We start from the raw sequence: 100,907 nt of genomic DNA, 5'->3' as shown, positions 1-100,907 counted from the left end.
TCCCCCACACCCCACCTAACCCCCTTGTCGCCCCCCTCGGCCCCCCGGCGCCCCCCCCCCCCCACGCCCGTCCCGCACACCGAAGGCCGTCGGCGCCCTTCCCTTGGCCGGGTCCGGATCGGCCGGACACCAACTGCGGTGGGAAGTGATGCGCGGCTACGACGACGTCGCGGCTACGACGAGGTCGTGACTTCGAGGTAGTCGATGTTGGGCAGGCCGCCGGCCGTCGTGGGGTTGAGCCTGATGGTGTTGCCGCCCGCGTTCAGTGTGACGGTCAAGGTCTTGGCCACCCACGTGCTCCACGCGCCGGTGCCCTCGAACGACGGGGTCTGCACCGTCGAGCCGTTGACGATCAGCGAAGCCGGCCGCGCGGTCGTGCCACCGTTGGCGAACTGGACCCGCAGCGTCGCGGTGCCCGCCGCGCTCGCGTTGACCGAGAACTGAGCGTAGGCACCCACCGTGTTGTCGCCGTTGCAGAATCCGGTGCCTGAGTAGCCCGACCAGTTGGAGTCGATGGTGCCGGTGCACACCGCCGGCGAGACCTCCGCCTCGTAGCGGGTGGCCGACCCAGGACCACCGAGGGCGCCCATGATGGCGCTGATGATGCCCGGTTGGGTCACCGTGTTGGTGCTTCGGTTGAACAGCCCGAGACCGTATTGTCCGTTGACGCCGTTGTCCCAGTAAACAGTGGCTGCTCCGTACTTCTTGGCGGTGGCCACCATGGTGCGCGCGAAGTCCGCACGGTACCTGTTGTTCGACGAATCGAAGGATGACTTGTCGATCGAACCGTATTCGCCGACGACCACCGGGTATCCCCGCACGGCGAACTTGTCATACGTCTTCTTCAACTGCGCGTCCATGTAATCCTCCTGTCCCCAGGTGGATTTTCTTGACGGGTTGGTCGCGGCCCGTCCCCACTGCGTGATCGTGCCGTTCTCCTCCCCGGCGAAGTCCCACGGATCGTAATAGTGAACGGAGATCATGATCCTCTGCTCACTGCTGGGGATGGTGGGCGACCGGTAGGAGTCCGTCGGGATCACGAAGCCGTAGTTCCCGGTGGTGTAATCGATGTTGGTGTTCCATCCGGGCACCAGCAGCCATCGTGAGCTGTTGTTTCCGCCGGACCTTCGTGCGGTGTCCACGAAGATCTGGTTGTAGCTGTTGATGTTTGAATAGCACGGCTGGGTGGGGTTGCCGTACTGCCCGTCGAACTCTTCGTTCATGGATTCGAAGATCAGGTGCTGGTCGTAATTCTGGAACCTGGACGCGATCTGCTGCCAGGTCTTCTGATACTTGGCCTTGATCGTTGTTTGATCGGCGGCATCGCAGATCAGCCAGGAGTAGGGGATGGTCTTGTAGCCGTCCCCATGAATGTTGAGCACCACGTACATGCCCCGGTTGTACGCGTAATTGACGACTTCCTGAATTCTGTTCAGCCAGGAAGAGCTGATCGTGTAGTCCGGGCCGGACCCTATGTACCTCAAATACGAGACCGGGATCCGGATCGTGTTGAATCCTGCCGCCTTCACCTTGTCGATGAGCGCCTGTGTCACGGTCGGATTGCCCCACGCCGTTTCGCCGGGATATCCGTCGGCGTTGGCCTCCAGCTGGTTCCCCAGATTCCAGCCCGCGCCCATGTCGGTAATGATCTGCGCAGCGTTCAGCTGTGTCGTGGCACCGGCCGATGCATGCGCCGTCAAGCCGGACATCGCTAGGGCGACCGATAACATGCCGGACAGGAGAATGGCTCTGATCCTCCTCGCTGTTGGAACCATGCGTATTTCCTCTCTTCTCGGCCTGGCGTGTCCAAGAGCAGGCTTCGTCCAGCCGAACCTCTCGATCGGTGGCGGACTCTTCTCATCGAGCTTGTGAATTGCACGGTGCGCGGCACGGAAGGGCGGTCAGCCGGCGCGGCGGCGCGAGATCGGGCCGACGATCGCGGCGAAAGCCGACACCGAATACGTGCTGTTCCGCGCAAGGATTGGGTGTCGTCGAATTGGAGTCGAAGCGCTTCGACAGGTATTTCGACGGTTTCGGCGGGGGAAATGCTGCGGTACGCACACTCTAGAAGTCAGGAAATATAAATGCAACAGGTCAGACACGCGCGAGGAGGAAGAGCCGTACCGGCCGGGATGCACGGGCCATCGACGCTCGCCGGTACGCTCGCGACAATGGATGCCATCTTCCCGCCCAAGCTGACCAGAGGTGACGTCGTACGCGTGGTGGCGCCGGCCAGGTCCCGCGCGATGGTGATGGAGCACGACCACACCGCGATCATCGAGTCCCGGTTCGCCGAGCTCGGTCTCACACTCTCCTATGGCCGCCACGTCGACGAGCGGGACGCCTTCGACTCCTCGAGCATCGCCTCCCGGGTCGCCGATCTGCACGAGGCTTTCGCGGACCCCTCGGTAGCCGCGATCATGACGGTCATCGGCGGCTACAACTGCAACGAACTCCTGCCGTACCTGGACTGGGAGCTCATCCGGGCCAACCCGAAGATCCTCTGCGGGTACTCCGACATCACGGCCCTGCAGAACGCCATCCTCGCCCGTACCGGGCTGGTCACCTACTCGGGGCCGCACTGGTCGACGTTCGGGATGCGCGATGACTTCGAGCCGACCCTGCGATGGTTCACAGAGATCATGTTCGGCTCCGACCCGATCACCTTGAGCCCGGCGGCCCATTGGAGCGACGATCTCTGGTTCCTCGACCAGGACAAGCGTGACCTGTTCCCCAACGAGGGATGGTGGCCGCTCCAGCCTGGCACGGCCGAGGGGAGGATCGTCGGCGGGAACCTCTGCACCCTGACCCTCCTGCAGGGCACCCCTTACATGCCGTCCCTCGACGGCGCGATACTGATCGTCGAGGACGACCTCGAATCCCCTCCGGTGACCTTCGCCCGGAATCTGACCTCACTGCTTCAGCTTCCCGACGCCGCCGGCGTGCGGGGCCTGGCGATCGGGCGTTTCCAGCGGGCGAGCCGTATGACGCGCTCGCTGCTCGAACACATCGTCGCCATCCAGCCGGCACTGGCGGGACTGCCGGTGCTGGCCAACATCGACGTCGGCCACACCGACCCGCTGGCCACCTTTCCGATCGGGGGCCAGGCAGAGCTCACCGTCACGGGTGGCGGGGCGAGCCTGACGCTGCGGCGACACTGACCAAATCACCCTGAGGATCCAGTCCTTCTGCGGGTGCGGTAAGCGCGCTGCTGGCATGCCCGTGAGCAGTATTCGCGGGGCCGTCCGGTGACGGTCATGGGAACGGCGTCGCCGCAGACAGCGCATCCTGGGGCCGGGGCCGGATCATCCGAAGTTTCGTCACGAACGGGCGCCCCGTCCGGAAACGCGGCCTGGCCACTCGCTCATCCGGTGACCGCCGTCCTGCTCTGGTCGGCCGCGCTGCTGGTGGTGTTCGTCCCGCTGTCGCTCCGTGCCTTCATGCGCAGGGGGCGGTGAAGGCCCCCGGCGCCTGGCGGGCGGGAAAACGGTTCGCGAGGGGCCGGGGCGGCGTGGTTGGCTGCCGGACATGACGTCGGCATGGGTAGGGGAGCGCGTACGGCTGCGGGCCATCGAGCCGGAGGACTGGGAGGCGTTCCACTCCTTCGACGAATACTCCGAAGCCGTCAGGAACGGCCACCAGCTCCACCCGCCGCAGTCGGCGGCGCGGGCCAGGAAGTGGGCCGCCGAGCTGGCCGAGCAGACGCAGGGACTGGACGACATGCGCCTGGTCATCGCCACCCGGGACGGGAACGTCCCGGTCGGCATGATCAACACGCACAGCCTCGACCGCGTGCACGGCACCTTCGCGTACGGGATCGGCATCGGGACGCCGCACCACCGCAAGGGCTACGCGGGCGACGCCATCGTCCTGCTCCTGAGGTACATGTTCTTCGAGCGCCGCTTCCAGAAGGCCGAGGCCTGGGTCTACGGCTCCAACGAGCCGTCGCTGGCGCTGCACCGGCGGGTGGGGTTCGTGGAGGAGGGCCGCCGGCGCAGGAGCCACTACGCCAACGGCCGTTACGACGACGAGGTCCTGTTCGGCATGACGATCGAGGAGTTCACCGAACGCCACGCCTCCTAGAGGGCCGGGAGCTCCGCGCGCAGCCGGCGCGTGGCGGTGACCACGTTCGCCAGCGCCGCCTCCACCTCCTCATACGTCCGCGTCTTCAGCCCGCAGTCCGGATTGACCCAGACCCGCTCCGCCGGCAGCACCTTCAGCACGCGCCGCAGCAGCTCCGAGACCTCCTCCGCGCCGGGCACCCGGGGCGAGTGGATGTCGTACACGCCGGGCCCGAGCCCGCGCCCGAACGAGCCCACCGAGCCCAGGATCCGCGCACCCGAGCGGGCCGACTCGATGGTGGTGACGTCCGCGTCCAGCCCGTCGATGGCGGCCAGGATCTGGTCGGCGTCCGAATAGCAGAGGTGGGTGTGGATCTGCGTGCGATCGCTCGCCCCCGACGTGGCCCGCCGGTACGCGGCCACCGCCCACTCCAGGTAGTCGGCCTGCGCGGCGCGCCGCAGCGGGAGCAGCTCGCGCAGGGCGGGCTCGTCCACCTGGATGATCGACACCCCGGCCGCCTCCAGGTCGCGGACCTCCTCCCTGACGGCGTCCGCCACCTGGAACACGACGTCGCGCAGCGGCAGGTCGTCGCGGACGAAGGACCAGGCCACGATGGTGACAGGCCCGGTGAGCATGCCCTTGACCGGCTTGTCCGTGAGCGACTGCGCGTACGTGGCCCATCGCACCGTGATCGGCGAGGGGCGGCTCACGTCCCCGTGCAGGATCGGCGGCCGGGTGCAGCGGGAGCCGTACGACTGGACCCAGCCGTTCCTGGTGACGGCGAACCCGTCGAGGTGCTCGGCGAAGTACTGCACCATGTCGTTGCGCTCCGGCTCCCCGTGTACGAGGACGTCCAGCCCGAGGCGCTCCTGGACCCGGATGACGCGCTCGATCTCGGCCTCGACCTGCCGTTCGTAGTCGTCCTGCGACAGCGTGCCCGAGGCGAGCGCGGCCCGGGCGGCGCGCAGCGAGCCGGTCTGCGGGAACGAGCCGATCGTGGTGATCGGGAGCGGGGGCAGCCTCAGGTGCCCGGCCTGCGCGGCCGCCCGCACCGCGTACGGGCCGCGCTCCTCCAGCACCACGGGACCGGGCAGCGCCACGGAGGGCTCGGCGGGCGGAGCGTCCAGCAGCGGGGAACGCGCGAGCGCCACCACCTCCGCCACCTTCTGCTCCGCGAACGCCAGCCGCTCCTTCAGCGCGGGGTCGAGCTCCGGCTCGGCCGCCACGTCGTAGGGCACGTGCAGCAGCGAGCACGACGTGCTCACCACCACCTCCGAGGCCCGCACGGCGCCCAGGGCGGCCAGCGCCCGCTCGGGCGAGGTCCGCCACACGTCGCGCCCGGACACCACGCCCGCGACCACGGTCTTGCCGGACAGGTCGAGCGCGGGCACGCCACCCCGTACCAGGTCGATGCCGATGGCCTCCACCGGCGTCTCATGAAGCACGGGCAGGGCCGCGCCGAGGTCGCCGAAGTAGGAGGCGACGAAGAGGCCGGGGCGCTCGCTCACCGACCCGAGCCTGGAGTAGGCGGCGCGCACGGCGGCCAGCTCCTCCGGAGTCCGGTCGCCCACCAGCGCGGGCTCGTCGAGCTGCACCCACGAGACGCCCTCGGCGGCCAGCGCGGACAGCAGCTCCTCGTAGCAGCCGAGCACGTCGTCCAGGCGCTCCAGTGCCGCCCCCAGCAGCAGGAACGTGACCGGCCCCACCACCACCGGCCGTGTCTCGAACCCCAGCGCCCGCGCCTCCCGCACCTCCGACAGCGGCTTGCCCGCGTCCAGCTCGAACACGGTGTCGGGCCCGATCTCGGGGACGATGTAGTGGTAGTTCGTGTCGAACCACTTCGTCATCCGCAGCGGCGCCAGCCCCTCGGTGCCCCTGGCCATCGCGAAGTAGGGGTCGGCGGCCTCGCGATAGCGCGCGGGCACCGCGCCCAGCAGCACGGCCGTGTCCAGCACCTGGTCGTACAGGGAGAACGTGTTGGACGGCAGCCCCTCGAGCCCCAGCTCGGCGAGCCTGCGCCAGGTCCGCTCCCTGATCTCGGCGCCCACCCGCTCGAGCTCGGCCCGGCTCGAACGCCCGTCCCAGTACGACTCCAGCGCCCGCTTCAACTCCCTCCGCGGCCCGATCCGCGGATATCCGAGCACGGTGGACTTGGGAAATGGGGACATGTCTCTCGGCTCCCTTGACCTCGTTCGAGTGATCGCAGGCATCCTGCCGAGCGCCCGGGAGCTCGTGCATCATGTATTGGTGCTGCTTATGCTCAAGGAGATGCACTGCTTCGCCAGGGTCGCGGAGCGGCTCAGCTTCTCCGGGGCCGCCGCCGACCTGGGGATGTCCCAGCCCGCGATGAGCCAGGCCATCACCCGGCTCGAGCGCGCCGCCGGGGTCAGGCTCTTCGAGCGGAGCGCCCGTGACGTGCGGCTCACGGCGGAGGGCAAGGCGCTGCTGCCGTACGCGGAGCAGGTGATCGAGTCGGTCCGGGCGTTCGAAGCCGAGTCCGCGCGACTGGCCAGGCCGACCATTCATCTCGCTTATCCACCGATCGTGGGCGCGCTGGCGGCGCGGATCGCCAGGCGGCTCGCGGGCCGCACCCCCGCGATCGGCGTGGAGCTGCGCGCGGCGGGCCGGGGGGCGGCGGCGCAGGCGCTGGCGGGCGGCGAGGTCTCGGCCGCGATCCTGGCCACTCCGGCGCCCGCGCAGTTCGTGACGGCGGCCAGGTTTCACGTGACGGTCGACCACCTGGCCGTTCCCGTGGGCCACCGGCTGGCGGCCAGGCCCAAGGTGACCCCGGAGGAGCTGGGCGGCCAGGTGCTGCTCACGCCGGGCACGCGCCCCTGGCCGGGGCTGGCGGGGCGGTCGCGCATGGTGGCCGAGGACGACTTCGCCGCCGCGCTCGACCTGGTGGCCGCGGGGGCGGGGCTGCTGCCGATCCCGCAGCTCCTGGTCAGGACCGTCAGGAGGGAGGACGTGCGCTTCGTGCCGCTCGACGCCGGCGACCTGCGCATCACGTACGGGCTGGCCTGGTCGAAGGAGCGCGTCACGCCGGAGCTGATGGCACTCGTGCAGGCCGTGCAGGACGCCCTCTGGACTAGGTGACGGAAAGGTTCTTGAGCGCCTCGCGGCGGCTCAGGCCCGTGATGCCCTTGGCCTTGACGTAGCGGAGCACCTCGGCGGGGTTGGTCTTGGCGTACTCGCGTAACGCCCACCCGATCGCCTTGCGCGCGAAGAAGTCGTTGTCGGACAGGCTCGGCTCGATGCACGCGTACAGCAGGGCCGTGTCCGTGCGCTGCTTGAACCGGTTCTGGCAGAGGATGGCGGTGCGCCGCTTCCACAGGTCGCCGTCGTGCGCCCACTCCAGCATGAGCGGCCGCATCGAGTCGGGGTAGGCGGCCAGCAGGCCGCCGATCCGGTGCGTGGCCAGCTCGTCGACCAGGTCCCACCAAGCCCCGGTGACGATCATCTCCTCGTACATCGGCACGGTGTAGAGGGTCTGGAAGCCCCGGTAGAGGTGGTAGCCGGAGAGCTCGACGGCGGCGTACCGCTCCTCGCGGTATTCGGCCTCCCGCCACAGCTCCAGCACGGCCCGCCGCCACTCCGGCGCGCTCTCCAGCCGGTGCTCGGCGAAGACCCGCCTGAGCGCGGCCCGTCTCGGCACCGCCTGCACGCCGAGGAACGGCATCGAGGACTTCATGTAGGCGCGCATGGTCTCGGCCTTGCCGGGCTCCGCGATCGCCTGCAGTGCCAGCCGCACCGCCTTGCCGAGGCTCATCCCTTTTGTGTGGTGCGCTCGCCGGTGGCGAGGCCGTCGAAGAGCACGGTGATGTAGTGCTCGGCCAGCGCGTTGGTGTTGAGCCTGCCGCCTGGGCGGAACCAGCGAACCGCCACCCAGATCGTGTCGCGGATCATGCGGTAGGTCAGCTTCGGGTCGACGTCGGACCTGAACAGCCCGGCTGCCTGGCCCGCCTTGATCTGCGCGACCCAGATCTGCTCGACCTCGTCCTCGGCCTTGACCAGGTAGTTGAAGCGCTCGAACTGCCGCAGGTAGTTCCAGTCGTTCTGCATGACCGTGATCGCGGCCCGGTGGGGCTCCAGCGTGCTGAACCCGATGCGGACCATCTCCGACAGCACCGTGCGGGCGTCGGCGTTGGAGTCGACCGCCGCGCGGTAGCGGGCGATGAGGTCGTCGAGGAAGGTGGAGAGCACCTCGTCGACGATCGTCTCCTTGGAGTCGAAGTGGTGGTAGAGACTCCCGGAGAGGATGCCGGCCTCGGTGGCGATCTCGCGTACTGTCGTGGCCTGGAAGCCCTTGCGCGCGAAGATCTCCGCGGCGAGCTTGACGAGGTGGTCGCGGCGCTCGGAGGCCGATCCCGAGGAGGTCGCGCGCTGGCGCTTCGCCGGGGTGGCCGTGGTGCCGCTGTTCTTACGCGTGGTCACGACACCATTATGAGCCCTCAGGCAATCGCTTGTTCACCTAACCGCCCCAGCTCATGCGGCATTCCGTACCGTACCAAGCGCTTGCTACGATGCGATGGTGAACGAGGCGTACATCGTCGGCGCGGTCCGCACCCCCGTCGGGCGCAGGAACGGCGGCCTGGCCGCGGCGCACCCCGCCGACCTCGGAGCGCACGTGCTCAAGGAGCTGATGGACCGGACCGGCGCCGATCCGTCGGCCGTCCAGGACGTCATCTTCGGCTGCGTGGACACGATCGGCCCGCAGGCCGGCGACGTCGCCCGTACCTGCTGGCTCGCGGCCGGGCTCCCCGAGGAGGTCCCCGGCGTCACGGTGGACCGCCAGTGCGGATCGTCCCAGCAGGCGCTCCACTTCGCCGCCCAGGCCGTGCTGTCCGGCACGAGCGACCTGGTGGTGGCGGGCGGCGTGCAGAACATGAGCATGATCCCCATCTCGGCCGCGATGCTCGCGGGCCGCGAGTTCGGGCACGAGACCCCCTTCGGGGGCTCCAAGGGCTGGATCGAGCGGTACGGCACGCAGGAGGTCTCCCAGTTCGCCGGGGCCGAGCAGATGGCCGCCACCTGGGACGTCTCCCGCGAGGAGATGGAGCGGTACGCGTACGAGTCGCACCGCCGGGCCGCCCATGCCGTCGACACCGGGCGTTTCGCGCGCGAGATCGCCCCCTACGAAGGCGTCGCCACCGACGAGTGCCCGCGCAGGGACACCACGATCGAGAAGATGGCCGGCCTCAAGCCGCTGGTCGAGGGCGGCCGGCTCACCGCGGCCCTGGCGTCCCAGATCTCCGACGGCGCGGCGGCCCTGCTGGTCGCCTCGCCCAGAGCCGTACGGGAGCACGGCCTGACCCCGCGCGCCCGGGTGCACCACCTGTCGGCCCGCGGCGCCGACCCGATCATGATGCTCTCCGCCCCCATCCCGGCCACCGTGCACGCGCTCGGCATGACCGGCCTGAACATCGACGACTTCGACGCGATCGAGATCAACGAGGCGTTCGCGCCGGTCGTCCTGGCCTGGATCAAGGAGACCGGCGCGGACCCCGCCAAGGTCAACCCGAACGGCGGGGCCATCGCGCTCGGCCACCCGCTCGGCGCGACCGGCGCCGTGCTGGCGGTGAAGCTGCTGCACGAGCTGGAGCGCGCGGGCGGCCGGTACGGCCTGCAGACCATGTGCGAGGGGGGAGGGCAGGCGAACGTCACCGTCATCGAGCGGCTGGCCTGAGGCTGACGTCAGAAAATGCCTCTAGCAAATAGGAAACTTTCCTATTAGATTTCGGGTCATGCCCTTGAGCGGTGACCTGCTTCGCCTTGCCGACGCCGTCCTCTTCCCCGGTTTCGCGGGACACACGCCTCCCGACTGGCTCCGCCGCCGCCTCGGCGACGGGCTGGCCGGCGTCGCGCTGTTCTCCCGCAACATCGCCGGCCCGGCCCAGGTGGCCCGGCTGACCGCCGCGCTGCGTGCCGAGAACCCCTCGGTGCTCGTCGGCACCGACGAGGAGTCGGGGGAGGTCACCCGGCTGGAGGTGACCACCGGGAGCAGCCGCCCCGGCGGGTACGCGCTCGGCGTCGTGGACGACGTGGACCTCACCGAGGCCCTGGCCAGGGACCTCGGCGGCGAGCTGGCCGCGGCGGGCATCACGCTCGACTTCGCCCCTTCCGCCGACGTCAACTCCAACCCGGACAACCCCGTCATCGGCCTGCGGGCCTTCGGCGCGGACCCGGTCCTGGTCTCCCGGCACACCAGGGCGTTCGTACGCGGCCTGCAGTCGGCCGGCGTGGCCGCGTGCGCCAAGCACTTCCCCGGCCACGGGGACACCTCGGTCGACTCGCACCACGGCGTGCCCGTGGTGTCCGACGACGGGATCGAGGAGGCGCTGCTCCCTTTCCGTGAGGCGATCAAGGAGGGGGTCAAGGCCGTCATGACCGGCCACCTCCTGGTGCCCTCGTACGACGCCGAGCTGCCCGCCACGCTCAGCCCCAAGGTGCTCACCGGGCTGCTGCGGGAGGAGCTCGGGTTCCAAGGGATGATCATCACTGACGGCATCGAGATGGCGGCGGTGGCGGGGGCGTACGGGATCGGGGGCGCCTCCGCCCGCGCCATCGCCGCGGGAGCCGACGCCATCTGCGTCGGTGGCGAGCGGGCCGACGAGGCCACCGCCGCCGGGATCCGCGACGCGATCGCCACGGCGGTGACCCAGGGACTGCTGCCCGAGGAGCGGCTGGCCGACGCCGCTCGCAGGGTCCGCGAGCTGGCCTCATGGGCCGCCTCCTCGGGCAGCCGGCCGTCCCGCGACGGCTCCGTCGGCCTGGTCGCCGCGCGTCGGGCGATCAGGATCACCCGCAGGTCAGCCGCTCCGGTGCTGCCGTTGACCTCCCCGGCGTACGTGGTGGAGCTGGCGCCCGAGATGAACCTGGCCATCGACAGGAAGACGCCGTGGGGCGTCGGGGAGCCGCTCGCCCGCCTGCTGCCGGAGAGCGTGGTGCGGCGGCTGGCGGTGGGGGACTCGACGGGTCCGGCACTGGAGCGCCTGCTCGGGGAGTCCGCGGGACGGCCGCTGGTGGTCGTGGTCCGGGACGTGCACCGTCACGCCTGGCAGGAACAGGCGCTGCGGCACCTGCTCAGCGCCCGGCCCGACGCGGTGGTGGTGGAGATGGGGCTGCCCGCGCGGTCGGACCTGGGCGCCGTGCACATCGCCACGTACGGCGCCGCCCAGGTCTGCGGGCAGGCCGCCGCGGAGGTGCTCACGGGACGGGGTAGGGTCTGATCCCTTGACTGCTCCCCCGTCTGAAGAGCGGGGGATTTCTGGCTCACGCTGCCTGACGGTCCTGCGGACTGTCGGGTCTTACGCGATCGGCACCAGCCGGGTTCAGACCAGCCCGGACCAGCATCACATGGGCGGAGTTCTTGTCCCGGGGCCGGGATGTTCCGCACGCGGTGCAGGTGTAGGTACGTTCGGAAAGAGGTAGTGCGTGCTTGGTTCTCGCTCCGCACGGTGCGCATTCGGTGGTGGTGTGCGCCGGGTGCACGAGCCGGACGTCCCGGCCGTGTTTGCGGCCCATCTCGATCAGGGCGCGCTGGGTGGCGCCGATGGCCGCGTCGGCGGCCTTGCGCGCCATGCTCGACTTGGCCAGGAACGTGGGTTTGAAGTCTTCCACCGCGAGCGCGTCATGGTCGCGCACGACGCGTTTGGCCCACTTGCGGCCGGTGTCCTCCCGCTGGCGGGCGACCCTTCTTGTACTGCTTGGCGCGCAGCTTCTTCGCCTGGCGGTAGCCCTGGGAGCCGGGCTGTCCTTTGGCGGGCTTGCGGCGGGCCATCATCTTGTCGTAGCGGCCCAGCCTGGCCTGGGCCTTCTTGCCGTACTCGGGGTGCGGCAGGTCATGGTCGTCGCTGGTGGCGGTCGCGGTCTGGGTCACGCCCCAGTCGATGCCGATCACCCGCCCGGTCTCCGGCAGCGGCTGTACCTGGGCGGGGACGACGAACGAGCAGTACCAGTGGCCGAGGCTGTCGCGGTACACCCGCACCGACGACGGCTCGCCGGGCAGATCGCGGGACCACACCACGGTCGGCACGATCCCGCCCGCCAGATGCAGACGGCCGTCCTTGATGCCGAAGCCGCGCCGAGTGTAGTTCAGGCTCGGGTGGACCAGGTCCTTGTTCTTGAAGCGCGGCATCCCGGCCCGCCGCCGGACCGGCAGGCGTTCGGCGATGTCCTTGAGGGCTTTGGCGCGGGATCTGCCGAAGTCCCGGATGATCTGCTGCTGGGGGACGCTGGAGCCCGCACGCAGCCACGGCGTGATCTGGCGGGCCTCGGTCAGCATCTTGTCGAGCTGGGCCGGGCCGCACGTCCGCTTGTCGCCCGGGTGGACCCGGTTGTGCAGGTGCACCTGCTGGGACTTGGCGACGCACTCGTTCCAGATCCACCGGCACCGGTCCCACTCGGCCAGCAGGGCGGCGCGGGCGGTGGACGACACCCGAAGCCGGTAGGTGTACCGGGCACGCCCGGCATCCCCGGCTACCAACGGTGTCGATGTCGTCACGATCGGCCAATCTATCGGGGAGGTACGACGAATTTGAGCGTTCATCGCGGAGTTGAAGCCCGATCGCCCTGCCAGCGATCCGGCTGTCCCTGTCCTGCTTCGCACGAGCTCCGGATTCCTCCCGGCCCCAAAGGACCAGGCTTCCTCCGGAGGTTTCGGTGAGGGGCTTGTGACGGTGATGGGGACTCTTCGGAGTGGTGGTGAGGTTAGCTGTGAGTGGGAGAGTGGGTACGGCAGGAGGCGACGTTTTGGAGATGAGCGGCTGCGTCGGTCGGGACGAAGTGATGGCGGAGTTCGGCCGGCATCTGCGGTTCGAGAGGGACCTTTCGCCGCATACCGTGCGGGCTTATCTGGCTGACGTCACCTCGCTGCTTGAACACGTGGACGGGCGGATCGAGGGGCTTGACATCGGAGTGCTGCGAGAGTGGCTCGCTGAGCAGCACCGCGAGGGGAAGGCGCGGACCACGCTGGCGCGGCGGACCGCTTGTGTTCGCACCTTTACCGCTTACTGCCATCGCCGCGGCTGGTTGGCCGCGGATCCCGGGTTGCTGCTGGGAAGCGCCAAGGCGGCACGGCCGTTGCCTTCCGTGCTGGATCAGGAGCAGGCGCAGGCCGTCCTCGAGGTCCCGTCGACGGGGGAGCCCAAGGAACTGCGGGACCAGGCCATTCTTGAACTGCTGTACGCCACCGGCGTGCGGGTGAGTGAGCTATGTGCGCTCGATGTCGACGATGTGGATCGGGACCGGCGCGTCGTCAGAGTGATGGGTAAGGGACGTAAGGAACGATCTGTGCCGTTCGGGCTGCCTGCGCTCCGAGCGGTGGACAGGTGGTGCATTCACGGGCGGCCGTTGTGGGTGCGAGCTCGGACAGGAGCCGCGCTCTTCCTCGGCGTACGGGGTGGGCGCATCGACGCGGGGACCGTTCGGCGAGTGGTGCATGCGCGGCTGGCCCAGGTGGACGGTGTGCCGGACATGGGGCCGCATGGATTGCGGCACAGCGCGGCGACTCACCTGCTCGAGGGCGGTGCGGATCTGCGGAGCGTCCAGGAACTGCTCGGGCACGCGTCGCTGAACACCACGCAGATCTACACGCATGTTTCGATCGATCGTCTGAGGGCGGCGTATCGTCAGGCGCATCCCAGGGCCTGATGGCCGGGATGTGGTGATTGAGCCCGTCCATGATCGACGTTCGAGGCCCCTGCCAGCCGTAGTGAGTTTCTTTCTGGTGCTGGTCCATCCGCTGGTGAGCTTCTTCCTGGTGCTGGTCCATCTCGTCGGTTCGCGTCCTGGTGTGGGTGTCTGGCTTCGCGCCGGCGGCGCTGCAGCGCCTGCGGGTCTGTCGGCCTCCTGCTCTCATTGCGATGGCGGGTGCCGGTGTCCTCGGGGTTTTCTCCGACGACGGTGCCTGCGGTGCTGGCCTCCCCTGTGGATGTGCTGAGCCGTGCGCGTACGCCGGTGGCGGCGTAGGGCAGTGATCAGGAAGGCCATCCCGAACAGTGCGCCCAGGCCGACGGCTGGTGCCGCGGGAGTCGAGGCTGAGCGGGTCAGTAAACCGAGGTCGGTGGGATCCCCTGGTCGCAGAGGACGGTGCGCTGTTGGAGATCTTGGTGGCTGCTGGTCGAGGGGCCGGGGGGCCTGACTCCTGGCCGCCACGTGCTCGGAAGCGCCCTCTCCTACCGGCGAGAGGGCGTGCCCGGTCGTGGCCCAGAACGGGAGGAGGCGGATGGGGGCGTGGCCCAGGAGCAGGAGAGGGTCGAGGTAGTGGGTGCCGCGTCGGAGGCCCCAGTGCAGGCAGGACTCCTGGCAGTGGCCCGTCGGGGCTTCTATGACGCCGAGCGTGGAGCCTGCGGTGACGGGTTGACCCCGGCGAACCGAGGCTGCGACAGGGAGGTATGTCGTGCGGAGGCCGCCTTCGTGCTCGACCGTGATCACGCCTTTTCCCGCTACCGGGCCGGCGAAGCGGACCGTGCCCGGACCCGCCGCCAGGACCGGAGTGGCTGTGGGAGCGGCCAGATCGAGGCCGCGGTGCCCGGCGAGCCATGGCTCCGGCGGCGGGGTGAAGCGGCGCAGGACCTGGGGATGCCCGTCCAACGGCCAGCGCCAGGTGGGTGGGGAGGCCCTTGCCGGGGGAGCCGGGAAGAGGATCAGCGCGGCGGCGGCGAAGAGCAGTGCCAGTGCTGTCAGCGTTCCTCTGGCCGGCTTGAGGAGACGGCGGACGGGCGGTGGGATTTCGCGGCCTGTGCTGCGAAGGCAGCCTTCCTGTGTCCCGTTGCGGAGCTGGTCGTTCATGGCGCGAGTGTGGTTGAGCGCGCCGGGTCGGCGAGGAGGCGAACGGGATTCTGGGGACGGAGTGAGGTGCAGCTGATGGCCTGTGGACAAGTGGCTGGACGATGGCTTGGGCGCGGGCGAGGAGCTGCGATGATGGGGCTGCCGGACGCCGGTGCCGTACAGGTCGGTGACGGTTGTGATCTTTGGTGGGTGCGCGAGCGGCGGCGGTTGTGGTCAGAGGATGGAACGGCGCTTGGTAGCGATCCAGGAAGCCATGTCGTGAGGCGCGCTCGGATTGGTGCCTGGCGTTGCGGTGAGTACGCGTCGAGGACGGTGCGGGCGTAGGGGAGACGTCCAGATCCAGATGGTGCTCAGGGCTATGCCGGCCGCGCAGATGAGGATCACCGGGCGTAGGCCGACGAACTCGGCCAGGACGCCTCCGGCTATGCCGCCGAGGGCCAGGACGCCCTGCACGGCGAAGGTCATGGTGGCGTTCACCCGGCCGCGGAGCTCTGCGGAGGTCTCGCGCAGGGTGATGGCGCCCATGCAGGTGGCGAAGGCTACGACGATGCCACCTGTGATCGTTCCGGTCAGCGCGAGCAGCGAGAGTTTCCACCACAGAGGGCCGGTCAGCAGGCCCACCGCGAGGATTTCGATGGGGAAGAAGAGCACGGAGACGAGCAGGATGCGGTTCTCGCCGTAGCGCTTGGACAGGCGGGCCGTGGCCCAGGCGCCCAGCAGACCGCCGATGCCGCTCAAGGCGATGAGGCCGCCTATCAGGGCCTTGGGGATGTTGAGCGTGTTGACCATGTAGAGCATGTAGACAGCCGTGTACGCCATCGCGAAGAAGTTGATCGTGACGCCCGCGCCCAGGAGAGCACGGAGCACAGGGTGGGTGACGCTGGTCCGGAGCCCTTCTACGACATCGCGCCACATGCCCCGGGAGGCCGCCGGCTCGTTCTTCTCCGGAGTCCGGATGGCGCGGAGCAGGAGTGCCGAGGCCAGGAAGGACAGCGCCTCAGCGAGTACGGCCAGCGGGGCCGTGAGGAGCTGCACCAGAAGACCCGCCAGGCTGGGGCCGCTGACCGAGGCCACGGAGTAGGAGGCGTGGAAGCCGGCCATCGCCTCAGTTCGCTGGGAGGGCGCGACGACTGCTGCGACATGGGGGAAGTTCGCCGCTCTGAACAGCACTCCGGCCGAGCCGATCACCAGGGCTACGGCGATCAACCAGGGGACGGTGAGGAGACCGAGGAGCCAGGCCACGGGGACCGTGGCGGCGGCCACGCACGACACGAGCTCGCAGGCGATCATCAGCGGGCGGTGTCGGGTGAGCCGGTCCGCGATGGCGCCTGACTGGAGGCCGAACAGCAGGGCTGGAATCGAGGCGGCGGCCGTCAGCAGCCCCATCTGGGAAGGGGAGGCGGCCAGCAGGGTCACCGCGGTCAGGGGGATGGCCAGCTTGGACACTTCCGAGCCGGTGACCGAGATGGTGCGGGCCGTCCAGAGGAGGCGGTAGTCGCGCTGCTTTCTGAGCGGGGGTGGATCGGCCGCGCCTTCGTCGCTCGGGGTCTGGGCGGGGTTGTCGACGTCGGGGTTGGGCTGGTCGGACGTGTGATGGCGTTCTGGGGTGCGGTCGTGGGTGGGGGCTCCGGTTTCCGGGTGTCGGGCGTGGGCGGTGCGGTTGGGGTCTGAGTCAGAGCGGGAAGGGCGAGAGTTGTGAAGGGATCGCTTCATAACTGTGAAGATAATCCTTCACAGTTATGAAAGCAATGCTTCAGATCTGGGGGCGGGGTAATCTTGGCCGCATGAGTGAGGGGCTCAGTGATCCCAAGGCAATGCGGGCGCTGGCCCATCCGGCGCGCCTGATGATCCTCAGCCGACTGGGTGTCGAGGGGAGCGCCACCGCGACCGAGGTGGCGGAGATCGCGGGGATCACGCCCAGTGCCGCCAGCTATCACCTGCGCATGCTGGCCAAGTACGGGTTCGTTGAGGACGCGCCGCCGCGGGGGGACGGCAGGGAGCGGCTGTGGAAGACCGTGGACACGCCGATCAGTGTCGGCGTGCTGCCCGGTGACCAGCCGGAAGTGCGGGATGCCAAAGTGTCGTTGATGCTGGCGTTCCGCAGGGAGGCCAATGAAGAGGCGGACCGCGCGCTGGCCAGGGTCGAAACGGAGAGCGCGGAGTGGCGCGATGCCACCCGCTTCAACCGTACGCGGATCAGGGTCGACGCCGAGGAGCTGTCCCGGCTGAACGAGTCGATCGAGAAGCTGATCGAGCCGTATCTCACCACGGTGCGCGATGAGAAGGCTGCGCCGAGTGGTGCAAGGGTCGCCGAGGTACAGTTCAACCTTTTCCCGGTGGCGAAGAGGCCAGTGCATGGGCTGCCTACCGAGGATCATGACGCGGCGCGCTGAGCGGAGGGACGGGCTCGGCTGTCTTTCGTCGGCGGCGTGAGGGTGTCGGGCGTGCCTGGGAGTTGATCGTTCGGGTGGGACTGGTCTTCGGCGGTGAGGGTTGGGGTGTCGGGCGTGCTCGGGAGTTGATCGTTCGGGTGGGACTGGTCTTCGGCGGTGGGGGTTGGGGACTCGGACGCGCCCGGGAGTTGATCGTTCGTGGGACTCGGCCTTCGGTGGTGACTGTGGGGGTGTCGGCCGAGGTCCGGGGCTGGGGGGCTGGTGATGCGATGCCTGGTTGATCGCGATCGGCGCCGGTGTGGTGGTGGAGGGGCGAGAGATGGGTGTCTGACGGCTGGCGGTCAGGCTGGGCTGGTGTGGGAGGTAGACTTTTCGGTGGCCTGTGACCACAGGCCGACTTCGCATGTCCCATTGCGGACCGCGCCATCGGTCCGGGCTACATGCTCGGCTGGCGAGGTTTCGGGGCATCAGGGCGACAGACGACGCGCTGTCGCGGCACAACCGAGAACCGCGCCCATCCGCAGGGCGCCAAGACCTGGAGGACCAGCACATGGCCCCCGTCGTCACCATGCGACAGCTGCTCGAGAGCGGCGTTCACTTCGGTCACCAGACCCGGCGCTGGAACCCGAAGATGAAGCGGTTCATCTTCACCGAGCGCAACGGCATTTACATCATCGACCTGCAGAAGTCGCTCTCGTACATCGACCGTGCGTACGACTTCGTCAAGGAGACTGTCGCCCACGGCGGCACCATCCTGTTCATCGGCACCAAGAAGCAGGCTCAGGAGGCCATCTCCGAGCAGGCCGCGCGGGTCGGCATGCCGTACGTCAACCAGCGCTGGCTGGGCGGCATGCTCACCAACTTCTCCACCGTGCACAAGAGGCTCCAGCGGCTGAAGGAGCTCGAGGAGCTCGACTTCGACAACGTCGCGGGCTCGGGGCTCACCAAGAAGGAGCTCCTCATGCGCCGCCGCGAGAAGGACAAGCTCGAGCGCACGCTGGGCGGCATCCGTGACATGGGCCGCGTGCCCAGCGCGGTGTGGGTCGTCGACACCAAGAAGGAGCACATCGCGATCAGCGAGGCCAAGAAGCTTGGCATCCCTGTCGTCGCGATCCTCGACACCAACTGCGACCCCGACGAGGTCGACTACCCGATCCCGGGCAACGACGACGCCATCCGCGCCGTCGGCCTGCTGACCAGGGTTGTCGCCGACGGTGTCGCGGCCGGTCTGATGGCCCGCTCCGGTGCCGCCCGCGGTGACGAGAAGCCCGCTGCCGCCGAGCCGCTGGCCGAGTGGGAGCGCGAGCTCATCGAGCAGGGCACCGGCGAGGCGCCGGCCGCCGAGGCGGAAGCCGCTGCTCCGGCGGCTGAGGCCCCGGCTGAGGCCGCTCCCGAGGCCGCCGCCGAGGCTGCTCCGGAGGCCGCCGCTGAGACTGCTCCCGAGGCTGCCGCTGCCGAGGGCGACGCCGAGCAGCAGGCCTGACGCCGAGGTCCTCGGTCCCCAGGCATTCGGGTACGGGCCGCGCCGGCCAGGTGGGTGAGTGACTCCACCAGGTAGGGCGCGGTCCCGCTCCCGGCGGACAGCAGCAAGGCAAGGCAAGGGATCTTCCTGGTCCTCCCGGCGGAGGATGTCGAGGCAAGGGATGACTCCGATGCCGGGCGAGGGCCAGGGGTCCGCGCCGGGTCGGCGGTCGCCGAGCCAAGGCGAGGATCCCGCGGACCGGGCGGTTGCCGAGTGAAGACCATGGTCTCGCCAGGTGGACCGTTGCCGGGTGAAGGCCATGGTCTCGCCAGGTGCACGGTTGCCGGGTGAAGGTCACGGTCCCGCTGGGCGGACGGTGCCGGGCGAAGGGCCATGGGCCTGCCGGGTGGACGTTCCCAGGTGAGGCCGGGTGCGGTGGTCCGAGTCGGACCGCCGGTCCTGGGCCGGGTGTGGTGGGCCGGGACAGGTGGCGTCGGTGCTAGGCGCTGTCGGTCCAGGATGGTAAGCCAGGGCGAGGCTGGGCAGTATGCCAGGCGAGCCGGGGCCGAGAAGCAAGACAAAGGCTGACGCAAGACAAAGGCTTCCGTACGGCAAGCGCCTGCCGTACCAGAACCAGGGTGAGCAACCGGACTGCGGAGCTCACCCGATCCACGACGACGACGAAATCCCACAAGGAAAAGCAATGGCTTCCGTGAACATGGCCGATGTCAAGCGGCTTCGCGAGATCACCGCTGCCGGCATGATGGACTGCAAGAAGGCGCTTGAGGAGTCTGAGGGCGACTTCGACCGCGCGATTGAGCTGCTGCGCCTCAAGGGCGCCAAGGACGTGGGCAAGCGCGAGGCGCGCACCGCCTCCAACGGCCTCGTCGCGCTCAAGCAGGACGGTGACTCCTCCGCCGCGCTGCTCGAGCTCAACTGCGAGACCGACTTCGTGGCCAAGGGCGAGCGCTTCCAGGAGCTTGCCGCCCAGGTCGTCGCGCACATCCTCGAGACCAAGCCCGCCGACGTGGCGACGCTGCTCGAGTCGTCCTTCGACGGCAAGACCGTCAAGGAGCACCTCGACATCGCCAACGCCGCGCTGGGCGAGAAGATCGAGGTCCGCCGGTTCGCGGTGCTCGAGGGCGGCTACATCGGTGCGTACATGCACAAGACGGACCCGGCGCTGCCCCCGGCGGTCGGCGTGCTGGTCCAGCTGGACAAGCCGAACACCGAGGTCGCCAAGGACATCGCGCAGCACGCCGCCGCGATGGCCCCGCAGTACCTCAAGCCCGCCTCCGTTCCCGCCGAGGTCGTCGAGAAGGAGCGCAAGCTCTTCGAGGAGATGACCCGCGAGGAGGGCAAGCCCGAGGCCGCCATCGGCAAGATCGTCGAGGGCCGCGTGAACGGCTGGTACAAGGACTTCACGCTCCTCCAGCAGGCCTTCGTCAAGGACAACAAGAAGAGCGTGGGCAAGTACGCCGAGGAGAACGGCGTCGAGGTCCAGGCCTTTGTCCGTTTCAAGGTCGGTCAGGCTTAGGCTTAGTGCAGCCCACCAGCTAGGGCGGGCCGCCAGCGGGACGGAGCCCGTCAGCTGAGGCCGGCGCCAGCCGAAGGCAAGAGACAAGCCACAAGCCCTATCGACCCACCGAACGAAGGAGGCCGCCGCCGTGCAGGACCACCGGGAGACAGCCCAAGAATCCACACGGACGGCGGCTTCCCCATCTCAAAACCCGCTCAACCCACTGAGGTGGAAGCGGGTGATGCTGAAGCTGTCAGGAGAGGCGTTCGCCGGGAGCGAGCCGTTGGGCATCGACCCCGTGGTCGTCGATCACCTGGCCGATTCGATCACCGAGGCGGTCAAGGAGGGCGTGCAGGTCGCAGTCGTGGTCGGCGGCGGCAACATGTTCCGCGGCGCCACCCTGTCGCAGGGAGGCATCGACCGCACCAGGGCCGACTACATGGGCATGCTCGGCACGGTCATCAACTGCCTCGCCCTCCAGGACTTCCTCGAACGGCGGGGCGTCGAGACGCGCGTGCAGACCGCCATCACCATGCAGCAGGTCGCCGAGCCGTTCCTGCCGCGCCGTGCGATCAGGCACCTCGAGAAGGGCCGCGTGGTCATCTTCGGCGCCGGACTCGGCTCGCCGTTCTTCTCCACCGACACCGCGGCGTCGCAGCGGGCCCTGGAGATCGGCGCCGAGGCGCTGCTCAAGGGGACGCAGGTGGACGGGATCTACGACTCCGATCCACGGAAAAATCCGGATGCGGTCAGGTTCGACCATCTTGACTACGGCGAGGTGCTGCTCCGCGACCTCGCGGTCATGGACGCCACCGCCATCAGCCTGTGCAAGGACAACGACCTGCCGATCGTGGTCTTCGACCTCATGGGCGAGGGCAACATCCTGCGAGCGGTACGCGGTGAGAAAATCGGCACGCTGGTGAGTCCCACAGGCAAATGAGGGAGCGAGCCCGACACCGCCAGCTAGAAGACAGGGAGCCGCTGTGATCGACGAAACCCTCCTCGAAGCCGAGGAAAAAATGGACAAGGCCGTCTCGGTCGCGAAGGAGGACTTCGCGACGATCCGTACGGGCCGCGTCACCCCCTCGATGTTCAACAAGATCAACGCTGAGTACTACGGCACGCCGACGCCCATCCAGCAGTTGGCGTCGTTCCACGTGCCGGAGGCTCGCATGGTGCTCATCCAGCCCTATGACAAGAGCTCGATGGGCGCCATCGAGAAGGCCATCCGCGACTCCGACCTCGGCGTCAATCCCACTGACGACGGTCAGGTGATCCGCGTGACGTTCCCGGAGCTGTCCGAGGAGCGCCGCAAGGAGTACATCAAGGTCGCCAGGAACAAGGGCGAGCACGCCAAGGTGTCGATACGCAACATCCGCCGCTCCGCCAAAGAGGTCCTCGACAAGATGATCAAGGATGGAGAGGCGGGCGAGGACGAGGTCCGGCGGGCCGAGAAGGAGCTCGACGACCTCACCCAGAAGCACGTCGCGAAGATCGATGAGCTGCTCAAGCACAAGGAAGCCGAGCTGCTCGAGGTCTGAGCGGCACGCCGCAGGGCGGACCCGGTTCAGCGGGCCGCCGCGGGTGGCGGGCCTGTGCCTGCGGTGGGCCGCATCGAGTGGGCCGCCGCAGGCTCTTGCGCCTACGGCGGGTCACGTTCGGTGGGCCGCCGCAGGTAGTGGCTCTTGCATCTACGGCCCTCGTCCCAGGGGCGGGGGCCGTGGCTCTTGGAGAACTCTGTGAATAACCGTACGGCTGGCACCAGCTCGAGCGGCGGCAGCCGTACCGGAAGGAACCTGCCTGCCGCGATCGCGGTCGGTCTGGTGCTGGGCGCCCTTGTCGTGGGCTCCCTCTACACGATCAAGGAACTGTTCCTGGTCGTGCTCGTCGGGGCCGTGGGCGTCGGCGTGCTGGAGCTGGTCAAGGCCTTCGCGACCCGCGACATCAAGGTCCCGGCCGTGCCGGTGGTCGTGGGCATGGCGGCGATGCAGGCGGCGGCCTACTGGGGCGGGCCGGTGTGGCTGCTGGCCACGTTCGCGGTGTTCGCGTTCGTGCTGCTGATCTGGCGCATGTTCAGCGCCGGGACCGAGGGCTACGTGCGGGACGCGTCGGCCTCGGTGCTGGCGCTCTTCTATCCGTCCATGCTCGCGGCGTTCGCGGCCATGCTGCTGCGCGCCGCGGACGGCGACAACCGGGTGCTGATCTTCATCGCGGTGACCGTGGCCAGCGACATCGGCGGCTACGTCGCGGGCGTGCTGTTCGGCCGGCACAAGATGACGGTGATCAGCCCGAAGAAGACCTGGGAGGGCTTCGCGGGGTCGGTGGTCGCGTGCACGGCGGTCGGGGCCTGGCTGGTGACCTGGCTGATGCACGGCGCGATCTGGCAGGGGGCGCTGATCGGCGGGCTCGCGGCGCTGCTGGCGACCGTGGGTGACCTGATCGAGTCGATGATCAAGCGGGATCTCGGGATCAAGGATCTCGGCACCATCCTGCCCGGCCACGGCGGCCTGATGGACCGGCTCGACTCGCTGGTCACGACGCTGGTGCCGGTCTGGCTGCTGATGACCCTGTTCTTCTGATCAGCGGGTCCTCTCGTCGGCGTGCTGGGCCTCCAGGGCCTCGGTGGTGACGGGTGAGAGCCAGAGCCACCGTACGGCCTCCCCGCCAAAGGCAAATCCCGACATGTCAGGCATGTGGGGTGCGTTGGCCAGCATCAGGACGCCCGAATACTGCGGCCCCAGCGGGAACGTCGAGGGCTCGTGATACCACTTCGCCGTGTGCCCGTGGCCCAGCCACGTGATGGAGTGCCACGGATACTGCGCCAGCCACACCAGCAGCAGCGCCGCGTCCCGCGGGTCCTCGCGGGTGGCCACGGCCAGCTCGATCCTGGCGTACGCGCCCGGCTTGTCGATCCACTGCTCCACGGTGGGCATGCGCTGGCAGCTCATCCCGACCGTGGACAGCACGGTGTAGTCGCGGCCCTCGTGCGGCGGACGCTCGGTGATCCCGACGGTCGGCAGCCGCTCGCCGCTGGCGTCCCAGTAGCGCCCCGCGGGCCCGAGCACCCGGTCGAGGTGGCCCATCACGAACTGCTGGAACGACGGCCACGACCCCTCGCTGTGCCGCCAGCGCCAGTAGGACCTGGCGTTGGCGATGCGCGGCCGCAGCCCTTCGAGCGCCTCGGAGAGCGCCCAGGCGAACGGCGACTCGCCCACCGCGTCGCGTGCGTAGCCGGGCATGCCCCTGCTCATGTCGGCCCAGCCGGGGATGACGGCCAGCAGGTCGTCGTCCTCGTACAGGGCGACCCCGTCGCCCTCCTCGAACCAGAGGGCGGTGAGCTGCCCGAGCGGCCTGCGGCCGTCGGGATGGGCGGTGTTGGCCCTGGGCATCAGCGGCGGCAGGCCGGCGTTGAGCCTGGCCAGGTCCACGACGGCGGGGGCGGGGCGGTGGTTGGCCAGCCAGACGGCGCCGTGCACCGTGCCGTCCGGAGAGCACAGGTAAGCTACCGAGGCGTCCTCGTCCCGCTCGATCACGAGCGTCCGGCTCCCGTACGGGTTGCCGACAGCGAGTACGACCTCGGCGCCACCCTCGCCAGATGCCGACCGGAAAATCGCCATACGAGATGACTGTAGATCGGGCGGCGACCATGATGCGAGCGGTGGCGTCACCGAATGAGGAACCTGCACAATCAGCCTGCCGCCCTACTGTCGTCCTGGTCGAGACCGTAGCGGCAGCCTGCTCGGCAGGCTTGTCATGCGGCAGGAATGCCACCCCCGATCCGAACGTTCATTACCCTGATTGACAGTCACCCAAGCAGAGGCAAGCAAAGGCAGGAACGTGTCCCAGCCACCAGGCCAGCTCACCTTCGTCGCGCCCCGGCGGGCCAAGCCCGCACGGCACCTGGCCGACCTCTCGATGGCCGACCGGCGGGCCGCGGTCACGGAGCTGGGGGAGAAGGCGTTCCGCGCCGACCAGCTCTCCCGCCACTACTTCGAGCGCCTCACCACCGACGTCGGCGCGATGACCGACCTGCCGGCGGCCTCCCGGGAGAGGCTCGCCACGCTCCTGCCGGACCTGCTGACCTCCGTCAAGGAGCTGACCACCGACCGGGGCACGACGCGCAAGACGCTGTGGCGGCTGTTCGACGGGGCGCTGGTCGAGTCGGTGCTCATGCGCTATCCCGACCGCGTCACGATGTGCGTGTCGTCGCAGGCCGGCTGTGGCATGAACTGCCCGTTCTGCGCCACCGGCCAGGCCGGCCTGACCCGCAACATGTCCACCGCCGAGATCGTCGAGCAGGTCGTCGCCGGAGCCAGGGCGCTGGCCGCCGGCGAGGTGCCCGGCGGGCCGGGCCGGGTGAGCAACGTCGTGTTCATGGGCATGGGGGAGCCGCTGGCCAACTACAAGGCGGTGATCGGGGCGGTCCGCCGGCTGGTGGAGCCCGCGCCGCACGGGCTCGGCATCTCGGCCCGCGGCGTCACCGTCTCCACGGTCGGGCTGGTGCCCGCGATCGGCAAGCTCGCCGACGAGGGGCTGCCCGTCACGCTGGCGCTGTCGCTGCACGCGCCCGACGACGAGCTGCGCGACACGCTGGTGCCGATCAACACGCGCTGGAAGGTGGCCGAGGTCCTCGACGCCGCCTGGGCGTACGCGGCGAAGACCAAGCGGCGGATCTCGATCGAGTACGCGCTGATCAAGGACGTCAACGACCAGGAGTGGCGGGCCGACCTGCTGGGCAAGCTGGTCAGGAACAAGCTCGTGCACGTCAACCTGATCCCGCTCAATCCGACTCCCGGGTCGAAGTGGACGGCTTCCCGGCCCGAGGACGAGCGGGCGTTCGTGCGTCGGCTGGAGTTCCACGGCGTGCCGGTGACGGTGCGCGACACGCGCGGCCGCGAGATCGACGGCGCCTGCGGCCAGCTCGCCGCCGCCGAGTAACCCCCCGCCCGCGGGCGGTCAGTGGTGGGCTATCGAGCGGGTGACGAAGCCCTCGATCAGGTCGGCGATCATGCCGGCGCCGCGGCCGTTCAGGTGCACGGTGTCCGTGGTGAGCTGGAGGCCGCGGCTCCTGGAGATGGCGTCCAGGCTGCGGCCCAGCAGGAAGTGCTGGATCGCGGCGGTCTGCGCCAGCCGGCCCTCCGCGCGGTAGTGGGTGCCGGGCGTCCTGCCCCGCTCCTCCAGGTAGGCGGTCATCCGTTCGTTGAGCGGCAGGTACGTGACGCCTTGGTCCGCCGCGACCCGCCGGACGATCTCGCTGTATTCGGCGGCCCGCCGCACCGGCCCGGAGCCGAGGTCCTCGCCGATGACCGGCAGGGAGAGCAGCGCCACCCGGGCCATGGTCTGATCCTGCAGCCTCCTGGCGATGGTGGCGAGGTTGGCGGCGTAGCTCTCCGAAGTCGGGTCCGCGGAGAGCTTCCAGCGCTTGCGCAGCGTCCTGGCGAGCTTGGGGCTGAGCGTGAAGTTGGCGTCGTTCGTGCCGATCAGTACGGTCACCACGTCCGGGTCCTGGCTCACGACGTCGTCGAGCCGCTTCACCGTCTCCGAGGACGGCTCGTAGTTGACCCCGGCGTTGATCACGGTCGCCTCGGGCAGCCGGGCGCGCAGCATGGTCACGTAGTCGGCGCTCACTTGCGCGCGGGTGATGCTGTCACCCATGCAGATCACCTTCACCGTTGCCTCCTCCAAGAGGGTGAGTGAGTGCCCACTAACCTACCCTACGCCGGAGCCACGCGTACGTGCCGAGGCCGATCAGGCACCAGACCAGCGAGACGGTGGCGAGCTCGGGAAGCTCGTCGAGGAGGTGACCGGCGTTCGCCGCCTTCATCCAGGCGAGGAGCGGCACGGTGAGCCAGTGCAGGGGCGAGGCGCTGAGCAGCAGCATCGCCAGGAACCCGAGCACCAGCCCCATGATGGAGAGAGCGGGGGAACGGACGACCGCGCGGCTGGTGAGCGCGCCCAGCGCGGTCCCGGCCAGCGTGGCCAGAGCGTGCAGGACGAGGACGGCGGCCAGCATGCGGCCCTTCGGGGCCTGGCTGACGCCGAGCAGGAGCGCCCATCCCAGGCCGAGCGCCGCGAGCACCGCGCACGCCGCGAAGGCCGCCGCCAGCCCCGCCGCCACCTCCCTGCCTCGGCCGCCCACCTGGATCGCGGACATCTCGCGCTGCGGGTCGGGCTCGGTGTCGAGGAGGCTCCTGGCGGCCCAGGCCAGGATGGGGATGATCAGTACGCCGCCGTCCGTGAGCACGCCGATCTCCGCACCCCTGGGAGCCCTGCTGCCGTAGAGGATGGCCAGCATGGCGAGGGTCAGGAGGAGCGCCTGGTACACGCGGTGCGAGCGGATGTAGGCGGCCAGGCGGAACGTGGCCAGGGCGATCATGCTGTCTCCTCGATCTCACGGGCCCGGTAGCCCTCGGCGCGCATCCTGGCGAGGAAGCGGTCCCGCTCGCCCGCGGGTACGGTGACGGCCACGACCGCGTCCTGCTCTTCGACAGGAGGTGCCGCGGTGCCCTCCTTGAGGTGCCCGTCCACCAGCGACCAGTGCCGTACGGCGGGAAGGAGGCGCAGGCCGCCCTGGTGGTCGCTGGCGATGACGATGCCGCCGCGCGCCGCCACCTCGGCGGCGACCGAGGGCAGCGTCTCGCGGGTGTCGGCGTCGAGCCCGGCGAACGGCTCGTCCAGGATCAGCAGCCCCGGCTCCGCCATCAGCGCCTGGACCAGGCCCACCTTGTGCGCGCTGCCCTTCGACAGCTCGCCCAGGGGGACGTCGAGGAGGTGGTCCATGTGCAGGCGCTCGGCCCACGGCTCCCAGCGGGCGCCGCCTCGTACCCGGGCCATGTGGCGCAGGTAGGCGGCCACCGTGAACGGCTGGGCGGTGGGAAACCGGTCGGGGGCGAAGCCGACGATCTCGGGACGGCCGGTGATGGTCCCCGCCGTCGGCCGGGCGAGGCCCGCCAGGAGCCGGAGCAGGGTCGACTTGCCTGCCCCGTTCACGCCGGTCAGCTCGATCACGTCGCCGGGGGCGAGCCGTACGTCGGCGTCCTGGATGACCAAGGGGCCACGTCTTCGATAGCGGAAAGAGACCTTGGACAGCTGCATGACCCTGGACGCTATATCTCGGGTCGCATCCTGCCGATAAAGAGCCCCACAATAGAGGCGTCCCCAGCAGGTTCTCAAAAGGAGTGGAGCTTGAATCGCTTTCCGCGCGTCATTGGTATGCGTTCAGGCTATGACCCCGCCGAGGTCGACGCCCTGATCGGGCGGATCGAGTCGACGCTCGGCCGGGGCCCGCACGCCTTGGAGCCGGTCACGGCTGACGACGTGCGCCGGGCCACGTTCCGCGCCAAACGCGGCGGCTATCACGAGACCGCGGTCGACTTCGCTCTGGAGGCGTTCGTGGTGGCGCTGGAGACCCAGGCCAGGCGGCCGGTACGGCTGGCCATGGCCGAGCCCACCGGCGAGATGCTGCGCGAGGAGTGGTTCGAGACCCAGGCGGCCCGCGTCGAACGGGTGGCGTTCCGCCCGGGTCGCATGGGCACCGGCTACAACGAGGACGAGATCGACGCCTTCCTCGACCGCATCGTGGCCACCCTGCGCGGGACGACCGACTTCCCCGTGACGGCCAAGCAGGTGCGGGAGGCGAAATTCTCGACCGTGCTGTTCAGGTCCGGCTACCTGATCTCGGACGTGGACGCCTTCCTCTCGGGCATCGCGGACGTGCTGGAGCAGCGCGGCTAGGCGTTCTCGACGGCCGCGAGCAGGCCGCCGAGGTCGGGCAGGACCCGCTGGAGGATCTTCTCGTCCTCGGGCCGCTCGCCCTGCCGGTTGATCCACACGCGCGGGATGTCCAGCCGGTGCGCGGGCACCATGTCGTGGAAGTAGCTCTGCGCCACATGCACCCAGGTGGTCGGCTCGTACGAGCACCTGAACGCCTCGAAGTGCGCGTCGGACGGCTTGTAGGCGCCCACGTCCTCCGACGTCACCACCGCGTCGAACGGCACGGGCAGCCGCCGCCGCGTCTCGGCGACGAGGTCGCGGTCGCAGTTGGTGAGCAGCGCCAGGCGCCACCCCGCGGCGCGCAGCGCCGACAGTTCGGCGGCGACCTCGGGGAAGACCGGCCAGTACGGGAGCGTGGTGCCCAGCACCGAGGCGTCGTCCTCGTTCAGCTCGATCTGCTCGTCGGCGCAGGCCCTGCGGAGCGCCTCGGCCAGCACGTGGCGGTAGCGGAGCGCCGGCGACTCGGCCTGCACGGCGTGCTCATGCCGGTTGTACGCCTCCAGCAGGCGCGCCCCCTGACCCGGCGCGATCAGGTCGGCGCTGGTGCGGATCCCGTGCCGCCAGTCGATAAGTGTCCCGAAACAGTCGAACGTTGCCCATCGCATAAGTCTCATAATGATGCCCATGTCGATGTCCGTGCGTCCCATCGAGCCACAAGATCTCGCCAACGTGACCCGAGTGTTGACCGGGAGCTGGGGCGGCACCACCGTGGTCGCACTGGGCCGCGGCGAGCTGATCGACGCCGCCGCCCAGCCCGGCTTCATCGCCGAGATCGACGGTGAACCGGCCGGCGTCATCACCTACGCTCAGCGCGGCGACTCCGTGGAGATCATCACGATCGACGCCGTGATCCCCGGCAAGGGGGTCGGTACGGCGCTGCTCGACGCGGTGCGAGCCGCGGCGGCCGAGCGCGGGGCGGTCCGGCTCTGGCTGGTCACCACCAACGACAACACGCACGCGCTCCGCTTCTACCAGCGCTACGGGTTCGACCTGATCGCCCTGCACCGGCATGGCGTCGACCGCGCGCGGGAGCTCAAGCCGAGCATCCCCGCCGAGTCCGACGGCATCCCGATCCGGCACGAGCTGGAGCTGGAACTGCCCCTCTGAGGGGCGGATATGGGGAACGGGCCCTGCCAGGGATCGACGGTGCCGGGGTGGCGGTCGACCGGCGGGCAGGGCACGCCCCGATGGGAGAGGAAGAGCGGCGGGCCGAGGCCCGGGTGACCACCCGGGCACTCAGGGGCTGGTGGTCTCGCACGAGGACGAGGGCAGCTTGCGCGCGGGGTCGTCGACCGTGGGGTGGGTGCGGTTCTTCTGGGCCTGGCGGACGTCGCGGAAGTATTCGCGGGACATCATCGCGGTGATGATCGCGACACCGCGGCGCTGGACTCGGACCTCGCTCGTGGCGGCCGTGCCGACCAGGCGGATGCGCCGCCCGGAGCCCTCCTTGGGCGCCTCGTAGTCCTTGACCTTGCCCCTGCCGGTCCAGTGCAGGTCCCAGTGGTCGACGGTGGCGTCGTCGGGGACCAGCAGCTTGACCACGCCGTGGTCGAGGTCCAGCCGGAGCTCCACCTCGTCGGGCAGGCCGGGGGAGCGCAGGTCGATGGTGCTCTTGCCGTAACGGTTGCGGACCTCGAAGCGGCCCGCGGTGGTCCAGTTGCCCAGACGCTTGGTGTCCGCGTGGTCGGTGTGGATTCGCTCAACATCGCTCATGGCTTGATAGTTGCATTGAAACTAGTTCCTCGTCAACTAGTAACTTTGGGGCTAGTATGAAGCCATGGCTCTCGATCGCGGCTCGCCGCTCGCCCTGACCGTGCTGGCCCTCCTGCGCTACCGGCCGCTGCATCCGTACGGCATCCAGCGCCTGCTCAAGCAGTGGGGCAAGGATTTGGTGGTCAACGTCGGCCAGCGGGCCGGCCTCTACCGGACCATCGACCGGCTGCTGGAGGGCGGGCTGATCAGGGTCCGCGAGACGGGGCGCGACCAGCAGTACCCCGAGCGCACGGTCTACGAGCTCACTGACGAGGGCGAGGCGGCGCTGGGCAAGTGGCTGGAGGAGATGCTCAGCACGCCCAAGCAGGAGTTCCCGCAGTTCCCCGCGGCACTGACGAACGCGCTCCTGCTCGCCCCCGAAGCGCTGGCGCAGGCGCTCGAGCAGCGCGAGCGGGCGGTCGCCCGGACGCTGGCCGACCTGGACGCGACCCTGGCCGCCGAGGCCGGCCTGCCACGCGTCACCATGCTGGAGGTCGAATACCTGCGCGAGATGACGGCCGCCGAGACCCGGTGGCTCCGCGGGGTCATCGACGACCTGCGGGCCGGGCGGCTCACCTGGTCGCAGGAGTCGCTGGAGGGGGCTGCGGCCGGGTGGGAGGCGTCCTGACCTCCGCGTGACCGGCGGGGCCCCTCGAGTTCCGCAGCAGGGCCACGATCACCCCCGCCACGGGGGCGGCCAGGAACGCGCCGATGACGCCCGCCACCAGGCTGCCCACCGCGATGGCGATCAGGATGACCGCGCCCGGCAGGTCCAGGGCCCTGCCGTAGATCTGCGGCGCCAGCACGTGCCCCTCGATCTGCTGCACCGCCACGGTCACCCCGACCACGATGAGCGCCACCAGCCAGCCCTTGGCCACGAGCGCCACCACCGCGGCCAGCAGCCCCGCGACGAACGCGCCGACCACCGGCAGGTACGCTCCCACGAACGTCAGCACGGCCAGCGGCAGCGCGATCGGCACTCCCAGGAGCCAGAGGGCCGATCCGATGAAGAGCGCGTCCACCGCCCCCACCAGCGCGATCCCCCGGATGTAGCGGCCGACCACGGTGATCACCACGTGACCGGCCTCGGTGAGGCGGGGCCTGGCCGAGGCGGGCGCGAGCTCCACGAGCCAGTGGAAGAGCCGGTCGCCGCCGTGCACGAAGTAGATCGACAGGATGACCGCGAGCACCGCCCCGACGACGATCTCGCCCACGGTCCTGACCCCGGCCAGCGCGCCGGTGGTGAGCTGGCGGCCCTGGCCGGTCAGGTACTCCTTGGCCTGCGCGGCGAGTCGGCGCGGGTCCAGCCCGAACCTGGCGGTCAGGTGGTGCAGGTCGTCGAGCACCTTGCCGAAGCTGGTCCGCAGCTGGGACACGCTGTCGATGGTGGGCGGCACCACCAGCGCGAGCAGGCCCGCCGCCAGCACGAGCCCGCCGCCGAAGACGATCGCGGTGGACAGCGCGCGGTTCAGCCCGCGCGACCTGAGCCAGCGGGCGGCGGGCAGGAGCAGCGCCGTGATGAACACGCCGATGACGATCGAGATCGCCACCGTGCGTACGTGGTAGAGGCAGAAGCCGGCCACCGCGATCAGCGCGATCCAGCCGAGCAGCCGCCACGGCCTCATCTCCTGCCCCCCGTTCTGCCTGGTCAGAGGCGTTCCCTCGAGGGATCGGCGGCAATCCTGGTCAGCCGGGCGGAGTGAGGTGGGGCCGCTGGGAGAGCTTGTTCACCTCGTACGTCTCCCGCGCCGCCCGGGTCGCGTCCGTCGTGCCGACCGCCGCCACGGGCACGTCCCACCACGCCTCGGAGGACGGCACGTCGTCCGCCATCGGGTCGGTGCGGACGTAGATCACCGTGGTCTCGGTCGCCGAGCGGGCCGCGTCGAGCGCCTTGCGCAGGTCGGCGACCGACTCGGGGCGCAGCACCGACGCGCCGAGGCTGGCCGCGTTGGCGGCGAGGTCGACCGGCAGCGGCCCGCCGTCGCGGTGCCGGTACGAGGTGCCGAGCCGCTCCGCGCCGACGCTCTCCGACAGCCGGCCGATGGAGGCGAAACCGGAGTTGTCGACCAGGACGACGATCAGCTTGATCCCCTCGGAGACCGCCGTGACGAGCTCCTGGGCCATCATCAGGTAGGAGCCGTCGCCCACCATGACGAACACCTCGCGCTCCGGCGCCGCCAGCTTGACGCCCAGGCCGCCGGCGATCTCGTAGCCCATGCAGGAGTAGCCGTACTCGACGTGGTAGCTGCCCGGGCCGCTCGGCCGCCAGAGCTTGTGCAGGTCGCCGGGCATCGAACCGGCCGCGCACACCACCACGCCGTCGTCGCCCGCCGCCGCGTTGACCGCGCCGATCACCGCGGACTGGGGCAGCGGCGAGCCCTCCAGCGCGTACGCGTGGTCCACGGCCGCGTCCCACTCCCGGGTCAGCTCGGCGGCCCGCTCGCGGTAGGCGCGCGGCGGGCCGCTCCAGCCCGCGAACGCCTCGACCAGGTCCGCCAGCCCCTCGCGGGCGTCGGCCACCAGCTGCGTGCCCGACAGCTTGGCGGCGTCGAAGGCGGTGATGTTGAGGTTCAGGAACCGGGCGTCCGGCGCGAAGATCGTCCGGGAGGCCGTGGTGAAGTCGCTGTAGCGGGTGCCGATGCCGATGACCAGATCGGCCTCGCGGGCCAGCGCGTTGGCCGCCGTGGTGCCGGTGGCGCCGATCGCCCCCACGGCGAGCGGGTGCCCGTACGGGAGGGCGCCCTTGCCGGCCTGCGTCTCGGCCACCGGGATGCCGTACGTCTCGGCGAAGATCCGCAGCTGCTCGGTGGCCTCGCTGTAGATCGTCCCGCCGCCCGCCACGATGATCGGGCGCGCGGCCGACTTGACCAGCCGGGCCGCCCGGTACACGGCCGCCCGCTCGGGCGCGGGCCTGGGGATGTGCCACACGCGCCGCGCGAACAGCTCGTCCGGCCAGTCGTACGCCTCCGCCTGCACGTCCTGCGGCAGCGCCAGCGTCACCGCGCCGGTCTCGGCCGGGTCGGTGAGCACGCGCATGGCGGCCAGCAGCGCGGACGGGAGCTGCTCGGGCCGGTTGATCCGGTCCCAGTAGCGGGAGACCGGCTTGAAGCAGTCGTTGACGGAGATGTCGTACGAGCGCTGATCCTCCAGCTCCTGCAGCACCGGGCCGGCCACGCGGGTGGAGAAGATGTCGCCGGGCAGCAGGAGCACCGGCAGCCGGTTGATCGTCGCACCGGCCGCGCCGGTGATCATGTTGGTCGCGCCGGGGCCAATGGAGGTCGTGCACGCCAGCGTGGCCAGGCGGTTGGAGGCCCGGGCGTAGGCGGCGGCCGTGTGGACCATGGCCTGCTCATTGCGGCTCAGGTGGTAGGGCAGGTCCTCGGTGGAGGTGGCCAGCGCCTGGCCGAGCCCGGCGACGTTGCCGTGGCCGAAGATGCCGCAGATGCCGCCGAAGAACCTGCGCTCCAGCCCGTCGCGCTCGCTCCACTGCTGGGCCAGGAAGCGTACGACGGCCTGCCCGACGGTCAGCTGGGTCATGAGGTCCTCCCGAACGGCAGTCTCGGGTCGGTGGCCTGGGCCTCCCAGGAGGAGCGGATCCAGGCGTGGCGCGGGTCGTCGCAGAACGCCATCGAACGCTGCTCCGCCGGGCCCGCCAGGACGTTCAGGTAGTACATGTCGTAGCCGGGGGCGGCCATGGCGGGGCCGTGGTAGCCGTACGGGACCAGGACGGCGTCGCCCGAGGAGACCTCGGCCAGGGTGTCGATGTGGCCGCGCTCGGAGGAGTAGACGCGCTGGTAGCCGATGCCCTGGTCGCGCACCTCGAAGTAGTAGATCTCCTCCAGGACCGCCTCGCCCGGATTGTCGGTGTCGTGTTTGTGCGGCGGGTACGACGACCAGTTGCCGCCCGGCGTGATGACCTCGACGGCCATGAGCTTGTGGCAGTCGAAGGCGTCGGGGGAGGCGAAGTTGTTCACCTGGCGGGTGGCCTGGCCCGCGCCGCGGATCTCGACCGCGACCTCGGCGGCGGCCACGTACCTGGGGGGACGCGTCTCGGTGGCGCGGGCCGAGGGCAGAGCGATCCGCCCGGCGCCCTGGAGGGTCACCTGGGTGCCGATCGGGATATAGGCGAAGTCGCTCGGCCCGTCGAACACCGAGGCCCTGCCCGCCAGCACGAACGTGTCGTCGGGGATCGTCACCGTGCAGGAGCCCGCGAGCGGGAGGACCAGCATCTCCTCCTCGCCCGTGTCGAAGGAGACCGGGGCGTCGGTCAGGTCCACGATGCGCAGCCCCGAGTACGTCCAGCCTGCCGAGGACGGGGTGATCTCGACCGACCAGGGGCCGTTGGCGGCCTTGCCGTACGGGATGTATGTCATTTACGAGCCTCTCGAACCAGGTTCGCGGCGCCGTCCACCGCGGTCGCCACGTCGTCATCCGGCGGGTAGAGCAGGGCGCGGCCCACCACGAGGCCCCGCACCCCGGGCAGGGCGAGGGCGCGGTGCCAGTCGGCGTAGGCGGCGTCGATGTCCGGCGGGTCGCCACCGAGCAGCAGGGCGGGCAGCGTGGTGGCGGCCATCACGCGCTCCATCTCCGGCACGGCCGGGATCTTGAGCCACGTGTACGCCGAGGTCACGCCGAGCGCCTGGGCGACGCTGATCGAGCGGATCACGGCCTCGGGCGACAGGTCGTTGCGGAGCGCCCCCGACTCCGTGCGCCGCGCCCAGAAGGGCTCCACCATGGCCATCAGGCGGCGGCGGGCCAGGTCGGTGACCGCGCGGGCGCAGGACTCCAGGGTGGACACGGTGGCGTGGTCGTTGGGGTCGATGCGGCAGAGCATCTTGCCGCCGTCCAGGCGCATGGCGTCGATCGAGGCCGCGTCGAAGCCGGTGAAGCGGTCGTCCAGCTCGAAGACCGAGCCCTGCAGGCCGCCCCGGTTCATGGAGCCGAAGGCCAGCTTGCCCTCCAGCGCGCCCAGCAGGAGCAGGTCCTCCAGCACGTCGGGGGAGGCCAGGATGCCGTCCACGCCGGGGCGGGCGAGCGCCACCTGGAGGCGGTCGAGCAGGTCCGTGCGGCTGGCCATGGCCAGCGGCCGGTCGCGTACGGCCAGGGAGCCGCGGGCCGGGTGGTCGGCGGCGATGATCAGCAGCCGCTCGTCCTCGCCGGGCAGGCCGCGCCGCTGCCGGCGGGCCGCGGCCTCGGCGATCTCCTCGGGGCGCGTCGCCCTGATATGGGTGAGCCGCTCGTACCCGGCGGTCCTGGACAGTGTGACGTCGCTCAAGAGCCGGCCCCGTTCAGCAGGTCTTCCACTTCCGACGTGGACGGCATCGCGTCGGCGCAGGCCAGCTGGGCGGCCACGTACGCGCCCGCCGCGTTGGCGAAGCGCACCGTGCGCTCCAGCGGCCAGCCGCGCAGCAGTCCGACGCAGAGGGCGCCGCCGAACGCGTCGCCCGCCCCGATGCCGTTGACCACCTTCACCTCCACCGGCTCCACCAAGGCACTTTCCTCAGAGGTACGCGCGAGAACCCCCTCGGGGCCCATTTTCACGACGGCCACTTTCACGCCCGCGTCCAGCAGCGCCTGCGCGGCGGCCTCCGGGTCGCGCACGCCCACCGCGGTCTCCACCTCGTCGAGGTTGCCGACGGCGACGTTCGCGTACGGGAGCGCCCGCCGCGCCGCCTCGTGCGCAGCCTCCCGCGACTGCCACAGTGTCGGCCGCCAGTCGAGGTCGAAGACGGTCCACCCCGACGTGCGCGCCGACGCGCGGGCCGACAGGGCGGCGGCGTGGGCGGCGGCGCTCGGCTCCTTGCTCAGCCCGGTCAGCGAGAACCAGAACAGGCTCGTGTCCGCGATTGCCCCGAGGTCCAGATGGGAAGGGGAGATCCGCAGGTCCGGCGGATGCTCGCCGCGGTAGAAGTAGATCGGGAAGTGGTCGGGAGGGAAGATCTCGCAGAACGTCACGGGCGTCGGCGGGCCCTCGATGGTGCTCACGAAGGCGTCGTCCACGCCGAAGCCGCGGATCGCCCGCCGTACGAACTCCCCGAACGGATCCGCCCCCACGCCGGTGATCACGGCGGAGCGCAGCCCGTGGCGCGCCGCGGCGACGGCCACGTTGGTCGGGCTGCCGCCGAGGAACTTGCCGAAGCTCTCGACGTCGGCCAGGCCGACGCCGCTCTGCAGCGGGTAGATGTCGACGCCGCAGCGGCCGATCGTGATCAGATCGTACAAAGCACCTCCAAGGCGAGCCTACTGTCGACACTATGGCATATTGTCATGACATTCGGACGTCCGCTATGTTACCTAACGTGCCCAGACCGAAACCCGTGCGACGCACAACGGAAGGTGTCGAACTGTTAGCGCCCGGATGTCCGGGTAAAGGCGCAGCATGTGGGCACATCCTCGAAGTTTGGCGAGGCCTTTACGTCATCTGCATGTCATGACATATTGGCCGATGGCTTTACCTCCTTTACGGACATGTCGGAGGGTACGCATGGCATTGCGGAAACGGTCGATGGGTGTGGTCGCGGTCCTGGCGGCGACCGGGCTGGGGTTGGCCGCCTGCGGCCAATCGTCCGGCGGAGGTGGTGACGCCATCGAATTAACGATCACCCAGAACGCCATCGCGGGCGGGAAGAACGCCGCCGGCGCGAACTTCATCACGAACTGGGTGATCCCCAAGTTCGAGGCGGCCCAGAAGGCGAAGGGCAAGGACGTCAAGGTCAAGTTCATCCCCAGCGGCGTCGACGACGAGCAGTACAAGACCAAGCTCTCCCTGGACCTCAAGTCAGGCAAGGGCGCGGACGTGATGGACATCGACAGCATCTGGGCCGGCGAGTTCGCCGAGGCCGGCTACCTGAAGCCGCTGTCGGACCTGGCCGGGGCGGACGCCGACAACTGGGACGGCTGGTCGCAGATCCCCGAGGCCGTGCAGGGCATGGCCTCGTTCAACGGCAAGAAGTACGCCCTGCCCGTCGGCACCGACGGCCGGGTGCTCTACTTCAACAAGACCCTCTTCCAGAAGGCCGGGCTCCCGGCCGACTGGCAGCCGAAGAGCTGGCAGGAGATCCTCGACGCCGGCGCGAAGCTGAAGTCCTCCGGCGTGCCCGTGCCGATCCAGATCAACGCCGGCACCGCGATGGGCGAGGCCACCTCCATGCAGGGCGTGCTGCCGCTGCTCGCGGGCGCGGGCGGCGAGGTCCAGAAGGACGGCAAGTGGACCGGCGCCTCGCAGCCGATGAAGGACGCGCTCGGCCTCTACCAGAAGATCTACGGCGGCGGCCTCGGCGACCCCAAGCTCCAGCAGGAGGCCAAGGGCCGCGACAAGTCGTTCCAGCAGTTCGCCGCGGGCAAGATCGGCATCCTGCTGGAGGGCGACTACTTCTGGCGCGGCGTCGTCAACCCCAAGACCGGCGTGGCCAAGATGGCGGACCGTGACCAGGTCGTCGGCTATGCCATGATCCCGGCCATGGAGCCCGGCAAGGGCATCCGCGGCCAGGACTTCGTGAGCATGTCCGGCGGCGCCCTGCGTGCCGTCAACCCCAACAGCAAGCACCCGAAGGAGGCCTTCGAGCTGGCCGCGTTCACGCTGTCGCCGGAGGGGCTGAAGGAGGAGACCAAGGACGGCAACGTGCGCATCACGCCGCGTTCCGACGTCAACAAGGAGATCCTCGCGAACGAGCCGCTGCTGGCCTACATCTCTGAGAAGGTGCTCCCGCTGACGGCCTACCGGCCGCCGGTCGCCGTCTACCCGCAGGTGTCGGTGGCGCTGCAGGAGGCCTCCGCCGCGGTGGCCGGCGGCACCCCGCCCGACCAGGCGGCGGCCGACTACCAGAAGAAGCTTGAGGGAATCGTCGGTGGCGCTGGCAACATCGCCTCCTGAGGTCGCCGAGGCCGCCGGGCCGGACCGGTACAGCTCGGACGCGGCGGGCCTCGGCAGGCTGCGGGCAGGGGTCTTCGTGGCCCCCGCCCTGCTGCTCGTCGCGGTCTTCCTCGTCTTCCCCGCGCTCTGGGTGCTCTATCTCGGGCTCACGAACTACCGCCTGACCGGCGCCGCCGCGGCCGAGCCGCAGTTCGTCGGGCCGGCCAACCTCATCGAGGCGGTCTCCAACCCGGAGTTCTGGAGCTCCACGTGGCTGACGGTCGAGTTCGTGGCGGGCTCGGCCGTCATCGGGCAGGTCGGGCTCGGCTTCACGATCGCCTGGCTGCTGCGCGACCGGCGCGGCCCGCTGAAGCGGCTGGTCGAGGGCCTGGTCATCCTGGCCTGGATCCTCCCCAGCGCGATCGTGTCGTTCCTGTGGGTCGCGCTGCTCGACCGCGACGCCGGCACGCTCAACGCGCTGCTCGGCATCCAGGGCTTCGGCTGGCTGCTCGACCACCCCATGCTGTCGATCATCGTCTTCAACATCTGGCGCGGCACGGCGTTCTCGATGATGTTGTACGGCGCCGCGCTCGGCAACGTGCCCCCGTCGCACCTGGAGAGCGCCCGCCTGGCCGGGGCCTCCGGCTGGCAGCAGCTCAGGGACGTGGTGTTCCCGCACATCAGAGGGCACATCCTGACGAACCTGCTGCTGATCAGCCTGTGGACCTTCAACGACTTCACCCCCTTCCTGCTCACCGCGGGCGGCCCCGACGGCAAGTCCGAGGTGCTGGCCGTGCACGTGTACAAGGTCGCGCTGCAGAGCGGCGAACTCGGCCACGGCGCCGCGGTCTCCACGATCATCCTGCTCATCAACCTGGTCGTGGCGGTGTTCTACCTGCGGCTGCTCCGGAGCAAGAAATGACGCGTTTCGTGCTGGGCCGGATCGGCTTCTACACGCTGATCGCGGTGCTGCTGGCCTTCTTCACGATCCCGCTGCTGTGGCTGGTGACGGCGCCCTTCACCTCGAACCCGACGTACGAGGTGCAGGTGCCGGACTTCACCTGGGCCAACTTCGAGGCGGTCATCGAGCATCCGTACGCGCTGCCGTCGCTCTACAACTCCCTGCTGCTGTCGGTCGGCACGGCCGTCCTGGTGGTGATCATGGCCGCGCTGGCCGCGTACGCGCTGAGCCGGGTGCGGCTGCCCGGCCGGGACGCGCTGCTCTACGCGCTGCTCCTGCTGTCGTCGATCATCACGGGGACGGCGGCCATGGTGCCGCTCTTCCAGCTCGCGGTGGAGCTGAACCTCATCGACTCGCAGCTCGGGCTGATCCTCATCCTGACCGGCGGGCTGCTGCCGGCGGCGATCTTCATGCTCAAGGACTTCATGGACTCGACGCCGAAGTCGTACGAGGAGTCGGCGCGGGTGTTCGGGGCCACGCCGCTGCAGATCGTGCGGCACGTGGTGGTGCCGCTCGTACGGCCCGGGCTGGCGACGATCGCGGTCTGGTCCGTGGCCAACGTGTGGGGAAATTTCCTGATGCCGTACCTGCTGCTGAGCGACGTCGAGAAGCAGCCGGCCGCCGTCATCACGTACACGCTGTACACCGAGGGTGGGCAGGCCAACCTCAGCATGCTCTCCACGTTCGGCCTGCTCTACTCGGTCCCCGTGGTGCTCATGTATCTGTTCGTCAGCAAGAAGTACGGCTTCCGCTTCCACGGAGGGATCAAGCGTTAATGGCCGGAATCGAACTACGCGGCCTGACCAAGGTCTACCCCGGCGGGGTGAAGGCGCTCGACTCGCTCGACCTGGCCATCCCCGACGGCGAGTTCTTCGCCCTGCTCGGGCCCTCCGGCTGCGGCAAGACGACGCTGCTGCGCACGATCGCCGGGCTGGAGACCGCGACCGGCGGGGCCGTCGTCATCGGCGACAGGGACGTGACAGGCGTGCAGCCGGGCGGCCGGGACGTCGCCATGGTCTTCCAGGACTACGCGCTCTTCCCGCACATGGACGTCACGGAGAACATCGCCTACCCGCTGCGCATCAAGAAGGTCGCCAAGGGCACGCGCCGCGACAAGGCCGCCGAGGTGGGGGCGCGGCTCGGCCTCGAACACCTCATGGACCGGCGGCCGGGGCAGCTCTCGGGCGGGCAGCAGCAGCGCGTGGCGCTGGCCAGGGTGATGGCCACGCAGGCGCAGGCGTTCCTCTTCGACGAGCCGCTGTCCAACCTGGACGCCCGGCTGCGGCTCGAAGCCCGTACGTTCCTGAAGAAGCTCCAGCGCGAGCTGGGCGTCACCACCGTCTTCGTCACCCACGACCAGGCGGAGGCCCTGGCCATGGCCGACCGGATGGCCGTCATGGAGAGCGGGCACATCCGGCAGATCGGCACCCCGGCCGAGGTCTTCCAGCGGCCCGCCAACACGTTCGTGGCCGGGTTCATCGGCTCGACACCCATGAACCTGCTGGACGGCACCGTACGAGGTGACACGCTGGAGGTGGCAGGGTGCAAGGTGGCCGTCCCGGCCTCCGCCGAAGGACGGCTGTCCGACGGGGAGAAGATCGTGTACGGCGTGCGGCCCGAATACCTGGCCTACTCGTCCGAGCCCGCTGACGGCGCGCTGGGCGGCAAGGTCGTCATCGTGGAGAACCTCGGCGCGTCCCACCTGGTGACCCTCGACGTCAACGGCGTGACCGTGCAGGCCGTCGTGCCGGAGGGCGGCGAGCCCGAGATCGGCGAGAACGGCCACGCGGCGCCCCGGCGCGACCGCGCCCTCGTCTACCGGGACGGGGAATTGGTGTGAGAGGTCACTGGAGTCTGGACGACCGGCTGGAGCGGATCCTGCGCGAGGTGCCGTTCGAGGTGCCCGCCGGGACCGCGGCCGTCTCCGTCCGCCTGTCGTACGACAGGTCGCAAGGCGTGATCGACCTCGGCTGCGGCGCGCCGGACGGCTTCCGCGGCTGGTCCGGGGGCGCGCGTGACTCGTACTCGATCACTCGCGACTGGGCCACCCCCGGCTACCTGCCGGGCGAGCCGGAGGCCGGGACGTGGCACGTGTGGCTGCGGCTGCACCGGATCCCGCCGCAGGGGCTCGACTACGAGCTCGAGATCACCACTTCGGCCGCCGTCCCCGCCGAGCCGGTCGCGGAGGAGCCCCCGCACGGGGAGCGCCCGCCGCGCCGGGACATCCCCTCCGTCGACGGCCTGCGGTGGTTCGCCGGGGACTTCCACTCCCACACCCTGCACAGCGACGGCAGCCTGACCATCGCCGAGCTGGCCGAGCTGGCGCACGGCCGCGGCCTCGACTTCCTGGCCGTCACCGACCACAACACCGTCAGCCACCACCCGTGGCTGGCCAGGATCGACCGTGACATCACGCTCATCCCGGGCCAGGAGGTCACCACCGACCGGGGCCACGCGAACGTGTTCGGCGACGTCGGCTGGGTCGACTTCAGGCAGCCGGCCGACTCCTGGGTCGAGCACGCCGAGCGCGCGGGCGGGCTGATCTCGATCAACCACCCGCTCGGCGGCGACTGCGCCTGGCTGCTGCCCATCGACCGCCGGCCCCGGATCGCCGAGGTCTGGAGCTCCGGCTGGTGGGACCGCCGCTGGGGCGCGCCGCTGGCCTGGGCGGACGCCTGGCGCGACGACGTGATCGCGATCGGCGGCAGCGACTTCCACCGCACCGGCTCCGACGGCCTGCCGGGCGCGCCGACGACGTGGGTGCTGGCCGAGGAGACGGGCACGGTGCTGGACGGCGTGCGCGCCGGGCGCACCGCCGTCTCCACGGGCCCCGACGGGCCGCTGCTGCTCAGACTGGGCGACGAACTGCTCGCGCTGGACGCCGACGGCCTGGTGCTGGTACGCCCCGACGGCACGCGGCAGGTCGTACGGGGGGAGCGCACGTTACTGCGGGCCATTGACGGACGGCACCGCCTGGAAACGTACGAGAACGAGGTGATCGCACTGTGCGAGTGAAAGTCGCCAACGCGCCCGTGAGCTTCGGCGTGTTCGAGCTGGCCACCGAGGCGCCGCCGCTCAGCGCCGACGAGATGGTCCGGGCGCTGTCCGAGGCCGGTTACGAGGGCATCGACTCCGGGCCGATCGGTTACCTGGGCACCGGGTCCGGGCTCGCCGACCGGCTGGCCGGGAGCGGGCTGCTGCTCGCGGGCGGCTGGGTGGACCTGCCCTACCGCGACGCGGGGGCCTACCAGGACGGGCTGCCCGCGCTGGAGTCCGCGCTCGACGTGTTCGCCGCCGCGCCGCCGGCGCCGGAGGGGTTCGGGCCGCGGCCCACGCTGGCCTGCTCGGGATCGCCCGAGCGGTTCGCGCGCCCCGGTGGGAGCGTTCCAGGGCTGGCGGCGTCCGAGTGGGCGGGCTACGCGGCCCGCGTGCAGGACGCCACCGACCGGTGCCGCGAGCGCGGGCTGGAGCCCGCCTTCCACCACCACCTCGGCACCTATGTCGAGACCCCCGACGACGTGGAGCGGCTGCTGGAGCTGACCGACGTGCAGCTCTGCCTCGACACCGGCCACCTGCTGCTGGCCGGGGGCGACCCCGTGACGGCCCTGCGGGACTGGGCGAGCCGGGTCGGGCACGTGCACATCAAGGACGGCGACACGAAGATCCTCGCCGCGGCCCTCGCCGACGGCGCCGACCTGCGCGAGCTCATGGGACGCGGCGGGTTCGCCCGGCTGGGTGAGGGCGAGCTGGACCTGCCCGCCGTGCTGCGCACCCTCGACGAGATCGACTACGCGGGATGGATCATCATCGAGCAGGACACCCTGCCCGGACGCCGCACCGTCGCCCAGAACATCGCCGACCAGGCGGCCAACCGCCAGAAGCTGAAGGACTTGGGAATTTGAGAATCGCGCTGGTGGGATGCGGCGCCGTGACGCAGGCGGTGTACGTGCCGCTGCTGTCGAGGCGGCGCGACCTGTTCGAGGTGGTCGCGGTCTGCGACCTGTCGCGGACGCTGGCCGACGCCGTGGGCGACCGGCTGGGCGCGGCCGGGCGCTACACGGCGGTGGAGGAGCTGATCTCCGCCGGGGGCTTCGACGCCGTGCTCGTCCTCGCCTCCGGCTCGCACGGGGAGACGGTGGGCCGGGCGCTGGCCGCCGGGTACGCCGTGCTGTGCGAGAAGCCGCTCGCGCTGACCAGGGCCGAGGTGGCGGCGCTGCCCGAGGGCCGGCTGATGGTGGGCTACATGAAGCAGTACGACCCGGCCGTGCGCCGGGCCGAGGAGCTGCTGGCCGAGCTGGGCGGCCCGGAGGTGGTCAGGTCGGTCGAGGTGACCGTGCTGCACCCCAGCGGGGAGTCGCAGCTGGCCTTCGCGAACCTGACCCAGGCACGGGACGTGGACCCCGGGCTGCTCGACTCGCTGCGCGCCGCCGAGCGCGCGCTCGTCTCGCGGGCGCTGGGGGAGCCGGCGCCGGAGGCGGTGCGGGCGCTGTACGGGGTGGCGCTCGGGTCGATCTGCCATGACTTGTCGCTCTTGAGGCGCTTCACCGGATCTCCTGCGGACATTTCGCATGTTGAGACATGGGGTCCCGGGCCCGGGTCCGTCGAGATCAGCGGGCCCCTGCCGGTCCGGGGGCGGTTCTCGATCCGCTGGCACTACCTGGAGGACTATCCGGCCTACCGCGAGACCGTGGCGATCCACCACGACAAGGGCTCGCTGGAGCTGGTCTTCCCCTCGCCCTACCTGATGAACGCCCCCACGACCCTGACCGTGGTGTCCGGCGCCGAGAGCCGTACGGAGTACCGGGACGTCACCGAGGCGTTCGAGGTGCAGCTGGCCGCCTTCCATGCTTTCGTGAACGATGGCAAGCCGCCGCTCACCGACGTGGGCGGCGGGCTGGAGGACATCGTGACGGCCCAGCGGATCGCCGCCCGTTACGCCGTACAGCATGATCTGCCCATTGGAGGGGAGGCCGTGTGAGCGCCGAGATCGTCGTCGTCCCGCACACGCACTGGGACAGGGAGTGGTACGAGCCGTTCCAGCGCTTCCGGCTGCGGCTGGTGGCGCTGCTGGACGAGGTGCTCGACCAGATGGAGCGCGAGCCCGCCTACCACTTCACCCTCGACGGGCAGCTGGCCTGCGTGGACGACTACCTGGAGGTGCGGCCGGAGAACCGCGACCGCATCGCCGCGCTCGTCGAGTCGGGGCGGCTGGCGGTGGGCCCGTGGCAGATCCTGCTCGACGAGTTCCTGTGCTCGGGCGAGAACATCGTGCGCAACCTCGAGCTGGGCATGGCCCGGGCGGACAAGCTCGGCGGGGCGATGCCGGTCGGCTACCTGCCCGACATGTTCGGGCACACGGCGCAGATGCCGCAGATCCTGCGCAAGGCCGGGCTGCTGCACGCGTGCGTCTACCGAGGGGTGCCGTCCTCGGTCGTCACCGACGCCTTCGCCTGGGTCGCGCCCGACGGGACGGCGCTGCGTACCCAGTACCTGCCCGCGGGCGGGTACGGTAACGGCGCGCACCTGTTCTCCGACCCGTCCGGGCTGGCCGAGCGGGCGGCCGCGTTCGTGACGACCATGCGGGAGTGGCACGGGCCGGAGGGGCCGCTGCTGGCCATGTACGGCACCGACCACTCGGCGCCCGTACGCGGGCTCCCGGACATGGTGGCCGCGATCGGCGCCCGAATGGACACCCTGTCCGGATATATCGGGGAAAATCCCGGCGACGTGGACGGGTTGCCGCGCGTGCCCGGCGAGCTGCGCTCCCACGCGCGTGCCAACATCCTGCCCGGCGTCATCTCGGTCCGCGCCCACGTCAAGCAGGCCATGGGCCGCGCCGAACGCATGGTCGAGCGCTACGCCGAGCCCCTCGCCACCCTCTGGGGCGGGGAGTGGCCGGGCCGCTTCCTCGACATGGCGTGGTGGCGGCTGGTGGACGCCAGCGGGCACGACTCGGTGACCGGCTGTGGCGTCGACGACACCGCCCAGCAGGTGGCCGCGCGCATCGCGGAGGCCGAGCACCTCGGACAGGCCGTACGCGACATGGTGACCGCCCGCCTGGCCGGGTCGGTGCCCTCCGACGGGGCGCTCGTCGTCAACCCGACACCTCAGACGCGCAGCGGCGTGGTCGTCGTGGACCTGGCCGGTACGGACCCGCTCGTCGACGCCTCCGGCGCGCCGGTGCCCTCGCAGACCCTGGAGTACGCCGGGACGCTGCTGCTCGACGAGGAGATGGACCCGGCACTCGCGCTGACCTTCATCCACGGCACCGAGCTCTACGGGCAGCAGATCACGGGCTGGTCCATCGAGGGCGAGACGCTGACGTTCACGGTGGCGCGGGAGACGGCGCTGGCCTTCGACGTGGAGGACCTGCGCGGGTCCCTGGACGGGGTGACCCGCGTGCGCATTCTCGCCGAGCCCAGGCGCAAGGTCGCGGCCCTGATCGAGGTCCCGCCGCTGGGCCACACCAGCCTGCGGCCCGCTCCGTACGAGCAGGTGTACGGGACATCCGCATCCGGCCGCCTGCCCACGGAGCACGACCCGTCCTGCCGGCTCGGCTCCGACCCGGCGACCCCGCCGGTGCGCGGGGACGAGCAGGTGCTGGAGAACGGCCTGCTGCGGGTCACGATCGCCGGCGACGGCACGTTGACGCTGGAGGGCCGGGACGGCACCACGATCACGGGCGCCGGCCGCATCGTGGACGGCGGCGACGTCGGCGACACCTACAACTACGCGCCCCCTCTCACGGACCAGATCGTCTCCGAGCCGTCGTCCGTGGAGACCGAGCTCATCTGCTCCGGTCCCGTGGTGGCCCGGGTGGACGTGCGGCGCACGTACCTCTGGCCCGCCTCGGGCGACGGCGTCGAGGGCGCTCCCGAGCTCCCGGCGCCCGCGCGGAGCCCCCGTACCGAGGAGATCGTCGTCACCACCCGCGTCGAGCTGCGGGCCGGCGAGCCTTACGTGCGGCTCCACGTCGAGTTCGACAACCGGTGCGAGGACCATCGGGTGCGCCTGCACGTGCCGCTGCCGGCGCCGGCGTCGCAGTCGCACGCCGAGGGCCAGTTCGCGGTCGTGACCCGCGGGACGACCTCGGAGGGCGGCTGCGGCGAGACCCCGCTGCCCACCTTCCCCGCCTCGTCGTGGGTGGCGGCCGGGGGCGTGGCGGCGCTGCTCGAGCACGTGACGGAGTACGAGCTGGTGGACGGCGAACTGGCCCTCACCCTGCTGCGCTCGGTCGGCTACCTCTCCCGCAACCGCAACGCCCTCCGCCCCGAACCGGCCGGCCCCCAGCTCCCGACCCCGGCCGCCCAGTCACGCGGGCTCCGCTCGGTGAGCCTGGCGCTGATGCCGTACCAGGAGTCCTGGGAGGAGGTGGTCCCCCAGGCGGAGACCTTCCGCCACGACCTCCTGGTGGTCCCCGGCCAGGGCGACCGGGCGCTCGCGCTGCCTTCCCCGGCGGCCGGGCTGTCGGTGACGGGGGACGGGGTGGTGATGACCTCGCTCAGGATGCGTGACGACTGGCAGGAGCTGCGCATGGTGGCGCTGACCCCTGACGCCACGGAAGCCGTCATTTCCGGCGCTTTCGGGCAGGCGCGGCGAGCGGATCTGCGCGGCCGTCCCGGCGAGTCCGTGCAGGCCATCGATGGCGTGGTACGGCTGCCCATGGGGCCGTGGGAAATCGCGACCATCCAAATTCGTCAACTCTGAGTAATGGATCGAACGCCAGTTGTAATGTTGCGGCATGGTCACGTCGCAACACGAGGGCATCACTAAGATCGCTACCCTCGACTTCGGGCATACCGCACAGATGTTGCGGGCGCTGTTCGACCTGTCGATACCGGAATCAGGCGACGCTCGGCTCGGCTCGCCTGATCTGTCGGACGCCAAGCCGGCTGTGTGCCGAGCCGACGGTGCGCTGCTCTACGGAAGGGGGAAGAAGAAGCTCGGCGTCATCACGGAAACGCAACGCGGAGAGGACAAGGACAAGCTCTATTCGTGGCTGGAGTACATCGCCAACTTCCGGGCCCGCGAGCGGTGTCCGGTCTGCCTGGTGGTCATCTGTCCTGATCGAAAGATCGCCCGCTGGGCGGCCAAGCCCATAGAAACCGGCCATCCTGGGTTGACCCTGACCCCGTTGGTCATCGGTCCCGACAACACTCCGGCCATCACCGATGTGGAGGAGGCAGCGGGCAATATCGGGCTGGCCGTCGTCTCAGCCATCACGAAGAACGACGACCCGCGGTTCAAGGACATCCTGGGCGCCTTGAACCAGGCTCTGAGCAGGATCGATCGCAAGCTTGCCGGAAAGTACGGGCACTACATAAACGTGTCGCTGACTGGTGAGGCGCAAGAAGAATGGGGGAGACTTATGGCTATGCAGACCTATCCCTACCAGGGCGAGTACGCCGAGAGCCTGCTGGCTGAGGGCCGGGCGGAAGGCAAGGCGGAAGGCGAGGCGAAAGGCAGGGCGGAAGGCGAGGCCAGGCTTCTGCTGAAGCTGCTGGAGATGCGTGGCATCGCGGTGTCCGAGGAGGTCCGTGAGCGGATCGCGGGCTGTGAGGACACGTCCACTCTCGAAGCCTGGTTCCAGCGGGCGTTCACCGTCGACTCTGCGGAGGGACTCTTTGTCTGAGCCGCCGACTACGGAGATCTCGCCGCGCGAGTATTGGATGAGCCTCATGGCCCAAGAGAAATACGAGTACCAGCGCCTCTACATGCGGACGCTGCGGGAGAAGGCCAGCTCGGTGCTCCGGACTCTTGAGACTCAAGGGGTGCCTATGTCCGACGAGATCCGCGAGCGAATTCTCGGCTGCCGGGACACGATCATCCTGGACCGCTGGCTCGTGGAGGCGTTCCATGTCCGGTCGGCGGAAGAGCTCTTCGGCCCCGGCCAAGCCTGACGTTCGGGTCAACCGGCCCGTTAAGGGCCGGAACCCAGAAGCCCAAGCTGGCGGGCGGATGGCCAGCCAGACCTCCGCGAACGCCGAGCTCGATGACAGATCCCGCCCCGTGAGGGCGGCGAAGCGCCGCAAGCGGTAGGCCAGGGTGTTGGAGTGGATGTGGAGCGCCGCTGCCGCGTCTGTCCTACGGTGTCGCGTACGGGATCTTCGCGGTGCTCGTGCTGGTCGTGTGCGTCTACGGCTTCCGGTTCATGCTGTTCGTCAACAAGATCGCGGTGGCGGCGGCGTCGCTGCTGTTCGTGCTGGGGGTGTTCGCCTTCGCCGGCGACTTCGACCCCTCCTACCCGGGCACGCTGGGGGCGGATGACCCGCTGTTCTGGCCGTCGTTCATCGGCGCGGCACTGATCGTGCTGTCCAACCCGGTGTCGTTCGGAGCGTTCCTCGGGGACTGGTCCCGCTACATCCCGGCGAGCACGCCGCGCTCGCGCGTGATGGCCGCCGCGTTCCTGTCGCAGATCGCCACCATCCTGCCGTTCTTCTTCGGTCTGGCCACCGCGTCGATCATCGCGGCCAAGGCCGCCGAATACGTCGACCCGGCCGCGCCCAACTACGTCGGCGGGCTGCTGGCGATCTCGCCGGGCTGGTACTTCGTGCCCGTCTGCCTGATCGCGCTCATCGGCGGCATGTCCACGGGCACGACCTCGCTCTACGGCACCGGGCTCGACTTCTCCAGCGTCTTCACCCGCTTCTCCCGCGTGCAGGCCACGATTGCGCGCGGTCGCGAGGGTCGGCTAGCGGGTGCCCCAGGAGTAGGTCTGCTTACGCAGCTTCAGATAGACGAACGACTCGGTGGCCCGTACGGCGGGGATGGCACGAATTTTGCTGAGAATTTCCAGAAGGTGCCCATCGCCCTCGCAGACGACCTCGACGATCACGTCGAAGGAGCCCGCGGTGAGGACCACGTAGTCGATCTCCTCGATGGCGGCCAGCTCGTCGGCCACCGCCTCCAGGTCGCCCTCGATGTTGATGCCGATCATCGCCTGCCGCGGGAAGCCCAGCGTCAGCGGGTCGGTGACCGCGACGATCTGCATCACGCCGGCGTCATGGAGTCGCTGGACGCGCTGGCGCACGGCGGCCTCGGACAGGCCCACGGCCTTCCCGATCGCCGCGTACGGCATGCGCCCGTCGCGCTGGAGCTGTTCGATGATCTGCTTGGACAGATCGTCGAGCACCACCGGCCCGGCATTGGCGTTGGTGCGGCGTACGCGCGGCGGCGTCGTCATCGACAGCACTCCTCCTACCGGGACGGCGTTACGGGCACGTTCCCGCTGAGTTGCCGCCCCGGTGCGACATGTTGTCAGTTCTGGGCGGGCTGTCAAGCGAATTCGTAGCAATTTGGTATCTTCACCACGAAATCCCTTGTTCAGATGCAACGTGCTCTGTAAGAGTCGCGGCATCTCAGCCACGAGGAGGGGCACCTTGACCACCCGTCTCCAGAACTTCATCAACGGGGAGTTCGTGGACGCGAAGAGCGGCCGATTTTCCGACGTCATAGACCCGTGCACCGGTGAGGCCTACCTGCAGGCCCCCGTCTCGGGCGCCGAGGACGTCGACGCCGCCTACGCCGCCGCGGCCGCCGCCTTCGAGTCGTGGGGCAGGACCACCCCGGGTGAGCGGGCCAACCTGCTGCTCAAGGTGGCCGACGCGATCGACGCGCGGGCCGACGAGATCAACGAGGCCGAGTGCCGCAACACCGGCAAGCCGCGCGCCCGCATGGCCGAGGACGAGACCCCGGTCGCCGGCGACCACTTCAGGTTCTTCGCGGGTGCGGCGCGCACGCTCGAGGGCCCCACGGCCGGCGAGTTCCTCGCCGACCACACCAGCGTCATCAGGCACGAGCCGATCGGCGTGATCGGCCAGGTCACGCCGTGGAACTACCCGATGATGATGGCGGTCTGGAAGATCGCCCCCGCGCTCGCGGCCGGCAACACGATCGTGCTCAAGCCGTCCGACACCACCCCGGCCTCCACGCTGAAGCTGGCCGAGATCATCGGTGAGGTGCTGCCCGCCGGGGTCTTCAACGTCGTCACCGGCGACCGCGAGACCGGCGCGCTCGTCGTCGGCCACCCGACGGCCTCCATGGTCGCCATCACCGGCTCGGTCGGCGCGGGCATGTCGGTCGCCAAGAACGCCGCCGACGACCTCAAGCGCGTGCACCTCGAGCTCGGCGGCAAGGCCCCCGTCGTGGTGTTCGAGGACGTCAAGGACCTGCGCAAGGCCGCCGCGGACATCGCCGTCGCCGGGCTCTACAACGCCGGCCAGGACTGCACCGCCGCCTGCCGGGTGCTGGTGCAGGAGAGCGTGCACGACGAGTTCGTGGCCGCGCTGACCGAGGCCGCGGCCGGCACCGTGACGGGCGACCTGGACAACGAGGACGCGCTCTACGGGCCGCTCAACAACGAGAACCAGCTCGCCAAGGTCCAGGGCTTCATCGACCGGGTCCCGGCGCACGCCAAGGTCCTCACCGGCGGTCACCGCGTCGGAGAGAAGGGCTACTTCTTCGCCCCGACGATCGTCGACGGTCTCAAGCAGGACGACGAGATGGTGCAGAACGAGGTCTTCGGCCCCGTGATCACCGTCCAGACGTTCACCGACGAGGCCGACGCGCTGGCCAAGGCCAACGACGTCAAGTACGGCCTGAGCGGCTCGGTCTGGACCTCCGACCACGGCCGCGCCATGCGCATGTCCAACCGCCTCGACTTCGGCGTGGTCTGGGTCAACACGCACATCCCGTTCGTCTCGGAGATGCCGCACGGCGGCTTCAAGCACTCCGGGTACGGCAAGGACCTGTCGGTGTTCGGCCTGCACGACTACACCCGCGTCAAGCACGTCATGCACTACATCGGCGAATAGGGACAGACCTGGGATGGCTGAGCTTAATGCGATAGAGCTTGAGGACGTCGTCAAGGAATACCTCTCGCATGGCGAGGTCGTCCAGGCGGTCAAGGGCGTCACGCTGGACATCGCCGAGGGGGAGTTCTTCTCCCTCCTCGGCCCGTCCGGGTGCGGCAAGACCACGACGATGAGGATGATCGCCGGGTTCGAGCCGCCCTCGAAGGGCCTGGTGCGGCTGCACGGCAAGGACGTCACGAACGTCCCGCCCAACAAGCGCGACGTCAACATGGTCTTCCAGTCCTACGCGCTCTTCCCGCACATGAACGTCTGGGACAACGTGGCGTTCGGGCTGAAGCAGCGCAGGACGCCGCAGGAGGAGATCAGGCGGCGGGTCGGCGAGATGCTGGAGATCGTCGATCTCACCGGCAGGGAGAAGCGCAGGCCGCGCGAGATGTCGGGCGGCCAGCAGCAGCGCGTGGCGCTGGCCCGCGCGCTGGTCAACCGGCCGCGGGCGCTGCTGCTCGACGAGCCGCTCGGCGCGCTCGACCTCAAGCTCCGCCAGGCCATGCAGATCGAGCTCAAGCGCATCCAGCGCGAGGTCGGCATCACGTTCGTGTACGTGACGCACGACCAGAACGAGGCGCTGACCATGAGCGACCGGATCGCGGTCATGAACGACGGGCTGGTCGAGCAGCTGGCCGGGCCGCGCGAGATCTACGAACGGCCCGCGACCGCGTTCGTGGCCGGCTTCATCGGCACCTCCAACCTGCTCACGGGCACGGCGAACGGCGGGGTGCTGAAGATCGGCGGCGGCCGGGTGCTGGTGCCGGAGCAGGACGGCGACGTGACCGTGACCGTGCGGCCGGAGAAGATCACCATCGGCACGGAGGAGCCCGCCGAGGGCCTGAGCGCCGTGCGCGGGACGGTCGCCGAGGTCGTCTACCTGGGGACGTACAACAGCTACGCCGTGAGCCTCGCTGACGGGGCCGAGATCACGGTGTTCCAGCAGAACGCGCTTGACGCCACGGCCACCGCGGAGCGGGGCGACTCCGTGTGGCTGTCGTGGCAGGCGCAGCACTCGTATGTGATTGGAAGTTGATAGCACCTCATGAACCACCCCATGCCCCGCACCCGTCGTGACTTCTTCCGCGCCGCCGGGTTCTCCGCCGCCGGGCTCGCGCTGGCCGCCTGCGGTGTCCAAGGACAGAAGGCCGCGCCCCCGAAGGCCGACGCGGTCAAGGACTTCTGGGCGAAGCAGACCAAGCACGGCAAGGTCGTCTTCGCCAACTGGCCCGAGTACATGCCGGAGGACCAGGCCCCGCTGAAGAAGTTCCAGCAGGCCACCGGCATCTCGTACGAGTACAAAGAGGTCATCCAGGAGAACGCCGAGTTCTTCGGCAAGGCCGACCCCGTGCTGCGCGCCGGGCAGTCCCTTGGCTACGACATCGTCGTCATGACCAACGGCGTCCAGCTCCAGCACATGATCGAGCTGGGCTACGCGACGCCGCTCGACCACGCCCAGCTGCCGAACTTCGAGGCCAACGCCGGTCAGAAGTACAAGGAGCGGGCCTACGACCCGGGCAACAAGTACACGGTGCCGTACACGTCCGGCGTGACCGGGATCGCGTACAACACCAAGTACGTCGACGACGACATCACCAGCATCGAGTCGCTGTTCGACCCCAAGTACAAGGGGCGGGTCGGCATGATGGCCGACGCGCAGGAGATCGGCAACTTCGCGATGTTCGCGCTGGGCATCGACCCCGAGAAGTCGACCGAGGCCGACTGGAAGAAGGCCGGGGAGAAGCTCAAGGCGCAGCGCGACGCCGGAATTGTCCGTAAATATTACGATCAAAGCTACATCGACGCCGTGGCCAAGGGCGACGTCTGGATCTCCATGGCCTGGTCGGGCGACGTCTTCCAGCGCCAGCTCGCCGGTGAGCCCGTCAAGTTCGTGGTGCCCGAGGAGGGCGGCACGATCTGGACCGACAACATGCTCATCCCCAAGAACGCGGCCAACCCGGTGGACGCGCTCATGCTCATGGACTACCTCTACCAGCCGGTCGTGGCCGCCGAGCTCGACGAGTTCATCCAGTACGTCACGCCGGTCCCGGCCGTGCAGGACCTGCTGAGGGAGAAGGCCAAGACGGCCAAGGGCAAGGACAAGAAGGCCCTCGAGGAGATGGTCGACAGCCCGCTCATGTTCCCCACCGAGGCCGACTACGCCAAGCTGCGCAACTACACCCCGCTCACCACGCAGCAGGAGCAGGTCTTCAACCCGATCTTCCAGTCCGTCACCCAGGCGTAGCGGATGAGGCGGCTCACCCCCTACCTGCTGGCGCTGCCGAGCTGGATGTGGCTGGGGATCTTCCTGGTCGTCCCGATGGCCGCGATGGCATCGGTCTCCCTGCAGACCGGCAATGCCATCGACGGCTTCGCGATGACGTTCAGCGTCTCCAACTACGGCGACGCGCTCGGCAGGTACAGCACCCAGCTGCTGCGCTCGCTGCTCTACGGCGGGCTCGCCACGGTGGCCATGCTGGTGATCGGCTATCCGGTGGCGTACTGGATCGCGTTCAAGGGCGGCACGCGCAAGTCCGTGTACCTGTTCCTGCTGCTGCTGCCGTTCTTCGTGTCGTTCGTGCTGCGGACGATCTCGTGGAACTTCCTGCTGTCGGACAACGGCATCCTGTTCGGCACGCTGAAGGGCTGGGGGCTGCTGCCGGCGGACTTCCACGTGCTGGCCACGACGTTCGCCGTGGTGGGCGGGCTGACGTACAACTTCCTGCCGTTCATGATCCTGCCGATCTACGTGGCGCTGGAGCGGGTGGACCCGCGGGTGGTCGAGGCGGCCCAGGACCTGTACGCCACGCGGGCGGCGGCCTTCCGCCGGGTGGTGCTGCCGCTGTCGCTGCCGGGGGTGTTCGCCGGGGTGCTGATGACGTTCGTGCCCGCCACGGCCGACCCGATCAACGCGCAGATCCTCGGCGGCACGGCCAACACCATGATCGGCAACATCATCCAGACCGAGTACCTGACCAACCTGAACTACCCGACCGCCTCGGCACTGTCGTTCACGCTGATGGCGGTGCTGCTGGTGGGCATCTTCATCTACGCCAGGGCGCTCGGGACCGAGAACGTCCTCGAGGCGGCGGCCCGATGAGAGGGACGCGGTTGGGGGATCGGCTCCTCCAGCTCTACACCTGGATCATCATCGTCTGGCTGTCGTCGCCGATCGCCGTGATGATCCTCTTCGGCTTCAACGACAAGAAGAGCAAGTCGAACACCTCCTGGCAGGGCTTCACGCTCCGCTGGTACGCCGAGCTGTTCGACATCTCCGACCTGACCGTGGCGCTGCGCAACTCGCTGGTGATCGCCGCGGTCAGCACCGTCATCACGGTCGTCATCGGCACCATGCTGGGACTGGCGCTCGGGCGGCACCGCTTCCGCGGCAAGGGGCTGACGAACTTCCTGGTCTTCGCCGCCATCTCCACGCCCGAGCTGGTCATGGGCGCGTCGCTGCTGTCGCTGTTCGTCTCGGGGAACGTGCCCCGCGACGCCAACACGATCATCGTCGCCCACGTGCTCTTCTCGGTCTCCTTCGTGGTGGTGACGGTACGGGCGCGGATCGTCACGCTCGACCCGTCGCTGGAGGAGGCGGCCAGGGACCTGGGGGCGACGGCGTGGGGGACGTTCAGGCAGGTCACGCTGCCGTCGATCATGCCGGGCGTGATGGCCGGGGCGATGCTGTCGTTCGCGCTGTCCATCGACGACTACGTGGTCACCAGCTTCGTCAACGGCTCGACCGTCACCTTCCCGCTGTGGATCGTGGGTGCGGTCAAGACAGGTATCCCACCGCAGGTCAATGTCATGGGTACGCTGATCTTCGGCATCGGGGTGCTGATCGCGATCGGGAACGCGGTGGCGGCGCGGCGCCGTACCTAAATAAGAACTCCACGAACTTCGTAGGGAAGTGGGATTTGTGGATCCGCTGAAGGCGCTTGCTGATGCGGAGCGCAAGCCGTACTGGCTGGACAGCCCGGCCAGACCCGAGCCGCGACCGCGGCTCCTAGAGAACACGAGTGCCGACCTGGTCGTCGTCGGCGGAGGCTTCTCAGGGCTGTGGACGGCCCTGATGGCCAAGGAACGAGACCCCTCTCTCGACGTCGTCCTGCTCGAAGGGCGCCGGATCGGCTGGGCGGCCACCGGCCGCAACGGCGGGTTCTGCATGGCGACCCTCACCCACGGCCTGGCCAACGGCCTGGAGCGGTGGCCGGACGAGATCGACCGCCTCGAGCGCATGGGGGTGGCCAACCTCGACGAGATCGAGCGGACGCTGGAGCGCTACGGCGTCGACTGCTCGTTCGAGCGTACGGGGGAGCTGCACGTGGCCACCGAGCCGTGGCAGCTCGAGGCCCTCCACGAGCACCTGGACCTGATCTCGGAGCACGGGCTCGACTACCTGCCGCTCGACCAGGAGCAGGTGCGGGCCGAGCTGAACTCGCCGACCTTCCTGGGCGGCCTCTGGGACCGCAGCGGCTGCGCCATGCTCGACCCGGCGCGGCTGGCCTGGGGGCTGCGGGACGCGTGCCTGAGCCTCGGCGTGCGGGTCTACGAGCGCAGCCCGGTCCGCTCGCTGCGCGACGACGGCACGACGATCACCCTGCGCACCCCGCACGGCGAGGTCGGCGCTCGCCGGGTCGCGCTGGGCACCGGGGTGTTCCCGCCGCTGCTGCGGCGGCTCAAGCACTTCGTGGTTCCCGTGTACGACTACGCGCTGATGACCGAGCCACTGTCCGGCGCGCAGCTCGCCGAGGTCGGCTGGCGCAACCGCCAGGGCGTGGGCGACTCCGGGAACCAGTTCCACTACTACCGGCTGACCGACGACAACCGGATCCTGTGGGGCGGCTACGACGCCGTCTACTACAACGGGGGGCTGGTCAGGCCCGAGTACGAGCAGCGCGACGAGACGTTCGCCAAGCTCGCCGAGCACTTCTACGCCACCTTCCCGCAGCTCACGGACGTGCGCTTCACGCACAGGTGGGGCGGCGTGATCGACACCTGCAGCAGGTTCAGCGCCTTCTACGGGCAGGCGCACGGCGGGCGGCTGGCCTACGCGACCGGCTACACCGGGATGGGCGTGGGCGCCACCCGGTTCGGGGCGAACGTCATGCTCGACCTGCTGTCGGGCGAGCGAACCGAGCGGACGGAGCTGCGGATGGTCAAGGAGAAGCCGGTTCCGTTCCCGCCCGAGCCGGTGCGGTCCGGGGTGATCCAGGTCACCCGGTGGTCGATCGCGCAGGCCGACCAGCACCAGGGCAGGCGGAACCTGTGGCTGCGCACGCTCGACCGCATGGGACTGGGGTTCGATTCATGACCCGGGCCGCGTTCATGGTGGACGGCCTCACACTCGCCGGGGACCTGCGGGTCCCCGGCGGCGTGGGGCCGCGGCCCGGACTGGTCCTCACCGGGCCGTTCACGGGCGTGCGCTCCCAGGTGACCGGGCTCTACGCGGAGCGGCTGGCCGAGCGGGGGTACGTGACGCTGGCCTTCGACCACCGGAACTGGGGCGAGTCCGAGGGGCTGCCGCGCCGGGAGGAGGACCCTCAGGGCAAGCTGCGCGATCTGCGGGCCGCCGTGTCGTTCCTGCGGTCGCGGGACGAGGTGGACCGGGAGCGGATCGGAGTGGTGGGGGTGTGCCTGGGTGCGGGATACGCACTGAAATTTGCCGCTTTCGACCCGCGTGTCCGGACATTTGCCGGTATTGCGGGTGCGTACAACAACCCCTACACCATGCGGGCCGGGATGGACTACCCGTCGGTGCTGGCGGGGCTCACGGAGGTTCTGGAGCGGCAGGATCAGGGCGGCGGCGTCGAGTACATGCCCGCGGTCTCCGAGGAGGGCGAGGCCGCCATGCCGGGCGACGAGCCGTACGCGTACTACGGCACCTCGCGGGGCGCCTCGCCGCACTGGTCCAATTCGGTGACCCGGGCCAGCGTGCGGGAGCTGGTCACGCTGGACAACATGATGGGAGCGGACTTCCTGTCACCGAAGCCGGCGCTGATCGTGCACGGGGTCGTCGACCGGTTCTGCTCGCCCGAGGGGGCCGAGGAGGCGTACCGGCGGCTCGACCAGCCGAAGAAGCTGGTCTGGGTGGACGCCAAGCAGCACATCGACCTCTACGACCGCGAGCCGTACGTCACCCAGGCCGTGGACGCGACGGCCGACTTCCTCGCCGAGCACCTCTGACGGGCGGGTGGTAGCGGCTCTGCAAGGTCGTGCTGAAGGCCTGGCCAGGAAAGCGCGTGGCGTGGCGGGCCAGGCCGCCCCCGCACAGCATGCTCCTCGTGTCCCCCAGAGGAGATCACGGGAGTGGGCGCGTGCGTGCGAAGTGGATGGCGGCCTGGCCGGTGCGGGTGCCGGTGCCGGCGCAGGTGCTGGTGCCGGCGCTGGTGCTGGTGCTGGCGGCGGGGTGCGGGACCGAGCGGGAAGTGATCGGCCCCGTGGCGGTGAAAGCCCCGATCAAGGTGGCCCGCTGCGTCATGAAGTACCCCGCCCCGCGCGCCGCCGTGGCGGCCCGCCTCCGCCTCCAACACGACATTTCCCGATACCTGAGCAAGCGCCCCGGCCGGATCGTCTACGCCGCGCTGGACCTGGTCACCGGGGTCTCGCTCGGCCAGGGGGAGCACGAGCACGACATCATCACCGCCAGCGGCGCCAAGGTGGACATCCTCGCCGCCCTCCTGCTCCGCGGCACCGGTGAGCTGGACGACGGCGAACGCGACCTGGCGGTCCGCATGATCACCGAGAGCGACAACAGCGCGGCGGACGCCCTGTGGTCACGCGTCGGCTCCTCGATGAGCGATTTCTACGACCGGATGGGTCTCCGGGAGACCACGCCCGGCCCCGGCATCTACTGGGGCGGCACCACCACCAGTCCCGCCGACCGCATCCGCCTGATGAAGGTCCTGGTCAAGGGCGGCAAGGGCATGACCGCGCCCGATCGGAGACTGGTGCTGGATCTCATGTCCAGGGTCCAGAAGGACCAGTCGTGGGGCGTGAGCGCCGCGGCCCGCAGCGGGGACCGGGTGGCGCTGAAGAACGGCTGGACGCCGCGTCCGTTCGCCCGCGACAGCTGGGCCGTCACGAGCTACGGCCGCATCGTCGGGCCGGGCCGCGACCTGCTGCTGTCGGTGCAGACGGACGAGCAGCCGGGTGACGAGGCAGGCATCGAGACCATCGAGGGCGTGGCCCGCCTCATCGGCACCCGCCTCGACACCCTTTCGCCGGCCATCACCCGCCCTTGCCCGACCAGACCCACCGTTTAGCCCGCTCGCATCCGCGGTTCGTGGTTCCATGATCACCCATGAACGCAGCAGCAACGGGCGTGCGGAGAAGATGGCTCAAGCTTCTCGCGGCCCTTCTCGCCATCCTCCTCCTAGGCGCGTTAGGAATGTACCGGCTGATGAACGCGCGGACCTTCCAGGTGGCGGGAGAGCTGATCGACCGCGTGGAGACCGACGAGAAGGTCGTCGCCCTGACCTTCGACGACGGCCCTGACGAGCACGCCCCCGAGATCATCGACATCCTCGCGGAGCTGCGCGTCCGCGCGACGTTCTTCGTCATCGGCTCCCAGGTCGAAGCCCGGCCACAGGCCGCGCGGGAGCTGGTCGCCCACGGCCATCAGCTCGCCAACCACACGTACACCCATCAGCGGATGGTCTTCGTCTCCCCTGCCACCGTGGCGAGTGAGGTCGAGCGCACCGATGCGGCCATCCGGACGGCGGGGCAGCGCGGCGAGATCCTCTTCCGCCCGCCGACGGGCAAGAAACTGCTGATGCTCCCGCTGTATCTGGCCGACCATCAGCGCCGCACGGTCATGTGGGACGTGGAGCCGGACTCCGGCAGGACCCCCACCGCCGCCGAGATCGTCGCGGAGGTGCGCGAGGAGACGAGGCCAGGATCGATCATCTTGCTCCACCCGTGGTACGCCGGCGGGCGGAACACGCGCGAGGCCGTCAAGGGCCTGGTCACCGGCCTCCGCGAGCAAGGGTACCGATTCGTCACCGTCTCGGAGCTGCTCGCCCTGCGACGTCGCTGAGCCACGTTCTCAGTCGTCGTGGGCGATGTGCATGAGCTGCCGCCACAGCAGCACCAGGAACACCGCGGAACCGGCGAAGGCGAACCAGAAGGGCGCCGCGACACCGAAGCGGGTGGCCAGGACGCCGCCGATCAACGAGCCGACCACCAGGCCGCCGAAGACGCAGACGGAGTTGACGCTGCCCACCCGGCCCTGCAGTTCCTGCGGGACCGCGCGCTGGCGGACGGTGCCCGAGGTGGTGCCCCAGATGAACGCGTGCGCGCCGAAGACCAGGAAGATGCCCCCGGCGACCCACGGCGAATGGGTCAGCGCCAGGCCCAGGTGGGTGAACGTCTCGATGATGAGCCCGATCCGCATCAGGGCTCCGAGGCTCACCTTGCGGGTGATGGCCCCGTACAGGCCGGTGCCGATCAGGCCGCCGATGCCGCCGATGGTGGTCATCAGACCGAAGCCCACGGCGCCGAGGCCGAGCTGCTCCTGGGTGTAGAGGACGAGCACCGACCAGGCCGCGCCGAACGTGAAGTTGAAGATCAGGATGGTCAGCACCAGCGTGCGGACCGCCGCGTGCCGGATGGTCCAGCTGAACCCGGCGATCAGTTCCCGCACAGTGTTGGGCGTGGGATCGCCGGCCTGCCGGCCGTGCGGCGGCAACGTGATCCGGGAGACCAGGACGATGCCCGCCACCACCAGGAGCAGCTGGCTCGCGAACGGCCAGATCTGGCCCAGACCGAACAGCGCAGCGCCGATCGGCGGCCCGGCGAGCTGATTGAGCGTGATGAAGCCCGTGCCCAGGCGGGCGTTGGCGATGACGAGATCGTCCTTGCTGACCATCATGGGAGTCAGCGTGGCCGTCGTGTTGTCGGCGAACACCTCGGCGATGGCCCGGAGCGTGAGCGCCGCCAGCGCCGTCGCCACGGTCACGGTGCCGGTCACCATGAGCGCGACGAGGGCCGCCAGCACCACGGCCCGAACCGCGTTCGCGATGAGCACGATCCTGCGCCGGTTGTACCGGTCCGACAGCACGCCCGCGTACAGGCTGAACAGCAGCGGCGGAGCCCAGCCCACCAGCGCCGACAGCGAGATCATCAGCGGGTCGCGCGTCAACGTCGCGATCAGCAGCGGGCCCGCGGCGGCCGCGACCCCGTCACCGAGATTCGTCAGCCAGCTCGAGGCCAGCAACCACCGGAATCCTGTTCCCAGCCGGGCAGGTAGGACTCGCTCCACCACGGTAATCACGAGCGCAAAACCATACGTTTTGCGAGCGGCTACGGCAACGCGTTTTCCTGCGCCTCCTCCGGGATGACCTTCGGCACCCCGCGCAGCCCGACCAGCGCCACCAGGGCCACCACGAGCAGCAGTCCCGAGGTGACCAGGGAGGTCAGGTGCAGGCCGTCGATGAAGGCCGCCCGCGCCGCCCGTACCAGCGTGGCCGCCTCCTCGGCGGGCAGTGCCAGGGCCGCGCGCATCGCCCCGGCGATCGACTCCCGTGCCTCGCCCGTCGCCACGGAGGTCGCGGTGGCGTCCAGGCCGGCCCGGTACGCGGTGTTCAGCACCGTGCCGAGGATCGCGATGCCGAGCGCCCCGCCCAGCTCGAACGCCGTCTCCGACACCGCGGCCGCCGCCCCGGCCCGTTCCTTGGGAGCGGTGGCCAGCACGTTGTCGTTGTTGACCGTGAAGGTGAACCCGATCCCGAGACCACCGATGATCAGGAAGGGCAGCAGCGTGAGGTAGTTCAGCGACACGCCGAGCGTGGAGTAGTACAGGAACGAGCCCGCGTTCATGGCCAGGCCCAGCGCGACCACGCCGTTCCTGCCGATGCGGCGCACCAGCCGGGCCGCCAGGATGCCGCCGACCGCGCCGCTCAGGCCGCCGGGCAGCTGGGCGAGCCCCGCCTCGAGCGGCGTCCAGCCCAGGACGAGCTGCAGGTACCAGCCGAACATCAGCATCATGGCCGACATCGTGAAGATCGCCAGCAGGTTCGTGAGGATGGACGCGCTGAACGCCCTCCGCGTGAAGAGCCGTACGTCGATCATCGGTTCGGCCAGCCGGGTCTGCCGCCACACGAACAGGCCGAGCAGCAGCACCCCGGCCGCGCCCGCCACGAGCACGTCGGCGTGCTCCACCAGAAGTGTCGCCGGGTCCGCGACGATCAGAAGTGTCGCCGGGTCCGCGACGATGCCTTTGTGCGCGCCCTCCTTGACCGCGTAGACGGCCGTCACCACGCCGCCGAACGACAGCGCGGCGCTGGCCAGGTCGATCCTGCCCGCGCGAGGGTTGCGCGACTCGGGCAGCACCATGAACCCGGCGGCCAGCACCAGCAGCATGATCGGCACGTTGATCAGGAAGACCGAGCCCCACCAGAAGTGGCCGAGCAGCAGCCCGCCGACGACCGGGCCCACGGCGAAGCCGGCTGCGCTCATCCCGCTCCAGATGCCGATGGCCGCGGTTCGCTCGCCCGGCTCGGTGAACACGTTGCGGACGATCGACAGGGTGGACGGCATGATCGTCGCTCCGGCCACGCCGAGCAGCGCCCTGGCCGCGATCAGCAGCTCGGGGTTGGGGGCGTACGCGGTCACCGCCGAGGCCGCGCCGAAGGTGGCCGCGCCGATCAGCAGGAGGCGCTTGCGGCCGATGCGGTCGCCGAGGTTGCCCATGGTGACGAGGAGGCCGGCCAGCGCGAAGCCGTACATGTCGCCGATCCAGAGCAGCTGCGTGGAGTTCGCGCCGAGGTCGGTCACCAGCGTGGGCAGGGCCAGGTGCAGGACCGTGAGATCGAGCGAGAGCAGGAGGGTGGCCAGGCAGCAGACGGCCAGGCAGGACCATTTGTTCTTCATGGCGCCCACTGTCCAGAAGACGCCTGACCGCGGGCCTACCGCTCGCTGACCATCCGGCTGACCTCGGTCAGCCCGGCGTCGATGCGCTCGCGGGTGTCCGCTGTGCTGTACCAGTCGCGAGGGCATTCCTGGTGTGCCCGGGTCAGGAGGGCCCGGGCGGCGTCCAGCTCGCCGCGCGACAGTGCCACCTCGCCCAGGCCGAGGTGCGCCCGGGCCAGGATGTCCATGGAGCTGTTCCGGCGCGACAGCTCGGCGGCCAGCGCGTAGTCGGCCCGCGCGCCCTCCGCTTCGCCCAGGCCGTGCAGGGCGTCGCCGCGCTGGCACAGGGACTCGGCGATCTCCGTGTTGGCGCCCAGCTCGTGCGCCACCGCCAGGGCCTCGTCGGCCAGCGCGTACGCGACCTGGTAGTCGCGCTGCCGCTGGTGGAGCTGGCCGAGCCCGGACAGCGCCAATATGGTGCCCCAGCGTTCGCCGATCGCCTTGAACGCGGCCAGGCTGCGCTGGAAGTAGGTCAGCGCCTCCTCGGTCCGGCCGAGCAGGTCCAGCACGAACCCCGCTCCGGCGAAGGAGAGCGCCTGCTGCCAGGGCGGGAGACCGACGGAGTGCCCGATGACCAGTTCGTAGGCTTCGGCGTGGTCGTCCGGCGGCCCGTTGAACGACGACAGCAGCATCATCAGGAGCTCGACCCGCTGCGGCAGGTAGCTTATCGGCAGCAGTTGCTGGACCTCCGCCAGCCGCGCGCGCAGCCCGTCGTCGATCTCCCCGGCCCAGGCGGTGATGAGCACGCACATGACGTACTCCTCCTCCATGCCGGCGGGCCGGACGGGGCCGAGCGCGGCCAGCAGCCCGGAGGCGAGGGCGGCGCTGGAGGTGCGGTGACCGCGCATCCACCAGTAGCAGGCGCTGTAGGCCAGCAGCCGCAGCCCCATCTCCAGCCGGCCCGACTCGGTCGCCCAGCGCACCGCGGCGTTGAGGTCGTCGCTCTCCTCGTCCAGCCGGGCCAGCCACTCCAGCTGCTCGCCGGTGCGCAAGCGCGGGTCGGCCGTCGTGACCAGGTCGAGGTAGTAGCCGGCGTGCGCCTCGCAGACCGCGTCGACCTCGCCCGACTCGGCCAGCCGTTCCGCGCAGAACGCCCTGATCGTCTCCAGCATCCGGAAACGGCCGTCCACGGACTCCACCAGCGACTTCTCCGCCAGCGAGAACAGCACCTCCTCCGGCAGCCCGCACACGCGCTCGGCCGCCTCGGCCCGCGCGCCGCCGAGGAAGACGGAGAGCCTCCTGGCCAGCCGCTGCTCGTCCTCGTCGAGCAGGTCCCAGCTCCACGCGACGACCGCGTGCAGCGTCTGGTGCCGGGGCAGCGCCGTACGGCTGCCTCTGATCAGCAGCCTGAACCGGTCGTCGAGCCGCGCCGCCACGTCGGACACCGAGAGCGTACGCAGCCGGGCCGCGGCCAGCTCGATGGCCAGCGGCAGCCCGTCGAGCGCCCGGCAGATGCGCACGACCTCCGCGGCGTTGCCGGCGTCCACGGCGAAGCCCGGACGGACGGCGGCGGCGCGGTCGGCGAACAGCCGGACCGCCGGATAGTCCGAGGGGTCGCCTGAGGAGTTGCCCGCCTGCGCCGGGGGCAGCCGCAGCGGGGCCACGGGCAGGATCGACTCGCCGGTGATGCCGAGCGCCTCGCGCCCGGTCGCCAGCACGCGCAGCCCGGGGCAGGCGGCCAGCAGCGCGTCCGCCAGCTCCGCCGTGGCCGCGACGAGGTGCTCGCAGTTGTCCAGGACCATCAGGAGCTGCCGGTCGGCCAGCGCGGTGACCAGCCTCGTGACGGGGTCCACGGCGGGCCGGTCGGGGCCGTACAGCAGGGTGTCGCGGATGTCGAGCGCGGCCAGCACGGCCCTCGGCACGTCGCCGCCGTCGGAGACCGGCGCGAGCGGTACGAAGCACACGTCGCCGGCGGCCCGCTCCGCCGCCTCGATCGCGAGCCGGGTCTTGCCCGCGCCGCCCGGGCCGAGCAGCGTGACCAGCCGGTTCGCCCGCAGCCTGGCGTCCACTTGCTCGATCTCCTCGTCCCTGCCCACGAAGCTGGTGAGCTGGGCACGCAGCCCCCGCCGCTGCCTGGGCGCGGAGGCCGCGGGCGCGCCGAGCGCCGGGTCGGCCCTCAGCACGGCCAGGTGGGCGGCGGCCAGTTCGGCTCCGGGCTCGACGCCCAGCTCCTCGTCCAGGATCTTCCTGGTCTGGTCGTAGACGGTCAGTGCCTCCGCCTGGCGCCCGCTGCCGTAGAGGGCCCGCATGAGCTGGGCGCTCAGGCGCTCGCGCAGCGGGTGGTCGGCCGTGAGCCGGCGCAGCTCGGCGACGAGCTCGCGGTGCCTGCCCAGGTCGAGGTCAGCCTGCACGCGGTCCTCCGTGGCGGCCAGCCGCAGCTCCTCCAGCGCCGACGCGGCGGCCTGGGCGTGCGGGGCGTCGGCGAGCGGCGCGCCCCGCCATAAGTCGAGCGCCTCCCGCAGCAGCGTGGCGGCCCGGCCCGGATCGCCGGCGGCGAGGGCCTGCCGGCCCGCCTGCGCGAGCAGCTCGAAGCTGCGCGCGTCGACCTCCTGCGGGTCGGCCACCAGCCGGTATCCCGCCGGGTGGAACTCCACCAGGTCCCGGCCGAGTGCCCGGCGCAGCCTGGACACCTGCGACTGCAGCGCGTTGGCCACGCCCTCCGGGGGCCTGGGGCCGTACATGCCGTCCACGAGCTGCTCCGCGCCGACGATGCGGCCGGCGTGCAGGGCCAGCAGGGTCAGCAGCGCCCGCACCCGCGGGCCGCCGAGCGCGACCGGCTCGCCGTCATCACCCAGCACGGCCGTGGGCCCGAGGATCTGGAAGCGCATGCCTCGATTATCGGCGCAGCAGGGCGGAGATCTCGGCGTATGTCGGTATCGGAGGTGCCTGCTTCCCCTGGGCGGCGAGCGCCGTCGCCACCGCCTCCCCGAGCGCGGCGCGGTACAGCAGCGAGCCGGTGCTCACCCTGGCCACGCCGGCCTCGGCCAGCTGGGCCAGTGTGGGGCCGTTCGGCTGGTGGAGGACGTTGAGCGGGAGCGGCGTGCCGGCCGCCACCTCGGCGATCTCCTTCAGGTCCGTCATCCCGGGCACGAAGATCCCGTCGGCGTGCCCGTAGGCGGCCACTCTTTCCATCGTGTCGTCGCCGGTCTTCAGCCAGTATGTGTCCGTGCGGGCGTTGACGAACAGCCCGTGTCCCTTGGCCGCCTCGATGATCCGCTGGTGCAGCTCGATCGGGCGCAGCGTGCCGTCCGGGCGGCCGTCCTCCAGGTTGACGCCGACGGCTCCGAGGGCGGCCAGGCTCGCGACCAGGTCCGACACCTCGGCGGGGTCGTCGCTGAACCCGCCCTCGATGTCCACGGTCACCATGACGTCCAGGTCCTTGACGGCTTCGACGAGTTCGATCGTCTCGGCCCTGGTCGCTCCGGCCCCGTCGGGCTTCCCGTACGCGGCGGCCACGCCGAGGCTGGTCGTGCCGATCGCCGGGAATCCGTGCGCGGCGAGGAGGGCGGCGGAGCCGTAGTCCCACGCGTTCGGCAGCAGCAGCGGATCTCCCGGGCGGTGCAGGTCGCGGAAGTTCATGCGGGCCTCCTGCCCAGATTCCCGTGCAGCAGCGCTTCGAGCACGCCCGCGGCGAGTGCGAGCGCGTGGGCGGGGGCCGGGCAGGGGCGTACGCCGTACCCGAAGGTCAGGTGGGCAGACCGGCCGCCCGAGGGGTCGCGGTTGGCCGCCACCAGGTCGATCGTCACTTCTTCGCCGGTCCGCGTGTCGAGCCTGCGGGTGGCCTTGAGCGGCGGGTCCTGCTTGAGCGTCTCGTGCAGCAGGGCTTCGACGTCGGTGCCGGGTCCGCCATGCCTGAGCGCGTTCTCGATGAGCGCCTCCGTGGCGGCGTGCGCCTGCAGCAGCAGCGTGATCTCGGGGATGCCGGCCAGCTCGAGCAGCTCGGCGACGGCGGCGTCGGCCTCGGGGCTCTCCTCGCCGCTCAGGTAGCCGGCCGCGGCGGCCGGCACGGCGCTCGTGTCCTTGACGCCCAGGGCGGCGCCGAGCACGGCCGTGGGCACGCCCCGCCAGTTCCCGTCCCGCTCCGAGGTCAGGGCCCTGGCCGCCGGTCTCAGCTCGGCGGGGTCAACCGCGGCCAGCCGTTCGACCAGCAGCCGGCGCCGCCCCGCGTGCGTCTCGCCGGTGCTGAACCGCGACACCTGGGCGCGCAGCCAGGCCAGCGTCCCCTTCTCGGCGTCCTGGCGTACGGGAGGGGGCACGTACCTCGGATCGGAGAGCACCGCTTCGGCGTCCGCGTGGCGTGTGATGAGCATGGCTCCACGCTAGAACGGGGTAATTTCGGCCCGCGTCGAAGGATGGGGGCATCAGGCCGCCAGCCGTTCCGGGCGTTCCGAGGGCTGGGGCTCGGCCGGGGCCGCCGAGGCCCGGACGGCGGGCCGCCTTCCGAGGCAGGCCAGGGCCATGGCGGTCAGCAGCGCCATCTCGGCCAGCACCAGGCCGCGCTCCAGCAGCCCGTAGTAGGCCGAGCCGCCGATCAGCGCTGAGGTGACGGAGGCGGGATGCGCCGCCAGGTAGACGACGAGCGTGGCCGCGGAGGTCACGCTCAGGGCGCGGACGGCGTTCCACCGGGGCGCCGCGGCCCGGCCCCTGGCCAGGGCCCAGCCGGCGACGGGCAGCGAGGTGAACACGACGGCCGCCGCCCACCGGTGGATCTCGCCGGTCATCGAGCCGACCGGTGACGGGTCCGTGGGGAAGATCGCGCTCAGCATCAGCCCGGCCGTACCGGCCAGCAGCAGCACTCTGGTGGCCGCGGTGCGCGCCGGGTCGCCGGCCGCGAGGCCGTACGCGAGAGACAGGCACGCCCCGGCCAGCGCCAGCATCCCGATCAGCACGGGCACGAGCCCGCCCGGGACCAGCGCGTAGTCGCTGAGCAGCGTCTGTGCGGGCAGGACGACCTGCGCGTACGTCAGCGCGCCCGCGGAGACGACCGTGCCGGCGACGGCGCCCAGGGCGCTCTGGCGTGGGATCATCGGGTCACCTCATCGTAGATTTGCTCGAACCGGGCGAGCGACGACTGGTGGTCGTGGGTGAGCGCCAGCTCCCTGCTGGCCTTGCCGAACCTGGTCCGCAGGCCGTCGTCCGTGAGGATGGAGGTCAGGTGCCTAGCCAGCGCGACAACGTCGCCCGGCTGGAACAGGTAGCCGTTCTCGTCCACCAGGTGCGGCAGCGCCATCGCGTCGGCGGCCACCACCGGCAGCCCCGAGGCCATGGCCTCCAGCGTGGCGATGCTCTGCAGCTCGGCGATGCCGGGCATGGCGAACACGTCGGCGGCCGCGAACGCCTGAGGCATGAGCTCGTCGGGCACGAAGCCCAGGAAGAACACCCGCTCGCCCACCCCGATGCGCTTGGCCAGCCTCTCCAGCTCCACCCGCTGGTTCCCCTTGCCGACGAGCGCGACCTGCGCGTCGGTCTCGTTCAGCACGAGCGGCAGCGCGCGTACGAGCTCGTCGATGCGCTTCTCCTCGTCCAGCCGGCCGACGAACAGGACGGTGGGCCGGTCGGGCAGGTCGAACAGCTTGCGCGCCCATGCCTTGGGCTCGGAGCGCGGCTGGAACCTGGCCAGGTCGATCCCGCAGGAGACCGCCTCGACCTGCTGGGCGAAGCCCTGGTCGGCCAGGAGCTTGGCCGCCAGCGGGGTCGGGGTGGTGACGTGGTCGGCCCGGTTGAAGATCCGGCTGAAGTCGCGCCAGGCCAGCCGGCCGGCCCTGGCCCGCAGCCGGTCGGGGATGTGGCAGAACTGGAAGAGGTTGTCGGGCATGAAGTGGTTGGTGGCCACGACCGGCACGCCCGCGCGGCGGGCGGCGGCGATGGCCGCCCGGCCGACCACGAAGTGGCCCTGCGTGTGCAGGACGTCGGGCTGAATGGCGGCGACCAGCCGGTCCAGCCTGGTCGGCACGGTGAAGCGCATGGTGGGGTGGACCGGGATCGGGGCGGAGCGCAGCCGGTGCACGATCACGCCGTCCACCACGTCGGCGGCCGGCGGGCCCGCCTCCGACTGGCAGACCACGTGCACCTCGTTGCCGCGCTCTGCCAGGCCGGTGGCCAGGCGGTGCGTGAAGTAGGCGGCGCCGTTGACGTCCGGCGGGTAGGTGTCGGTCGAGATCAGGACGCGGCGGGGACGCTCGGGGGCGATGACGGTCTCGGGGAGCGTACGCAGGGGCATGGCCATGTCAGGGGACTCCGTTTTCACACAGGGGAGGGGGGATTGCGGTGGGTTTCCAGTGGGCTGGTCCGGGCGAGCGCGACGGTGCCGGCCGCGGTGAGGGCCGCGGCCAGGATCGGCGCGATCCCGGTCGGCAGGGGCTCGCCGAGCAGGAGCGCGCCGAACGCGACCGCCGTCAGGGGATCGGCGATCTGGAGTGAGGCGAACGAGACGCCGAAGTGCCCGGCGGCGTAGGCCCGCTGGAGCATCATGAGCGCCAGCAGCGCGGGAACCGGCAGCGCGAGCAGGTACCACCAGTTCCAGGCGCCGTCCACCAGCACGCGCATGAGGGTGGCGGTGGCGCCGTAGAGCACGCCGGAGCTGGTGGCCAGGAGGGCGGCCCGGCCCGCGGGCGAGACCGCCTTCGAGCCGGCCCACAGCAGGACCGCGGCGACGCCGGCCACGCCGAGCAGCGTGAGCACGCCGTTCGGGCTGAGGGAGGTCGGACCGTCGGACGCGGGGACGAGCAGGACGAGCCCGATCAGCCCGGCCGCCACCACGCCCGCGGCCGTCAGCTCCCTGCGCGAGGGCCTGCGGCCGTGCAGCGCGGCGGCGATGGGCAGGGCGAACAGCAGGCTGGCCACGCCCATCGGCTGGACGATGGTCAGCGGGCCGAGGCCGAGGGCGACGATGTGCAGGCCGCCACCCGCCAGAATGGAGACGCCGCCGAGCAGCCAGCGCGGCCTGCGCAGCAGCGTCAGCAGCCCCGGTTTGGCCGACTCGACTGCCTCGAACTGCTGAAGCGCGGCTCCGAGCGCGAAGAACAGCGAACCGACCAGGGCGATCGCCGCGGCCAGCACAGTCATGCGCACTCCTTTCAGACGGATGGTTGCCAGGCAGGGTCAAACGGACGTGTCCGCAGGAAGACGTTCCGGAGAAGGCTGGATGGCGCGTCGCTTCCTGAGCCATCTCACGACCTCGACGGCCGCGGTGATGGACACCGCGATGCCCAGCCCGAGGAGGAGCCCCTTGATCGGGTCGTTCTCGAACGCCATCCCGCCGAAGAAGCCGATCAGCCCGGAGTACACCGCCCACGAGCTCGCCGCGATCGCGTCGAAGAACGTGAACGAGCGCAGCGGATGCCGTACGGCGCCCATGGTCAGCGTGGTCGCGGTGCGCCCGCCGGGGATGTACCTGGCCACGACCAGGACGAGACCGCCCCGCTCGGCCAGCGCGTCGCGTGCCCAGACGAACGCCTTCTTCTCCCGCAGCCTGCCCGCCGACCTGTTGCCGATCAGGTAGGAGATGTGGTCACCCGCGAACGCGCCCAGTGCCGCGACCAGGATGACCAGACCCAGGTTCGTCTCGCCCGACGCGGCGAAGACCGCGGCGGTGATCACCGAGGTCTCGGCCGGCACGATGGGGAAGAACCCGTCGAGCAGCGCGAGGGCGAACAGCGCGGCGTATAACCAGGGCGATGACATCACCTGCTGGACCAGGTCGAGGATGGCGTGCGACATGAGCGTGTACTCCGATCTTTAGGGCACCCACACAGCGTGTCGGCGTGGGCGGGCCGGGGACATCGGGGATGCCCCGGGTCGAACGCGGACCCATCCCTTAAGCGGGTCAGGGCCGGTTCCCCATGAAGGTAGAAACTCCGCAGGTCACGGCACATCGGACGATCGACACGCGCCACCCCCTACTTTCGTCAGGGGCGCGGTTCCGACCTCCGGCTGACACCATCGATCAAACCGCTTCCCGCAGGCGGAGACAGGAGTGGAGGTAGGCGCTTTCGAGGTGGTGCTAGCTCTACCGCGACAGGGGGACGAGCCCCCACCCTGACTTTCGTCAGGGTCGCCGGGCGACTTTCGGGCAGGACCTCGCGCCCCGTGCGGCGGATAACGTCGGTGCCGTGAGACGTTTTCGCCGGGAGAGCCGCCGCCAGGTGCTCTACGACCTGCTGCTCTGTGCCGTGCTCGGCATCTTCGTCGCGGCCATGGGTCCTGACCCGGTCAGGGATCCGGCCGCGTTCGGCATGGTGACCGTGCCCAGGATCGGGCTGGCCGCGGTGGCGGTGCTGGTCGGCCGCCGCTGGCCGCTGGCCGCGCTGGTGCTGCTGCTGCCGCTGGGGCCGTGGCGGTTCAGCGAGGGGTTCGCGACCGTGGACCTGAGCTGGCTGCTGCCCCGGCGCGGCGTGAAGATCCTTCCGTTGCTGGCCACCTCGCCGTTCATCATGTGGTACGCCTACCTCACCGGGCGGCGCCTGGCCGCGCTCTGGCCGGCGCTGGTGGCCTTCTGCCTGATCTCGGTCGTCGGCGTGGGCGTGGTGCTGGCCCAGGGCGCCGATCTCGCCCTGTGGGTGTCCATGGTGACGGGGCTGCTCGGCACGTACGTGCTGCCGTACCTGCTGGGGCTGCTCAGGAGGCGGCTGCTGCAGCAGCGCACGCAGGCCAGGCTGTCGGCCGAGGCGCAGGCGAGGCTGCGCGAGCGGGCCAGGATCGCGCGGGACATGCACGACTCGCTCGGCCACGACCTGGCCCTGATCGCGGTCAGGGCCGCGGGGCTGGAGCTGGCGGCCGGGCTGGACCAGGCGCACGTCAGGGCGGCGGGGGAGCTGCGGCTGGCGGCGGCGGACGCCACGGAGCGGCTGCGCCAGATCATCGGGCTCCTCCGGGAGGACTCCGACGCGGCGCCGCTGTCACCCGTGGACGAGGACGTGGCCGAGCTGGTGCGGCGGGCCAGGGACTCGGGCATGCCGATCACCCTGGACGTGGCGCCCGGGCCGGTGCCCTGCCTGGCGCACGCGGTGGTGCAGGAGGGGCTCACGAACGCGGCCAAGCACGCGCCGGGGGCCGCCGTCACGGTGCGGGTCGCGCCCGGCCAGGTCACGGTGCGCAACAGCCGGCCTCGGGGCCGGTCGACCGCGCTGCCGGGCGGGCTGGGGCTGGCGGGACTGCGCGAGCGCGTACGGCTCGCCGGTGGCACGCTGACCGCCGGACCGGTCGGTGACGGCTTCGAGCTGGATGTGACCATCCCTCGCACGGGCGAGGAGGATCCCCACGGCTCGGGAGGGAACCGGCCGCCCGGCGCGCGACGCTCGGGGGCATGACTGAACAGAGAGCGGGCATCGGGCGCGTCACCGCCGCGATCGTCGCGGTCGCCGCGATGCTGCCGTACCTCACGCTGAAGGTGCTCTGGCTGACCGGCAGCTCGATCGGCACCACCGATCCCGGCTTCCTGAACGACCCGGCGATGGTCGGGCTCAACGCGATGACGTTCGGCATGGAAGCCGTCGGGCTGCTGCTGGCGCTGGCGTTCGCCACGCGCTGGGGGCTGCGGCTGCCCCCGTGGCTCGTGCTGCTCCCGCTGTGGGTGGGCACCGGCCTGCTCTCGACGGTGATCGTCACGGTGCCGATCATGGTGCTGGCCGGTGGGCTGTCGGTGTTCGAGACCGGCGGGCCCGTCGAGCCGTGGATCTACATGATGGTCTACGGCGGGTTCATCGTGCAGGGCGCCGGGCTCATGGCGGCCTTCGCGCTCTACTCGCGCGACCGGTGGCCGCACGTCTTCACCACCCGGCTCGACCAGCCCTTCGCCGCCGCCACCAGGTCGTTCCAGACGGTGGTGGCCTGGGGTGCGCTGCTGGTGGCCGCGCCGATCGGCGTGGCCAAGCTCTTCGGCGGCCTTCAGGACGCCGTGGAGGGCGGGTTCGCCGTGGCGGGGGCCGTCGCGCTCGTGCTGATGGTCGGGCGCCGGGGGCGCGGCCCGTTCTGGTTGCCGCTGGTCGTGGCCTGGCTCGGGTCCGGCTCCCTGTTCAGCGGCGGCTGCTACGTGATGATCATCAGCTCCGTGGGGGCGCCGCTCGGCTCGCAGGGAGGCCTGGCGGAGCTGTTCGGCATGCTGACCGGGCTGGTCATGGGGGTGTGCGGGGCGTTCCTGCTCATCGAGCGGTCAGGTGTGCGCGATGTGCAGCCGGTGCAGGACGCGCTTGAAGGCGAAGATCGAGAACGCGATCGCCAGGCCGCTGATCACGGCCACCGCTGAGGTCCTCAGCACCATGAACGCGCCGAGCGAGCCCGCCAGGTACTCGTGGACCGCGAGGAGGATGCTCAACGTCGAGTTCGTCAGCAGCACGAAGGCCCACAGCAGCGTGATCCTGGCGAAGAACCTGCGCACCCGCTCGTGCTTGAGCACCGCCGACGGCAGGTGGATGTAGTCGAGCGTGAGCTTCTGCACGAGCGGCCTGTTGAGCCGGACCGAGGCGAGGAAGGCCATGCTGATGCAGATCGTGCCCATCTCCGGCTGGATGAAGAACCACATCCACGTGCCCGTCCAGAACGCCACGAGGGCGCGGACCGTGATCGCGACCGCGGCCAGGAACATGGTCGCGGGCACCCTGACGCGCCTGATCAGCCGCCAGGCCACTCCCAGGTAGACCCAGGCGACGGTGGCGACGAGCGCCCACTTGAATCCGAGGACCATCATGGCCAGGTAGAACACCGCCAGCGGCGCCACGACGCCTTCGAGCAGCTTCGGAGCCGCCTGCCGGGCGAGTGCGGTGAGGCGTGGGAGGGTGACTGGGGGATGGTTCAAGGCTGCTCCGCAGATAGGCCGACGATCAGCGTCTACCCGGGCTTCGGGGGACAAGGCTTTCCAGATGGAGCGCTCGCCGTAACCAGAACGGCATCACCCGTGTCCCCGGGAAGCACGCCGGTGGCCTACCGTACCCGAGGCCAGGTGGTGCGACTGCCTCTTTTGACTCGTTCCATCTGGTTCCCACGAAAACAGCAGACCCTTTCGGCCGGCTTTCAGCTGAGTGACGTGGTGGCGAGCTTCGCGCCGAATCCGAGGAACAGGGCGCCGACGCCCGAGGTCAGGCCGGCGCTGAGCTTTCTGTGGCGGCGGAACTGGGTGGCCAGGAAGGTGCCGCCGAAGATCAGCGCCGTGAGGTAGAGGAAGCTGAACACCTGGATGACCGCGCCCAGGATGAGGAACGACAGCGCGGGGGTGGCGTACGACGGGTCCACGAACTGGATGAAGAACGAGACGAAGAAGAGGATCGCCTTCGGGTTCAGCAGGCTGATCAGCAGGGCCTTGCGGAACGGGCGCGGCTGGCGCTCCGCCTTGACCTGCGGCTTCTCCTCGGCCGCCGTCCTCGATCGCCAGGCGCCCCTGATCATCTGGAAGCCGATCCACGCCAGGTAGCCGGCGCCCGCGTACTTGACGATCGTGAAGAGCAGCGGGTTGGAGCGGAGCAGTGAGGCGGCGCCGGCGGCGGCCAGGAACATCAGCACGGTGTCGCCGAGGAAGACGCCGGCCGCGGCCCGGTAGCCCCGGCGGACGCCGTGCTGGGCGGCGAAGCTGAGCACGTAGAGGGAGTTCGGGCCGGGGAGAAGAATGATCAGGAAGGCGCCGACGACGTAGGCCCAGAAGTTCGTGATACCGAAGAACATGCCGCTTGCTCCAGGGGGAAGGCTAGACCGCACATCACGATATCTCGCCCGTTCCGAATTTGAGCTTTACCTTCAATTCCTATATGTTTACCATGAAATGAAAGCGGGTCCACTGTCGCGCTGTGGCTGGCGGCGCTGCTGTCCGGTGGGTTCGCCGTTCGAGATGGGCACGGTCCGCGTGGCTAGGGGTGGCCGCGCGGACCGTGCCCTTTGACTGTCCCCGTCAAATTACGCCGGGACGTACACCATCCGCGCGACCGCCGCCGAGCGGCCGTAGTGCCGCGGTCGGAGGTGTCCGCGTGGGGTGGGCGGCAGGGCAGGATGTGACATGTGCGGATATCCATCCTTGGGCCGTTGGAGGTCGAAGGCGACGAGGGACCGGTCGCGGTCGGTGGGTTCAGGTTGCGGGCGCTGCTGGCCGTCCTGGCCCTGGAAGCCGGCCGTACCGTCACCGCGGAGCGGCTGATCGACGCCCTGTGGCCGGACGAGCCCCCCGCCAACGCGCCCAATGCCCTCCAGACGCTGGTCAGGCGGCTGCGGGCGGCGCTGCGCCCGTACGAGGTGGTGGAGAGCAGGCCGGGCGGCTACGCGCTGGCCGTGGCGCCGGACGACGTGGACGCGCTCCGGTTCAGGAGGACGGCCAGGAACGGGGAGGGCCTGGAGCTCTGGCGGGGGCCGGCGCTGGCGGACCTCACCTCGGTGCCGCTGCTGGCGAACGCGGCCGCCGCCCTGGAGCAGGAGCGCCTCGCCGCCGTCGAGGCCCGCGCCGAGGCGCGGCTGGCGGCCGGGGCGCCGGTCGAGCTGACCGCGGAGGTCGCCGCGCACCCGCTGCGCGAGCGGCTGGCCGCGCTGGCCATGCGGGCGCTGGCCGCCGAGGGGCGGCAGGCCGAGGCGCTGGAGCTGTTCGAGCGGACCCGCCGCACGCTCGCCGACGAGCTCGGCGTCGATCCTGGGCCCGAGCTGCGCGCCGCCCACCTGGCCGTCATCTCGGGAGAGGTACGCGCGCAGGCCCCACCGGTCCAGGCCCGGCAGCGGGGCAACGTGCGGGCCCCGAGGACCAGCTTCATCGGTCGCGAGGCCGAGCTGGACCAGCTCGCCGCCCTGCTCGGCCAGGCCAGGGTGGTCACGCTGGTCGGCCCCGGCGGCGCGGGCAAGACCAGGCTGGCCACCGAGGTGGCGCTGCGATCCGCCGAGGCGGCCTGGATGGTCGAGCTGGCCCCGGTCAGCGACCCGAAAGAGGTCATCGGCACCGTGCTCGACGCGCTGAAACTGCGGGATGGCCGTCCGCCGTACCGCATGCCCGCGGACGGGGGCGACCCGGTGGCGCAGGTGGCCGAGGCCGTCGCGGGCCGGGCCGCGCTGCTCGTGCTGGACAACTGCGAGCACCTCGTGGACACGGCCGCCGAGCTGGCCGAACGGCTGCTCACCGAATGCCCCGACCTGCGGGTGCTGGCCACGAGCAGGGAGCCGCTCAACCTGCCGGGCGAGCACCTGGCGCCCATCCCGCCGCTCACGCCGCCGCCCGTCGGCGCGGACCCCGCGCAGGCGGAGGCGTACCCGTCGGTCCGGCTACTGCTGGACCGGGCCACCGCCGCCCGGCCCGGGTTCGCGATCGACGACGGGAACGTGGCCGCCGTGGTGGCGCTCTGCCGCCGGCTGGACGGCATGCCGCTGGCCATCGAGCTGGCCGCGGCCCGCCTGCGCACCATGACGCCGCAGCAGCTCGCGGAGCGCATCGACGACCGGTTCAAGCTGCTCACCGGCGGCAGCAGGACCGCGCTGCCGCGCCAGCAGACGCTCAGAGCGGTGGTGGAGTGGAGCTGGGACCTGCTGAGCGCGGAGGAGCGGGTGCTGGCCAGGCGGCTCGGCGTGTTCGCGGGCGGCGCGACGCTGGAGGCGGTCGAGGCGGTCTGCGGCGGGACGGCGGACGTGCTGGGCGCGCTCGCCGACAAGTCGCTGGTCCAGGTCTCGCCCGAGGGCCGCTACTCCATGCTGGAGACCATCCGCGCCTACGCGCTCGAACGGCTGGCCGAGGCGGGGGAGGCCGGCGAGTACCGGCAGCGGCACGCGGCGTACCTGCTGGACCTGGCCGAACGGGCGGTGCCCGAGCTGCGCACGGCCGCGCAGACCGCCTGGCTCGAGCGGATGGCGCCCGAGCGTGACGACTTCGCCGCCGCGCTGCGCTGGGCGATCGACGAGCGGGACGTCGAGACGGCGCTGCGGCTGTGCGGGGCGCTCAACTGGTACTGGTGGATGTGCGGCTACCGGCGGGAGAGCACGGCCTGGGCCGTGCAGGTGCTCGACCTGGTGGGGGAGGAGCCGCCGGCGGGGCTGGCCGAAGCCTACACGTCCTGCACGTTCGCGCACGGCGTCTCCATGATCGGCACGATCGCCAACGACCGGCCCGCCATGCTGGCGCTGTCGCACCGGATGGACCTGCTGATCGAGCGGGCCGAGCTGGAGGGGCCGCTGCACCCGATGCTCAAGCTCAGCAGGGTCGTCATGGCCGCCGTCGCGGGCCGCGACGAGGTGGCCGCCGAACTGCTCGCCGGGTACGTCAAGAGCGACGATCCCTGGCTGTCCAGCTCCGCCCTCATGATCGGCGGCTCGGGTACTCGCACCGAGGAGAACCTGGAGCAGGCGGTGGCCGGGTTCAGGAGGCTCGGCGACCGGTGGGGGCTGACCGAGGCGCTTCTTGGCCTGGCCGAGCTGCGGGCCGCCAGGGGCGCCCCGACCGACGACATCATCGCCGAGGTCTGGGGGATGACCAGCCGCTGGGTCGGCGCCGACGAGGCGATCTCGACCCTGATCAGGCTGGCGGAGCTGCGCATGCGCGGCGGCGACCTGGACGGCGCGGGCGAGGACCTGGCGAGGGCCAGGGCCGGCGTGGACGAGGAGACCACGCCGCACTCGCTGCTGCTGCTCGGGATGGGCGAGGCCGCCCACGCCTGCCGGCGCGGGGAGCTGGAGCGCGGGCTGGAGATCTACCGCGGCCTGTTCGACGTGCTCGCGCAGGCTCCGCCCGTGGTGCAGCTCGTCGCCGCGCTCAGGACCGCGTACGGCCGGGCGCTGGCACGGACCGGCGAGCTGGACGCCGCGACCGAGCAGCACCGGCTGGCCCTGGGAGTTCTCGGCACCGGCAACCCCGACCGGCCGATGCTCTCGCTGGTGCTGGCCGGGTTCGCGCTGGCCGCGCAGGCGGCGGGGGACCAGGAGCGGGCGGCCGTGCTGTTCGGCGCGTCGTCGGCGATCGAACCGCGCGACACCTCGCTCGACACGTTGGAGGGCCTGGAGACGACCAGGGCCGCGCTCGGTGACGAGCACTTCGAGGAGTGCTTCGCCAAGGGCGCGGCCATGTCGCGGGAAGAGGTCTACGGGATGGTCGGCAGCACGACGTAGGACGGGCCGTGCAGCGTGGTGGTGCCCTTCTCCGTGTTCCGGCCGAATCTGGGGAAGTTCGAGCCCGCCACGTCGATCCTGATCCGATGGCCCGGCCGGAACGCGTTCGAGATCGCGCCGAACCGCACCGTCACCTCGCGCACCTCGCCGGGCACGAGGCCATCCACCCTCGCGATGCCGTCGGTCAGCAGCTCGGCCCGCCCGTCAGGGTGGACGTCGATCAGCTTGGCCGTGACGTCCGCGCTCGTGGCGGTGGAGGAGACGCGCGCGACCAGCTCGACCTCGCCGCTCACCTCCACGCGCGCGCCGAGCGGCTCGGTCCGGTGGCGCAGCACGTCGCCGCGCTCGTCGAGGGGCCGCTGGTCGAGCGGGCCGAACGCGGCGAACGTCATGACCGCCCCGCCGAGCGTCGGCACCGGGTCGCCGGGGTCGGCGACGAACTCGGCGGAGCCGCCCGCCACGGGCGCCGTGCTCAGCGTCCCGTCGAAGCCCAGGTGGTACGGCACGCGCCGGGCCCGAGCGATGGGCCAGTCGTCCTCCTCGCGCCAGGCGTCGTCACCCATCACGAAGATCTTCACGCGGGCCCGGTCGCGCGCCGGCGCCCCGCGCAGCCAGTGGTCGAACCAGTCGAGGTGCACTCCGGTCCAGTCGACGGCCTCCTGGCTCGCCTGGTCGCCGTAGTCGCGTCCGCAGATGTCCCGCTCGTGCGTGAAGTGCGTCCACGGGCCCACGATCAGCCGCGACCCGCCGCGCAGCCGCTCGTAGTGCCCGATGGAGCCGTCGCGGAAGTAGTCGTACCAGCCGGTGCTGACCAGCGCGGGCACCTCGATCCTGGAGTGGTCGACGATCCCGCCCCGCCAGAGCGGGTCGAGCGGGTCGGGGTGCTCCATCCACTGGGCGTAGAAGGGCACCAGGTCGGCCAGGAGCGGCTGGTCGCCGAGCGGCAGCCGTTCGGCCAGCTCCCGCAGGCGCTCGTCGATCCGGTCCGGCAGGCCGATGGCGGCCAGGTGCCTCTCCTTGTCCTCCTGGGTGGCCGTGCCCAGGCGGATCCGGCGGTCCAGCTCGTCCACGGCGAGCACCATCGCGCTGACGGTGAGCATGATGTTGAGGTTGGGGACGCCGCCCGGCTGGTAGACGCATTCGTACGAGCCGGCGGGGGCGACGTGCGGTGCGATGGCCCGCAGGCCCTCCGGCCGCTCCTGGGCCGCGAGCAGCTGGGTGATGCCCAGGTACGAATCCCCGTACATCCCGACATTTCCGTCAGACCACGGCGCGGTCGCCGCCCACCGGACCGCGTCGTAGCCGTCGGCCGCCTCGCCGCCGACGAACCGGAACTCGCCCTGCGAGGCCCCCGTGCCGCGCACGTCCTGAAGGACGACCGCGTACCCGGCGGCCACGAGGCGGGGCACGTCGAGGTGGAAGCCGGGGCCCTCGACGGCCCGGCCGTACGGGGTGCGCGAGAGCAGCACGGGGAAGCGCCCGTGCCCACTGTCGCCGGGTCCGCGACGATCAGCGGCGGGTCGCCACAGCGTGGACACGAGCTCGACGCCGTCGCGGGTGGTCATGGTCTCGGTGGTCTCGATCATCGGACTCTCCTGTTGTAAGCGCGCAGGGCAAGGGGGACGAAGAGGGCGAGCAGCGCGGCGGTCCAGCCGAGCGTGATCCACAGGTCCGACACGTGCAGGCCGCCGGTCAGGAACCCGCGCAGCGCGCCGGCCAGGTGCGAGACGGGGTTGACGGACATCCACCAGGTCAGCCAGCCGGGCATGTCGGTGGCGGGCACGAAGGCGCTGCTGCCGAACGTGAGGGGCAGCAGGACGGCCGTCGAGATGCCCTGCATCGACGTGACGGACTTGGCCACCAGCCCGATCCAGGCCGAGCCCCAGCTCAACGCCATGGCCAGCAGCAGGACCAGGCCGAGGCCCGCCAGCGCGGCGATCGGGTCCGTCGTGACGCGGAAGCCGACGGCGTACCCCACGATCATGGACATCGCGATCGTGATCAGCAGCGTGAGCAGGTCCGCCATGATGCGGCCCGCGAGCGGCGCCGACCTGGCGATCGGCATGGTCCTGAACCTGTCGAACACGCCGTTGCCGATGTCGGTGGCCAAATTCATACCGGTGGTGATCGTCGACATCAGCGCCACCTGGACGAGCACACCGGGCAGCATGTACGCCACCGCGCCCGCGCGGTCACCCCCGGCGGCGCCGCCGAACAGGTACACGAAGATGACGATCATGAAGACGGGCTGGAACAGCATGCCGAAGAGCTGGCCTGGACTGTTCTTCAGCGGGATCAGGCTGCGCCAGGCCAGCGTCAGCCCCTGGGAAAGCGCGGTGGTCATCGGGGGTCTCCAGTCAGGGTGAGGAAGACGTCGTCAAGTGAGGGCAGGCGCAGGGCGTGCTCGGCGAGCACGATCGCCGCGTCGTCGAGCGCCCGGAGCGCGGCCGGCGGCTCGGCCAGGTCGTGCACCGGGATGCTCACCACGCCGTCCACGGCCTTCGCGCCGAGGATCGCCTCGGCCTTCTCCAGGTCGGCGGCGTGCAGTGGCTTGACGTCGAGCCGGTGTCCGCCCGCCAGCGCCTTGAGCTCGTCGGGCGTCCCGGCGGCGGCGACCCGGCCCCGGTCGATGACCAGCAGGTCGTCGGCGAGCTGGTCGGCCTCCTCCAGGTACTGGGTGGTCAGCAGCACGGTCACGCCGTCGGCGGTCAGCTCCCTGACCACCTCCCACAGCTCGCCGCGGGCGTGGGGGTCGAGCCCCGTGGTCGGCTCGTCGAGGAACAGGATGCGCGGGCGGCTCACCAGGCTGACCGCCAGGTCTAGGCGGCGGCGCATGCCGCCCGAGTAGCCGCTCGCCGCGCGGCCGGCCGCCTCCTCCAGGCCGAAGCGGGCCAGCAGCTCCGCCGCCCTGGTCCGGGCCTCCGACCTCGACAGGCCGAGCAGGCGGCCCATCAGCAGCAGGTTCTGGGGGCCGGTCAGCTTCTCGTCGACCGAGGCGTACTGGCCGGTCAGGCCGATCAGCTCGCGTACCTTGCGGGCCTGGCGGGTCACGTCGTACCCGCCGACCAGGGCCCGCCCGGCGTCGGGGGCGGCCAGGGTGGCGAGGATGCGGACCGCCGTGGTCTTGCCCGCGCCGTTCGGGCCCAGGACGCCGAGCACGGCGCCCGTCCTGACCCGCAGGTCGATGCCATCCAGCGCGGTCTTGTCACCGTATCTCTTGACGAGCCCTTCGGCCTCGATCGCGTACTTCATGTCCCCAACGGTGTCCGGGCCCGCTGGCATCCACCTGGCAGCGACCTGTCAGGGGGATGGTGCATGTCCGTAACTTTGGGCCTTTCCCCGGCGCGGCCGGGTCTGCAGTCTCGGGTCAGGCGCCGGACACGACCCGATCCCGAGCGCCCGAGGAGGACAGGTGCGACACCGATTAGTCATCCTGCTGGCAGCCCTCAGCCTGATCAGCCTGACCGGCATGACCGGGGCGGGCGCCACCGCGGAGCCCCCGGCCAACAAGCAGTACCGCGTCCAGGGCCCCGCGAACGCGCACCAGCGCAGCGCCGTCGCGGCCACCGGCGCGGCCATCGAGGAGGTGGCCAAGGACTCGGTCCTGGTCACGGCGACGGAGGCCGAGATCTCCGCCATCAGGCGGCTCGGCTACCGGGTGGCGGAGGCGCCGCGCCCGACATCCCCGTCCGGCGTCGGGACGCTTGACTTCCCGCCGGCGGACTCCGGGTACCACAACTACGCGGAGATGAACGCGGACATCAACGCCCTGGTCGCGGCCCATCCCAACATCGTCAGCCAGACCACGTTCGGCACCTCGTACGAGGGCCGCGCGCTGCGCCTGGTCAAGATCAGCGACAACGTGGGCACGGACGAGAACGAGCCCGAGGTGCTCTTCACCGCCCACCAGCACGCCCGCGAGCACCTGACGGTCGAGATGGCGCTGTACATCATGCACCTGCTGGCCGACAACTACGGCACGGACTCCAGGATCACCAACCTGGTGAACACCAGGGAGATCTGGATCATGCCGGACCTCAACCCGGACGGCGGCGAGTACGACATCGCCACCGGCTCCTACCGCTCCTGGCGCAAGAACCGGCAGCCGAACTCCGGCTCGTCGGCCGTCGGCACCGACCTGAACCGCAACTGGGCCTACAACTGGGGCTGCTGCGGCGGCTCGTCGGGCACCACGTCCAGCGAGACGTACCGGGGCGCGAGCGCCGAGTCGGCGCCCGAGGTCAAGGCGGCGGCCAACTGGGTGCGCAGCCGGGTCGTCGGCGGCGTGCAGCAGATCAAGACCAACCTCGACTGGCACACCTACAGCGAACTGGTCCTGTGGCCCTACGGCTACACCTTCAGCGACACCGCTCCCGGCCTGACCCAGGACGACCGGGACGCGCACGCGACGCTCGGCCAGAACATGGCCGCCACCAACGGCTACACGCCCGAGCAGTCCAGCGACCTCTACATCACCGACGGGACCATCGACGACTGGATGTGGGGCGTCTACAAGATCTTCAGCTTCACGTTCGAGATGTACCCGACCGGCTCCAACCCGGGCTTCTACCCACCTGACGAGCAGATCGTGCCCCAGACCACCCGTAACAAGGAGGCCGTGCTCCGCTTCCTCGAGTACTCGGACTGCGTCTACCGGATCATCGGCAAGGAGGCCCAGTACTGCGGCACGGGCACCCCGCCGGTGACCGTCTACTCCGACACGTTCGAGACCGCCACCGGCTGGACGGTCAACCCGTCGGGCACCGACACCGCCACGATCGGCCAGTGGGAGCGCGGCGATCCCGAGGACACCACCTCGAGCGGCGCCAAGCAGCTCGGCAGCACGGTCAGCGGCACGAACGACCTGGTCACCGGCCGGCTCGCGGGCTCATCGGCGGGTGACAACGACGTCGACGGCGGCGTCACCTCGATCCAGTCGCCCCCGATCACACTCCCGTCCACGGGCGCCTTGAACCTGTCGCTGTCGTGGTACCTGGCGCACGGCTCGAACGCCTCCAGCGCCGACTACTTCCGGGTCCGCGTGGTCGGCAACACCACCACCACGGTCCTGAACCAGGCCGGCGCTGCCTCGAACCGCAACGGCGCCTGGGCCACGGCCACCGCGAGCCTGAACGCGTTCGCGGGCCAGACGGTCCGCATCCTCATCGACGCCGCCGACGCCTCGGGCGCCTCCCTGGTGGAGGCGGGCGTGGACGACATCAAGATCACCCAGCAACCGTAGACCGCACCGCCGCTCCGCCGTACAAGATCCTGTGTCTTGTACGGCGGAGTCATGTTTGGGTCTTGTAAGCATCCGGTGTCAAGGCTACGATCGCGCCAAATACTTAGGAAAGTTTCCTATAAGTTCATCACTCCCGAGCCGGCCTCTCCTTGCCGGCGCCGTACGGCTTGCGCTCTCACCCCCCGGCGCAAGGCGTACGGCGCCTCACCCCCGAAGGAAGAACTCGTGAGACCTCGCGCGATCCTCCTGGCCCTCTCCACCCTCGCACTCAGCCTGTACGCCCTCCCCGCCCAGGCCGCCCCCCTCGCATCCGGGGCCACCGCGACGTTCGTCAAGGTCTCCGACTGGGGCTCCGGCTTCGAGGGCAAGGTCACCGTCACCAACGCCACCACCACGGCCATGACCGGCTGGAACGTCCAGTTCGACGTCCCCGCCGGCTACTCGATCCCCTCCGCGTGGGACGCGGTCATGTCGCGGAGCGGGCAGCACTACACCTTCATCAACCCGAGCTGGGCGCCCGCGCTCCCGGCGGGGGGCAGCGCAAGCTTCGGCTTCAACGGCAGCCCCGGCAACTTCCCCGGCATCACCGGCTGCACGCTGAACGGCGCTCCGTGCGGCGGCTCCTCGACCGGAACGCCCGGCGCGCCGGGCGCCGTCTCGGCCGCCGCCACCGCCAGCGCTATCACCCTCACGTGGGGGGCGTCCTCCGGAACGGTGACCGGTTACCGCGTCTACGAAGGGAGCGTTGTCAAGGCCACTGTCACGGGCACCACGGCCACGATCGGCGGGCTCGGCGCCTGCGAGAGCCACACTTACACCGTAAAGGCGTACAGCCCGGCGGGGGAGTCGGCCGGCCGCGACGCCACCGCGACCACCACCGGCTGCACCGGCGGCGGTGGAAACCTGCCGAAGCACTTCCTCACCGGCTACTGGCACAATTTCGCCAACGCCGCCGCCGAGCTCAAGCTGTCGGCCGTGCCCGACGAGTACGACCTGGTCGCGATCGCGTTCGGGGAGGCCACCGCCACCCCGGGCGAGGTGGCCTTCGCGCTCGACCCCGGCCTGGCCGCGGCGGTCGGCGGGTACACCGACGCCCAGTTCAGGGCCGACGTGCAGGCTTTGCACCAGCGGGGCAAGAAGGTCGTCCTGTCCGTCGGCGGCGAGGCAGGCCGGGTGCAGGTCGCCGACGCGGCCGGCGCGACGAGGTTCGCCGACTCCGTGTACGCGCTGATGCGCGCCTACGGTTTCGACGGCGTGGACATCGACCTGGAGAACGGCCTCAACGCCACTTACCTGGCCCAGGCGCTCAGGTCGCTGCGCGCCAAGGCCGGCTCCGGGCTGATCATCACGATGGCCCCCCAGACCATCGACATGCAGTCGACCGGGATGGAGTACTTCAAGCTCGCCCTGAGCATCAAGGACATCCTCACGGTCGTCCACACGCAGTACTACAACTCCGGCTCGATGCTCGGCTGCGACCAGGCACAGGCGTACACCCAGGGCTCGGTGAACTTCATGACCGCCCTCGCCTGCATCCAGCTCGAGAACGGCCTGCGCCCCGACCAGGTGGCGCTGGGCCTGCCGGCCGGGCCGGGCGCCGCGGGCGGCGGCGTCGTCTCGCCCTCCCTCGTCAACCAGGCGCTCGACTGCCTGGCCAAGCGCACCAGCTGCGGGACCTTCGTGCCACCGCGCGCCTACCCGGACATCAGGGGCGCGATGACGTGGTCCATCAACTGGGACGCGAGCAACAACTGGTCCTTCTCCAAGACCGTCAAGCCCCACCTCCAGGGAATGCCATGAAATTTCGCAGCAAATTCCTCGCGTTACTCGCCGGGATCGCCCTCGCGCTGACCGGCGCCGGATTCACGGCCGCCGCGCCCGCCGCGTACGGAGCCGTGCAGCAGCTGGCCGCCGCCTGGGCCCCGTGGACCGCGTACGCCGTCGGCGACGTCGTCACCTACAACGGCGTCGACTACGTGTGCCTGCAGGCCCACACCTCGCAGCCCGACTGGACGCCGCCCAACGTGCCGGCGCTCTGGAAGCCCGGCTCGGGCGGCGGCAACCCCGGCGCGCCCGGACAGCCCGGCGCGGTCAGCACGTCCGTGACGAACTCCAGCATCTCGCTGAGCTGGGGCGCCTCGTCCGGCACCGTGACCGGCTACCGCGTGTACGAGGGCTCGACGCAGCGGGCCCAGGTCAGCGGCACCAGCGCGACCATCTCCGGGCTCGGCACGTGCACGACGCACACGTACACGGTGAAGGCGTACAACTCGGCGGGTGAGTCGTCCGGCCGCGACGCCACCGCCACCACCAGCGGCTGCACCGGCGGCGGGACCAAGATGGCCGGCGCTCCCTACCTCTACATGGGCTGGGGCAACCCGCCCAACCCGGGCACCGTCATGGACGCGACCGGCGTCAAGTCGTTCACGATGGCGTTCATCCTGTCCAGCGGCGGCTGCACCCCCGCCTGGGACGGCAACCGCCCGCTGACCGGTGGCGCCGACCAGCAGGCGATCAACACGATCAAGTCGAAGGGCGGCAGCGTCCAGATCTCCTTCGGCGGCTGGTCGGGTAACAAGCTCGGCCCCAACTGCTCCACGCCGCAGGCGTTCGCGGGCGCGGTGCAGCAGGTCATCAACGCCGTCGGCCCCGCCGTCGTGGACTTCGACATCGAGAACACCGACGAGTTCGAGAACTACACCGTCCAGGACCGCATCCTGAACGGGATCAAGATCATCAAGCAGAACAACCCGAACGTCAAGGCCGTCGTCACCTTCGGCACCTCCAAGACCGGTCCCACCGCCCCCGGCGTGCGGCTCATCAACCAGTCCAAGGCGCTCGGCGTGCCGATCGACAACTACACGATCATGCCGTTCGACTTCGGCGGCACGAACATGTACCAGGACACGGTCAACGCCTCCGAGGGCCTGAAGAACGCGCTGAAGAGCGCCTTCGGGTGGAGCGACGCCCAGGCGTACGCGCACATGGGCATCTCTGGCATGAACGGCCTGTCCGACCAGCAGGAGCAGACCTCCCCGTCCACCTGGACGCAGATCCGCGACTGGGCCAGGTCGCACGGCCTGACCAGGCTCGCCTACTGGGCAGTCAACCGTGACCGCCCCTGCCCCGGCGGCGGCGTGGTCTCCAACTGCAGCGGCATATCCCAGGCCGACTGGGAGTTCACCAGGATCACCGCCGGCTTCTGACCGCTCACCGGCCCGTCTCCGCACCGGGGGGCGGGCCGCGGTCACATGACGAGCTGGGTGGGCTTGAGCGGGACGCCGAGGCCCGGCGGCCGGTAGGTCGGCAGCGCCTCGCCGTACTCGTGCATCCAGGCGTGGTCCACCAGCAGCCGCATCCGCCCCCCGCCGGGACCGGTGACGGTCTCGGCGGAGGGCCTGCGCCCGGAGAGCTTCTCGACCGCGTCCGCCACCGCCTCCGCGTCCGGCGCCGACAGGTCGCAGTGTTCGTCGGGCCCGATGAGCAGGTCCACGTCGGGCGGCAGCGGGTAGATCGGCCGCGGCAGGGCCAGCACGCGCGGCGGCGGCGCCATCGGCCAGCCGTCGCGCACCGCCTCCAGCAGCACCGAGCGCGACGTCCTGCGCGCGAACAGCCCGTCGGCCAGCGCCCAGCTCAGCGCGCCCACGTCCGACAGGTCCTCGCCGCACGCGTGCAGGCACAGGTACGGCACCAGCGGGATCCCCGCCCCGCTCGCCTGCGCCCACCCGCCGCCGCACCCGGTGAGCACCAGCAGCGCCACCATCGCCCGGTAGGCGGTGTCGGCGTGCGGCGTGTCCAGCCGCCCCGGCACGATCAGGCACCGCCCTCCCGTCTTCTCCGCCGTCACGCCCAGCTCGCGTGCGATCTTCAGCGTGCGCGACGCGGCCACCCCGGTGCACGCCTCCTGCCAGGCCGGCGTGTACGGCTCCGCCCGGTCGGCGTACCCGGACGGCCAGACACCGGGCAGCCCGGGGCGCGACACCCCGTAGGCGGCCAGCAGCAGGTCGAACACGGTCGTCACCAGCTCCTCGCCCTCCCGCAGCACCGGCACGCCGCGGCGCAGCACGCCGGGCCCGTCGTCGAAGCGCGGCAGCAGCACCTCCACCGCCTCGCCGCCGTACACGCTCAGCCGGTCACAGCCGCGCCCCAGCAGCCCGCCCGGCACGTACGCCGCCTCGCGCGCCCGCAGCCGCACCAGGGACGGCAGGTCGGTGCGTTCCATGGCGTGCTCGGCGAACGGCGTCCTGTCCAGGTAGAACTCCTTGAGCAGCACGTGCCCCATGGCCATCGCCAGCGCCCCGTCCGTGCCGGGGCGCACGACCAGCGTCTCGTCCGACAGCCGCGTGGGATGCGTGCCCACCGCGACCACCTTCTGCCCCTTGTACCGCCCGGCGATCACCCAGGGCGTGTCCGGCGTGCGTACCAGCCGGTTGTGCTCTCCCCACTGCAGCACGTACGCCGCCCGCGCCCAGTCGTCGGCGCCCGGGCCGGCGAACCGCGGCCCCAGCACCTGCTCGGGCGCGCACGGATGCTCGGTCAGCACCGCGCCGCCGAGACCGCCGACCAGCCGCGCCAGCGGCGAGGTGGCCAGCGCCGCCACCCGGTCCGCCCCGTGATGGGCGGCGGTGTGCATCATCGCCGCGGCCACCAGTTCGGCGACCGTGGCGTCGTCGAGCGGCACCCGCCGCTCGCCCCGCGCCGCGCGATATTGCTGTGAATTCGCTGTGAGTTTCGCCCAGGTGGCGACCGGGTCCCGTGTCGCATCCCTCACCTCGAAATAGAGCCTGACCAGTGCCTGGTTGACCTGCGATCCCCCCATGGAAAAAGTTCAACACAGACAGTGAGCCTCTATCGCCATACGTATCGGCATGTCGGGGATAAGAATTGGAAGCCCTGGTGGCAACCACTGCCGGTGTTGCGGCAGGCTAGAGGCCGCCATGGATTACGCAGTTCTCACGGGGATAGTCCTCGTCGCCGGTGTCGTGCTCGCTCTCATCGCCCAATGGCGTGATTGGCGACCACCGCTCATTGTCGCCGTCCTCGTGGGCGTGGCCGTCCGCCTGCTGATCATGTACACGTCGGCGATCGACTCGTGGCAGCCGGTCGACTTCATGGAGAGCTTCAAGCCCGCGGGCGAGGCGGTGCTGCGCGGCCAGGACCCGGTGCTGGCCAGCGAGGGCGGCTGGCACTTCCTGCCGACCATCCCCTACGTGTACGGCATCCTGCTCTGGCTCGGCATCCCGTGGGAGTTCGCCGGGCGCCTGGTCACCGTGGTCGCCGACATCGTGCTCATCCCGCTGGTGGCCAAGCTGGCCGGCGGTCCCAAGGCGTCGCTGCGGGCCCTGCAGTACGCGCTCAACCCGCTCGCCCTGATGATCGCCTGCATCCATGGCCAGGTGGAGCCGGTCGCGCTCGTCTTCGGCGTGGCCGCGTTCGTGGTCGCCCGCGGTTCCGGCCCGCTGGAGCGTCCCGGCATCGCGACGGACGTCGTCGCCAAGGTGCGGGCGGGCGTGGCCGCGTACGGCGTGCGCTCCTCGATCCCGCGGGTGATCGGCCGGGGCGGCATGCTGCACCGCGCCCTGCTGCCGGGGCCCGACGACCGGGCCGACCTCAAGCGCGGCGCGCTGGCCGGGATCCTGATGGGCCTGGCGCTGTGCGCGAAGAGCTGGCCGATCTGGCTGATCCCCGGCATGCTGCTGCTCCTGCCCAACCTGCGCTCCCGGGTCGCGGCGCTGTTCACCACCGGGCTCCTGCCGGTGTTCTTCCTGGTCACGCTGCCGATCTTCGCGGGCACGTCCCTCGACCAGATCCCCGCGGTGATCAACACGATCCGGGACATCCGGCCGATCATCGGCGAGTGGGGCTGGACGCCGTGGTTCACCGGCGGCGACTGGGCGCTGATACCGGCGCTGGCCTCCCTCGGCACGAACCTCATCTACGCGTGCGTCATCGCGGCGATTCTCATCTGGCGGCGAGCCGACCCGATCGACATGACCATCGCCATCCTGCTGATCTTCATGGTGGTGACGCCGCGGCTGGGCGCCCAGTACCTGATGTGGTTCATGCCGTTCCTGATCGCCAGGCCCACCAGGTTCGCCTGGCCGGCCATCGTGGGCGTGTCGATCTGGGCCGGATACGGCTACCTCTACATGACGCAGTTCGACGTCAACACCTGGTGGTACCTGCACCAGGACTGGTCGCGGGCGTCGATCGTGCTGCTGCCGGTCCTCTTGCTGGCCATGCCCTGGGGCCGCCGCGTCTCCACCGCGGCCCCGGGACTGGCCCACCTCACCGGGCGCTCGGCACCGGCCTGGATCAAGTCACCGGCATAGGCGCCCCCACAAGGCGATCCACTGGTCGGGGTGGACGTGGCCGACGACGGCGTCACGGGCGACGCCCGCGGCCTCCAGCGCGGCGTCCACCCCCTGGTAGCGCCTCTTCAGCGAGGCGCGCACCGAGCCGCCCACGCCGCCGAACCCCACTTCGACGAGCTCCAGGTACGACCGCCGCGCATGAACGAGCGGTTGCGGCCTGCGCTGGATGCGCAGGATCGCCGAGTCGACGGACGGGACGGGCCGGAAGCACTCCCTGCCGATCGTGTCGCGGAGCCGCCAGCTGAACCACGGCCACGACTCGACCGTGACCAGGCTCCAGCGGCCGTAGTCGCCCGTGCGCTTGCGGGCGTACTCCCGCTGGGTGAGCAGCGTCGCCGAGGTCAGCGAGTGCGCCCGCAGGCACCAGTCCACGATCTTCGACGTGATCGAGTACGGGATGTTGCCCACGACCGCGAACGGCTCCCGCGGCGCCCGAGCGGTGGTGAAGTCGCCCCTGACCACGTCGATCCTGGGATCGCCGCTCGTGCGGGCGGCCAGCCGTACGGCGAGCCTCGGGTCGATCTCGTAGGCGACGACCTTCGCGCCCGCCTCGGCCAGCGCCAAGGTGAGCACCCCCTCGCCCGCGCCGGGCTCCAGCACGAGCCCTTCGGGGGCGGCGGCCTTCACCATCAGATCGACCGCATGCCGGTCGGCCAGGAAATTCTGCGACAGCGCGCGTCGCGCCCGGTCCACGGGCGTGCGGCCACCGCTGTTCCTGGCTTTGCGCTGAGTATGTGAATAGTTTCCGTGCGCGAAATTCTGCGCCACAGCACTTGCCCTTCCGGGTCCTCGAGATTGACGGGTCTCGAAGGGCCCTGGGCACGCGTGCGGACGCGCGGATCAGGCTTGGATCAGATGCTCGCGTCCGCTAGCGGGCCAGAGCCCGGCCGCGGCGGATGCGAATGAAAACCTGGCAGGTGAACATGCATGTCATGCCGGTCACCGTAGACAGCGGCCGTTCACCCGGGCAACGCAATTAAATGGGATGCGCGGGCGGCGCCTGGTTCGCCACCCTGGGATGCGTGCAGGCGACGGTCACGGTCACCCCGGCGCAGCTCCCCGAGCTGCTGCTGCACGTCGCCGTGGTCCGGCCCGTGTTCCTCTGGGGCGCCCCCGGCATCGGCAAGAGCTCACTGGTACGCGAGTTCGCCGACTCGCTCGGACTGGAGTGCGTGACGCTGCTCGGCACCCAGCTCGCCCCCGAAGACCTGATCGGCGTGCCGGAGCTGGTCGACGGGCGCAGCCGGTTCGCGCCGCCCGAGTCGATCGCGCGCGCGGAGCCGTACTGCCTGTTCCTCGACGAGCTCAACGCCTCCGCGCCCGAGGTGCAGAAGGCGTTCTACTCGCTGATCCTCGACCGCAGGATCGGCACGTACGAGCTGCCCGCCGGCTCGGTGGTGATCGGCGCGGGCAACCGCGCCACCGACAACGCCCTCGCCCGCCCGATGGCGTCCGCGCTGATCAACCGGCTGGTCCACGTGCACCTGCGGGCCTCGGCGGACGACTGGCTGAAGTGGGCCGCCGCCAACGGCATCCACCCGTGGATCGTCGACTACCTGGTGCAGCGGCCCGACCACCTGTGGAGCCCGCCGCCCAAGACCGAGGAGCCGTTCTCCTCGCCGCGGGCCTGGCACATGCTCTCCGACGTGCTGCTGTCGTACGGCGACGACGTGCCCGACGAGACGATCGCCATGCTGGCGTTCGGCACGCTGACCGCCACGCACGCCTCCGCCTTCCGCGCCTACGTCAAGACCGTGCGGCACGCGTACGACCTGGAGGCCGTGCTGAAGGGCGAGGCCCCCTGGCCGCGCCGGCCCGAGGAGCGCGACCTGCTCTACTTCCTGGCCGAGGCGTTCCGCGCCCGCCTGATCAAGGAGCTGCCCGCGGACAAGCGCGGATCCTCCGCCCGCGGTCGAGACCTGGGCTTCCGGGCGAAGACGCTGCTGGTGGAGCTGGCCGAGATCTCCCTGGAATGCGCCCAGCTGGTCATCGCCAACAACGCCGACGGCGCGCCCGCCCTGCCCGCCTGGTTCCTGGTGGAGATCGGGAGGGACGTGCCGAGGCTGATGGCGGCTCGGTCATGAGCCGCGTCAAGGCCAAGGTCGATCCGTGGCGGGCAGAGATGCACAACGGCTGGAACGCCGTACTCCGGCAGCCGCTCTTCCGCGTCTTCCACAGCTACCTGCTGGAGGCCGAGCAGGACGAGCTGGGCAGTGACACCTGGGCCGTCGTCACCGACGACGGCGACGTGCGCTTCCACCCCAAGCGCCGCGCCCCCGCCGAGGAATGGACGTGGGTCTTCGCCCACCTGCTGCTCCACCTCGGCTTCGGCCATGCCGACCCGCGCGTCTGCGCGCCGAAGGACATCGACGGCGACCGCCCGGACCCCGCCTACCACGCGGCCTGCTGCCTGGCCGTGGAGCGGTTCCTGCGCACGCTCAAGATCGGGCGCTGCCCCTGGCCGCTCCCCGACGAGTTGCCCGAACAGGACGAGGTGGCGCTGTCGGAGCGCTGGCGCAGGCTCGGCGTGCCGCCCCCGTTCAAGCCGTCGGGCGAGCCCGACTTCCACATCGGCTCGGCGAAGTTGGCGGAGGACCTCGACTTCCAGCGCACGTTCGCGATCGGCATCGCCGAGGCGGCCACCAGCGCGCTCGACCGGGCCGGCGAGCCCCGCACCCCGGTCGAAGGGCACGTCAAGGGCCCCTGGGACCTGGCGCTGCGCTGGTTCACGTCGTCGTACCCGCTGCTCGGCGCGCTGGCCGCGGGCATGAAGATCGTCTCCGATGCCGAGCTGGCCAGGGGCTGGGCGATCTCGATCGCCGCGGTCAGCGCCGAGGCGGGGGAGATCTACATCAATCCGCTCGCCCGGCACTCCGAGCCCGAATGGCGTTTCGTGCTGGCCCACGAGATGTTGCACGCCGCGTTGCGCCACGGCGAGCGGTGCGGCATGAGGGACCCGTACCTGTGGAACGTCGCCTGTGACTACGTGATCAACGGGTGGCTGATCGAGATGGGTGTCGGCGAGATGCCGGAAGGGCTGCTGTTCGACCAGTCGCTCGCCGGCATGTCCGCGGAGGCGGTCTACGACCGCCTCTCCACCGACCTGCGCCGCCTGCGCAAGCTCGCCACCCTGCGCGGCCGCGGGCTCGGCGACGTGCTCGACCAGCCGCCCCGCCGCATCGGCGGATACGTCGACCTCGACGAGTACTACCGCAACGCGCTCTGCACCGGCCTGGCCTACCACCAGAGCAGCGGCCGCGGCCTGCTGCCCGCCGGGCTCGAGCAGGAGATCCGCGCGCTCGACCAGCCGCCGCTGCCCTGGGACGCCCGGCTCGCCCGCTGGTTCGACGAGCACTTCCAGCCCGAGGAGAAGCGGCGCTCCTACGCCCGCGCCTCGCGCAGGCAGGCGTCGAGCCCCGGCATCCCGCGGCCCGGCTGGGTGCGGCCCGAGGAGGTCGTGCGCAAGGCCACGTTCGGTGTGGTGCTGGACACCTCGGGGTCCATGGACGTGACGCTGCTCGGCAAGGCGCTCGGCGCGATCGCCTCCTACGCCGCGGCCCGCGACGTCCCGCGCGCCCGCGTGGTCTTCTGCGACGCCGCCGCCTACGACGCCGGATACCTGCCGGTCGAGGAGATCGCGGGCAAAGTCAGGGTGCGCGGCCGCGGCGGTACGGTGCTCCAGCCGGGTGTCAGGCTGCTCGAGCAGGCCGACGACTTCCCGCCGGACGGCCCCATCCTGGTGATCACCGACGGCGCGTGTGACGTGCTGCACATCCGCAGGGAGCACGCGTTCCTGGTGCCGCAGGGCGCCTCGCTGCCGTTCCGGCCGCGCGGGCCGGTGTTCTTCGTGAAATGAGCGCCCGCTGCGGGGAGCGAGCGCTTTTCGGGGGAGTGAGCGCTTTGAGCCCGCTTTGAAGTGGCTCGGGTAGACCTTTAACCATGGACCGACCGGCCAGGGTGCTCGTCGTGGACGACGAGCCGAACATCCGCGCCCTGCTCTCACAGACGTTACGACTGGTGTCGTTCGAGGTGCGGACCGTGGAGACGGGCGCGGAGGCGGTGAGCGCCGCCAGGGAGTTCAAGCCCGACATCGTGGTGCTCGACGTGATGCTGGCGGACTTCGACGGGTTCGAGGTCGCCAGGCGGCTGGAGGAGCGCATTCCCGTGCTGTTCCTGACCGCGCGCGACCGGGTGGAGGACCGCGTACAGGGGCTCACGCTGGGCGCCGACGACTACGTGGCCAAGCCGTTCAGCCTGGAGGAAGTGGTGCTGCGCATCCGCGCGATCCTGCGCCGCAGCCGCTCGGCGCCACGGGACGAGATCCTCCGCTACGCCGACCTGGAGCTGGACCCGCACGCCCACGAGGTACGCAGGGCCGGGGTGCCGGTCGACCTGTCGCCCACCGAGTTCAACCTGCTCGAATATCTTCTGACGAACGCGGGCCGGGTGGTGAGCAAGGCCCAGATCCTCGACAGCGTGTGGCGCTACGACTTCGATGGCGACTCCAGCATCGTCGAGTCGTACGTCTACTACCTGCGCAAGAAGATCGACAAGTGGGAGCCGCAGCTCATCCACACCGTGCGCGGCGTCGGCTACACGCTCAGGACCCCGCGGTGAGGCCCGCCACCTGGACCCTGCGCACCCGCCTGGTCATGGCCGTGCTCGGGCTCGCCGCGCTCGGGCTGGTGCTCGCCAACGTGGCGGGCATCGTGCTCCTCCACGACAACCTGATGGACCGCGTGGACAAGCAACTCCAGCAGATTACCAAGGTGGCCACCGCCAAGGGCGTTCAGATGATCCCGCGGAAGCCGATCGTGAACGACGTCTGGGACGTGCTCACGAAGCGGATCGCCGCCGTCCAGCAGGTCATGATCTACGACCCCGACGGCACGCTGCGGTTCAGGTCCTCGGCCGAGCGCGGCGATCCCGCCCCCGTCCTCGACGAGATCAGGACCGACGGCCCCTACACCGTGCCGGGCACCAGCGGGCCCTCGTGGCGGGTCCGTGCCGTGCCGCTGTCCAACGGCAGCACCTGGATCTTCGCCCAGTCGCTCGCCGAGCTCGAGCAGACCCAGACCTCGGCCATCGCCATCGCCGCCGTGGTGAGCGGGTTCGTGCTGCTCCTGCTCGGCCTGGCCGCCGACGCCCTGGTACGCCTCGGCCTGCGCCCGCTGACCAGGATGGAGGCCACGGCCGGCCACATAGCGCGCGGCGACTTCGCCCGACGCGTGCCCGCCCACGACCCGCACACCGAGCCCGGCCGCCTGGCCGGCGCCATGAACGTCATGCTCGACCGGCTCCAGGCCGAGATCGCCGCCAGGACCGACTCCGAGGCCCGCATGCGGCGCTTCCTGGCCGACGCCTCCCACGAGCTGCGCACCCCGCTCACCTCCGTGCGCGGCTTCGCCGAGCTGCACCGCAGGGGCGGCGACGCCGGCGAGGCCATGCGCAGGATCGAGGACGAGGCCGCCAGGATGGGCGTGCTGGTCAACGACCTGCTGACGCTGGCCCAGCTCGACGAGGAACGCCCGCTCGACCGGCGCCCCGTCGACCTGCTGGAGGTGGCGGCGGACACGATCCGCGACACCCGCGTACGCGTGCCGGACCGGCAGGTCAAGCTGGCCGGGCTCGACGGCCGGCTCGCGCCCGTCTCGATCGTCGGCGACGACGCCCGCCTGCGCCAGGTGGCCGCCAACCTCGTCGGCAACGCGCTCTGCCACACGCCTCCCGACGCCGCCGTCACCGTCAGGGTCGGCAGGTCCGGCGGCACGGCCGTGCTGGAGGTGTCGGACACCGGTCCGGGTGTGCCGTCCGAGCATGTACCGCGCCTGTTCGACCGCCTCTACCGCGTCGGCCAGGGCAGATCCAGGGCCGACGGCGGCGCCGGGCTCGGCCTCGCCATCGTCTCCGCCATCGTCCGCGCCCACGGCGGCCGCGTCGAGGTGGACACGGCGCCCGGCGAAGGTGCCACCTTCCGCGTGCTCCTACCTGACTCCGAGGCGGCTCCAAGCTCGCATTGAAGCGCGCTCGGCACATTCGGAGCATGAACAGAACACTCATCGCGACGGCCCTGCTGGCCACCCTGGCGGCCGGCTGCGGCAGCCCGCAGAACGGCACCGGGGTTGCCTCCGTGGCCGCGGGCGCCTCCACGCGGCCCTCCGCCGGCGCCAGTGCGACCGCGACGGCCGATCCGCAGGAGCAAGGCAGGAAATTCGCCCAGTGCATGCGCGACCACGGGATCCCCATGGACGACCCTGACCCGGCGAAGAAGGGCGGCGGCCTCGCTGCCATCGGCGAGAACGTCGACAAGGTGAAGGTCAAGGACGCCGCGCGGGCCTGCAAGGCTTACGCGCCGTTCATGGACCGCAAGAACATTAAGCCGGAGGACGTCGAGCGGCTGCGCGCGTTCGCCAAGTGCATGCGCGACAACGGCGTCGACATGCCCGACCCGAACCCCGACGGCACTCTCGCCAGCGGCACCGCGCGCAGCCTCAAGCGCGACGACCCGAAGTTCCAGAAGGCGTTCGAGATCTGCGGCAAGAACTTCCCGTGGCTGGGAGGGAGCAAGTGACGCAGGTCAAAGAGCCGTCCCTCGCCGCGCGTGCCTTACCGCCACGCCGGCGCCGTCCGTTGCGGATGCTGGCGTGGACAGGAGGAGCCGCGCTGCTCGCCGCCGCCGTCGCGGCCGCCGCCCTGGGTTTCGGCGGCAACGGCACCGGTACGGCCGCCGCCGTCCGCACGCCCCCCGCCACCGCCAAGGCCACCCGTACGACCCTCACCGAGACCGAGACCGTGGACGGCACCCTCGGCTACGGCGAGACCCTGACCGTCAGCGGCAAGTCCCAGGGCACGATCACCTGGCTACCGGACGAGGGCACCACCATCACACGAGGCCACGGCGTCTACAGCGTGGACGCCGACCGCCGCCCCCTCCTGTACGGCAGCATGCCCCTCTACCGCACCCTGCAGGACGGCGTCGAGGGCAAGGACGTCGAGCTGCTCGAACGCAACCTGAAAGCGCTCGGCTACACCGGCTTCGACGTGGACGACACGTTCACCTGGGCCACCAGGGAGGCGGTCGAGGACTGGCAGGACGACCTGGGCCTCGACGTCACCGGCGAGGTGCGGCCCGGAGACGTCGTGATCGCCGACGGCCCCATCCGCGTCGGCGAGCTGAAGAAGGCGCTCGGCGACACGGCGAGCGGCCCCGTGCTGACCGCCACTGGCACCGCGCGCGAGGTGCTGGTCAACCTCGACGTCGCCGACGAACACCTGGTCAGGAAGGGCATGAAGGCCACCGTCGAGCTGCCCGACGGCGCCACGGTGAACGGCAGGATCACCAGTGTGGGCAAGGTCGCCACCGAGACCGGCACCGGCAACGACACCACCACCACGGTCGAGGTCAAGATTTCCGTGAGCGGGCTGAAGAAGTCGTACGACTCCGCGCCCGTGGACGTCACGATCGTGTCGGACCAGCGGGAGAACGTCCTGGCCGTGCCCGTCGGCGCGCTGCTCGCGCTGGCCGAGGGCGGCTACGGCGTGCAGGTCGTCGAGGGCTCCGCCACCCGCTACGTCGCGGTCGCGACCGGCATGTTCGCCGACGGCCAGGTCGAGGTCACCGGCGTGCAAGAGGGCATGACCGTGGCGGTGCCCAAGTGATCGCCGAACTGCACGACGTCAGCAAGCACTACGGCGACGTCGCCGCGCTCCGCGGGGTCTCCATGACCATCGACCACGGCGAGCTCGTCGGCATCGTCGGCCCCTCGGGCTCGGGCAAGTCGACCATGCTCAACATGATCGGCACTCTCGACCAGCCCTCGGGCGGTCTGGTCCGCATCGCGGGGCACGACGTGGGCGCGCTCACCGACAAGCAGCTGTCGGCGCTGCGCGCGAATGTCATCGGCTTCGTCTTCCAGCAGTTCCACCTGGCCGCCGGGGTCTCCGCGCTGGACAACGTGGCCGACGGCCTCCTGTACGCGGGCCCGTCCCTGCGGGAGCGGCGGCTGCGCGCGTACGACGCCCTGGAACGCGTCGGGCTGGGGCACCGGCTCGGCCACCGCCCCCACGAGCTGTCCGGCGGTGAGCGGCAGCGCGTGGCCATCGCCCGCGCCGTCGTCGGCGACCCGAAACTGCTGCTGGCCGACGAGCCGACCGGCAACCTCGACTCTCGCTCCGGAGCCGGCGTGATGGAGCTGCTGCGCGAGCTGAACGCGGGCGGCACCACCGTGGTCGTCATCACCCATGACCGCGACATCGCGGCCTCGCTGCCCAGGCAGATCGAGATGCTCGACGGCTGTGTCGTGCCGGAGGCACGCAGTGGGGTCGTGCCGGAGGCACGCAGTGGGGTCGTGCCGGAGGCACGCAGTGGGGTCGTGCCGGAGGCACGCAGTGGGCTCGTGGACGGGGTACCGCGGTGACCGCCCTGGTAGCGGCCCGCATGCGGCCGCGCGACGTGATCAGGGTCGGCGGGGCCGGCCTGCGGGCCAGGCCGCTGCGGGTGTTCCTGTCGGCGCTCGGCATCGCCATCGGTATCGCGGCCATGCTCGGCGTCGTCGGCATCTCCGCCTCCAGCCAGGAGGACCTCAACCGGCAGCTCGAAGCGCTCGGCACGAACCTGCTCACCGTCTCGCCCGGCCAGTCCCTGTTCGGCGAGGCGTCGCACCTGCCCGCGGAGGCCGAAGGCATGATCGGCCAGATCGGGCCCGTCACCGCGGTCACCGCCACCGGCACGGCCCCGGCCAAGGTGTACCGCAACGACCACATCCCCGCGGCCCAGACCAGCAGCCTCTCCGTCACCGCCGCCCGGCTCGACCTGCTCCAGGACGTCGGCGCCACCGTCGCGAGCGGCACCTGGCTGAACGAGGCCACCCATCGCTACCCGGCGACCGTGCTTGGCGCCAAGGCGGCCGACCGGCTCGGCGTCGTCCGGGCCGGCCCGGACCAGCGCGTGTGGCTGGGCGGGCGGTGGTTCACCGTCGTGGGCGTGCTCGCACCCGCGCCACTCGCCCCCGAACTGGACACGGCCGCCCTGGTCGGCTGGCCGGTCGCCGAGGAGCGGCTCGGCTTCGACGGCTACCCGACCACGATCTACACCAGGGCACAGGAGGCGTCCGTCGTCGCCGTGCGCGACGTGCTCGCCGCGACCGCGAACCCCGAGAAGCCCAACGAGGTCGAGGTCTCCAGACCGTCGGACGTGCTGGCCGCCAAGCAGGCCACCGACGCCACGCTGAACGCGCTCCTGCTCGGCCTCGGCGGCGTCGCGCTGCTGGTGGGCGGCGTGGGCGTGGCCAACACGATGGTCATCTCGGTGCTCGAGCGGCGAGCGGAGATCGGCCTGCGCCGCTCGCTGGGGGCCACGCGCGGCCAGGTCCGCCTGCAGTTCCTGGCCGAGTCGCTGCTGCTGTCGGCCATCGGCGGAGTGGGCGGCGTGCTGCTCGGCATCGGCGTCACGGCGGCCTACGCGGGCTTGCAGGGCTGGCCCGGGACCGTACCGCTCTGGGCGATGCTCGGAGGCGTCTTCGCCACGCTGATCATCGGCGGCGTCGCGGGCTTCTACCCGGCCGTACGCGCCGCGCGGATGTCACCGACGGAGGCGCTCGCTACTCCGTGACGACGATGACCCGGACGAGGTGCCCGTGCGACTTGAAGATCCCCGGAGAGTCGCCGGGGAGCACGCCGGTCACGCAGTCGTACACATTGGCGCTCACCTGGTGCACCAGGAAGGAGGGCTCGGCGATCACCGACAGCAGCCTGATCACGGCCCGCTGCACGTCGATGCCCTCCAGCCCCTCCTCCGGGCGGGCCCGCACCTCGTAGAAGCCGTCGTCGAGCAGCCGCTCGCCCAGCACCTCCCAGCCAGGGACGCGCCGCAGGTGGGGGAGAAGATGCGCTTCGGGCTCCTCGGTGACCCACCCCTCTGTGCGCATCATCTCCTCGAGCCGCCGCACGGCCGGCAGCATCGCCGCCGCGTCGCTCACGCCGGTGAACCGCTCGTCCCCGTCCCATCGCCGCTGCCGCTCCATACGTCCGATTTTGACAAGAGAACGGCCTGGGGCAAGAGATAGGTTCGCCCGCATGGACGTGATCGACCGCGCCGAGCGATACCTGCAGCTCCACGGGCGCCTCATCGACAGGTTGCGTTTCGAGGCGCTCTTCAAGGACGGGCCCCGCGAGCGGGTGCTCGACGTGCTGCGCTGCTACCAGAACGCCGACGGCGGCTTCGGCAACGCGCTCGAGCCCGACCTGCGCGGCGCGGGCAGCCAGCCGGAGCCTGTCGAGGTGGCGTTCTGGATCCTGGACGAGCTCGACGCGTTCGACTCGCCGATGGTGCCGGCCGCCTGCGACTACCTGGCCGAGGTCAGCGCGCCCGACGGCGGCGTGCCGTTCGTCCTGCCGTCCGTCCGCGACACTCCGCACGCGCCCTGGTGGGAGACCCCCGACTCGCCGCCCGGGAGCCTCGTCCCCACCGCGTCGATCGCGGGGCTGCTGCACAAGCACGGCAGCACCCATCCCTGGCTGGCCGCCGCCACCGACTTCTGCTGGTCGCGGATCGCCGCGATCAGCGAGACCAGCCCGTACGAGGCCAGGGCCGTGATGACGTTCCTGGACCTGGTGCCCGACCGTCCCCGTGCGGAGGCGGAGTTCGCACGACTGCGCGAGGCCGTCCTCGCGACCGTCTCCTTCGACCCCGGCGCGCCGGGGGAGGCGCATTTCCCGCTGGACTTCGCGCCCGAGCCGCTACGGCTCCCGCTGTTCACCCCGGACGTCCTGGACACCCACCTCGACGCCCTGATCGCCGCGCAGTCCCACGACGGGGGATGGAGCGGGAACTGGCTGATGTGGACCCCGCTCGTGGAGCACGAATGGGGCGGATACGTCACCGTGCAGAGACTCAAGACGCTGCGCGCGTACGGGCGGCTGCCCGGCCTCTGTCGGTGAGGTCGCGTACGTTGGGGGCATGTACGTCGAACGGCCCCCGACCGCCGGGCTCGCCGACCGCGTCGCCTGCGAGTGGCGTCAGGTCAGCGAGGCGGACACCACGCAGCTCGTGGTGCCCGACGCCTGCGTCGACCTGATCTGGGGGCCGGAGGGCCTGTTCGTGGCCGGCCCTGACACGGGCCCCATGCCGACACCCATGGCTGCGGGCGACACGTTCGTGGGCATCCGGTTCAAGCCGGGCGCCGCGGGCGACTTCTTCGGCCTCCCGCTCCAGGAGCTCCGCGACCAGCGCGTCCGGCTGTCCGACCTGCCACCCCTGCACGTCCCGGACGCCCCTCCTTCGCGGCGGCTCGACGCGCTGCGGGCCGCGGTCAGAGCTCGCCTGGCCCAGGGGACATCCGCCGATCCCGCGAGCTTCGCCATCGCGGGCGCGCTGCGAAACGGTCGCACGGTCGGAGAGGTGGCGTGGGACCTGGGCTTCAGCGAGCGGCAGCTGCATCGCCGCAGCCTGGCCTCGTTCGGCTACGCGCCCAAGACCCTCCAGCGCATCGTCCGCTTCCAGCGCGCGCTGACCCTGGCCCGCGCGGGTGTCCCGCTGGCGGAGGTGGCGCTCGCGGCCGGCTACGCCGACCAGGCGCACCTGTCACACGACGTCAAACGGCTGAGCGGGGTGTCCATGCGCCACCTCGTGTCACTTTCCGGGTAGCTTCCCCGACACCAGCGCCTGCGCCCACCCGGCGCTCGGATCGCTGTCGATGAACAGCGCCCGCGCCAGCAGACTGAGCGGAATGGCGAGAACGGCGCCCAGCGGCCCCAGCACGAAAGTCCACACGATCAGCGAGATGAAGGTCACGGTCGTGGAGAGCCCCACGGCGTCCCCCAGGAATTTCGGGAGAATGAACGACTGGGTGACGACATTGGTGATCGTGTACGCCGCGATGACGAGCAGCATTTTCTGCACGCCGCCGTCCAGCAGGGCGAGCATGGCGGGCGGCAGCAGGCCGATGAGGAAGCCGATGTTGGGGATGTAGTTGGCGATCAGCGCGAGCACGCCCCAGAGCAGCGGGAGCGGCACGTCCAGCAGCGACAGGGCGATCACGTCGATGATCGCGTAAATCAGCCCGAACACGGTCGAGACAATCAGATAGCGCCGCGTTTTGTGCGTGAAGATGCCGAGGGCGGTCACCAGCCGCGGCCTTCTGCCCACGCCGGAGGTGAGAATTTTCGCGGTCACCGGCGCGTCGAGACACATCGCCAGCAACAGCACGACGATGAGGAACATCGCCGAGAGAATGCCGATCAAACTGCCGAGCAGACTCTGCGCCAATTCCACGATCTTTCCCGGGTCGAACGCCCGCAGCCCTCTGTAGATCATTTCGTTGCTGAGGCCGTGCGTGGTGGCCCAGCGCTGCGCGTCAGTGAGAAGACGCTCGAACTGGTCGGCGTACGTGGGCAGCAGCGAGGCGAGCTGGGTGGCCGAGATGGTCAGGATGCCGACCATGCCGAGGAGCACGAGCACCACGATGAGGAACGGCACGACGACCTGGAGCCAGACGGGCGCGCGCCTGGCGGCGAGCCACCCGCGTACCGGGGAGACGGCGATGACGAGCACCAGGGCCAGCACGACGGGGCCGGCGATCGACGCCACCTCGCGGATTCCGTAGAGGACGACCATTGCGGCGGCGATGCCCACCAGGATGATGAGCGCCCTGGGCGCGGGTTGATCTCGCACTCCCGGTACGTACCCCCGGTTCGCACGCGAACCATCGATTTGACGGTTCCCGGAGGCGTACATAGAGTTCACCAGTCCCGCGAGGACGGCGATGATCGCCGGTCTCACTCGGGGACAACCTCCTGACACTTCCACTCCGGCGGATGTACGCATCACTCCGGAGGGGCTGGTAAGTTAGAGGGGTTGTCCCGGAAGCGGGGCGCGGATTAATTCCAGCAGGTCGAGCAAGTCGGGTC

General features: G+C 70.5%; 90 protein-coding genes. 52 read left to right on the top strand and 38 right to left on the bottom strand.

What is annotated here, in order from left to right:
• Positions 1–173: 173 nt before the first annotated feature.
• Positions 174–1,730: a cellulase family glycosylhydrolase gene (locus AB0H84_RS29290; RefSeq protein ID WP_357610931.1), complete on the bottom strand. Its 1,557-nt coding sequence runs from the start codon at positions 1,728–1,730 to the stop codon at positions 174–176.
• A 441-nt stretch (positions 1,731–2,171) separates the two neighbouring features.
• Between AB0H84_RS29290 and AB0H84_RS29285 the strand changes: the two genes are divergently transcribed.
• A complete protein-coding gene (locus tag AB0H84_RS29285) occupies positions 2,172–3,161 on the top strand; it encodes a S66 peptidase family protein (protein WP_357610928.1) in 990 nt (329 codons plus the stop codon).
• Between the two features lie 367 nt (positions 3,162–3,528).
• Positions 3,529–4,083 carry a GNAT family protein gene (locus tag AB0H84_RS29280; RefSeq protein WP_357610925.1) on the top strand — a complete coding sequence of 185 codons (555 nt, stop codon included), beginning with the start codon at positions 3,529–3,531 and terminating at the stop codon, positions 4,081–4,083.
• Here AB0H84_RS29280 and metE read toward each other — a convergent pair.
• A complete protein-coding gene (metE, locus tag AB0H84_RS29275) occupies positions 4,080–6,230 on the bottom strand; it encodes a 5-methyltetrahydropteroyltriglutamate--homocysteine S-methyltransferase (protein WP_357610922.1) in 2,151 nt (716 codons plus the stop codon). The genes AB0H84_RS29280 and metE overlap by 4 nt on opposite strands.
• 88 nt (positions 6,231–6,318) lie before the next feature.
• On the opposite strand from metE, the gene AB0H84_RS29270 reads away from it, so the two are divergent.
• Complete coding sequence (locus AB0H84_RS29270) at positions 6,319–7,158, top strand: LysR family transcriptional regulator (protein ID WP_357611257.1); 840 nt, start codon at positions 6,319–6,321, stop codon at positions 7,156–7,158.
• Here the strand turns inward: AB0H84_RS29270 and AB0H84_RS29265 are convergent.
• Positions 7,151–7,831 carry a DNA alkylation repair protein gene (locus tag AB0H84_RS29265; RefSeq protein WP_357610919.1) on the bottom strand — a complete coding sequence of 227 codons (681 nt, stop codon included), beginning with the start codon at positions 7,829–7,831 and terminating at the stop codon, positions 7,151–7,153. The two genes, AB0H84_RS29270 and AB0H84_RS29265, sit on opposite strands and share 8 nt — an antisense overlap.
• Positions 7,828–8,496: a TetR/AcrR family transcriptional regulator gene (locus tag AB0H84_RS29260; RefSeq protein ID WP_344986597.1), complete on the bottom strand. Its 669-nt coding sequence runs from the start codon at positions 8,494–8,496 to the stop codon at positions 7,828–7,830. Before AB0H84_RS29260 ends, AB0H84_RS29265 begins: the two co-directional genes overlap by 4 nt.
• Positions 8,497–8,593: 97 nt before the next feature.
• On the opposite strand from AB0H84_RS29260, the gene AB0H84_RS29255 reads away from it, so the two are divergent.
• Both AB0H84_RS29255 and AB0H84_RS29250 read left to right on the top strand, forming a co-directional pair.
• Positions 8,594–9,748, top strand: coding sequence for an acetyl-CoA C-acetyltransferase (locus AB0H84_RS29255; protein WP_357610916.1), 1,155 nt, complete (start codon positions 8,594–8,596; stop codon positions 9,746–9,748).
• A 58-nt stretch (positions 9,749–9,806) separates the two neighbouring features.
• Positions 9,807–11,291 (top strand): glycoside hydrolase family 3 N-terminal domain-containing protein, encoded by a 1,485-nt coding sequence (locus AB0H84_RS29250; RefSeq protein WP_357610913.1) that lies wholly within the window; start codon positions 9,807–9,809, stop codon positions 11,289–11,291.
• A 43-nt stretch (positions 11,292–11,334) separates the two neighbouring features.
• On the opposite strand, the gene AB0H84_RS29245 is transcribed toward AB0H84_RS29250, so the two are convergent.
• Both AB0H84_RS29245 and AB0H84_RS29240 read right to left on the bottom strand, forming a co-directional pair.
• Positions 11,335–11,706, bottom strand: a complete 372-nt coding sequence (locus AB0H84_RS29245) for a transposase (protein WP_357610910.1) — start codon at positions 11,704–11,706, stop codon at positions 11,335–11,337.
• Positions 11,693–12,565, bottom strand: coding sequence for a transposase (locus tag AB0H84_RS29240; protein WP_357610907.1), 873 nt, complete (start codon positions 12,563–12,565; stop codon positions 11,693–11,695). The genes AB0H84_RS29245 and AB0H84_RS29240 overlap by 14 nt, the downstream gene beginning before the upstream one ends.
• A gap of 254 nt (positions 12,566–12,819) precedes the next feature.
• Between AB0H84_RS29240 and AB0H84_RS29235 the strand changes: the two genes are divergently transcribed.
• Positions 12,820–13,713: a tyrosine recombinase XerC gene (locus tag AB0H84_RS29235; RefSeq protein ID WP_357610904.1), complete on the top strand. Its 894-nt coding sequence runs from the start codon at positions 12,820–12,822 to the stop codon at positions 13,711–13,713.
• A 204-nt stretch (positions 13,714–13,917) separates the two neighbouring features.
• Here AB0H84_RS29235 and AB0H84_RS29230 read toward each other — a convergent pair whose 3' ends face one another.
• Together AB0H84_RS29230 and AB0H84_RS29225 are read right to left on the bottom strand one after the other, a co-directional pair.
• Entirely contained in the window at positions 13,918–14,853 is a 936-nt protein-coding gene (locus AB0H84_RS29230) for a M23 family metallopeptidase (protein ID WP_357610902.1), read from the bottom strand.
• A 213-nt stretch (positions 14,854–15,066) separates the two neighbouring features.
• On the bottom strand, positions 15,067–16,566 hold the full coding sequence (locus tag AB0H84_RS29225; protein WP_357610899.1) for an MFS transporter: 1,500 nt from the start codon (positions 16,564–16,566) through the stop codon (positions 15,067–15,069).
• A 71-nt stretch (positions 16,567–16,637) separates the two neighbouring features.
• Between AB0H84_RS29225 and AB0H84_RS29220 the strand changes: the two genes are divergently transcribed.
• The 6 genes from AB0H84_RS29220 (at position 16,638) to AB0H84_RS29195 (ending at position 22,806) form a co-directional block, all read left to right on the top strand.
• Positions 16,638–17,246: a metalloregulator ArsR/SmtB family transcription factor gene (locus AB0H84_RS29220; protein WP_357610896.1), complete on the top strand. Its 609-nt coding sequence runs from the start codon at positions 16,638–16,640 to the stop codon at positions 17,244–17,246.
• Between the two features lie 550 nt (positions 17,247–17,796).
• On the top strand, positions 17,797–18,729 hold the full coding sequence (rpsB, locus tag AB0H84_RS29215; RefSeq protein ID WP_357610893.1) for a 30S ribosomal protein S2: 933 nt from the start codon (positions 17,797–17,799) through the stop codon (positions 18,727–18,729).
• 682 nt (positions 18,730–19,411) lie between these two features.
• Entirely contained in the window at positions 19,412–20,245 is an 834-nt protein-coding gene (gene tsf, locus AB0H84_RS29210) for a translation elongation factor Ts (protein WP_357610890.1), read from the top strand.
• A gap of 223 nt (positions 20,246–20,468) precedes the next feature.
• Positions 20,469–21,167 carry a UMP kinase gene (pyrH, locus tag AB0H84_RS29205; RefSeq protein ID WP_357611254.1) on the top strand — a complete coding sequence of 233 codons (699 nt, stop codon included), beginning with the start codon at positions 20,469–20,471 and terminating at the stop codon, positions 21,165–21,167.
• 43 nt (positions 21,168–21,210) lie between these two features.
• The gene (frr, locus tag AB0H84_RS29200) at positions 21,211–21,768 is read left to right on the top strand and encodes a ribosome recycling factor (protein WP_357610887.1); all 558 of its coding nucleotides are present in this window, start codon (positions 21,211–21,213) and stop codon (positions 21,766–21,768) included.
• Between the two features lie 198 nt (positions 21,769–21,966).
• Positions 21,967–22,806 (top strand): phosphatidate cytidylyltransferase, encoded by an 840-nt coding sequence (locus tag AB0H84_RS29195; protein WP_357610884.1) that lies wholly within the window; start codon positions 21,967–21,969, stop codon positions 22,804–22,806.
• Here the strand turns inward: AB0H84_RS29195 and AB0H84_RS29190 are convergent, their stop codons facing one another.
• Entirely contained in the window at positions 22,807–23,844 is a 1,038-nt protein-coding gene (locus AB0H84_RS29190; RefSeq protein ID WP_357610881.1) for a suppressor of fused domain protein, read from the bottom strand.
• A gap of 220 nt (positions 23,845–24,064) precedes the next feature.
• On the opposite strand from AB0H84_RS29190, the gene rlmN reads away from it, so the two are divergent.
• The gene (gene rlmN, locus AB0H84_RS29185) at positions 24,065–25,165 is read left to right on the top strand and encodes a 23S rRNA (adenine(2503)-C(2))-methyltransferase RlmN (protein WP_357610879.1); all 1,101 of its coding nucleotides are present in this window, start codon (positions 24,065–24,067) and stop codon (positions 25,163–25,165) included.
• Between the two features lie 18 nt (positions 25,166–25,183).
• Here rlmN and AB0H84_RS29180 read toward each other — a convergent pair whose 3' ends face one another.
• From AB0H84_RS29180 to AB0H84_RS29170, 3 genes are read right to left on the bottom strand one after another with little or no spacing between them, the layout of a single operon-like run.
• The gene (locus AB0H84_RS29180; protein ID WP_357610876.1) at positions 25,184–25,882 is read right to left on the bottom strand and encodes a GDSL-type esterase/lipase family protein; all 699 of its coding nucleotides are present in this window, start codon (positions 25,880–25,882) and stop codon (positions 25,184–25,186) included.
• 49 nt (positions 25,883–25,931) lie between these two features.
• Positions 25,932–26,603 carry a hypothetical protein gene (locus AB0H84_RS29175; protein ID WP_357610873.1) on the bottom strand — a complete coding sequence of 224 codons (672 nt, stop codon included), beginning with the start codon at positions 26,601–26,603 and terminating at the stop codon, positions 25,932–25,934.
• Complete coding sequence (locus AB0H84_RS29170) at positions 26,600–27,322, bottom strand: ATP-binding cassette domain-containing protein (protein WP_357610870.1); 723 nt, start codon at positions 27,320–27,322, stop codon at positions 26,600–26,602. Before AB0H84_RS29170 ends, AB0H84_RS29175 begins: the two co-directional genes overlap by 4 nt.
• Before the next feature lie 117 nt (positions 27,323–27,439).
• Between AB0H84_RS29170 and AB0H84_RS29165 the strand changes: the two genes are divergently transcribed.
• Positions 27,440–27,961 (top strand): DivIVA domain-containing protein, encoded by a 522-nt coding sequence (locus AB0H84_RS29165; RefSeq protein WP_357610867.1) that lies wholly within the window; start codon positions 27,440–27,442, stop codon positions 27,959–27,961.
• Here AB0H84_RS29165 and AB0H84_RS29160 read toward each other — a convergent pair.
• On the bottom strand, positions 27,958–28,605 hold the full coding sequence (locus AB0H84_RS29160; RefSeq protein WP_357610864.1) for an HAD-IA family hydrolase: 648 nt from the start codon (positions 28,603–28,605) through the stop codon (positions 27,958–27,960). The genes AB0H84_RS29165 and AB0H84_RS29160 overlap by 4 nt on opposite strands.
• A 19-nt stretch (positions 28,606–28,624) precedes the next feature.
• On the opposite strand from AB0H84_RS29160, the gene AB0H84_RS29155 reads away from it, so the two are divergent.
• Positions 28,625–29,107 carry a GNAT family N-acetyltransferase gene (locus AB0H84_RS29155; protein ID WP_357610861.1) on the top strand — a complete coding sequence of 161 codons (483 nt, stop codon included), beginning with the start codon at positions 28,625–28,627 and terminating at the stop codon, positions 29,105–29,107.
• Positions 29,108–29,236: 129 nt separating this feature from the next.
• Here the strand turns inward: AB0H84_RS29155 and AB0H84_RS29150 are convergent, their stop codons facing one another.
• On the bottom strand, positions 29,237–29,713 hold the full coding sequence (locus AB0H84_RS29150) for a hypothetical protein (RefSeq protein WP_357610858.1): 477 nt from the start codon (positions 29,711–29,713) through the stop codon (positions 29,237–29,239).
• A 64-nt stretch (positions 29,714–29,777) separates the two neighbouring features.
• Between AB0H84_RS29150 and AB0H84_RS29145 the strand changes: the two genes are divergently transcribed.
• Positions 29,778–30,380, top strand: coding sequence for a PadR family transcriptional regulator (locus AB0H84_RS29145; RefSeq protein ID WP_357610855.1), 603 nt, complete (start codon positions 29,778–29,780; stop codon positions 30,378–30,380).
• On the opposite strand, the gene AB0H84_RS29140 is transcribed toward AB0H84_RS29145, so the two are convergent.
• The 5 genes from AB0H84_RS29140 to iolC form a co-directional block, all read right to left on the bottom strand.
• Positions 30,325–31,377, bottom strand: a complete 1,053-nt coding sequence (locus AB0H84_RS29140; protein WP_357610852.1) for an AI-2E family transporter — start codon at positions 31,375–31,377, stop codon at positions 30,325–30,327. The two genes, AB0H84_RS29145 and AB0H84_RS29140, sit on opposite strands and share 56 nt — an antisense overlap.
• A 61-nt stretch (positions 31,378–31,438) precedes the next feature.
• Positions 31,439–33,289, bottom strand: coding sequence for a 3D-(3,5/4)-trihydroxycyclohexane-1,2-dione acylhydrolase (decyclizing) (gene iolD / locus AB0H84_RS29135; RefSeq protein ID WP_357610850.1), 1,851 nt, complete (start codon positions 33,287–33,289; stop codon positions 31,439–31,441).
• Positions 33,286–34,125, bottom strand: coding sequence for a 5-deoxy-glucuronate isomerase (gene iolB / locus AB0H84_RS29130; RefSeq protein ID WP_357610847.1), 840 nt, complete (start codon positions 34,123–34,125; stop codon positions 33,286–33,288). Before iolB ends, iolD begins: the two co-directional genes overlap by 4 nt.
• Positions 34,122–35,012, bottom strand: a complete 891-nt coding sequence (locus tag AB0H84_RS29125; RefSeq protein ID WP_357611251.1) for a deoxyribose-phosphate aldolase — start codon at positions 35,010–35,012, stop codon at positions 34,122–34,124. Before AB0H84_RS29125 ends, iolB begins: the two co-directional genes overlap by 4 nt.
• Positions 35,013–35,023: 11 nt before the next feature.
• Complete coding sequence (iolC, locus tag AB0H84_RS29120; protein ID WP_357610844.1) at positions 35,024–35,974, bottom strand: 5-dehydro-2-deoxygluconokinase; 951 nt, start codon at positions 35,972–35,974, stop codon at positions 35,024–35,026.
• A 262-nt stretch (positions 35,975–36,236) separates the two neighbouring features.
• On the opposite strand from iolC, the gene AB0H84_RS29115 reads away from it, so the two are divergent.
• Genes AB0H84_RS29115 through AB0H84_RS29070 form a run of 10 tightly spaced genes read left to right on the top strand, consistent with a single transcriptional unit; the run spans position 36,237 to position 47,465 of the window.
• Positions 36,237–37,625 (top strand): extracellular solute-binding protein, encoded by a 1,389-nt coding sequence (locus AB0H84_RS29115; protein WP_357610841.1) that lies wholly within the window; start codon positions 36,237–36,239, stop codon positions 37,623–37,625.
• Positions 37,600–38,526 (top strand): sugar ABC transporter permease, encoded by a 927-nt coding sequence (locus AB0H84_RS29110; protein WP_357610838.1) that lies wholly within the window; start codon positions 37,600–37,602, stop codon positions 38,524–38,526. The genes AB0H84_RS29115 and AB0H84_RS29110 overlap by 26 nt, the downstream gene beginning before the upstream one ends.
• On the top strand, positions 38,523–39,341 hold the full coding sequence (locus AB0H84_RS29105) for a carbohydrate ABC transporter permease (RefSeq protein WP_357610835.1): 819 nt from the start codon (positions 38,523–38,525) through the stop codon (positions 39,339–39,341). The genes AB0H84_RS29110 and AB0H84_RS29105 overlap by 4 nt, the downstream gene beginning before the upstream one ends.
• The gene (locus AB0H84_RS29100) at positions 39,341–40,405 is read left to right on the top strand and encodes an ABC transporter ATP-binding protein (RefSeq protein WP_357610832.1); all 1,065 of its coding nucleotides are present in this window, start codon (positions 39,341–39,343) and stop codon (positions 40,403–40,405) included. The genes AB0H84_RS29105 and AB0H84_RS29100 overlap by 1 nt, the downstream gene beginning before the upstream one ends.
• Positions 40,402–41,580, top strand: a complete 1,179-nt coding sequence (locus AB0H84_RS29095) for a CehA/McbA family metallohydrolase (RefSeq protein WP_357610829.1) — start codon at positions 40,402–40,404, stop codon at positions 41,578–41,580. Before AB0H84_RS29100 ends, AB0H84_RS29095 begins: the two co-directional genes overlap by 4 nt.
• Positions 41,571–42,467 carry a TIM barrel protein gene (locus AB0H84_RS29090; RefSeq protein WP_357610826.1) on the top strand — a complete coding sequence of 299 codons (897 nt, stop codon included), beginning with the start codon at positions 41,571–41,573 and terminating at the stop codon, positions 42,465–42,467. Before AB0H84_RS29095 ends, AB0H84_RS29090 begins: the two co-directional genes overlap by 10 nt.
• Positions 42,464–43,543: a Gfo/Idh/MocA family oxidoreductase gene (locus AB0H84_RS29085; protein ID WP_357610824.1), complete on the top strand. Its 1,080-nt coding sequence runs from the start codon at positions 42,464–42,466 to the stop codon at positions 43,541–43,543. Before AB0H84_RS29090 ends, AB0H84_RS29085 begins: the two co-directional genes overlap by 4 nt.
• A complete protein-coding gene (locus tag AB0H84_RS29080) occupies positions 43,540–46,272 on the top strand; it encodes a glycoside hydrolase family 38 C-terminal domain-containing protein (protein ID WP_357610821.1) in 2,733 nt (910 codons plus the stop codon). The genes AB0H84_RS29085 and AB0H84_RS29080 overlap by 4 nt, the downstream gene beginning before the upstream one ends.
• 34 nt (positions 46,273–46,306) lie before the next feature.
• Positions 46,307–47,197: a hypothetical protein gene (locus AB0H84_RS29075; RefSeq protein ID WP_357610818.1), complete on the top strand. Its 891-nt coding sequence runs from the start codon at positions 46,307–46,309 to the stop codon at positions 47,195–47,197.
• A gap of 37 nt (positions 47,198–47,234) precedes the next feature.
• Positions 47,235–47,465 (top strand): hypothetical protein, encoded by a 231-nt coding sequence (locus AB0H84_RS29070; RefSeq protein ID WP_357611272.1) that lies wholly within the window; start codon positions 47,235–47,237, stop codon positions 47,463–47,465.
• Between the two features lie 791 nt (positions 47,466–48,256).
• On the opposite strand, the gene AB0H84_RS29065 is transcribed toward AB0H84_RS29070, so the two are convergent.
• Positions 48,257–48,748, bottom strand: coding sequence for an Lrp/AsnC family transcriptional regulator (locus tag AB0H84_RS29065; protein ID WP_357610815.1), 492 nt, complete (start codon positions 48,746–48,748; stop codon positions 48,257–48,259).
• A gap of 196 nt (positions 48,749–48,944) precedes the next feature.
• Between AB0H84_RS29065 and AB0H84_RS29060 the strand changes: the two genes are divergently transcribed.
• The 9 genes from AB0H84_RS29060 (at position 48,945) to AB0H84_RS29020 (ending at position 58,461) form a co-directional block, all read left to right on the top strand.
• Positions 48,945–50,378: a gamma-aminobutyraldehyde dehydrogenase gene (locus AB0H84_RS29060; protein WP_357610812.1), complete on the top strand. Its 1,434-nt coding sequence runs from the start codon at positions 48,945–48,947 to the stop codon at positions 50,376–50,378.
• Positions 50,379–50,391: 13 nt separating this feature from the next.
• The gene (locus tag AB0H84_RS29055; protein WP_357610809.1) at positions 50,392–51,459 is read left to right on the top strand and encodes an ABC transporter ATP-binding protein; all 1,068 of its coding nucleotides are present in this window, start codon (positions 50,392–50,394) and stop codon (positions 51,457–51,459) included.
• A gap of 21 nt (positions 51,460–51,480) precedes the next feature.
• Positions 51,481–52,668, top strand: coding sequence for a spermidine/putrescine ABC transporter substrate-binding protein (locus tag AB0H84_RS29050; protein ID WP_357610806.1), 1,188 nt, complete (start codon positions 51,481–51,483; stop codon positions 52,666–52,668).
• Positions 52,669–52,671: 3 nt separating this feature from the next.
• Complete coding sequence (locus AB0H84_RS29045) at positions 52,672–53,523, top strand: ABC transporter permease (protein ID WP_357610803.1); 852 nt, start codon at positions 52,672–52,674, stop codon at positions 53,521–53,523.
• Between the two features lie 11 nt (positions 53,524–53,534).
• Entirely contained in the window at positions 53,535–54,305 is a 771-nt protein-coding gene (locus AB0H84_RS29040) for an ABC transporter permease (protein ID WP_357610799.1), read from the top strand.
• A 37-nt stretch (positions 54,306–54,342) separates the two neighbouring features.
• Positions 54,343–55,737, top strand: coding sequence for an FAD-dependent oxidoreductase (locus tag AB0H84_RS29035; RefSeq protein ID WP_357610796.1), 1,395 nt, complete (start codon positions 54,343–54,345; stop codon positions 55,735–55,737).
• A complete protein-coding gene (locus AB0H84_RS29030) occupies positions 55,734–56,609 on the top strand; it encodes an alpha/beta hydrolase (protein ID WP_357610793.1) in 876 nt (291 codons plus the stop codon). The genes AB0H84_RS29035 and AB0H84_RS29030 overlap by 4 nt, the downstream gene beginning before the upstream one ends.
• Before the next feature lie 131 nt (positions 56,610–56,740).
• On the top strand, positions 56,741–57,688 hold the full coding sequence (locus AB0H84_RS29025) for a serine hydrolase (RefSeq protein ID WP_357610790.1): 948 nt from the start codon (positions 56,741–56,743) through the stop codon (positions 57,686–57,688).
• Positions 57,689–57,825: 137 nt separating this feature from the next.
• Complete coding sequence (locus tag AB0H84_RS29020) at positions 57,826–58,461, top strand: polysaccharide deacetylase family protein (RefSeq protein WP_357610787.1); 636 nt, start codon at positions 57,826–57,828, stop codon at positions 58,459–58,461.
• Between the two features lie 9 nt (positions 58,462–58,470).
• On the opposite strand, the gene AB0H84_RS29015 is transcribed toward AB0H84_RS29020, so the two are convergent.
• From AB0H84_RS29015 to AB0H84_RS28975, 9 genes are all read right to left on the bottom strand, one after another.
• Positions 58,471–59,640, bottom strand: a complete 1,170-nt coding sequence (locus AB0H84_RS29015) for an MFS transporter (protein ID WP_357610784.1) — start codon at positions 59,638–59,640, stop codon at positions 58,471–58,473.
• Positions 59,641–59,726: 86 nt separating this feature from the next.
• The gene (locus AB0H84_RS29010) at positions 59,727–61,295 is read right to left on the bottom strand and encodes an MFS transporter (protein WP_357610781.1); all 1,569 of its coding nucleotides are present in this window, start codon (positions 61,293–61,295) and stop codon (positions 59,727–59,729) included.
• A gap of 35 nt (positions 61,296–61,330) precedes the next feature.
• Entirely contained in the window at positions 61,331–64,162 is a 2,832-nt protein-coding gene (locus tag AB0H84_RS29005; protein ID WP_357610778.1) for a BTAD domain-containing putative transcriptional regulator, read from the bottom strand.
• Between the two features lie 7 nt (positions 64,163–64,169).
• Positions 64,170–64,913, bottom strand: a complete 744-nt coding sequence (locus AB0H84_RS29000; RefSeq protein ID WP_357610775.1) for an isocitrate lyase/phosphoenolpyruvate mutase family protein — start codon at positions 64,911–64,913, stop codon at positions 64,170–64,172.
• Entirely contained in the window at positions 64,910–65,644 is a 735-nt protein-coding gene (locus AB0H84_RS28995) for a hypothetical protein (protein ID WP_357610772.1), read from the bottom strand. The genes AB0H84_RS29000 and AB0H84_RS28995 overlap by 4 nt, the downstream gene beginning before the upstream one ends.
• A 51-nt stretch (positions 65,645–65,695) precedes the next feature.
• Positions 65,696–66,361: a DUF998 domain-containing protein gene (locus tag AB0H84_RS28990; protein ID WP_357610769.1), complete on the bottom strand. Its 666-nt coding sequence runs from the start codon at positions 66,359–66,361 to the stop codon at positions 65,696–65,698.
• A complete protein-coding gene (locus AB0H84_RS28985) occupies positions 66,358–67,560 on the bottom strand; it encodes a glycosyltransferase (protein ID WP_357610766.1) in 1,203 nt (400 codons plus the stop codon). Before AB0H84_RS28985 ends, AB0H84_RS28990 begins: the two co-directional genes overlap by 4 nt.
• 17 nt (positions 67,561–67,577) lie before the next feature.
• On the bottom strand, positions 67,578–68,399 hold the full coding sequence (locus AB0H84_RS28980) for a DMT family transporter (protein ID WP_357610763.1): 822 nt from the start codon (positions 68,397–68,399) through the stop codon (positions 67,578–67,580).
• A gap of 36 nt (positions 68,400–68,435) precedes the next feature.
• Complete coding sequence (locus tag AB0H84_RS28975) at positions 68,436–69,053, bottom strand: DedA family protein (RefSeq protein ID WP_357610760.1); 618 nt, start codon at positions 69,051–69,053, stop codon at positions 68,436–68,438.
• A gap of 392 nt (positions 69,054–69,445) precedes the next feature.
• Here AB0H84_RS28975 and AB0H84_RS28970 point away from each other — a divergent pair, with 392 nt between their 5' ends.
• Both AB0H84_RS28970 and AB0H84_RS28965 read left to right on the top strand, forming a co-directional pair.
• Positions 69,446–70,642: a histidine kinase gene (locus AB0H84_RS28970; protein ID WP_357610757.1), complete on the top strand. Its 1,197-nt coding sequence runs from the start codon at positions 69,446–69,448 to the stop codon at positions 70,640–70,642.
• The gene (locus tag AB0H84_RS28965; RefSeq protein WP_357610754.1) at positions 70,639–71,577 is read left to right on the top strand and encodes a hypothetical protein; all 939 of its coding nucleotides are present in this window, start codon (positions 70,639–70,641) and stop codon (positions 71,575–71,577) included. Before AB0H84_RS28970 ends, AB0H84_RS28965 begins: the two co-directional genes overlap by 4 nt.
• On the opposite strand, the gene AB0H84_RS28960 is transcribed toward AB0H84_RS28965, so the two are convergent.
• Positions 71,485–72,126, bottom strand: a complete 642-nt coding sequence (locus AB0H84_RS28960) for a VC0807 family protein (protein WP_357610751.1) — start codon at positions 72,124–72,126, stop codon at positions 71,485–71,487. The two genes, AB0H84_RS28965 and AB0H84_RS28960, sit on opposite strands and share 93 nt — an antisense overlap.
• A gap of 215 nt (positions 72,127–72,341) precedes the next feature.
• Positions 72,342–72,986 (bottom strand): leucine efflux protein LeuE, encoded by a 645-nt coding sequence (gene leuE, locus AB0H84_RS28955; protein WP_357610748.1) that lies wholly within the window; start codon positions 72,984–72,986, stop codon positions 72,342–72,344.
• 354 nt (positions 72,987–73,340) lie between these two features.
• Here leuE and AB0H84_RS28950 point away from each other — a divergent pair, with 354 nt between their 5' ends.
• Positions 73,341–76,385: a BTAD domain-containing putative transcriptional regulator gene (locus AB0H84_RS28950; protein WP_357610745.1), complete on the top strand. Its 3,045-nt coding sequence runs from the start codon at positions 73,341–73,343 to the stop codon at positions 76,383–76,385.
• Here AB0H84_RS28950 and AB0H84_RS28945 read toward each other — a convergent pair.
• From AB0H84_RS28945 to AB0H84_RS28935, 3 genes are read right to left on the bottom strand one after another with little or no spacing between them, the layout of a single operon-like run.
• Positions 76,358–77,971, bottom strand: coding sequence for a CocE/NonD family hydrolase (locus AB0H84_RS28945; RefSeq protein ID WP_357610742.1), 1,614 nt, complete (start codon positions 77,969–77,971; stop codon positions 76,358–76,360). The genes AB0H84_RS28950 and AB0H84_RS28945 overlap by 28 nt on opposite strands.
• Positions 77,968–78,729 (bottom strand): ABC transporter permease, encoded by a 762-nt coding sequence (locus AB0H84_RS28940; RefSeq protein ID WP_357610740.1) that lies wholly within the window; start codon positions 78,727–78,729, stop codon positions 77,968–77,970. Before AB0H84_RS28940 ends, AB0H84_RS28945 begins: the two co-directional genes overlap by 4 nt.
• Positions 78,726–79,637 carry an ATP-binding cassette domain-containing protein gene (locus tag AB0H84_RS28935; RefSeq protein ID WP_357610737.1) on the bottom strand — a complete coding sequence of 304 codons (912 nt, stop codon included), beginning with the start codon at positions 79,635–79,637 and terminating at the stop codon, positions 78,726–78,728. The genes AB0H84_RS28940 and AB0H84_RS28935 overlap by 4 nt, the downstream gene beginning before the upstream one ends.
• Before the next feature lie 160 nt (positions 79,638–79,797).
• On the opposite strand from AB0H84_RS28935, the gene AB0H84_RS28930 reads away from it, so the two are divergent.
• From AB0H84_RS28930 to AB0H84_RS28920, 3 genes are all read left to right on the top strand, one after another.
• Positions 79,798–81,627, top strand: coding sequence for a M14 family zinc carboxypeptidase (locus AB0H84_RS28930; RefSeq protein ID WP_357610734.1), 1,830 nt, complete (start codon positions 79,798–79,800; stop codon positions 81,625–81,627).
• 225 nt (positions 81,628–81,852) lie between these two features.
• Positions 81,853–83,427, top strand: coding sequence for a cellulose binding domain-containing protein (locus AB0H84_RS28925; protein ID WP_357610731.1), 1,575 nt, complete (start codon positions 81,853–81,855; stop codon positions 83,425–83,427).
• The gene (locus AB0H84_RS28920; protein WP_357610728.1) at positions 83,424–84,833 is read left to right on the top strand and encodes a carbohydrate-binding protein; all 1,410 of its coding nucleotides are present in this window, start codon (positions 83,424–83,426) and stop codon (positions 84,831–84,833) included. Before AB0H84_RS28925 ends, AB0H84_RS28920 begins: the two co-directional genes overlap by 4 nt.
• A 41-nt stretch (positions 84,834–84,874) precedes the next feature.
• Here AB0H84_RS28920 and AB0H84_RS28915 read toward each other — a convergent pair whose 3' ends face one another.
• The gene (locus tag AB0H84_RS28915) at positions 84,875–86,446 is read right to left on the bottom strand and encodes a hypothetical protein (RefSeq protein WP_357610725.1); all 1,572 of its coding nucleotides are present in this window, start codon (positions 86,444–86,446) and stop codon (positions 84,875–84,877) included.
• 118 nt (positions 86,447–86,564) lie between these two features.
• Between AB0H84_RS28915 and AB0H84_RS28910 the strand changes: the two genes are divergently transcribed.
• Positions 86,565–87,959, top strand: a complete 1,395-nt coding sequence (locus tag AB0H84_RS28910) for a hypothetical protein (protein WP_357610722.1) — start codon at positions 86,565–86,567, stop codon at positions 87,957–87,959.
• Here the strand turns inward: AB0H84_RS28910 and erm are convergent.
• On the bottom strand, positions 87,948–88,694 hold the full coding sequence (erm, locus tag AB0H84_RS28905) for an ErmE/ErmH/ErmO/ErmR family 23S rRNA (adenine(2058)-N(6))-methyltransferase (RefSeq protein ID WP_357610719.1): 747 nt from the start codon (positions 88,692–88,694) through the stop codon (positions 87,948–87,950). The genes AB0H84_RS28910 and erm overlap by 12 nt on opposite strands.
• Before the next feature lie 329 nt (positions 88,695–89,023).
• On the opposite strand from erm, the gene AB0H84_RS28900 reads away from it, so the two are divergent.
• From AB0H84_RS28900 to AB0H84_RS28865, 8 genes are all read left to right on the top strand, one after another.
• Positions 89,024–90,085 carry a MoxR family ATPase gene (locus AB0H84_RS28900; protein WP_357610716.1) on the top strand — a complete coding sequence of 354 codons (1,062 nt, stop codon included), beginning with the start codon at positions 89,024–89,026 and terminating at the stop codon, positions 90,083–90,085.
• Positions 90,082–91,857: a hypothetical protein gene (locus AB0H84_RS28895; protein ID WP_357610713.1), complete on the top strand. Its 1,776-nt coding sequence runs from the start codon at positions 90,082–90,084 to the stop codon at positions 91,855–91,857. Before AB0H84_RS28900 ends, AB0H84_RS28895 begins: the two co-directional genes overlap by 4 nt.
• Positions 91,858–91,940: 83 nt before the next feature.
• Positions 91,941–92,618 carry a response regulator transcription factor gene (locus AB0H84_RS28890; protein ID WP_357610710.1) on the top strand — a complete coding sequence of 226 codons (678 nt, stop codon included), beginning with the start codon at positions 91,941–91,943 and terminating at the stop codon, positions 92,616–92,618.
• Positions 92,615–94,021, top strand: a complete 1,407-nt coding sequence (locus AB0H84_RS28885; protein ID WP_357610707.1) for a HAMP domain-containing sensor histidine kinase — start codon at positions 92,615–92,617, stop codon at positions 94,019–94,021. The genes AB0H84_RS28890 and AB0H84_RS28885 overlap by 4 nt, the downstream gene beginning before the upstream one ends.
• 23 nt (positions 94,022–94,044) lie before the next feature.
• Positions 94,045–94,572: a hypothetical protein gene (locus AB0H84_RS28880; RefSeq protein WP_357610704.1), complete on the top strand. Its 528-nt coding sequence runs from the start codon at positions 94,045–94,047 to the stop codon at positions 94,570–94,572.
• Positions 94,569–95,660 (top strand): peptidoglycan-binding protein, encoded by a 1,092-nt coding sequence (locus tag AB0H84_RS28875; RefSeq protein WP_357610701.1) that lies wholly within the window; start codon positions 94,569–94,571, stop codon positions 95,658–95,660. The genes AB0H84_RS28880 and AB0H84_RS28875 overlap by 4 nt, the downstream gene beginning before the upstream one ends.
• Positions 95,660–96,418, top strand: a complete 759-nt coding sequence (locus AB0H84_RS28870; protein ID WP_357611248.1) for an ABC transporter ATP-binding protein — start codon at positions 95,660–95,662, stop codon at positions 96,416–96,418. The genes AB0H84_RS28875 and AB0H84_RS28870 overlap by 1 nt, the downstream gene beginning before the upstream one ends.
• A 20-nt stretch (positions 96,419–96,438) precedes the next feature.
• Positions 96,439–97,611 carry an ABC transporter permease gene (locus AB0H84_RS28865; RefSeq protein WP_357611245.1) on the top strand — a complete coding sequence of 391 codons (1,173 nt, stop codon included), beginning with the start codon at positions 96,439–96,441 and terminating at the stop codon, positions 97,609–97,611.
• Here AB0H84_RS28865 and AB0H84_RS28860 read toward each other — a convergent pair.
• Positions 97,601–98,023: a hypothetical protein gene (locus tag AB0H84_RS28860; RefSeq protein ID WP_357610699.1), complete on the bottom strand. Its 423-nt coding sequence runs from the start codon at positions 98,021–98,023 to the stop codon at positions 97,601–97,603. The genes AB0H84_RS28865 and AB0H84_RS28860 overlap by 11 nt on opposite strands.
• A 52-nt stretch (positions 98,024–98,075) precedes the next feature.
• Between AB0H84_RS28860 and AB0H84_RS28855 the strand changes: the two genes are divergently transcribed.
• Positions 98,076–98,939 (top strand): hypothetical protein, encoded by an 864-nt coding sequence (locus AB0H84_RS28855; RefSeq protein WP_357610696.1) that lies wholly within the window; start codon positions 98,076–98,078, stop codon positions 98,937–98,939.
• Positions 98,940–98,958: 19 nt separating this feature from the next.
• Entirely contained in the window at positions 98,959–99,645 is a 687-nt protein-coding gene (locus AB0H84_RS28850; protein ID WP_357610693.1) for a helix-turn-helix transcriptional regulator, read from the top strand.
• Here AB0H84_RS28850 and AB0H84_RS28845 read toward each other — a convergent pair.
• Entirely contained in the window at positions 99,631–100,671 is a 1,041-nt protein-coding gene (locus AB0H84_RS28845; protein WP_357610690.1) for an AI-2E family transporter, read from the bottom strand. The two genes, AB0H84_RS28850 and AB0H84_RS28845, sit on opposite strands and share 15 nt — an antisense overlap.
• Between the last annotated feature and the right edge of the window lie 236 nt (positions 100,672–100,907).

Source organism: Nonomuraea sp. NPDC050786, from assembly GCF_040654115.1.
Classification (GTDB): Bacteria; Actinomycetota; Actinomycetes; order Streptosporangiales; family Streptosporangiaceae; genus Nonomuraea.
Note: the sequence above shows the minus strand (reverse complement) of the source record. Positions and strands in the feature narration are given on the sequence as shown.

Coding starts and splice junctions, on each gene's coding strand:
- AB0H84_RS29290 (WP_357610931.1), bottom strand. CDS start 1,730: ATGTTATCGGTCGCCCTAGCGATGTCCGGCTTGACGGCGCATGCATCG.
- AB0H84_RS29285 (WP_357610928.1), top strand. CDS start 2,172: ATGGATGCCATCTTCCCGCCCAAGCTGACCAGAGGTGACGTCGTACGC.
- AB0H84_RS29280 (WP_357610925.1), top strand. CDS start 3,529: ATGACGTCGGCATGGGTAGGGGAGCGCGTACGGCTGCGGGCCATCGAG.
- metE (WP_357610922.1), bottom strand. CDS start 6,230: ATGTCCCCATTTCCCAAGTCCACCGTGCTCGGATATCCGCGGATCGGG.
- AB0H84_RS29270 (WP_357611257.1), top strand. CDS start 6,319: ATGCTCAAGGAGATGCACTGCTTCGCCAGGGTCGCGGAGCGGCTCAGC.
- AB0H84_RS29265 (WP_357610919.1), bottom strand. CDS start 7,831: ATGAGCCTCGGCAAGGCGGTGCGGCTGGCACTGCAGGCGATCGCGGAG.
- AB0H84_RS29250 (WP_357610913.1), top strand. CDS start 9,807: ATGCCCTTGAGCGGTGACCTGCTTCGCCTTGCCGACGCCGTCCTCTTC.
- AB0H84_RS29235 (WP_357610904.1), top strand. CDS start 12,820: ATGAGCGGCTGCGTCGGTCGGGACGAAGTGATGGCGGAGTTCGGCCGG.
- AB0H84_RS29230 (WP_357610902.1), bottom strand. CDS start 14,853: ATGAACGACCAGCTCCGCAACGGGACACAGGAAGGCTGCCTTCGCAGC.
- AB0H84_RS29225 (WP_357610899.1), bottom strand. CDS start 16,566: ATGAAGCGATCCCTTCACAACTCTCGCCCTTCCCGCTCTGACTCAGAC.
- AB0H84_RS29220 (WP_357610896.1), top strand. CDS start 16,638: ATGAGTGAGGGGCTCAGTGATCCCAAGGCAATGCGGGCGCTGGCCCAT.
- rpsB (WP_357610893.1), top strand. CDS start 17,797: ATGGCCCCCGTCGTCACCATGCGACAGCTGCTCGAGAGCGGCGTTCAC.
- tsf (WP_357610890.1), top strand. CDS start 19,412: ATGGCTTCCGTGAACATGGCCGATGTCAAGCGGCTTCGCGAGATCACC.
- pyrH (WP_357611254.1), top strand. CDS start 20,469: ATGCTGAAGCTGTCAGGAGAGGCGTTCGCCGGGAGCGAGCCGTTGGGC.
- AB0H84_RS29190 (WP_357610881.1), bottom strand. CDS start 23,844: ATGGCGATTTTCCGGTCGGCATCTGGCGAGGGTGGCGCCGAGGTCGTA.
- AB0H84_RS29180 (WP_357610876.1), bottom strand. CDS start 25,882: ATGGGTGACAGCATCACCCGCGCGCAAGTGAGCGCCGACTACGTGACC.
- AB0H84_RS29175 (WP_357610873.1), bottom strand. CDS start 26,603: ATGATCGCCCTGGCCACGTTCCGCCTGGCCGCCTACATCCGCTCGCAC.
- AB0H84_RS29170 (WP_357610870.1), bottom strand. CDS start 27,322: ATGCAGCTGTCCAAGGTCTCTTTCCGCTATCGAAGACGTGGCCCCTTG.
- AB0H84_RS29165 (WP_357610867.1), top strand. CDS start 27,440: ATGCGTTCAGGCTATGACCCCGCCGAGGTCGACGCCCTGATCGGGCGG.
- AB0H84_RS29160 (WP_357610864.1), bottom strand. CDS start 28,605: ATGCGATGGGCAACGTTCGACTGTTTCGGGACACTTATCGACTGGCGG.
- AB0H84_RS29155 (WP_357610861.1), top strand. CDS start 28,625: ATGTCGATGTCCGTGCGTCCCATCGAGCCACAAGATCTCGCCAACGTG.
- AB0H84_RS29150 (WP_357610858.1), bottom strand. CDS start 29,713: ATGAGCGATGTTGAGCGAATCCACACCGACCACGCGGACACCAAGCGT.
- AB0H84_RS29145 (WP_357610855.1), top strand. CDS start 29,778: ATGGCTCTCGATCGCGGCTCGCCGCTCGCCCTGACCGTGCTGGCCCTC.
- AB0H84_RS29140 (WP_357610852.1), bottom strand. CDS start 31,377: ATGAGGCCGTGGCGGCTGCTCGGCTGGATCGCGCTGATCGCGGTGGCC.
- iolD (WP_357610850.1), bottom strand. CDS start 33,289: ATGACCCAGCTGACCGTCGGGCAGGCCGTCGTACGCTTCCTGGCCCAG.
- iolB (WP_357610847.1), bottom strand. CDS start 34,125: ATGACATACATCCCGTACGGCAAGGCCGCCAACGGCCCCTGGTCGGTC.
- AB0H84_RS29115 (WP_357610841.1), top strand. CDS start 36,237: ATGGCATTGCGGAAACGGTCGATGGGTGTGGTCGCGGTCCTGGCGGCG.
- AB0H84_RS29105 (WP_357610835.1), top strand. CDS start 38,523: ATGACGCGTTTCGTGCTGGGCCGGATCGGCTTCTACACGCTGATCGCG.
- AB0H84_RS29100 (WP_357610832.1), top strand. CDS start 39,341: ATGGCCGGAATCGAACTACGCGGCCTGACCAAGGTCTACCCCGGCGGG.
- AB0H84_RS29075 (WP_357610818.1), top strand. CDS start 46,307: ATGGTCACGTCGCAACACGAGGGCATCACTAAGATCGCTACCCTCGAC.
- AB0H84_RS29070 (WP_357611272.1), top strand. CDS start 47,235: ATGAGCCTCATGGCCCAAGAGAAATACGAGTACCAGCGCCTCTACATG.
- AB0H84_RS29065 (WP_357610815.1), bottom strand. CDS start 48,748: ATGACGACGCCGCCGCGCGTACGCCGCACCAACGCCAATGCCGGGCCG.
- AB0H84_RS29055 (WP_357610809.1), top strand. CDS start 50,392: ATGGCTGAGCTTAATGCGATAGAGCTTGAGGACGTCGTCAAGGAATAC.
- AB0H84_RS29050 (WP_357610806.1), top strand. CDS start 51,481: ATGCCCCGCACCCGTCGTGACTTCTTCCGCGCCGCCGGGTTCTCCGCC.
- AB0H84_RS29045 (WP_357610803.1), top strand. CDS start 52,672: ATGAGGCGGCTCACCCCCTACCTGCTGGCGCTGCCGAGCTGGATGTGG.
- AB0H84_RS29030 (WP_357610793.1), top strand. CDS start 55,734: ATGACCCGGGCCGCGTTCATGGTGGACGGCCTCACACTCGCCGGGGAC.
- AB0H84_RS29020 (WP_357610787.1), top strand. CDS start 57,826: ATGAACGCGCGGACCTTCCAGGTGGCGGGAGAGCTGATCGACCGCGTG.
- AB0H84_RS29010 (WP_357610781.1), bottom strand. CDS start 61,295: ATGAAGAACAAATGGTCCTGCCTGGCCGTCTGCTGCCTGGCCACCCTC.
- AB0H84_RS29005 (WP_357610778.1), bottom strand. CDS start 64,162: ATGCGCTTCCAGATCCTCGGGCCCACGGCCGTGCTGGGTGATGACGGC.
- AB0H84_RS29000 (WP_357610775.1), bottom strand. CDS start 64,913: ATGAACTTCCGCGACCTGCACCGCCCGGGAGATCCGCTGCTGCTGCCG.
- AB0H84_RS28995 (WP_357610772.1), bottom strand. CDS start 65,644: ATGCTCATCACACGCCACGCGGACGCCGAAGCGGTGCTCTCCGATCCG.
- AB0H84_RS28990 (WP_357610769.1), bottom strand. CDS start 66,361: ATGATCCCACGCCAGAGCGCCCTGGGCGCCGTCGCCGGCACGGTCGTC.
- AB0H84_RS28985 (WP_357610766.1), bottom strand. CDS start 67,560: ATGGCCATGCCCCTGCGTACGCTCCCCGAGACCGTCATCGCCCCCGAG.
- AB0H84_RS28980 (WP_357610763.1), bottom strand. CDS start 68,399: ATGACTGTGCTGGCCGCGGCGATCGCCCTGGTCGGTTCGCTGTTCTTC.
- AB0H84_RS28975 (WP_357610760.1), bottom strand. CDS start 69,053: ATGTCGCACGCCATCCTCGACCTGGTCCAGCAGGTGATGTCATCGCCC.
- AB0H84_RS28965 (WP_357610754.1), top strand. CDS start 70,639: ATGACTGAACAGAGAGCGGGCATCGGGCGCGTCACCGCCGCGATCGTC.
- leuE (WP_357610748.1), bottom strand. CDS start 72,986: ATGTTCTTCGGTATCACGAACTTCTGGGCCTACGTCGTCGGCGCCTTC.
- AB0H84_RS28945 (WP_357610742.1), bottom strand. CDS start 77,971: ATGATCGAGACCACCGAGACCATGACCACCCGCGACGGCGTCGAGCTC.
- AB0H84_RS28940 (WP_357610740.1), bottom strand. CDS start 78,729: ATGACCACCGCGCTTTCCCAGGGGCTGACGCTGGCCTGGCGCAGCCTG.
- AB0H84_RS28935 (WP_357610737.1), bottom strand. CDS start 79,637: ATGAAGTACGCGATCGAGGCCGAAGGGCTCGTCAAGAGATACGGTGAC.
- AB0H84_RS28920 (WP_357610728.1), top strand. CDS start 83,424: ATGAAATTTCGCAGCAAATTCCTCGCGTTACTCGCCGGGATCGCCCTC.
- AB0H84_RS28915 (WP_357610725.1), bottom strand. CDS start 86,446: ATGGGGGGATCGCAGGTCAACCAGGCACTGGTCAGGCTCTATTTCGAG.
- AB0H84_RS28910 (WP_357610722.1), top strand. CDS start 86,565: ATGGATTACGCAGTTCTCACGGGGATAGTCCTCGTCGCCGGTGTCGTG.
- AB0H84_RS28895 (WP_357610713.1), top strand. CDS start 90,082: ATGAGCCGCGTCAAGGCCAAGGTCGATCCGTGGCGGGCAGAGATGCAC.
- AB0H84_RS28890 (WP_357610710.1), top strand. CDS start 91,941: ATGGACCGACCGGCCAGGGTGCTCGTCGTGGACGACGAGCCGAACATC.
- AB0H84_RS28880 (WP_357610704.1), top strand. CDS start 94,045: ATGAACAGAACACTCATCGCGACGGCCCTGCTGGCCACCCTGGCGGCC.
- AB0H84_RS28865 (WP_357611245.1), top strand. CDS start 96,439: ATGCGGCCGCGCGACGTGATCAGGGTCGGCGGGGCCGGCCTGCGGGCC.
- AB0H84_RS28860 (WP_357610699.1), bottom strand. CDS start 98,023: ATGGAGCGGCAGCGGCGATGGGACGGGGACGAGCGGTTCACCGGCGTG.
- AB0H84_RS28855 (WP_357610696.1), top strand. CDS start 98,076: ATGGACGTGATCGACCGCGCCGAGCGATACCTGCAGCTCCACGGGCGC.
- AB0H84_RS28850 (WP_357610693.1), top strand. CDS start 98,959: ATGTACGTCGAACGGCCCCCGACCGCCGGGCTCGCCGACCGCGTCGCC.